Origin of the sequence: Vibrio intestinalis, from assembly GCF_025195085.2 — a bacterium.
Lineage (GTDB): Bacteria > Pseudomonadota > Gammaproteobacteria > Enterobacterales > Vibrionaceae > Vibrio > Vibrio intestinalis.
This window is the reverse complement of record NZ_JANAVY020000001.1, coordinates 461,374-576,716: the sequence shown is the minus strand read 5'-3', so window position 1 is coordinate 576,716 and position 115,343 is coordinate 461,374. Positions and strand designations below refer to the sequence as shown.

Genomic DNA, 115,343 nt, shown 5'->3' with positions numbered 1-115,343 from the left:
TAAATACGGTGAACAAGCAAAGTTAGTGCTTGAGGCTTTAGTTGATAAGTTTGCCCAACATGGCGTTCAAGATATTGAAAATCCAAAAATATTAGAGCTCCCACCGTTTGACCAGCTTGGCAGTAAGACTCAGATCCGACGAAACATATTTGGTGGGCTCGATAAGTACCAACAAGCAATAAAAGAGCTTGAGAACGAATTGTACCGTGATGATTTAACGGCATAGTCATCGTGGATTTAACAGAGAAGTAAGATGAATTTAAGTAGTACAGTAAAAAGCATCCAAGACATCATGCGAAAAGATGATGGTGTTGATGGAGACGCACAGCGTTTAGGGCAACTCACTTGGATGTTGTTCCTTAAGGTTTTCGACCAGCGAGAAGAAGAGTGGGAAGACGATGCTGAAGAAGCAGGAAAAACCTACAAGTCACCGATTCCTGAACAGTACCGTTGGCGGAACTGGGCTGCGTTCAAAGTTGATGCACAAGGTAAGAAACAGCCGCAAATCGCGGGCAGTGAACTCACTAACTTTGTCAACAATAGGCTTTTCCCAGCACTGAAAGATGGCATAGATGCTAATGCCGGCAAGCAATACAAAGTTATTAAGCAAGTTTTTGAAGATGCTAATAACTATATGAAATCTGGCCCATTGATGCTGGCTATTATAGAAAAGCTTGAAGACTCAATTAACTTTCATGACTTCAAAACACGCGCCAATATTGGTGATGTATACGAGCAATTACTCAACGATCTTCGTGGTGCGGGTAATGCTGGTGAGTTCTACACTCCCCGCGCTATCACTCAATTTATGGCGCAAATGGTGAACCCTCGTCTAGATAAGAGGGAAACAGTACTAGATCCTGCATGTGGTACTGGTGGTTTCCTTACTGCTGCAATAGACCATTTCCGAACGCAGGTGAGCAAAAAATCGAGCGCAGAAGATAAAAAAGCGATTGAAGAACTGATTTTTGGGTTTGAGAAAAAGCAGTTACCTCACCTTTTGTGTACGACTAACATGCTATTGCATGACATTGATGTACCTAGTCAAATTGATCACCGTAACACCCTTGCTAAAGGGTGGAATGAATGGTCTGCCAATGATAAGCATGACTGCATTATTACTAACCCACCGTTTGGCGGTTATGAAGATGACGGTGTAGGCTCTGACTACCCAGCAGATTTACGTACTCGTGAAACTGCAGACATGTTCATGGCTTTGATGATTAAAAAGCTACTTAAGGACAATGGCCGAGCTGCAGTTGTACTTCCTGATGGGGTAATGTTTGGCGATGGCATAAAAGGCAAGCTCAAAGAGTTGTTACTCCGTGAATGTAATTTACATACCATTATTCGCCTTCCTAAAGGCGTATTTGCTCCGTATACCACAATCAAAACCAATTTACTGTTCTTCACACGTAAAGGCCAGGTTGCCGACGGCAGTGATGAATTTGCGACAAGTGATATTTGGTTTTACGAGCATCCGTATCCGAAGGGCTATAAGAGTTACTCAAAAACAAAGCCTATTCGTATCGAAGAGTTCGAAGCGGAAAAAACATGGTGGGGAAGTGAAGCAAACGACTTTAGTGAACGTGTAGAGAATGAATTTGCCTGGAAAGTCGACTTCAAGGCTAAGCGTACAGAAGCTCTTGCTGAGGCAAAACCTCAATGGGATAAGGCCGAGCAATTAAATAATCAAGCACGTGAGCTAGAAAGCCAGGTCCGCTCATTGAGAGAAAGCCTTAAGGGTACAAAAGACTCTAACAACCGCGAGAGGGTAAACACTCAGATATCGGAACTGCAAGCTAAGGCTGAGCCACTACGAATTCAAGCACAAGATGCTCAAGCAGCCGGTGACCGTTTGTATTGGCCGATTTATGACTTAGATATACCAAACCCTAATGCACCAGATGAAGAAAGCCATGATCCCGATGTTTTACTAGAAAAGTACAAAAAGCTACTTGGTGAAATAGATGAAGTCGAAAACGCCCTTAAAAGTGAATTAGGTGCTGCATTAGCCCATCAGTTCAAAGATGAAGGAATAGCTTGATGGATGCGAAACAGTTTATCGCTGAGTTTGGGCATATTATTGATGCTCCTAGTGGTGTAGATGAATTACGAAAATTAGTATTACATTTAGCTGTCACAGGAAGGCTAGTCTCAAGCACAGGGGAGGCTACAGCAAAGTCGTTTCTTGAAGAAATAGAAATAGTTCAGCAAGAACGGATAGCTTTAAAAGAGATTAAACAAAATAAGAAAATTGAGCCGTTACCAAGCAAATTTCCTTTCGAAATCCCTAACAGCTGGCGGTGGGTAAGGTTTGGTAATTTGTGTCATTTCGTTGCGGGAAGGACTCCTCCAAGAAAAGAGTCCGTATATTGGAATACTGGGGAATATCCTTGGTTTTCAATAGCTGATATGAGTCACCAAGAGGTGATCTCTGTTTCATCTGAAACTGTATCTCAAGATGCACGAGAAAAGTCGTTTAAGTGCCCACCTGTAAAAGCAGGTACACTTATCATGAGTTTCAAGCTTACTATAGGGCGCCTTTCCGTTCTAGGAGTCGATGCTTACCACAATGAAGCTATTATCTCGATTTACCCATTTGCTAGTGAGTTGAATGATTACTTTTTAAAATGTTTGAACGGTTTTGACTTATCGTCTGGCAATAAAGCTGCGATAAAAGGAAACACTTTAAATCAGGATTCTATCTCTAATATTCTAGTTGCTGTTCCACCCAAAGATGACATACCAAAACTATTGGCTAAAGTTGATGAGCTAATGTCTCTTTGTGACAAGCTAGAGGAGCAGCAACAGCAAAAGCGTCAAGTTCAAAATCAACTTCGCCAAGCATCATTGAGGGCTTTGGCTGAAGCAAGCAGTCCTTTTGAGCTGAAGCAGCATTGGCAACGAGTAAGAGTTAATTTTTCGAGTTTATTTTCCTCGGCTGAAGATACAGTTGATTTTTCCGACCACATTAAAGAGCTAGCTGTTAAAGGCCTTTTATGCCGAAGTGATTTTAATGTGGCTGATCTAGAACGGGCCCGTGGTCAGCGCACTGAACTTCTAAATTGCTATCTAGAAAAGAAATTAATGCGGAAGCAAAAGTCCGTTTCAGTTGCTGAGTCTGATGTTGAGTACCCCACGAACTGGCAAGTGGTAGCTTTTGATGAGATTGCTTTGGTGACTGGTGGGGTTACTAAAGGTAGAAAGCTAAAGGATAGAGAACTCATAAGTTGTCCATATTTAGCTGTAGCAAATGTCCAACGAGGTTTTTTCAACCTAACTAACTTGAAAACGATTGATATTCCTGTTGATGAGATAGAGAAGTACGCTGTCCAGCCCGGAGACTTATTGATCACCGAAGGTGGTGATTGGGATAAAGTCGGGAGGACTGCTATATGGCGCTCAAACATTGAGAATTGCCTTCATCAAAATCACGTATTTAAGGTGCGAGTCCCGTCTGGCGAGGTTTTAAATGAATGGGTTGAGCTAGTGTTTAACTCCATGGTTGGACGCAGTTATTTTGCCCGAGCTTCGAAGCAAACGACCAACTTGGCATCTATAAACATGACTCAGCTCAGAAGCTTTCCGTTTCCAGTGCCTCCATTAAGCCAGCAAATCGAAATTATTAATATCGTTGGAACATTAAATCAACATTGTTCTGTTTGGAAAGAAAAATATGAACGTCTTAATGATTTGTCCAGCCTTTTTGTAAAAGAGGCGATAGCTACCTTTACTGGTGTGAATACTGTTAAAAAGGAAGAACCGTTGAAAGTACCAAAAACAGAATTAGTTTCACCCATAACCCTTGGGTTAAATAAACCAAGTGGAAAAGATGATGCTCCGCTAGCAACTCTGTTAGCCCGTCAAAGCGGTCGAATGAATGCTAGTGATCTATGGCAGCGATTTGGTGGTGAAATAGATGCCTTTTATGCTCAGCTAAAAGTGGAAGTTGCCCATGGCTGGATAGCAGAACCAGAAACAGCGAATATGTTGGAAAAAGACGAAGAGTAGTAAGGGACGCCCCATGCAGTTGAGAAAGTTTGAGTTAAAGGAATATCGTAACCTGCGTGGGGTAGATATTACTTTTGCAGAAAAATATGAACGGCATTCAAGTTCAAAGCCTTGTGATGAAAAGGCAATCCGAAGTCATGCCCTGATCGGTCAAAACGGCACGGGTAAATCGAACTTGATGGAAGCGTTGATCACAATATTCAGAGATGTCGATTTAGATAGAGATGCTGGGTTTGATTTCTTGTTGGAATATAGTATTCGAGATCATATCGTTAAGATTGAGGCTGATACCGAAAAGCAAAAGCGCCCTTATGTATGGGTTGATGGTAAATCTCAATCTCAAGGCTATTTGTTACGAAATAAGGAGCTACTGCCATCTCATATCTTTGCTTACTATTCAGGGCGAAATGAGCGCATGGAAGCTCTATTTCAAGAGCACCAGCGACGTTTTAATCGACGCCAAGAAATTATTGCTGAAGAAGTTATTCCTGCAGAATTGCTAAGAAACCTGTCAGATTCTGAGGCTGATAGGGAGACGATAGAGCGCCTTAGAAAACGTGAAGAGAACAAGCAGCTTAAAAGCTTTGGCGATGATCGCTTAAGGCGACTTTTCTATTGTCGAGGAGGTCATAGCCAACTAGTGCTTCTAGCGTGCCTCCTTTCAGATGATCCTGTATTTAAAAGAGTACTCGAGAGTTTAAATATTGAATCGTTAGAGTCGGCATTGTTTGTATTGAAACAACCTCATCGGTTACGTCGTCTGGAAGATGATGATATTGAACAAGGTGATCCTCGATTTTGGTATGCACGTGGTAATGTAGTTTCTGAGTTCTTAGATAAATTATGGCAGGTTAGCTGGGCACCAATTAGGCACGAAGAGTCAAAGTTAGTGGACTTTCGTGGCCGTCAAGAGCGTCAAAAGCAGCTGTACATGTACGTACCAACATCAGAGAAGTTAAGAGAGCTGGGCGAACTAGTTGGGACTCCTCAAAGCTTTTTCCGTTATGCAGAAGGTGCTTACATTGGTGATCTAATTGATGAAGTGCGCATTACCGTTAAAAAGAAAGATGAGGATGGCGGTAAGGTGAGCTTTACTCAGCTATCCGAAGGTGAGCTACAAATGCTGACTGTTCTTGGGTTAATGCGAATAACCAGTGAGGATCATTGTCTTTTCCTTCTGGATGAACCAGACACTCACCTAAATCCAATTTGGAAACTTCGCTATTTTGATGACATCGAAAACGTCCTTAAGCCTCGTAGCGAAAATGCTATTCAAGGTGAGTCACAGATCCTGATTACCACTCATGACCCAATGATGGTGGGTTCACTCAAGAAGGAACAAGTTCATATCATTCGTAAAAATGGCTTGAAAACTCTTGTTGAACAACCAGATGAACATCCTCAGGGAATGGGGGTTTCGGGCTTATTGAAGAGTGATATGTTTGGTTTACCATCAACGTTGGATAGACACACATTAAGCGCCCTAGATAGACGCAATGATTTGTTAGCTAGAAAGAAGCGACGTGAACTGTCTGATGACGAGAGAGAAGAGCTAGAATGTTTAGTTGTTCGCCTAGAAGATCTTGGTTTTTCAAGAGAGTATAGAGACCCAATGTATCAGCTTTTCATTGAAAAGATGTACGAGGTGAGAAGAAAACCTTTAGATCAATTATTAGATGAAGAAGAACTTAATGCCCAGAATGCACTTGCTGAGCAAATTATGGAGCAATTAGTGAAGGCGCAACGAACGGATGAGTTGTCAGCACTTGCGCGAGAATTGGCAGAAAAAGTGAAGGGGTAGCATGTGAGAAAAGTTGTAATTACAGGTACCCCTCCAGCTGATTGGGTTGCAGAAGCTGACGCTATTACCGCAAGATTAAGAGCTGCACCCAATGAAGCGGCAAGGAAAACTATTCTCCAAGAAAAAGAAGGTTTTTGGCGAGACGATAGAATTCGTGACTGGTTATTAAAGCAGTTCTCAAATAAATGCTGGTATACGGAAGCAGAGGAGTCCATTTCCCCAATTCATGTAGATCACTTTAGGCCCAAAGGCCGCGTGAAAAACCTCGATGGCACTTATGAACCTGGCTATTGGTGGTTAACGTTCAACTGGAAGAATTACGTTATCGCTGGTCATTTAATTAATAGCAAGAAAAGTGATGTTTTTCCTATTTTAGACGGTGAAATTCGTGCTCCTGCTAACTGCTCGGAAATGACTCTGAAACTGGAAGGAGCTGTGCTAATCGATCCTTTAACGGATGAGACTCGTTTGATTTCTTTCGATAGAGATGACGATGGCTGTATAGCTGTCTTAGCTGGTGGTATTGATGATATTGAAAAATTCAAAGCTGAAAAAACCATTGAAATCCTTGGGCTTAATCGCTTAGATAAACTGAATCAAAAGCGCGGTAAAAAATGGGATGAGTGCCTTTCGGCTATTGAAGATTACAAGGGCGCTAGAGCGCAAGGAGCTCAAGCTTTAGTTTGGCTCATGAAGGAGACTGCAATAGCTAGATTGAAGGACAATATTAAATATGAGGCAGAGTTTTCTTCTGTAGCCGAAGCTTGTATTCGAAAGAAAGCTCCTGAACCAGTAGTTGCTGCAGTGTTTGGGAGATAGTGAATTATGGAGCTAATCGCAAACGGTATAAATAGACGTTATTTATCCTCGTATTTGCCTAAAATTGAAGATGAAGTTGACGGTGTGCTTGCAGCGATTGCATATGGTGATGACACTGATACATTGCTGAAAAATTGCATTCATAATAAGTATCGGCTTGATATTTGGATGCGCTACGATCATACCGTTCCTGTTCAACCAAGGCTACTTACGCAGTTACTAAAAAACATAAAGAACAATATTTTTTGCCAGCTAATCCCGGATGTGCTTCACGCGAAAATCATTTGGTGGCAAGGCTATGGCGCTTACATTGGCTCTGCTAATCTTTCAAACAGAGCTTGGTGGACAAATATTGAAACGGGAATGTTCTTTACTGAAGAAGATCTTGTTTCAAACAATATGGTCGTACAGCTAGAAAGTTACTTTGATGAGCTCAAAGAGTTGGAGGAGTCAGTTCCTCTTTCACAAGACATCATCGATGAACAGCTCGCACTCCTGAAAGATAGAAAAAAAGCGGGCCTTGATCAATTTGATGACAAAACTCGAAAAGGGAGAAAAATCCCAGAGTTCAATGGAGTTAGTGATTACACCAAATCAAATACTGTTGATAAGAGAAAAGAAAACTTCAGGAAAGAGTGGCAATCTGCCATTTCCAAAATTGACAATATAGCCTCACAGATTAATGATTTTCGTCCTGATTGGGTTTCAGAGGATATTCCTGCATATTGGCAAGTCGACCAGTTTTTACACGCATACTACTATAACGAAGTAAAACAAAAAAATGGTACTTATCCTTATGAAGAGTTTCATTCAAGGCATAAAAAAGATCCAAATGCAGCGTTAATGAATGCCTTGGCTTGGTGGAAAAAGCGACCTGCAGCCCCATCGCACGAAGATGATACATTTTATAATACAGCTCCAAAGCTACATGAACTACTTGCTAAAGACAGAATACTTAATCTGTCTATAGATGAAGTAGAAGAAATATGTTGGTGTACTCATGCAACTAAAGACCATGTGATAAAAATGAGCACAGCAATATTAGGCCGACCTGAAGTCAAGACACTTTCGCGCGATGAAAGAGTACCGCTATACGCGCGTTGGTTGATGAATCAGCGAAATAAGAAAGGACAAGATATCAGACAGATATTGTTCGATATCTTGTATGTTGGAAAGCCTGATGAAATTTGGGAAAGAATCTATGCAGCGAGTAAAACAGAAGAGCTTTGGATTCCTCACTATGGGATAAACTCAATTGCTGAGGTTGTAGGCTGGGCTCAACCGGAAACCACACCACCAAGGAATGGAAGAACCAATAAATCACTACGAGCATTGGGTTATCCGGTGAAGATAAATTTCTAGTCGCCATTGCCAATTGTAATAAATGCATAAAGTAATACCTATAGTAATACTTTATGTTTTGATGTTTTTATAATTCATATTAAATCAATGTCTTATGGGGTTAATCCTGCCGTCTCACTCCCGCCACATTCTTGAAGAAAGACGTCTTAGGACGTCTTTTTTTTATGCCTGTTGTTTCCCATCAAAATTAGACGGTTTGCTACTTACATTCGGCTGTCAGCCCGTAATTTAACCTTATTATTAGGTCTAGTACTTGTCTTACATCTTTGAGTATCAGATACTCTTTTCCCAATAAATCATGTGGTTAAACCGAGTAACTACAAAACTATATTAATTTGGCTTAGGTAATGGAGGTTTCATGGGCTTTTGGAGCAAGATCGTTGGTGAGTTTGTCGATATTATTGAATGGATTGATGATAGCAACGATACCTTAGTATGGCGCTTTGAGCGTTACCAAAATGAAATAAAAAACGGTGCACAGCTAACGGTAAGACAAGGGCAGGTGGCCATTTTTGTCAATGAAGGCCAAATTGCTGATGTATTTGAACCGGGTATGTACCAACTGACCACGGAAAACTTACCGATCCTGAGTACACTGAAAGGTTGGAAACATGGCTTTAATTCTCCGTTTAAAGCCGAAGTGTACTTCATCAATATGCGATTGTTTACTGATAACAAGTGGGGGACTAAGAACCCTATTATGTTACGAGATCCTGAATTCGGGCCAGTACGTATCCGTGCTTTTGGTAACTTCGATATTCGCGTAAGTGAGCCTTTAAAGCTTTTAGAGCAAGTTGTGGGAACGGATGGTTGCTTCCAAATTGATGAGATTCATGGCCAATTAAGAACAATGGCGGTAGCTCGTTTTACTGATGCTGTGGGTGAAAGTCGTTTACCTGTTCTTGATATGGCGGCGAACTACGATGAGTTTGCGTTATTGATGCAAGAGAAAATGAACTTAGACTTTGCTGCGTATGGTTTAACGCTTGCTAAGTTCATGGTTGAAAACATTTCCTTACCACCAGAAGTTGAAGAAGCATTAGACAAGCGTTCATCGATGGGGATTTTGGGTAACTTAAACCAATACACCCAATACCAAGCGGCAGAAGCGTTGAAGACTGCAGCTGAAAATGGTGGTAATGCAAGTGCGGGAATGGAAATGGGAATGGGTTTCGCGATGGCTCAGCAAATGGCGCAATCGATGAATCCTCAGAATACTCAGCAGCAACCTGCTCCGCAGGCGGTGACGCCTCCGCCCTTACCGACGCAAAGCGAATACTTTGTTGCAATGAATGGTCAGCAAACCGGGCCTTTTAATCTTGATGTCTTAAAGCAACAAGCATCGTCGGGTCAGGTAACGCGTGAAAGTCTAGTCTGGAAACAAGGCATGGCTGCGTGGGAAAAGGCCGGTGATGTCGTCGAGCTTAATACACTGTTTCAAGCTACTCCACCGCCAATCCCGGGAGCGTAAGCAATGTTAGTGGATGTAAAGTGCCAAAGTTGCGCAGCAGATTTAACTTATGAGCCGGGGACTACGTCTTTAATATGTGGTCACTGCTCGTATGAAATGGAAATTGAGCAGCCTCTACAAGCTACTAATGCTCATGTTGAGTTTGATCTCGAGAGTTATTTAGACAACTATGAATCTTGCCAAGAACAAATTGAAGCACTAACAGTAGCATGTGATAGTTGCGGTGCTTCCACTGAGTTTGGTACTGACGTTAAAGCAACACATTGTGCGTTTTGCGATACACCATTAGTGCTTTCAAGAGCAGAGAACAAAAAGCGTATTAAGCCGCAAGGAATTCTGCCGTTTAAAGTTAATCGAGAGAAAGCGGTTGGTAATTTTGGTTCTTGGGTTAAAGGCTTATGGCTTGCGCCAAACGATCTAAAGAATCACGCCAAAAATTATGAACGTTTCCAAGGTATTTACTTGCCGTATTGGACTTATGACTGTGATGTTGCAACTGACTATCGTGGTGAGCGAGGAACCAACTACCAAGTCACCAAATCTGTAACGAACTCTGAGGGTAAGACAGAGTTTAAAACTGAAACGAAAACTCGTTGGAAGAAAGTTTCGGGCAGCGTTGAAACTACCTTTGATGACGTACTAGTACCCGCAACTAAGTCACTAAAAGCAAAGCAATTGCATAAGCTTGAGCCATGGGATTTGAGCCGCATGGTCGATTATTCAGATAGTTACTTGCAGGGTTATCAAGCTGAGACTTATCAAGTTGATATTAAGCAAGGCTATTCAGATGCGAAAGATCGTATGCAGTTTAAAATCAATGAAGTGATTAGAGAAGATATTGGTGGGGATAAGCAGAGCATCAGCGCTACTGAATCAGTCTATACCAATGCGACCTTTAAGCACCTAATTTTACCTGTATGGGTGACTTCTTACCGATATAAAGAAAAGGTATATCAGGTGCTAGTTAATGCTCAGACGGGTGAAGTGCAAGGAGACAGGCCATATTGTCCAATTAAAGTGGGTTTACTCACTGCCTTTGGGGTTTTAGTTGGCGTTGCAATTGGCCTGCTGAAGCACAAACTAGAAAACTCCTAAATGTTCTAAGCAACTTATCAAGGCTCCGATTTCGGAGTCTTTTTTTTGCCTCAATGATTCTATTTACGTCAATCTCTTTGCTAGGTCATTGTTTAGAGTACGAATAACGTTCGCGATATAACTAGCGTTTAGATAACATTCTATATTGGTGATACATATTTACAATATATAGGTGGTTTTTATAATAGATAGAGTTAAATTTTTCTAAATTCCTGACATTAAGTTAATGTTATATAAGTGTTTTTATTTAAATTAGCATAAATTAATCCCTCCCCAAGTGCTTCCGTGTTACATAAATAGCAAGCCAGTTTTTATCAGACACACGAATAAGCATCCTTAGTGTTCTAAATGAATCTTATTTTGGTGCGTAAATTTAGCTATACAATTTGCATATTTTTAATATGGAAAAAGAAAAAATCATCATTCCCACTAATGTGTTTTGACGCTTAAATGAACAATGTTTGTAAATATGTTTAATTATCAATAAAAGTATCATTGGTTCTGATTGTTTAATGTGCGATTTATGTTGATTTTTGATTTTTCCGTTAAATTGATTTGATTTTATAAACTGATAAGGTTTTGCGCTCCTGAACTGTATGCAGAGATATGGAAAATATAGAACTAAACAACATGACTCTGCAGATAGAGCCGGGTCGTAACTCAATTTCGTTTGCCAATGGTCAGCGCATGTCGATCAACTGTTCTGAAGCGATGGTATTAAAAGAGCTGATCTTACATCACGGTGAGGTGGTGCCGAGAAATCTACTGGTTCGCTGTGGATGGGGCAGAGAAGAGGCAATCGGGTGTAATTCTTTAGCAGTCGCGGTTTCGAATTTGCGCAAGATCGTTGCCCTAGATGGGGTGAGCATAATCAACGTACCTCGCTTGGGTTATCGATTAGAAATAATAGCCAAAAGTGAGAAAGAATCGGTGGTTAGCACTGTCGAAAAGCACCAGCTTGATAAACAGCCAACAAGGTTAGCCCCGTTACGCAGTGGCGTTGCAATTTTATGTGGTTTACTGCTGCTGTTTTGGCTTATTTCAATTGTTTTTTATTTGTACCGCTCATGGGTGTTTGTTGATTGTGTTGATTTGGAAAATAACATCGCTTGCGATGTAGGTGGTGTGACGATCAATTATCGAGCAGATGAAAGGTTTAATTATCTTACTCCAGCAGAATATGCAGAAGGTCAACAGGATGAAATGGGCTAAGTACCTGTTTGGGGCGAGTGGAATACTGGCAACGATTTTATTAACGACGGGTTACGTTGCGTATTTAGAAGGGATGACTTGCGAATATCAAGTGAGTTTCAAGTTTAAAAATAACGGCAGTAGTGTTGTTACTTGCTCTCGTGGTAGTGCGATTGAAATTAATACGAAGCGAGATAAGCAAGGCAATATTTTGTCCCAGTGGAAGGTGATAGGCCGTCAATTAAGGCTTGGTAATCAGATTATTATGTTGGCGTATGACCGTTCCGAAATTTACTCAACTAAGGGCTATACCGATAAATCAAATGTGATCATGTCTGGCTATCAGTTATTTTTCTACCATGCAGAACAGCAGGGTGACCGTTTTTATGTCTATGCAAAATTCCCCCGTGTGCGAATGAGTATCGGCAGAATTAAAGGCAATTTTAAATAGCAGTTCTACTATGCAAAATACTTCGATGAAACAGCTTCGTGATATCCCATTTGTGATGGGGTCTATCTTTTCAATTGTATTGGTGACGCTGTTATTTCTAAACAACCGAATAGCCTTTAGCACCTTTGAAGAGACGATCTACAACGGTGTAATAGAAGAAAAAAAGCAGCATGTAGCTGGCCAAGTCAACATTGTCTCTCATGAGATACGTTACCAAGTTGCGACTCAGCGTAAGCAGATTGATACCGCATTAAAAGACGCGATTAGCTTAGCGACGGGAGTGATAGATACCTATTTAGCGCAAAAGTCTCGTGCGGGAGCGGAGCCTAGGTTGAGGGATGTCATTTCATTACTTGCTCCTTTGCGTTTTTCTAATGAACAAGCTTACTTTTTTATGTTCAGCGGCAAAGATGAAACGATCTTAATGCACCCTGGTGCCCCGAACGCGATAGGTCAAAGTATTCGAGATTTTTCACAATCTCCTTATGTCACTCATTCTACCCAACCACAAAAGGTAACGTGGAATTTCATGGGGCAATCTAAGGTCGGCTATATCGTTTATGTGAAAGAATTTGATGCGTATATAGGTATTGGGCGCAGCATTTCGGGCATTGAGAAAGAGGTCGAAAAAAGAGTCGCCGATTGGATCTCTGAATATCGATTTGATGAGACCGGCTACATTTTTATCGTCAGTATTGAAGGGAAAATCCTCGCTCATATTGACCCTGATATGGTCGGTATTCCGGCTCGATATATTGATCTGTTTTTAAACGGTATTGAGCAGTCGGGTAAAGGCCAAAGTGCTTATGTTACTTATAATGCGCCATTCACACCTGATGGCCTTAAAAACAACTTAAAAACCTCTTTCGTGCAGTTACTTCCTGAGTTTGGTTGGATTGTGGGTGGTGGTGTTTATTTAGATGAAGCACAAGGTATTGCGGCCAATCATACTGAAACGTTCACCTTGCTGAATCAATCGGTGAAAGAAGTGACTGGCATTATTGCGGTTATTACCATTGTTATCTTAATCGCCATGTCTTATCGCATGAGCCATTTTGTCCGTAGCCTAATTGAACGATATCAAGAGGTTATTCATTCACAAATAGAAGAACTCAAGCAAAGAGCGAATCAGTTAGACACATTAGCTTATGTGGATAACCGAACAGGTTTGGCCAATCGCCGCGCATTTGAGCGAGAGTTTCAACGTTGGGTTGCGATGGGTGAACAACGTTTGTATTTAGCCTTTCTCGATGTGGTCAAACTCAAGCGAATTAACGATTTATACGGCTTTGATTGCGGTGATAAAGCGTTAAGCCATGTGGCAACGCATTTACGTGCGCTAGAGGAAAAAGGCGCAAAGGTGTACCGATTTGCAGGCGATGAGTTTGTTCTATTAGTGCCATGCTGCGTCGATAATGGCTGTGAAGATACCATCAATCATATCCATTCAGCGATACCGAGCGTTCTGAACTACAAAGGTTTAGATCTCGACATTAAGTTCAACGTGGGTGTTGCCATGTACCCGAATGATTCTGATGACATATCAGAACTGATTAAGATGGCAGGCATTGCCCTTTCAGATGTTCGCAAGCGAGATGATCGTTGGATCGAGTTCTATAATGAGCAAATTGGCCAACAAGTGGCTCGGGATCAAAGCTTAGAGAGCCAGTTACCGTTGGCATTTGGGCGCAGCGAAATACAGGTACACTTTCAACAGCAGCGATGCTCAGTTAGCGGAAAGCTACATGGCTTTGAAGCGCTGTGTCGCTGGTATTCTTGTGAGTTTGGTATGGTTTCGCCAATGGAGTTTATCCCCATCGCTGAGCGTAGTGCGTTGATTTATGAGTTGGATATGCACGTTACAGGCTTGGTATGTCAGCAGTTACCCCAATTGGACCATGCTTTAGGGCAGACGGACTTTTTGGTCTCCATTAACATGTCGCCGATAAGTATCGACCAAGCTGATTTCGTTGAGCGATTGAATAAGATCGTGCTCGGTCATGGCATTGATCCCAAGCGAATCACTATCGAAGTCACGGAAAACATTTTCCTCGAGAAAGATAGCGAAATTCTGTCACGGCTTCGATCTTTAATGTCTTACGGTTATAAGTTGTCGCTAGATGATTTTGGTACAGGCTATTGCTCTTTTGCTTATTTGGGTGAGTTGAGAGTTGATGAAATCAAGATTGACCGCGCTTTTGTCACGGACATGTTTAATGACTCACGTTCGCAAAAATTGATCGAATCTTTAATCAGCTTCGCTAAAGTCGACAATACCTTGATTGTTGCAGAGGGAGTGGAAACAGAAGAGCAAAAACAAGCGCTTGCCCGTTTTGGTGTGGACGTGCAACAAGGCTACCTCTTTGCTAAGCCAATGCCGATTGAAATGCTGCTGGGCAGTCTCTCTGAGCAAGGAGAGGATAGAGAATGCAGCGTTTAATGAAGCAAAAGTTCATTCTTACTCTCTCTTTTCTGGTTCTTGGCTTGTTTACCGTGGTCACGATCCGGTTCGATTTTCAGGATGAGATGAGCGAGTTTCAATACGTCTCAAATCAACTGCAAGAAGACATCAAAGCTAATGCGAAAGTCGCGTTGCTGCTGTCGTTTATTTTGAGTGACTCTGAACTGTTTGTGTCCTCAGTTAAACAAGGGAAGTTGGGAGGTTCACTTTTTAAAAGAGTGGGAGGTGGAGAAGACAAGCAAGCGCTTTCTTTGGTTAATCAATTTGCCGAGCAAAATCCGATATTTTTTGATGATGACACGCCAGTGCGGATTCGGTTGAGGAAGGATAAGCAGCTGTTATCTAACTCGCTTGATGAACTTAACCCAGAAGAGCATGAGCGTATTTTCCAGTCCAGTTACTGCCTGTTAAAGAAGGTGTGCCAGAGGTACACAGGGGCTTATTCGGTCAAAGATGGTGTGGCCATAGGTCACCCTTATTATGATCATCGCCAAGAGCGTTGGATTATTTCTTTGCTTGCGCCTATCACGGTTAACGATAGGGTAATTGGCGATGTAATGGTCGATACGATATTGCCTGACGCGTTATACGATGTTTCCTCGCATTTTCGAGAAGGGCATTTAATTCAGCTTGTGCTGGGTAATAAGCCCACATGGCATTCCACTCAGCGTTCTTATACGCTTGATAACGTCAAATCACTGGTGGTGTATAAAGACCTTGTAGAGCTCTGGGTTCGATATGGCTTGGTGATATTGCTCAGTACCAGCTTGTTTATCGCCATTTCCATCTATGTGGCGAAAGTGGATAGAGTGAAAATGGTCGCCAGAACCGCGCTGTATGACCCATTGACTCAAGTGTATAACCGCAAGGTGCTTGAATCAGATGAATTGGCCCAAGTGCTGATTAGCCATCCGCAATGCGCGCTGTTTTGTATTGATGGTAATCGCATCAAGGCCATTAACGACGCTTATGGTCACCACATTGGCGATCTTGCTATTCAGGCGATTGCCCACGCATTGCAATCAGGTTTTCGGTCATCTGACTTCGTTATTCGAATGGGTGGTGATGAGTTTATTGTTATTGCGCCAAGTTTTGGTGATCAGAGAATTAAAGCGTTTATTCCCCACCTTAAAAATCATATCCGAAGCCAGACACCAGCAGAGCTAACTCTGCAAGACGAGTGGATTTCAGCCTCTATCGGCGCTTCGACGTTTTCAGGGCGAGAGGGCTTACCATCCGCAATTAAGCTAGCGGATGAACGGCTGTATCAAGACAAGCCCAGCTATGCTTGTCGAAGATGATGCTTGGTGAGCACTGTATTTAATCATCGTGAGCTTAACTATTTGGTGTTATGGCCACGACGTTTTCGCTTGAGTTGAGCCGCTCGATGATTCTATTGCTTTGATGAATATTCACCGAAAGGCGGTTTATGAGCTTTTGGAATGACTCAATGTCTGGAATATCGCCAGATAGAACTGCTTGCTCAATAGTTTGAGTTTGCTGAGCTAGGTTATCGAGTTGCAAGTTGAGTGCGATGCCTTTCACGCAGTGTAATGTTTTGTGTAATTGTTCTGCATCTTGCTCAGAATATGCCTCAATGAGCTGATCGATCGCCAGCTCAAAATCGGCGATTAGTGTGTCAACAATGCTGCGGTAAGTCTCAACGTCTTGCTTAATCTCGCTGAGTATTTCACTGTTGGTGAGTTCTTCTTCTGTTAGTGGTAGCGCTGAGGCCGGCGCTCTTTGCAGGGTAATGACATTGGTTTGCTCAACCTGAGTGGGCTCAGCACTTTTTTGAGCCTGAATTCGATGGGCGAAGCTAATCAGCGCGTCACAAAAACTCTCATGTTGCAGCGGTTTGGTCAGTACGTGGTCTGCTCCGGCTTGAATGAAATCATCATGCGCTTCTCTAAACACGTCGGCGGTATAAGCGAATATCAATGTATTGATATTGAGTTGCTGACGAATAAAGCGGGTGGCTTCCACGCCATTCATTTCTGGCATGTGATTATCCATTAAGATGAGATCGTATTGGTTAGTTTTGGCTAACTGAGTGGCGATTAAGCCGTTCTCGGCGATCTCAACACTATGGCCCAATTTAGCGCAGAACCCTTTCGCCACGATGGCATTTACGCGGTTATCTTCAGCAAGCAGGATTTTAAGTGGCCTATCTTGGCTTGGCGCGAAGTGTGTTTGTTCATCTTGAATCACTTGTTGACTGAGGCCTGTTTCGAGCGGTAAGCGAACCGTAAAGGTACTGCCTAGGTTGATTTCGCTGGATAAGGTAATTTCACCGCTCATCAGATGAGTTAAGCGCTCAACAATCGCAAGGCCCAAGCCACTGCCACCAAACTCACGGGTTGTTGAGGTATCTGCTTGTTCAAAGGATTTAAATATTGCGCCGTGCTTGTCTTCTGGAATGCCGATTCCGGTATCTGAGATTGCCAACTGTAATTGGCTATTTGGCTCTGGTGTGAGTGTGGCCGTGATGGTGACACCACCTTGGTGGGTAAACTTCACCGCATTGCCTGCTAGGTTAAACAAGATTTGGCGCAGTCTTGCTCTATCGCCTTTGAAAAATCGATTGGGTTCAATTTGTTGGTTTAACTCAAATTTGATGTGCTTTTCTTCTGCTAATGGTTGTATCGCACTCATTACAGGAGCAATCACTTGGTTGAGATAGAAAATGCCATTTTCTAGAGTCAGTTTGTTCTCTTCAATTTTGGAAAAATCCAAAATGTCGTTAATCACTGTTAATAGGTGTTGGCCTGACTCCAAAATAATATGGGTGTTTTGTTTGGTGGTCGCTTCTTTGGTATCGGTTGCGATGATTTGCGCTAGCCCAAGCACGCCGTTCATTGGTGTGCGAAGTTCATGGCTCATGGTGGCTAAAAACTGTGATTTAGCCTTGGCTGCATTAAGTGCTTTTTCTGACGCTTGCTCTAACTCTTGGTTGAGTTGATTGAGCAGTCGATAGCGTCGGTAGCCCAGATACATAAATAAGCCCAAGCAAAGCATCATGGCCGTTGAGGCAAATAACCAAGTTAGGCTGAGGGAGTTTTGGCTTAGTTGACGTAGTTGATTGCCTGTTTGTTCAATGAATGCTTTGTGCTGCTCGTCTAATACCGTTTGGCTGAGGCTTTTTCGGCGGTTTTCTATGGTTTGAAGCTGTTGAGAAAATTGGCTGATTTGCGGGTGTTTTACATGGTCACTTAGCTGATTCGCTTGCATGAATGAGACAAACTGCCAATTGATGTTTTGATCGTTAGGAATGTTTTGTAGCGCTTTATTAAATAGAGAATTGAGTGAAATTTCTGCGTATTTTTTGGCAACTTGAATGCCCACGAGTAGATCTAACTTTGAGGTGATCTGCTTAAGTTGCTGGTGGTAATTGGTCAGCGTTGAGAGCGTGTTTTCATGGTTATGGCCAAGCTCAAACCAATGGGCTTTAGAGGCTTCGTTTTTTAGTTTGAGTGAGCGTTTTTCAAGCTCAACGATTTTTTGCGTAAGTTTGAAATGCTGGCGTGAATCATGGCTATCGTAGTTGAGAATATCATCTCGGTGATTAAGTAGGTCATGGCTGATTTTATTGGCTTGCGCCTGATAGTTTTCAAGCAATCGACTGGAATAGTAACTCTGCGCTGAGAGCGCGAGCGTGGCTACAATCAGAGTGATAAGAAAAGCAGTGATGGGCAAAGACCTATTCATTTTCGAACTCCTGTAAAATTAGCGGTCTGGGCGCTGAAAGTGCATTTAAAAACGCTTCTATATCACTTACGGTATTGTCATCCATGGTAATACCGAGTTGTCCTTGAGCCATGATTCGAATGGCATCAGTCAGGTTTTCTGTTCGGCCGTCATGAAAATAAGGTGGTGTGTTAGCGACATTACGTAAGCTAGCCACACGAAAATAGAATTTGTCTAAGCCATCATTGGTCACTAAGTGTCGACCAGTATCTTCGGTTTCCAGTTGTGGTGTGAAATAGCCAAATTTTTGGATCATATTACCGCCAACGTTAGTACCTTGATGACATTGCACGCAGCCGACGGTTTGGAAGGTTTCCCAACCTCGTTTTACTTGATCGGATATGGCGTATTGATTGCCGTTAAGGTATTGGTCAAAAGGAGAACCAGGGGTTTGCAGCGCTCGCATAAACTCAGCCAACGCAAACGCGACGTTGTCTTGATTGATGTCGAAGTTGGGGATGGATTTAAAGAGTGCGCGATAGCGGGTAGATTGCTTGAGATAACGAGTTACATCACCCCAGTTGGAATCCATTTCGACCGGATTGGTCAGCGGGCCATTTATCTGCTCTTCTAAAGAGTTGGCTCTGCCATCCCAGAAAAAACGATAATTTAAACTGGTATTAAATACGGTAATTGAGTTGCGAATGCCACGACCATTGACACCGGTAGATACCGCTGTAGGCTCGGCGCCATTGCTGCTAAGATCATGGCAACTCTCACAACTGATTGCTTGATTCGAGGATAGGTTGGGATCTTTGAACAATACCCAACCCAGTTTCGCTATCTCACGATTGAACTCTACATCGTTAGGCACGGGCATAACCAATCCATAATCTAAGATGGAATCTTCGTTCGTCGATTGAGGCTGAGCTGCCGTGCTATACAGCATTAAAATGCACAGGCCAACGATGCGTTGAATCATTATATTCTTAATTATATTGTGGATTTATAAATATAATATTAGTTGCATATTGTGCGAATTCAATCCTCGCCAATCACTCAAGCTTGCTTAATGTAAAGGTATCACTCATGCAAAAACTCAATGATTCTAGTTTGTTTAAACAGCAATGTTTAATTGATGGTCAATGGCTAGGCAAACCGAGTGGTCATACTGTATACAACCCTTATGATTCGAGTGTTTTAGGTCAAGTGCCGAATTTAGATTCCGCCGACATTGAACGTGCGATAGCGAGCGCACAAATCGCATTTGAATCATGGCGGGGATGTTTAGCGGCAGAACGAAGTAAAATGCTGCAACGATGGCATCAACTGATTCTAGAAAACAGTAACGATCTGGCGCGTATCATTACCCTTGAACAAGGCAAACCATTAAAGGAAGCGCAAGGTGAGGTGGCGTATGCCGCTTCTTTTGTCGCTTGGTATGCTGAGCAAGCAACTCGAATTAATGGCGAGATCGTCCCTAGTCATTTGCCAAACTCTAAAATATTGATAGAAAAGCAGCCAGTTGGTGTCGTTGCGGCAATCACACCATGGAACTTCCCAGCAGCAATGATGACGCGCAAATGCGCGCCTGCCATTGCCGCTGGTTGTAGCGTTATAGTTAAACCGTCACCCGATACGCCATTTACTGCTCTAGCGCTAGCTGAGTTGGCTCAGCGCGCTGGTTTTCCAAAGGGATTGCTGCAAGTCGTGTGCGGCGACGCGGCCAGCATAGGGCAGCAGTTGTGCATTAGTGAGCAAGTCACCAAATTGTCGTTTACGGGTTCTACTCATGTAGGCAAGTTATTGATGGTGCAGAGCGCCAATACCGTAAAGCGCTTGTCATTAGAGCTAGGTGGCAACGCGCCCTTCATCGTGTTTGATGATGCAGACATTGAACAAGCCCTTGATGGTTTGATGATCGCGAAGTTCCGTAATAGTGGACAAACTTGCGTCGCAGCGAATCGTATCTTTGTACAAAGCGGCATTTACCATCGTTTTGCCGCTGCGCTGGTGGCGAGAGTTGAAGCGCTAAAGATAGGAAATGGCTTAGATAGTCTTGATATTGCACCGTTGATTCATCTAGAGGCGGCCATCAAGGTTAAGCAACAGGTGGAGGATGCACTGCAAAAAGGAGGCGAACTACTAAGTGGTTCAATTCCTAGCGGTGAAACTAATCTACTGACGCCAATGGTATTAATTAATGCTAATGATGAGTGGTTGTGTAGCCAGCAAGAAACCTTTGGCCCTATGGTGCCTTTGTATCGATTTGATACCGAACAAGAGGTGATCGAGCGCGCTAATGCCACAGAGTCTGGCCTTGCTGCTTATGCTTATAGCCAAGACATTGGCCGTTGCCTGCGGTTAGCAAACCGTTTAGAGGCAGGCATGGTTGGGCTAAATCAAGGCTTATTATCATCAGCCAGTGCGCCATTTGGCGGCGTGAAGCAATCGGGCCTTGGCCGCGAAGGGGCAGAACAAGGGGTCGAAGAGTACCTCGAAACCAAATATGTGTTGCTTGGTGGTAATGTACTTTAGGCTAAATATCCGCTGTTACTTTTTAAGCGCGGCCCAGATTACAGCGCCGTTGGTTTCGAAGTCGTTTTCTTCTTGGCAGCGCAGCAAGTAGTCATCGACTTTAATGACCGCGCCAAGTGAGTACGCTTCGTCTTGGTAATAACATAATCGATGAGATGAGGCCGCGCCATCAACCACCACTACCGGTTTTACGGGTGGCCTTAATACCTTTTCTGCGCTTTGGCTTGGCAGTGAAAAAAGACAAAGTGCGATAAGGCTATAGATTTTATGCATTAGATGTCTCCATATTTGCGTTGGTATCTTGGCAACATACTCTCGTTGCCAAGTATGCCACCTTGGTGCACGTAGAGGATGGTTTTGTCTTGATTGTTTGGCTGCCATTGCTGCAAACATTGCCACATTAAAGGATCGTACAGTAAATCGAACTCGACGCTGGTTTGTTCAAGGAGTGCGTGCCAAGTGTGATAATCCGCTTGGTACAGTTTGCCGAAATGGTGCTTTCGATTCAGTGACAAGAGTTCAGGATGTTGGCTTTCCCCTAACTCTAAAAATTGCTTAGTTAAATACTCATTGCCCCCAACACAAGCGCAGGTAAGCACTTGAATGCCATGTGGCGCTAGGTGTTTATGCAGATAAAGTGCAGTCGTCCCTGTGCCTGAGGGAAGGGCCACCACAAACTGTTTATCACTTTCAAAACGAGCCCAGCTTAGAATTTCGTTAGCCAGTGCTTTTACGCCTACCTCCGCGATTTGGCTTCTTCCACCTTCTGGTACAGCCAAGCATGTCTCGTCGGGTTGGCGCACTTGGTTAATGTAGTCCGCTGGGTGGTAGTGGTGGGGTGATGTTTCAATGAGATTCGCACCAAGCTCTAATGCGCCGCGATAGTTACCCATTGGAGAGCATTTCAACCACTGTGGAATTCGGTCAACGTAAAACTCTAGTTCCCAGCCTTTGATTGCGGCTAAGGCCGCGAGTGAATACAAGGAGTTTGCTTGCGGGCTACCATAACCAATCAGTGTGCGAACCGCAGGGAAATCATCATCTAACAAGCTCATTAATTTCCGCGCTTTGTTACCGGTAAAGTGACTATGTAACTTATCGTCGCGTTTGAGGTAGAAATTAATCCCAGCGAAATGATGTTGAGTAATAGGCGTGTCTGCGAGCTTCATGATTAACAGAGGTGGAATGTGATGGGGGTATTCTACTCCACCTGTGAGTAATCTTGAATGTTAGAATTTAGAAATGGATGGTGGCGATGCAGCCGCGCGTAGGGTGATTGCTGAGTGAAAACTGCCATTCGTAACGGCGACATAAATCATCGACGATAAGTAAGCCCAAACCATGGCCATTTTTGTTGGGTATAGAGTCCAGACCGGGGCCGTCATCAATGATTTGCATTTGATCTGCGCTGATGGTGATTGTGATTGCGCCGCTTGAGGTGGCAGCAACACCGTTACGAATCAAGTTACCCAAAATCATGTGCATCACTGGCTCTGTCGCGCGCACTTGTGGCAAGCTTTGAACCTCTAAATCCACCTGTAGCTGTTTGTCCGTCGCCTGTAGGCTGTTGTCATTAACGATGGTTGAGAGTTCTTGCTCTGACACTTGGCGTAGTGGCGCGTCTTCTACGTTGCGCTCATATCGCACGATACTGAGCAGCGCGTCAACCATGGTGATCATTTGCTCTGTTGCGTTACTAATACGGCCTATTTGGCGTATGTTAAAAGCTTTTGTTTCTGTACGTTCTATTAGTTTTGTTGCACCTTTTACCACGGTTAATGGTGTGCGTAGTTCATGGCTGGCGTAGCGCGCAAATGCTTGCTCGCGTTTTAGCGCGTGGTTTAACTCGGTGCGATACTGATTGAGTTTTGCCGTTAAAGTCTGAAACTCAACAGAGGCTTCTGGGGAGATAGTAAATTCAGCGGTGCTGTCACCAGTTTGGTTTTCTAGTTGCAGCGCGATGCCATTGAGTGGCTCGATAAGTTGGCTTGATAGGCGGTAGAGTAGGGTGCCAAATGCGAACATCAATAACGAGACAAAGCTAATGACAATAACGCCAGAATAAATGATCTCTTTTTGCGTCAGCTCCACTTGGTCCATTAAAGAGAGCAGGACAAGATCGTGCATTTCGCCATTGTGTGCGTACTGCCCTTTGTAAACCATTAATGAGTCTTCGTTGTACCAAAAGCCCACTTCGCCAAGATAAGACTCTTTGTCTTGCAGATAATCACGATATTCTTTGGGAATAAGGGATAGGTCATTGTAGGCATTGGTTAACATATCAATGCGTATCTTGCCATTTTCACCAGCAATAAAGCGCTCAGCAGCAATATCTCTATCGAGCAAAATACGGCGCTCGCCAACTCGATCTTCTGACCATTGCAGGGCCATGAGGAAAACCATAAAGGTCACCACGCCTACTGTACAGGAAAGGCCGATAAAGAAGATGGCTAATCGGCCAGTAAGCGATTTCGAGCTGCGAAGCACACGCATAAGTTAGTCTATCTCCAAGCGAAATCCGAATTTGGGTACGGTCATTAATAAGGGCTTAGCAAAAGGTTTATCGAGTTGGTTACGTAACTGGTAAATATGGCTACGCAGCACGTCATTGTTTGGCTCTTTCTCTTGCCAGAGTTTCTCGGCGATTTCTTGTCTGGTGACCAGTTCGGGCGCTTTGATACAAAGCATCTCAAGGATGGTGTAAGTGGTTGGGTTGAGCGCTAACAAGCGGCCCTCACGAAACACTTGACGAGTTTTTTGGTCAATCTTGATTGGACCGATTTCCAGAGTGCTAGAGGCAATTTGGCCACGGTAGCGTTTGATTAAAGCGGTCATGCGCGCTTCTAAAATCTCTAGATCAAATGGCTTAGTGAGATAGTCATCCGCGCCGTGATCAAAACCACTTAGCATGTCTTCACGGTTATCGAGCGCAGTAAGCATTAACACTGGCGTTGAGTTGCCGCTTTCACGCAGTTTATTGCAAACGGTTAGGCCATCCATTCGAGGTAGCATGAGATCGAGTAATATCAGATCAAAATTGCCTTCTAGCGCCAATTGTAGGCCTAGTTCGCCGTTGTCAGCGTAATCTAGCTCCATTCCTAGGCTTTCAAAGTAGTCAAATAGAATTCCTGCGACTTCACGGTTATCTTCTACTAATAATACTTTGTTCATCTGCTACCTCTTTGATTTATATAAGCAGTCTACGTACTTTTTTACGCTGAGTAGTAGCGATAATAGCAACAAACTAAGCGTAGAAAAAATGTGAACAACAGAGTTTTCACACGTGCTCTTGTATCTTAATCATATAGCGTCCTTTATAAGATGTCTTTAAAAGGACTTAGTCCCGTTAAGTAGCAGAGTAGTGACTATGAAGTTTATTAATCCTGTTCCCAAGCACTTTGAGTCAGCCGTCACCTTGTCCGTCATCGTACCGTATTTTAATGAGTCAGATGTATTGCCGGAGTTGCACGCTCGATTAACCAAGGTACTCGATGGCATCGAGGATCATTGTGAAATTATTTACGTCGATGATGGAAGCAGCGATGACAGCCTACAAGTGGTTGAAACTTTTAAGTCCACCACCAGCCTAGTTCGCAGCATTTCGCTTAGCCGGAACTTTGGCAAAGAATCAGCGATGAGCGCAGGACTCGAATACAGCAATGGCCTTGCAGTCATTCTGATTGATGCAGATCTTCAAGATCCACCAGAGCTAATTCCCGAGATGTTAGACAAATGGCGCGAGGGCTTTGATGTGGTCAACATGCAGCGCAAACACCGTAATGGTGAAACATGGTTTAAGAAGCGTTCTGCTGCCATGTTTTACCGTTTGCTCAACAGTTTGGTTAAATCTGACATACCTGAAAATGTCGGCGATTTTCGTCTACTAAGCCGCGAAGTGGTCGATCATATTAATCGCTTGCCAGAGCGCAACCGCTACATGAAAGGGATTTTCGCTTGGCCTGGTTTTAAACAAACCACAGTGCAGTTTGAGCGAGATGCCCGTTACTGCGGTGAAACCAAGTGGAACTACTTCAAATTACTTGGCCTAGCGATGGATGGTATTACTTCGTTTTCAATTCGTCCTTTACGTCTAGCGACTGTGCTTGGCGCACTGATCGCGGGCGGTACCTTCTTCTATGGCTTAGTGGTTGTTCTAAAAACCTTGCTAATTGGTGAGCCTGTGACTGGCTACCCATCATTAATGGTGGTGCAACTGGCTCTAGGTGGCGTTCAGCTACTGAGTATTGGTTTATTGGGTGAATATATTGGGCGTATTTTCATCGAGACCAAACGAAGACCTCTTTACCTTGTTCAATCTGTTAATGAACAGCCAGCAATGCCGAAATTTAAATCTGTGGAGAAAAGCGCGTGAGTTTTAATAAAGTCCATTTGTGGGTGATTTTAGCTACAGCCTTATTGATACGCCTGATTTCTTTAGGTGCTTATCCATTAATGGATACCACAGAAGCTCGCTATGGCGAGATGGCGCGTTTGATGGTGGATACTGGTAATTGGCTCACACCTCAGTTTGATTACGGCGTGCCATTTTGGGGTAAGCCACCACTGTTTACTTGGATGAGTGCAGTAGGGATTGAATGCTTCGGCGTCAACGAGTTTGCGGTGCGAGCGCCGCATTGGCTGGCTGGCGTGATTGTGATTGCATTGATGGCTTACTTCTCTCGTAAAGTCGGTTTTAGCGGATTATTGACCAGCGTAGTTTTGGCGACCAGTGGCATTTTTGCTATCGCTGCTGGTGCGGTAATGACAGATATGGCATTGACCTTAGCCATGACTATCGCGATGGTGGGTTTTTACTTTTGTTGGCAGGGCGAGCGCAGATGGGGCTATGTCGGCTTCTTTGGTTTAGCGCTTGGTCTACTAGCAAAAGGGCCTCTTATCATAGTCATCATGGGCATTGCGGTATTGCCATGGCTCATCATGCAGCATGGCTTTATTGCTGCATTCAAAGTGCTTTGGCAGCGTTTTCCAATTGTAACCGGTACGCTAGGAATGTTAGCCATCGCAGTGCCTTGGTACATTCTTGCAGAGCAAGCGACGCCGGGTTTTCTTGATTACTTCATTGTGGGTGAACACTTTAAACGTTTTCTCGTGAGTGGTTGGGAAGGGGATTTATATGGCTCAGCGCATGATGAGGTGCGTGGAACCATCTGGCTGTTTTTCTTCTATGCGGCCGCACCTTGGTCATTTGTATTGCCGGTTTTAATGTGGCGTAAACGCAAAGCACTGGGTACAACGATTCAAACCAGTAACGGTATTGTGAGCTTTTTGGTTTGCTGGCTTGTTTCTCCGCTGATCATGTTTACCTTTTCGGGCAACATTTTACCCGCGTATATTTTGCCGGGCGTACCCGCGTTAGGTCTTTTAATCAGTATATTGCTCTCTGATGCGAAGCGAGACCAAGTGTGGTTTAAAGGTGTCGCGAGTATTGCTCCAGTATTGCTGGTTATCGCGGTGGTCTTCATCCAGCTAGTGAAAGGCGATAAAAAAAGTGACAAGGTGATCTTTGAAACCGCATCAACCGAGCTTGCTACTTACTATGTGGGACATCGTCCGTTTTCAGGGCAGTTCTATAGCTTTGGGCAAGCGAAGCGACTAGACGATAGTGTTTTGTTGGCGAACTTAGAGCATTTCCAGTTAATCGGTGAATCTGACATGGTGCAAGATGTGATTGCGGAAAACGAGCTCAATTGTGTGGTGGAATACACTGGAGCCAGCAAGCGTCATTTATATCGGTGTGGTCAATGACGCCGCGCATCATCAAGTTCGCGCTTGTTGGAGGTGTTGGCTTTGGTGCTGACGCCTTGGTTTTCTCACTGATGTTTTATTGGCTGCAATTGCCGATTATGCCCGCACGGATTATCGCGTTTATTTGCGCGGCGAGCGTGACTTGGCTAGGTAACCGAACCTTTACTTTTTCTAAGTCGGATAAAGGCAAGCCACTAGAGCAGTGGGTGAAGTTCATGTGCGGCGCGAGCCTATCCGCTGTGCCTAACTTAATCGTCTTTCAGACGATCGTTTGGAGCTTTGGTCACGCGCAGTTGGTGGTTTATAGCGCCTTAGTGATGGGTATATTAGCGGGTATGCTGAGTAATTACTTCCTTAGCTCGCGCTGGGTGTTCTCCGCACAGAAATAACGTATCTTACTTTTCTCAAGTTAGCGCATCTTTGCAAACGGCCAGTACAGTGTTATCGCTGTGCTGGCCCTTGTTTTTCGTTTCTATACATTCTTGTACTCAAACTTTTCTCTTCGCTGACCGTGAAAACAGATAAAAAAAGCCCAGAACAAAAAGGTTCTGGGCGTATACAAGATTAGGAGTTAATTTGAAAAAGCAGCGTAAATAAATAAGTAGGAAGTAGATTCAGTAATAAACCTGTTTGGCGGCCAGCGAAACAATGAATGCTCTGCTATCTACACTTATTCAGACTGGGCAAATTCAAAACAGTTCAATAAAAAATTAATTTTTTTTAATTTCTTTTTCTTTCAATTTCTTACTCACCACTGGCTCCGAAAAGGTCAGACCAGTTGATAAAAATGTGATGTTAATTGGTTGTTAAGTTTGTTGGGTGGTTGTATATTTCAAACAGGTGTTTAATACGAGTGATTGAAATGGCAACCCGCAATGCTACAAAAGAGAAAATCCTAGATGTCGCTGAAGCTTTGTTTGCAGAGCATGGCTTTAATGACACCTCTTTGAGGACGATAACCAGTAAAGCTGGCGTCAACCTTGCGGCGGTCAATTACCATTTTGGTGATAAGAAAACTCTCGTTAGGGCAGTGTTGAACCGATATTTAGAGGCGTTTATGCCTGCTGTCGCTGATGGTTTGATTACGCTCAACCTTAATCAACACTTCACCATGAATCAGGTTTTCGAAGCCTTGCGTGTTCCTTTAATGTCGCTGGATAACTTACGCCCCAATGGCGCCAATCAATTTATGTCTTTAATTGGCCGCGGTTATACAGACGTGCAAGGCCATTTGCGTTGGTTTATCACCACTCGCTATACCGACACTCTAGAACTGTTTACTCAGTCAGTGATGAAGGCTAATCCAAATTTATCTCGTGAGGCGCTATTTTGGCGGCTCCATTTCACTCTCGGTACTTGTGTATTCACTATGGCCTCAAGCCAAGCTCTGGCGGAAATCGCCAGTAATGATTACCAGCAAACCGTCGATGCCCAAGCCTTATTAGATAGGTTGATTCCCTTTTTAGCGGCGGGTGTCAGTGCAGATTAAAACTCATTGCAAATAAAACAAAGCCACAGCGAAGATGGCGAACGTGAACAAAAGGAAATGGTTATGAGCTCTCTGAGACAAAAATGGATAAGTGATCCTGCGTTTAAACTGTTTAAACAGGTATTGCCGCCGCTTTCTGCGACAGAAAAAGAAGCGATGGAAGCTGGCAGTGTATGGTGGGATGGTGAGCTGTTCTCCGGTAAACCGAACTTTCAAACTCTGCATCAATACCCAAAGCCGACATTAAGTGCAGAAGAACAATCCTTTATGGATAACGAGTTAGAAACTCTGCTAGCAATGCTCGATGATCATCAGATCGTAAAACACGATCGTGATCTGCCGCCTGAGGTTTGGGATTTCTTGCGTAAAGAACGTTTCTTCTCGCTAATCATCTCTAAAAAGTTTGGCGGTCGAGAGTTTTCAGCGTTGGCTAACTCGACGATTGTTACACGTATCGCGACCCGCAGTATCAGTGCTGCGGTCACTGTGATGGTGCCAAACTCTTTAGGCCCGGGTGAGTTATTAAGCCACTATGGTACGCAAGAACAGAAAGAGTATTGGTTGCCACGTTTAGCCGATGGTACCGATATCCCTTGTTTTGCATTAACAGGGCCAGAAGCGGGTTCGGATGCGGGTGGTATTCCGGATCAAGGTGAGGTTTGTTATGGCGATTACAATGGCGAGCAAGTATTAGGTATTCGTTTAAGTTGGAATAAACGCTACATCACGCTGGCACCTGTTGCAACGGTGCTTGGTTTAGCATTTAAATTGAATGACCCGCAAGGCTTGTTGGGCGGTGAAAAAGAGCTAGGCATAACATGTGCGCTGATTCCGGCCGATCATCAGGGTGTTGAGATTGGCGAACGACATGACCCACTTGGCCTTGCGTTTATGAATGGTCCAACTCGTGGTAACGACGTGTTTATCCCGATGGCGTGGCTAATTGGTGGTCAAGAATATGCGGGTAAAGGTTGGCGCATGCTGGTGGAATGTTTATCAGCGGGTCGCGGTATTTCATTGCCTGCGCTAGGCACCGCAATCGGCCATCTAACCGCGCGTACCACAGGAGCATATGCCTATGTGCGTAAGCAGTTTGGGATGTCGATTGGTAAGTTTGAAGGTGTCGCCGAAGCGCTTGGCCGGATAGGTGGTTTAACTTATCTACTCGAAGCAACCCGAACTCTCACCACGACGTCGCTCGATCTTAAAGAGAAGCCGGGCATTGTTACTGCGATTGCCAAATACCATATGACGGAAATGGCGCGCACCATTCTTAATGATTCAATGGATATTCATTCTGGTCGCGCAATTCAAGATGGCCCGATGAACTATCTTGCAACCCATTACTTGGGTATCCCCGTTGCGATTACGGTTGAAGGGGCGAATATCTTAACCCGTAATCTGATGATATTTGGCCAAGGTGCTACCCGTTGTCACCCTTATGTACTTAAAGAGATGGAAGCAGCGGCAAACCCGGACGACAAGCAAGCGGCTAAGCAGTTTGATGATCTGTTGTTTAAACATATCGGTCATGCTGCGGGTAATACCTTTGGTTCGCTAACGGCTGCGCTGACGGGCTCTAAATTTATCTCTGCTTCTATGAGCGGCCCAACCAAAACTTATTACCAACAAATGACGCGTTTGAGTAAAGCATTGGCAGTAAGCGCGGATGTGGCCATGCTAACCCTTGGCGGTGACCTAAAGCGTAAAGAAATGATCTCTGCGCGTTTAGGTGATGTATTGGCTTACTTATACATGGCCTCAGCAGCGCTGAAAAAATACGAAGATGATGGCAGGCAGCAGCAAGATCTTGATTACGTACATTACGCCGTTCAGCACTGTTTATACCAAGGCGCTAAGTCATTAAAACAGGCATATAAGAACTATCCGCAAAAGAGTGTTGGACGCATTCTTAGCGCGATTAACTTCCCACTTGGTAACCATTTCGCTAAACCGAGCGATGACCTGACAGTAAAACTCGCTGAAAGCTTAATGACGCCGGGAGCCGCGCGAGACCGTCTAACCAACTTGTGTTACATCGGCAGTGATGAGGACGATAGCGTAGGGTTGATGGAACAAGCATTCATCGCAATGTATAGCGTGAAGCCGATAGAACGCAAAATGTTTAAAGCCGCTAAAGAGGGTAAAGTGGCTCGCAAAGGTGCTTTAATGGAGCGCTTGCAGCAGGCACTTGATAGCGAAGTGATTACAGCGCAAGAGATGGAGCAGGTATTAGCTGCAGATAAGCTTCGCTATAAAGCGATTCAAGTTGACCACTTTAGTCATGATATGAGTGAGGTTCGTACTCATTCAGATTTGGGCAATAACAAAGCAAATGAGCAGAAGCCACCACTTAACAGCGTAGCCTAGAGGAAACTAGCTAAATCCAATAGGATTACTATTTAATAAATTGGCATGAAGGCATCCGAAAGGGTGCCTTTTTTCTATCCGAAAATGAGTTAAACAGCTCCAACCACTTCGAATTATTGGTGGTTTTGACAGAAATAAGATGCGATTTGGCGTTGAAACTTTTATCCTAGCGGGGTTTTGTTAAGGAAGTTGAATATGATCATCAAACCTAGAATTCGTGGATTTATCTGTACTACAACGCACCCAGTGGGTTGTGAAGCAAACGTAAAAGAACAAATTGCTTACACTAAAGCACAAGGCCCTATCGCAAACGCACCAAAGCGTGTACTTGTTATCGGTGCATCTAGTGGCTACGGCTTATCTTCTCGTATCGCTGCGGCATTTGGTGGCGGCGCTTCAACTATTGGTGTTTTCTTTGAAAAAGAAGGCACAGAGAAGAAACCAGGCACTGCGGGTTTCTACAACTCAGTAGCATTTGAAAAACTGGCTCGTGAAGAAGGTCTATACGCGAAAAGCCTAAATGGCGACGCGTTCTCAAACGAAGCCAAACAGAAAACAATCGACTTGATCAAAGAAGACTTAGGTCAGGTAGATATGGTGGTTTACTCACTGGCTTCTCCAGTACGTAAAATGCCAGAAACAGGTGAGCTAATTCGTTCATCTCTAAAACCAATCGGTGAAACATACACATCGACAGCGGTTGATACCAACAAAGACGTTATCATTGAAGCAAGCGTAGAGCCTGCAACTGAAGAAGAAATCAAAGATACCGTTACTGTAATGGGTGGTGAAGACTGGGAACTTTGGATTAATGCTCTGTCTGACGCAGGCGTGCTTTCTGAAGGTTGTAAGACAGTGGCTTACAGCTACATCGGTACTGAGCTAACTTGGCCTATCTACTGGGATGGTGCGCTAGGTAAAGCGAAGATGGACCTAGACCGTGCATCTACAGCGCTAAACGAGAAACTTGGTGCAACTGGCGGTACAGCAAACGTAGCGGTACTGAAATCAGTCGTGACACAAGCAAGTTCCGCAATTCCGGTAATGCCGCTATACATTGCGATGGTATTTAAGAAGATGCGTGAAGAAGGTGTACACGAAGGTTGTATGGAACAGATCTTCCGCATGTTCAGCCAGCGTCTATACAAAGAAGATGGCAGCGCAGCAGAGGTGGATGAGCAAAACCGCCTACGTCTAGATGATTGGGAACTGCGTGACGATATTCAGCAACACTGTCGTGACCTATGGCCGCAAATCACATCTGACAACCTAAAAGAACTGACTGACTACGTTGAGTACAAAGAAGAGTTCTTGAAGCTATTCGGCTTTGGTGTTGAAGGCGTTGATTACGAAGCTGACGTTAACCCAGCGGCGGAATCTGACTTCATCGCTATTTAATCCAGATTGGATTACACAAATAAGAAAACCGGTGCTAAGCACCGGTTTTTGTTTATACAGAGCTTGTTTTCAGAGGTTATACGCCGAATTCAGCATCAAGGTCTGCCCATTCAACGTCACTGTAAAGTGATACTGTCTCGTCGCCGTTGGCAAAAGTGTAATGAAACACTGAGCCGTCACTATCTAAGAATCTGTGCACTGTGCTATCTAGGGAGCTAACATCAACGATTTCAGCATTTTCGATATAGTAATCTGAATTGATGATGTTGACCTCTTCGATGCTGGAAGCATAGAAAGCTTGGCCTGAGTTGGCAACTACGTCTAAGTCCAAGGTCAGCGAATCATTTTGGTTAGACCCGACTACGGCTTCTACGCCTTGTAATCTTGAGGTATCACTGATTTCAAAGTCGACACTGTGAACCGAGGTTTCAGCAGTAACGACATCAAAGCCTTCACCGCCATTCACAAAATCATTGCCGTTATCGAAGATAACGTCATCGCCTTTACCCGCATCGACAACATCTAAACCTTGACCGCCAATCAGGTAATCATCACCTTCGCCGCCAATCAACAAATCGTCTTTTTGGTAGGTTTTTACATCATTGACGAAATAGTCGCTCGCATCAATGTCTACGCCAAAGCCTGATTTGTCGAATGTGCCGTTTGCAGCAGAGAGTTGAATTTCATCAAAGTTTGCATTGTTGGTATCGGTAGGGTCGATAATAAAGCTACCGCAGCATTTACCATCACTCTCGTGCAACACTTTTACGTTATCTGCTTGTGGGTCGATACCATACGTGGCGAGTGTTGCAGGGTCGGCTTCACCTACGGTGAAATATCCCGTCGCAACTTCAACTCCATCGTCATAGACAGTCCAAACGCCAACTTCATTGGTACCATCAAACGCTTCGTCGGCAAACAGGCGATCTACGGCGATCTCTGCTGCGACGGTGTCTTGGTTTACGTTGATACACAGTACTTCAGACTCACCTTGCTTGTCGCCAGCGTTACCACTGTCAATAAAGCTAAAGCCGATTTGCTGGGGAATACCACTTTCAGGGTTACCATCAACGCCATACACACCATCTTGATTGGATGCTTTATCGATAGAGCCGTCTGGGTTAATCGCTATCGCATTGCTTAAGTTTTCTTCTGATGCTGCTGTCATTGTTGCATCTTGACGATCACCGATAAGAACGTCATTACCAGTACCACCAAACAGCACATCTTGGCCAAGGCCTCCGTCTAGCCAGTCATCGCCTGCACCGCCATCTAGCCAATCGTTGCCTTCGACCTTACCATCAAGGTCACTTTGATTGATAACTTTGATCTCTTCAACGAAGTAGTCACTAGAGTCTAGCTTATTACCTTCTTTATCGAACACGCCCTCGGCTGCACTTAATATAATTTGATCAAAAGGTTGGCCATTAGTGTCTTGCTGAGTAATCTCGAATGTACCTGATTTGTTGTCGCCGCCATCAAGCACTTTGAAGTTGTTGATCAGTTCTGCATCGTAAGCATCCAATGATTGGCTATCAATTTCCGCCGCTGTAAAATAGCCGCTTGCGACGACGATGCCATCATTCAGCACTGTCCATACGCCCATTTCATTGGTTCCGTTACTCGCTTCATCGGCAAATAAGCGATCGACTCGAACTTGCGCTGCCGCAGCATCTTCAGAGAGGTTGTAAACCAGCTTCTCCGACTCACCTTCGCGTGTATTTGGATCGTAGCTGTAGCCCAGTTGGTCAGGGTTACCGGATTCTCCATTGCCTTCTACGCCAACTTTGCCATTTTGTTCGGTAACGTTGCCGGAGTTCCCATTAGGGTCAACGGCGCGAGCATCAGTAAGATCAATACTTGGTGCATTATAAAAATCATAGACATCATCGCCAATCAGTACATCGTCACCGTGGCCACCAATTAGTACATCATCATCTTGACCACCAGCGAGGTAATCTGAATTGTTGTTCAGTTCAGGCTCTAGTTGCACTGTTTGAACGTCTCCGACCATAAAATCGCTTGAATCTAGATAGCCGTAACCGTTTTTATCGTAATGGCCAATAGCGGCTGAAAATTGGATTTCATCAAAGGTGACAAAGCCAACATCTTCAGGAGTGATTTGGAATTCACCACTGTGACGACCATTACCGTTATCGAGTACTTTTAGATTGTCGCTGTCAGTACTTAAACCGTAGGCATCCAATGTGGCTTGATCCCACTCTCCTGCGGTCACGTAGCCTTGTGCAACCACGACACCTTCGCGCAGTACAGTCCAAACAGCGACTTCATCGATATCGCGGACTTTAGAACCATCCGACTTACCTTCGTCTTTGAATAGGCGGCTGAGTTCCACCTTTGCGCCGTAACTGTGTTCGTCTACGGCAATAGATAGCACTTCAGAAGCGCCGTTGCGGTCACCATTTTCGCCATCGTCTTCAAAGCTGTAACCGATTTGGCCGCCTCTGCCGCTTTCGTCATTGCCAAGCACACCAAACTTTCCATGCTTCTCAAATAACTGAGCTTCACTACCATCTGGGCTGTAAACTTTAGCTTGAGTTAGATCGGCGGTGATCGCTTGAGAGAAATCGAGCTCGTACTCGCCACTGACCGCATTATATTGATAGCCTGTAAACTGGTCGCCAATCAGTACATCGTTGCCACTTTCTCCGATGACCACATCATTGCCGTTACCTGCAATAATGATGTCATCACCACCGCCAGAGATAACAACATCATCGCCTTTGCCGCTGGCAATTTTATCGTCGCCATCAAAGGTTGGGATAACATCGTGACCGTCTGTGCCTGCGATTGTCATATCAGCGTCAGTCGATTGTGTCGCAACGTCCTCCGCGATATCCACCATATCGACGCGGCTTGCATGGGTGTTAGATTCATTCTTGTTTAACGTCATGAAAAGTTCCTCAATCAATTTAATGATTAACCTGAGGCGGCTCAGCCATCTCTGTCATTTGCGAGACCTGCAGCTTTCCGTCCTTACCTCGCGGTAAGTTTGGCTTTTCTCTTTATTATCTAAGTGGGATACCCTTTGTTACAGCAAAGGGCAGGGTATCAATGGTATTGCCCTAAATTACATTTCACGCATCGCCTTATAAGCACTAACAGATAAAGGGCTGAGCAGATAATCGAGCGGAGTTTGTTGGTTTAGTAAGATCATCACCTCTGCTGGCATGCCGGGGTACAGCTGTACGTCATTAAGCTGGTCGAGATCTTGTTGATTTAATTCAATGGTAGCGAGATAGGCCGATGAACCCGTTTCTGGGTCGGTGATGCGGTCGGCCGAAATATGAGTTAATACTCCTCTCACAGGAGGAGTGCGCCGAAAGTTGTAGGCAGAGAGGCGAACCTCTGTGGCGAGCCCCTGATAAACCACATCAATGTCTTCGGGCTTGAGCAAGGCTTCTACTACCAGCAAATCTTCTTGTGGGACGATCTCCATAATGATGTCGCCAGCGCGCACGACAGATTGTGAAGCGAACACCGTGAGGCCGACTACGATGCCGGCTTGAGGGGCTCGGATCTCGACGCGTTTTAATATTTGCTCAGCGTTAGCCATTGCTTCATGGGTTTCATTAATCGATTTTTCTAGCTGTTGAATTTCTTCGCCTAACTGCTTTGCGTAGTCATAGTCTGCATTGGTATCGAGTAATTTCGCTTCTGAAACTGCTCGTTGCGCTCGGCTAATCTTGGCTTTTAGCTCAGCTAAACTGCCATTAAGATCAGTGTATTCGCGTTTAAGGTCGAGCAGTTTAGACTTGGAGGTGTTGCCTGTTTCGAGCAATTTTTCATGCATGGTCAATTGCTCACTGAGGTAAGTGATACTTTGCTGGTCTGCTTGATAGCGTTGTTGTAATCCTTGTAAGTCGATAGTCGCTTGAGCTACCTTCTCAGCAAGAATTTTATCTTCCCCTTTGCGTAGCGAGCGGCGTTTTTCAAACAGCTGTGTTTGTGTGTTTAAAACCGAGCTGATATGAGCATCGTTTTGCCTTGCGAGTAGCCTCTGATCGAACTGAATTTCGTTGAGGCTGTTTAGCTCAGCTTGCAAACGGTTGAGCCGCGCGAGATCGCTTTGCCATTGTGCTCTTAGGCCAAATAATTGAGCCTCGGCTCTTGATGCATCGAGAGTGATGAGCAATTCACCTTGTGACACTCTCTGCCCGTCGGAGACATGGATCTGCTTTACGATGCCGCCTTCAAAGTGCTGTACAGGCTTTCGTTTAGATTCAACGATGATGATGCCAGGGGCAATGGCCGCACTGCTTAACTTGGCAAAACTGGCCCAAATAAAGAACAACACAAACATGGCAATTAGTGCGATGCTCGCCTGTTTTGTGTAGCGCACTGCGTCGAACTCAACACGACGTTGATCGCTATACTCAATCCCCTTTCCAGTAATGGTGTGGTAGTGATTATCCATTTGAAGCGGCCTTTTTCAGTGGTTGCACTTTGCTGTCTTTTGCTACCGGTTGTGCTGAAGTGATTTCGCCATTATTGAGCTCAACCAACCAATCGGTATGCTTTGCAAGGCTTTGGTCATGGCTCACGAGTACGACGCCGCATTTCTGCGTGGCCAGCTCATCAAGTAAGCGGGCAAAAGCGGCTAATTTGTGGCTATCTAGGTGGGCGTTCGCTTCATCAAGCACAAGCAGTTTGGGTTTAAAGTACAGCGCGCGAGCAATGGCGATACCTTGCATGAGTCCGGTAGGGATTGGGTAACCCTTGTCACCAACCTTGTCACCAATAATGGTGTTATACCCTTTAGGTAGTTTGAGAATCTCTTGATGAATCGCGATTTGATTCGCAGCGGAAATGACTTGTTGGTCATCAATATCAGGGCAAAAATGGGCGATGTTTTGTTTTATGGTGCCAGTGACAAACTGAATATGTTGCGGGACATAGCCGACAACGTGCTGCAGTTGCGCGGATGACCATTGCGGTAGCGAGGCTCCATCAATGTTTACTCGGCCATGAGAGGGAGTAATTGATCCTACCAATAGCTGACACAGTAGGCTTTTGCCGCTACCACTAGGGCCAGAGATGAGTACTCGGTTTCCCGGTTCTAATCTAAGGCGTATGTTATTTAAATAGGGCCTTTGCTGCTTTTCGGCGCTCCAAGATACGCCATCAATATGCAGGCGGCCTTTTACATCACTAAATTGAGTGGTTGACTCTTGGTGTAACTTCTCATTGAAGAAAGCGGTAATGCGTTGGTTGGCCTGAAATGAACTTTGCCAAGCAGGTAGGGCGCTGGCCAGTTGTTCGAGAGGTTGCAGCGCACGAGACATCAAAATTGAGCCAGCAATGATGCCACCGGCAGACATACTATTGTTAATAACCAAAATTGCGCCAGTGGCCATAATCAGCATTTGCAATACAAAGCGGAGATATTTGGCACTTGAGCTAAGTAAGTTTGCCCGCTGGTTTAGTTGGCTCTCGTGCCAAATACGTTCGGCAGTTAAGTGCTGATATTGCGCGGTTAAGCCTTGTGATAAATGCTGGGTTTGAATGTTATTTTGTTGAGACAAGGCTTCATTTTGAGCTTGAAGCGCAGCATAGCTTGCGGTTTGAGAATCGGTAAATTGCTGTTTCTTGCTGTAGTGGGAGAAAGTGGAGAAACCACTTACGGCTAACACTGCTATTAGTCCGACACTTCCCACTATAGGGTGAAGAATAAACATGACGACTAAAAACAGCGGGATCCAGATAATGTCGAACATCACCGTGAACGCGGGAGATTGTAAAAAGGTTTTTAGCTCTTTTATGTCATGCAAATTCGTTTTATTACCTTGAGGATGAGAAGCCATCAAGGTGAATAGTGTTGAACTCGCTAAGGCATCGAGCTTTATTGCGTTGTGTTGTAAGTATTTATTTTTTAATACTTCAAGTATGGCTTGAATCGTTAACAGGAATAGTACGATTAAGCTTATCAATAGTAGTGTGTCTAAACTTCGGCTCGTTAAAACGCGATCGAAAACTTGTAAACTATATATAGGAATGGCTAGGATCAATAAGTTTAAAAATAGCCCTAAGCCAAGTAGAACTAAGATAATTTCACGGCGAAAAGGAGAGAGCTCAGGCCAATTTAACTGCGCATTATTCATAGGTATTAGGGCTGTATTTATAAAATTGACGCAATCCTAACATTGTCATCAGCGACTAGGCGATAGAGCTAAATTTTAAATTCTAGATGTGAATATTATTCGGTAAGTTTTATTTTATTATATTCATGGAGTTATAATGGGCTTCTTATTTTTAAGAAACCCATTACTTTAGATGTGTTATTTAAATGATGCCCAAATTGGCGCGTGGTCAGAAGGCTTTTCAATACCGCGAAGTGGGTAATCAATATCCGATTCGGTACAGTTTTGAGCTAATGAAGGCGTTGCTAATATAACATCAATTCGAAGGCCACGATTATCATCAAAACCACGAGAACGGTAATCGAACCATGAGAATTTATCAGTGACGTCTGGCTGTAATTGACGGAAGGTATCAACAAAGCCCCAGTCCATTAATGTTTTTAGCCATTCACGCTCTTCCGGTTGGAATGAACATTTACCTGTTTTTAGCCAACGCTTTTTATTTGCTTCACCGATACCAATATCTGAATCGATAGGACTAATATTAATGTCACCCATTACGATGAGTTTTTCATCACTAGAGTGATTTTCGTTTAGGTAGTTCATCAGATCTTTATAGAACTGACGTTTATAAGGGTATTTAGTTTCATGGCTGATATTATCCCCTTGTGGGAAATAGCCATTTAGTACCGTTACCTTATCACCGTGTTGATCTTCAAAAGTAGCCATGATCATACGCTTTTGGTGTTCTTCGTTGTCGGTCGGAAAACCTTTTTGAACAGAGATCGGCTCTTGTTTACATAGCATTGCAACACCGTAGTGCGCTTTTTGGCCGTGAAAGTAAACTTTATAACCCATCGCTTCCACATCTTCGATAGGGAAGGCTTCATCGTGTACTTTGATTTCTTGTAAGCCAATAACGTCTGGTTGGTGCTTGTCTATCAAGGCTTGAAGCTGGTGTAGGCGAGCTCTTAAACCATTGATGTTAAAACTAACTACTTTCATTATTCTTCCTCTTGGCACTCTTGCTGAATAAACCAATAGCCTTTATTGAGTAACTCTTGCAGAGTTTTAATGCTGGTTATGTTTGGCGATTGGTTTAGCTGTTGAAGACAGATTTGTTGGCAATCAGAGAGTTGTAGCGCAAGTTCTTGATCGCATGTGTCTAGTGTGAATGATTCACCGTTGATGTAAATAGTGCACGGTGAGTCTTGATGATAAATTACTCTCAAGCCAGAGACTTTATACAGTTCCATGCCCTCTGCTATTAAGCTTTCGACTTCTGACAGTGAGTAAGGTACATCAGGCTCGACGATATCAAGCTGATGACGTGATTGACTTAGCATACAGCCTAGAAAGTCATCTAACTGAGAGTCTGATTGCAGTGCTTGAGTAAGCATCGCTGTAAGGTGGAGTTTATCTTCACCGGTTAGCATGCCATAGCTAGGTTGCGTGGCTTGCTGAGGGTTATGCAGATGTGCGTCACCAATATCGTTGGCTAGCACATAGTCAGCAAAATTACTCAGTAGCTCTTGCTCTTTAGGTGAACGAAAGCCAATTGAGTAACTCAAACTTGGTTCAAGTGTTGTCCCTTCATGAGGGAAGCCCGGCGGGATATAAAGAATGTCTCCGGCTTCCAGCTCTTGATCTATGATCGCATCGAAGGATTCGATCTGGCGCAGGGCGCTGGCTTGAATCTTCTCTTGGTACTGGCCTCTATCTATATCTCCCACGCGCCAACGTCTTTTGCCATGGCCTTGAATAATGAACACATCATATTGGTCGATATGCGGTCCAACACCGCCACCGGGTGCGGAGTAGCACACCATAAGATCATCAAACAGCCATTGAGGAAGTTGCTTAAAGGGTTCAATCAGCTCTGCGCTTGGCGTATGCCAATGGTTACAAGCTTGAACGATCAGTTGCCAATGGCTGTCAGGAAGGGTGGCAAAATGGCTTTCATCTAAAGGACCATGCATCGCTTGCCAAACATCGTTTGTATTGGTGATATAACGAGAATCCACACATTCTTCCATCGATAATCCCGCTAATTCTTCTGCTGAGATAGGGTCGATGAAATGAGTAAATCCGTTTTTAATTATGGTCGGCATTTTGTGCCAGTAGTTGGCAAGAAACTGAGAAAGGTCGAAGCTGAGCTGATACATCTAAGCCTCTTTAGTGAGTTTGGCTTCCAGATCGGATTGGACGATTTTTATCGCCTCAAGTGCAGTTTTTGGATCGATTTTGTTGCTCTCAAGAAGATAGATAAGGTCTACCGCCAGTTTTACTTCATCAGGAGCACAATCAAGGCTGGGAGTCGTAGAAGACATAATTACTGATTTCTCTCTCTATAAGTGATTTGCTTTTCTAGTTTGATTTTTGCTTCTTGGCAGCGTTTTAATCGCTGCTCTGTAGTTAACAACGCTTGTTGAGCTTGTTGTTGCTGAAAAGGTGAGGCGTATTGCAAGGCCATTTGCTTGTCACGAACCATTTCCATCAACCGTCGTTCCCATTCCTGATGCTGCGCCAGTTCTTGGTAAAGAATGTTGATCGGTTTGAGGTAGTAACTTTTATGTTTTGGCTCGCTTTTGCGAATGGTTTGAGTCGCGAGCTCTCTTTGAATAGCAGAAAGCTGAGCAAGCAGCCTTTCGGTTAGATATTCGGCGCGAATAGGAGTGAGTTTGCCACTATCTTGCTCACGAATGAGTGTGTCTAAGGTGGCTTGGGTTTCTTTTACGCAAGGGACAACTAACCGAGCTTTACAATGGAATAGCACCGCATCAAACAGTGGGAGGTGGTGCTCTCCTCTTTGTCTGTCTAATTGCGCAGCTTGTTGAGCAAGCTGTTCTAGTGTTGCGCTAAGCTGTTTTAGTTGACTCATAAGTTTACAAACCACGCGTCGTAAGCAAGTTTGACGGCTAGAACACTCACCACGGTAACAAATACAGGGCGAATGAATTTAGCGCCAAAGCGAATAGCAGAGTGTGCACCGACAAATGCACCAGCCATCAAGCACAACCCCATGGTTAATCCCAGTACCCAATCGATATGGCCTAAAATAGCAAAGGTGACCAAAGAGGTGAAATTACTGGTGAAATTCATCGCTTTGGCAAGGCCAGAGGCGAGCAAGATATTTAGGCGATAAAGCGCCATCGAGCTCACGGTCCAAAATGCGCCCGTACCAGGGCCCGCGACACCATCATAAAAACCAAGTACAAAGCCTTGGCCATACTGTTTTTTGTTAATTGTTGGGCAAGGCTCTGGTGTTTCGTTGCTGCTGTTTTTTGGTGTCTTATGCCAAATGGTATAAACGGCTGCGGCTAAGATGACCAGTGGCAACAATTTTTCTAGCCATTGGGTTGGAATCCAGTCAACGAAGAGCGTACCAAGCGTTGCACCAATTAGAGTGGAAACAAAAGCTCGGCGCCAACATCTTGGCTTGAAGAGGCGTTTTTTGTAGTAAGTGAATGCAGCGGTAGAGGAAGCGAATGTTGCAGCTAACTTATTAGTACCTAATGCGATATGTGGAGGAAGCCCCAAAGAGAGTAATGCAGGTACAGTAAGCATGCCACCACCACCAGCAACCGCATCAATAAATCCAGCAATAAACGCGACTAGCGCCAACACCAACAGCATGGTTGGCTCAATCATTTCCATCAAGATGTGTGTTCTTCTAATTATGGTTATTTAATAGGGCAACGTTAGTATTCGATAACTCGCTCAAAGGGAGGTAGTGAATCTAACAATGATTTTCCGTAACGCTTTGATACTAAGCGGCGATCAAGGATGATGACTTTACCAGAATCTCGCTCTTTTCGCAGTAATCGGCCGACGGATTGAATCAGCTTCTTACTCGCTTCTGGAACAGTGATCTGCATAAAAGGGTTGCCCCCTTTATTTTCAATGTATTCCGCATGGGCTTGCTCAACCGGCGAAGTCGGTACACCAAATGGAATCTTAGTGATAATCAAATTTTCTAAAAGCTCACCGGGTAGATCTAACCCTTCGGAAAAACTGCCGGTGCCGAATAAAATACTGGTTTTTTGGCATTGTACTAGCGTTTTATGTTTTTTGAGTATCTCTCCGCGTGATTCTTTACCTTGGATCTGTAGCGCCCAACCTTTTTTGATGAACAGACTATCCAACGCTTCGGCAACCTGATTCATTTGCCAGTAAGAAGAGAATAAAACTAAATTGGCCTGTTTGTCTTCTATTAGGTTAGGCAGAATATCGATAAGATATTCCGTAAACTCAGGTGCTTGTGGTTCGTATTTCATTTTCGGCACGACGAGCTTAGCCTGTTTTTGATAATCAAAGGGGGAAGCCAAGGCCAAAAAGCGTGTGCCGTCTTCTGCTTTCTCGCTGATTCCTGCTTGACGACAGAAAAAGCTAAACGAGTTTAGCGCGCGCATGGTCGCTGAAGTGAGCACTGCGCCAAGGCAGCGGCTCCAGAGTTGTTGATCTAGTTGCCAGCCAACTTCCAGAGGTGACACATTAACAATGAAGTCACCTTCTCTTTCTGGGTTTAACTCAAGCCAGCGGGCTAGGGGAGCGCCTTTTTCTCTTTGTGGCTCTGCCATTAAGTTCCACACTTGCGCAAGGTTATCCATTCTTTGGATGTAAAAGCCTATTTCTGCTAGGGCTGGTTCGGCTAATCGGCTAGACACTTCACCGTCTTTAATTCGCTCTGCAATCAGATCCGCTATTTTCGCTGTGGCTTGTGCGCCTTTATGCGAAATCTGTTTGAGCTGTTTAGCCTCTTCTTCTAACCATGCAGGCAGCTCTCCATGCTCAAAGCGATAGAGGTTGTCTTCAAAGTGCGCAGGGTCAAACCTTGATGCGAGCTGGGTAAGAGAAGGAATCAGCTGCTGGACAGAGTCTTGCAACTCGTTGCGAAAACGACTCACGCGCTTTTCATCCGCAAGATTGGCAAATTTAGTCACTGACTGATTTAAACGTTCTAACCAAGTAGCCGCACCTTTAAGGCTCGCAGCGGCGGCGGAGTGGTCTCTTGCGACATGAGGTAAGTGATGCGCTTCATCAAAAACGTAAATTGTATTCTCAGGTTCCGGCAAAATAACACCGCCACCCAGATCGGCATCTGCCATGACTAGGCTATGGTTGGCAATAATCACATCAGCCTTGTCTAGTTCTGAGCGCGCTTTTTGAAACGGGCAGCCTCTATGCGAGGGCATACTGTTATTACAGCTGTGCTTGTCACTTACGATCAGTCGCCAGATCTCGTCGGGAATCGCCTTAGGCCATGAGTCTCTGTCGCCATCCCATTTTCCTTGGCTCAAGCTTTTGTACATGGTTTGCAATAGATCGATGTCTTTTTTCTTTGGCTTTGACTCAAACATCGCCAATTGTCCGCCATCGGCTCCGCAAGCACTGGCGAGCTTTTCTGCACAGCAATAGCGTTGGCGGCCTTTGGCTAATATAAAAGAGAACTCGCGATCGGTAATACGACGAAACAGCGGTAAATCTTTATTAATTAACTGTTCTTGTAAGGCAACGGTAGCCGTAGAGATAACCACTTTACGATTATTGAGCACAGCGACAGGGATAGTTGACATTAAATAAGAGAGCGATTTACCGATCCCTGTCCCCGCTTCAGCGACGATAATACGGTTTGATTTGTGATATTCGCCGCACAGCGTTTTGGCTATCTCTGCAACGAGGTAATTTTGCGCTCGACGCGGTACAAAGTTTTCCAATTGGAACTGTAGGTTTTGATAACTTTGGCGAATAGATTGTTGTATTTTAGTGTTCGTCATACGGCTGCCTCGAAACGGGGAGCTGATAGTACCACACATATCCAATGCTACGTACTTCACGAATCAGATTCGTTTTCCTCTAAAAGATAGATCTTCTTCACAAAAAAAAACTGAACCTTCATGAACTTACATTTAATTCTAAAAGTAAAAAATATAGAGCTCTAAAAATCCTCTTTAACTTCGCAGATATTCTGTTTGCGCGACGCAAATCTCACTTTTTTAGTTTATTCATCTAAAAATGCGATGCTATTCATCTGTTGATAGACAACTCAGAAAGGTTAGAAGTTACTCGAAAAAGTGTGTAACATTTATGTAAGTTGTTGTTTTTTAATTGTTTTATATTTTTTTATCTGCAATTTTTATAATATTTGACAGTCCGAATAATCTTTTGCAATCTAGACCGCGAAATTTGAGTTGAGGTGATATCGAGCCCTCGAGAGTAAGAATCAACTTCAACATTTTGAAAGGGAACCGGATAAGGAATTCCCTACAATCTATGAAAAGGCAGTGGATTATCATGAAAAAGACGCTTCTAGCTCTTACAGTTGCAGCAGTTGCAACTTCAGCACAAGCACAAGTTGAACTTTACAAAGATGACGCATCTTCAGTTAAAGTTAAAGGTACTATCGCGACTTTCGCTTACCAGAAAGACGTTGATAACAAAGTTGCTCCAGATACAAAAACTGATCTAGACGTTAACGCTTGGGCAAAAGCTCAATTCGATTTCGAGCACAAAGTAACTGACACTCTAGTTGCTGGTGGTACTTTCGAAATTCAATCTGGTACTTGGGTTGATGGTAGCGATAACAACGCTGAATTCGATGACGTTGCAGCTTACCTAAAAGGTGACTTCGGCCTAGTTGGTATCGGTGAAATCGGTGACATCTCTGACTCTAACGATGCTGTTACTAAAACAGATATCCTAAACGAGTTAGACAACAACTACCTTCCAAAAACTGCAAGCGACTCAGAAGGTCACGGCGTTTCTTACACTAAAGAATTCGGCGCGCTAACAGCTGTTGTTGATGCATACACTGAGTCTAACGAGCATGTAGACAACACTTACGGTGCAAGCTTAAACTACCAAGCTGAAATCTTCTCTGTTGGTGCTATGTACCAAACTCAAGGTGACACTGTTTACGGTACTCAGGCAACTTCAGGTACTGATTCTTGGGCTCTAGGTGCAGATTTCACTGCAATCGAAGGTCTAACTCTAGCGGCATCTTACAACGTGTTCACTGCTGAAGATCTTGCGGGTACAGCTCAAGAAGCTGAACTAACTAACGTTACTTTCTCTGCTTCTTACGCAGCGACTGACGCAGTAACTCTATACGGTGTATACGGTACTCAAGATAAAGAAGTGTCTGGCGTTAAATCTAACGACGCTGATGACATCATCCTAGGTGCTTCTTACGCAGCATCTGACCTACTAACAGTATTTACAGAGCTTGCTTCTCGTACAGACCACGACGAAAACGAGACTACTGAAATCCTAGTAGGTGCTTACTTCGACTTCTAATAGTTGATGTAACTACTTTTTGATTGTAAGCCAGCACTTAGGTGCTGGCTTTTCTATATTAAGGGAATCGATAATGAGATTATTTTTACTATTGGTTGCAGCAGTGAGTTTACCACTGAGTGCGAAACAAGTGGATACGGCTCGCTACGTTAACGTTTTGGTAGCGAATGAAAACCTAGTCCAATTTGACGAAGTCACGCTGCAGCAAGGTGATAACCAGTTTGTAGTGGAATTTGATGGCCGCTTGAAAAAGAAAAACAAAGAAGAAAGTATCTCGGTACGCCCACAAATTATCGTTTTATCTGATATTGATCCTCAAACAGACAAAATTGAAATTGAACTAGCGGCTAAGACACACAAGCAGTTGGGTAAGTTGGAAGACGACAATCTGCCTCTGTTTAACGTGTACAAAAATGAGCAGTTGATTGATACTAAACAGCGCGAACTTCCAGCAGCACCGGGTATTTTCCCTTATAAAGATCCGGTAGCATTAGTGAAGCAGTACAATAAAGAGCAAGGTTTGATTTTCGACTCTGGCAATATCCGCTCGCTAAAAGAAGAGTTAGAAACCATTCAGCAGCAGCCAGGAACTTTGTCGACTACTGCTGAAACAGAAGCCACTCTGCAGCTTAAAATTTGGTACAACCGCGCGAATGATGAAGAACGCGCAGCATTTAAAAAGTGGTTGTCCGAACAGTAATATCAATTATTTAAGAAGCAGCTTAGCTTATCTAAGCTGCTTCTTACTGCTTCTATTAATGCATTAATCTCTTCCGGTTGGCTGATAAAAGGCGGCATCATATAAATCAGCTTACCAAACGGTCTTATCCAAACTCCTTGCTCGACAAAGTGGGCTTGAATCTTCTCCATATCAACTCGGTGATGGGTTTCTACCACCCCAATTGCGCCTAACCACCTTACATCTTTCACTCTTGGATGCAGGGCTAATTTAGGCAATAAATCGGCAAATTGTTGTTCAATGCTGAGCACTTGAGTTTGCCAATCGTTACGTTCTAGTAATGACATACTGGCTGATGCCACCGCGCAAGCTAATGGGTTGCCCATGAACGTCGGCCCATGCATAAAGCAACCAGCTTCTCCTGCGCATACCGTATCAGCGACATGCTTAGTCGTTAACGTTGCGGATAGTGTCATGTACCCACCTGTAAGCGCTTTACCTAAACACAGAATATCTGGCTGTATATTGGCATGTTCATAGGCGAATAATTTACCTGTTCGTCCGAAGCCTGTTGCGATTTCATCGAGTATTAACAACACCCCATATTGGTCACAAAGCTCGCGAACTCGTTTGAGATATTGCGGGTGATAAATACGCATGCCACCTGCGCCTTGCACGATAGGTTCAAGGATCACCGCAGCAATTTTCTGGTGATGCTTTTGCAGTTGTTGGGCGAATGGCGTGATATCTTTTTCGTCCCACTGATCGAAGTAGCCTGTATTTGGCGAGGTGGCAAATATATGCTCGGGAAGAAAGCCTTTGTATAACGAGTGCATTGAATTGTCAGGGTCTGTCACTGACATGGCCGCAAAGGTATCGCCATGGTAGCCATCTCTTAACGTTAAAAATTGACTACGATTTTCCCCTTTTGCATGCCAATACTGCAGCGCCATTTTTAAACTTACTTCTACTGCTACTGAGCCAGAATCGGCTAAGAAAACATGCTGCAAGTTATCAGCGGTCATATCGACAAGCTTCTTACATAGATCAATAGCGGGTTGGTGGGTGATACCACCAAACATCACATGCGAGACTTTATCTATTTGGCTATGTGCAGCTTCATTTAGCACTGGATGGTTATAGCCATGAATGGTTGACCACCATGAAGACATGCCATCAATGAGTTTGCTGCCATCTTCTAAATGAAGGTGAACACCCTCAGCGTGAGTCACTGGATAGCAGGTCAGAGGTGTGATTGTAGAAGTATACGGATGCCATATATGACGGCGATCGAAAGCGATGTCCATGAAGCTTACCAATGTGAGTTTTGTTTAAAAAATAACCAAATGTAAACTTTTGATTTTTTATTGTGTTGACAGTCTACATGCTGTCAGTAGACTAGCCAAGTGTTAAACGTTACAGCATTGCGAATGCAGTTTGGCTGTCACTCAATAGAAAGATAAAAGGAAAGCACGTGGAAGTTCGTCATAACTGGACAGTGGCAGAAGTTCGCCAACTGATGGATAAACCGTTTATGGATCTGCTATTTGAAGCGCAGTTAACTCATAGACAGTTTCAGCAGCACAACCATGTGCAAGTGAGCACGCTACTTTCAATTAAAACGGGCGCATGCCCCGAGGATTGTAAGTATTGTCCGCAAAGTGCTCGCTATACCACCGATATTGAAAAAGAGCGCTTGATGGAAGTAGAGCGCGTGTTGGATGCGGCGCAAAAAGCCAAAAATGCTGGGTCAACTCGTTTCTGTATGGGGGCAGCGTGGAAAAACCCGAAAGCTCGAGATATGCCACATCTGACGAGCATGATAAAAGGTGTTAAAGGAATGGGTTTAGAGACCTGTATGACACTAGGTATGTTAACGTCTGATCAGGCAGAGCAGCTTGCAGATGCAGGGTTAGATTATTACAACCATAACCTTGATACCTCTCCAGAGTTTTACGGCAGCATTATTACCACTCGTACCTATCAAGACCGCTTAGACACTCTATCTCACGTTCGTGATGCTGGGATGAAAATTTGCTCAGGTGGCATCATTGGCATGGGAGAAAGCGCCAGTGATCGCGCCGGTTTGTTAGTTGAACTAGCAAACTTACCGACTCACCCTGAAAGCGTACCTATTAATATGCTGGTCAAGGTAAAGGGGACGCCACTTGAAAACGTGGATGATGTTGAACCTTTTGACTTTGTGCGCTTAATTGCTATCGCGCGTATCATGATGCCGGCATCGGCTGTTCGACTTTCTGCTGGTCGAGAGAATATGAATGAACAGATGCAGACCCTATGTTTTATGGCTGGTGCCAATTCGATCTTCTATGGCTGCAAGCTACTAACTACGCCTAACCCTTCAGAAGATAAAGATATGTTGCTGTTTAAGAAATTAGGTATTAACAGCCAGCAAGTATCGCAAAAACCAGACGAAATCGAAGAGAACGATTTGCTCGATCGCGTTGTTGAACGTGTAGCCGCAAGACCAACCGCAGACGATCTATTCTATGATGCCAGCCTTTAGTCAACGATTTGAACTGGCATTAGGGCAACGAAAAGCGTCTGGTTTGAATCGCCAGTTGTCCGCAATTAAAGATGGCAACCAAGCGCGGATGTCATACAACTCGAATCATTGGGTTAATTTTTCAAGCAATGATTATTTGGGTTTGGCCGCCGACAAACAGCTTAGTGGCCATTTTCAACGTGGTATTGAACTTTACGGTAATGGTAGTGCTGCGTCCCCTTTGGTAACGGGGTTTAGCCCTGCTCATGCCGAGCTTGAAGAGAAGCTGTGTGGCTGGTTAGGTTATGAGCGAGCTGTGCTGTTTAGCTCAGGTTTTTCTGCCAATCAAGCTTTGCTATTTAGTTTGCTGGAAAAGGGCGATGATCTTTTACAAGACAAGCTTAACCATGCCTCTTTGATTGAAGCTGGGATACTGTCTCCCGCCACCATGCGCCGCTTTCATCATAATGATGCAAAACATTTGGGCAAGTTGATCAATGCTGAGCAAAATACTTTGGTGGTCACTGAGGGAGTTTTCAGTATGGATGGTGACCAAGCGCCCTTGATTGAACTCGATACGCTGCGTAGCCAAAACTGTTGGCTAGTGGTCGATGATGCCCATGGTATCGGTGTCTTGGGAGAGCAGGGTAGAGGCAGTTGCCATGCCGCGGGTATTAAGCCAGATATTTTAGTCGTGACTTTTGGTAAAGCGTTTGGCCTATGCGGAGCCGCTATCCTCTGTGATGAAACTACAGGTGACTACTTAACCCAGTTTGCTCGTCATCATGTTTATTCTACCGCAATACCGCCTGCCCAAGCTTATGCCTTAACTCATGCAGTTGACCTTATTTCTACTCAGCAGTGGCGCAGAGATAAGTTACTTGAGCTATCGCAGTACTATGATAATCAATTTAAACATTGTGATGAGTTTGTGGCGACAAACACCCCAATAAAGCCGCTAATGATTGGCGATGCTCAAAAAACAGTAGAACTAGCTCAAACGGCTCGTGAACTGGGTTTTTGGTTAACCGCAATTCGACCGCCAACGGTCGCTAAAGGCAAGGCGCGACTGCGTATTACCTTAACAGCGAATCATAGCCCAGAAGATATAAGCGCTCTGGCTAACGCGATTACCCCCATGCTGACAAGGAACTAATTGATGGCACAAGCAGTATTCATTGATTCAGCAAGTTTGGCAGCAAGTAAAACGTGTAAAACATCGGTGGCAGCGGCATTTAGTAAGGCTGCGGAAGGTTATGACAATCATGCTGCGTTTCAGCGTGATGTTGGTTTGCGGTTACTTGACTATCTCCCGCAAGATCTCACCGGAAAGCGAGTACTCGATTTAGGCTGTGGTACAGGTTTTTTTAGTCAGAGGTTACTCGCACGAGGTGCACAAGTGGTCTGTTGCGACTTATCGTCAGCAATGCTTGAAAAAGCCAAGCAGCGATGTGGGTGTGACAATATAGAGTATCGCTGCGGTGATGCAGAAGACTTACCGTTTTGTGACGATCAATTTGATTATGTTTTTTCAAGTTTGGCCTTGCAGTGGTGTGATGATCTCTCGCTGCCATTGAAAGAAATACGTCGAGTAGTGAAGCCTGGCGGCCGCGCGTTGTTCTCAACCCTGTTAGATGGCTCTCTCCTAGAGCTTAAAAAGGCGTGGGGAAAAGTTGATACATATCAACACGTGAATGACTTTGTCTCACTCAATCAGGTAAAAATTGCGTTAGCGCAAGCCCGTTGCCAAAACCATCACTTAGACTTGCCAACCATAGTGGTTTGGTATGACCGTGCTTTCTCACTGATGCGGGATTTAAAAGGCATTGGAGCGAACTATGTTGTTAGTGAAGCTGCTGGACGCTCGCAAGGGTTGACCAGCCGCCAAGCACTACTGCAAGTAGAGCGAGAATATCAAACGTTTGAAAAAAACCATCAGGGTCTTCTACCCGCAACATATCAGGTTTGTTTGGGGATTATTAATCTATGATTGATGCATTTTTTATTGCTGGTACGGATACCGATGTTGGAAAAACGGTCGCTTCAAAAGCGATTTTAAACGCCCTAGCGGCACAAAACTTAAACACTATTGGCTACAAACCCGTAGCAGCTGGTAGTGATAAAACAGAACAAGGGCTGCGTAACTCTGATGCTTTGTATTTACAAAATGCAGCAACAGTGGAAGTGGAGTATGACTTAGTTAACCCTTACGCGCTTGAGTTACCCGCTTCTCCGCATATTGCCGCGAAACGTGAAAACGTGGTTATTGATTACTCTGTATTGAGTGATACCTTGCAGCAACACAAGCAAAACTCTGACATCGTGCTAGTTGAAGGTGCGGGCGGTTGGCGAGTTCCTGTTTCTGACAGCGATTGCCTATCCACTTGGGTACAGCAAGAAAAATTACCTGTGGTATTGGTGGTAGGTATTAAACTTGGCTGCTTGAGCCATGCGCTTTTGACACTTGATGCAATCAAAGCTGATGGCCTAAATGTTGTTGGTTGGGTAGCGAACCGCATTAACCCGGGCACTGAACATTACGCTGAAATCATTGAGATGCTAGAGCAAAAAATCGATGCACCTAAAATTGGTGAAATCCCTTACGTTCCAAGTGTGAAGCGTAAAGACCTTGCTAAATATATCGATGTATCACCGCTAATCAATGGCTAATCTTGATTGAATTAAATAGTAAAACGGGGCTGCCAAATGGCAGCCCCGTTTTTTTGCATCACTGCTAGGCTAACTAGCGAGAAAGCTCGGTTAGCCGATTACTTATCGCTATTAAGCCCCATCAATGCGGCTTGAGTTTCGATGACGCGCTTTTGCAACACTTGTTCGGTGGAAATCCCCAGTTGTTGCTTTGCTTCATCTTCGGTTAAACCTAGGTGGCAGCATAAAAGGTCGATAGCCATTTGGTAGTCGTTAGTTTCAGCCATTTTTAACGTTCCTTCGTTTCAAACGAATTATTTATTCTTTAGGAAAATAGCAGTTTTTGTCTCAACTACAATACGACCAAAGTCTAAAGGGATTGACGGTTCAGACGGCGAATGAGACCGATTTACAGCGAAGGAATGAGACTTGATGAAAACAAATGTATCAATTTGCTTCCAACGCTTGTGTTTAAAGTGATTAGACTATATTTATACCTTAACTGATGAGCTAAGCCATTTAGCGAAATTGGTCTTTTAAAGCCGTATTGAGAATCGGTGTATGAGCACCCATAGTTGATATAACACTCACTATAAGTGCTCTGAATAAATTAAAGCTTCCTGTTTCGGAGAAAAGTAATGAAGCGAGTAATGTTATTTCTAGCCACCAACTTGGCGGTCGTGCTAGTTCTTAGCGTTGTATTAAATATTGTTTATGCTGTAACAGGTATGCAGCCTGGCAGCTTGTCTGGCCTGTTGATCATGGCAGCTGTGTTTGGTTTCGGTGGCTCATTTATCTCACTACTAATGTCTAAGAGTATGGCGTTACGTTCAGTGGGAGGTATGGTAATCGAAAGCCCTCGCAACGAGACTGAACATTGGTTACTTGAAACTGTTCGTCGTCAATCTGAGCAAGTGGGTATTGGCATGCCTACAGTGGCGATTTACGACTCTGCTGATATCAATGCTTTTGCTACGGGTGCAAAGCGTGATGATTCATTAGTCGCGGTATCATCGGGTCTATTGCACAACATGACCCGTGATGAAGCGGAAGCGGTACTTGCCCACGAGGTGAGTCACATTGCTAACGGTGATATGGTCACCATGACGTTGATGCAGGGTGTAGTGAACACCTTTGTTATCTTCCTATCGCGCTTTATTGCCAACATTGTTGCATCAAACAATAGTGATGAAGAGGGCCAAGGTAGTAACATGTTGGTTTACTTCGGCGTTTCAATGGTGCTTGAGTTGGTATTTGGCTTCTTAGCGAGCTTTATCACTATGTGGTACAGCCGTCATCGTGAGTTCCATGCTGATGCGGGCGCAGCTCGTTTAGTCGGTAAAGAGAAGATGATAGCCGCGCTAGAGCGTCTGAAAGTGAGCCATGAATCTCAACTTGAAGGCTCAATGATGGCGTTTGGTATTAATGGCAAACGTTCAATGACCGAGTTGCTAATGAGTCACCCTCCACTTGATAAGCGCATAAACGCACTGCGCAGCGGATTTTAATCTACACTAAATGTTACAAAGGCTTGGTTTTTAACCAAGCCTTTTTTGATCCTTCCAATTTCTGTTTCGTAACATCGAATGTTGTACAAAAAAATATTTGTACAACTTTGGTCACTGTTCTACAGTATTTGTATTGTACAAATAAATTTTTAGTACAACTTATGGAAAGAGTTAATGGACGCAGTTGCAGTTAGTGAATTGTATAAACAGCTAGATGGTGAGCATCTTCATCTATTAGAAGAAATCTACCATCCGGATGTGGTGTTTGAAGATGCAGCGCACCGAATCGAGGGGCGAGAGAGTCTCTATCATTACTTTGAGACCTTGTACCTCAACGTGAACAAATGTGTTTTCCATATTAGTGAAACCCACCAGTCTGGCGACAAAGGCTTTATCGTTTGGGTGATGGAATTACAACATCCCAAGCTAAACGGTGGCGATGCCATATCGGTGCACGGTGTTACCCATCTTAGCTTTGCCGATAAACAAGTGATTTACCACCGAGACTACTTTGACCTTGGAGAGATGCTCTATGAGCAGCTGCCACTACTTGGCGGGGTTATCCGCGCCATAAAGAGGAGGCTTGGCCAATGAAGACGGTATTTATTACAGGCGCGACTTCAGGAATCGGCGAGCAGCTATGTCGAGATTACGCGAGCCAAGGTTTCAATGTTGTGGCATGTGGGCGCAACCAACAGAAATTAAACGCACTTAGCTCTGAATATCCAAGCCTAACAACCTTGAGTTTTGATGTGACCGATAACCAACAGATTAATGATGCTTTGACTGAGCTTGCGTTGACCCCAGACATTTGGGTTTTAAACGCGGGCGATTGCGAATACATCGAGGATGGAAAACTTAATTCTGGATTAATTCGCAGAGTATTTGATGTCAATTTTATGGGCGTCGTTAACGTGATTGAAGCGATTCAAACACGATTTGAAAAAGGCCATCAATTGATTGTTGTCGGGTCGATTTCAAGCGAGGTAGCTTTGCCAAGAGCAGAAGCTTACGGCGCGTCAAAAGCTGCGCTAAGTTATTTAGTTCGAACTCTTCAAACGACTCTGAAACCAAAGGGTGTATCGGTAAGCCTTGTACTGCCCGGTTTTGTAGAGACACCACTGACCGATAAGAACACCTTTGATATGCCGGCCATCGTCACTGCAAGCCAAGCGTCTGCTGCGATACGACAAGGTATCGAGCAGCGCAAGCCGTTCATCTACTTTCCAAAACGTTTCACAGTACTGCTGAGAATTATCGCCAGTTTGCCCTATCAGTGGCAAAGCATCATTACTGCAAAGTTGATTAAGGAATAAATAATGAAAATCGCCATTATAGGGACAGGGATATCTGGGCTAACTTGCGGTTACCACCTACATCGAGAGCACGATATTACCCTGTTTGAAGCAAATGACTACATTGGTGGACATACCGCCACAGTAGACGTTGAATACGATGGAAAACAGTATGCTGTCGATACCGGCTTTATCGTTTACAACGACCGCACTTATCCAAATTTTATTCGTATGATGAAAGAGATTGGCGTTGAGGGTATTGCTACTGAAATGAGCTTTAGTGTGTCAAACCGAGCTAACGGATTAGAGTATAACGGCCATACGATCTCAACCTTGTTTGCGCAGCGGAGTAATTGGCTGAAGCCGAAATTCTACTACTTTATTTACGAGATATTGCGATTTAATAAGCTAGTGAAACAGCAAGCCCAACATGCCAGTGATGAAGACAAAACACTGGGAGAATTCTTAAACGAAAACGGGTTTTCAGATTACTTCAGTGATAACTATATTTTACCGATGGGCGCAGCTATTTGGTCGTCAACGTTAGCGGATATGCGCGCTTTCCCGTTAGGTTTTTTCGCTCGTTTTTTCCTAAATCATGGCTTGCTTGATGTGGTCAACCGCCCGCAATGGTACGTAATCAAAGGCGGATCAAAACAATATATACCAGCGCTTACCAAAGGGTTTGAAAGCAGTATCAAGCTCAATAGCCCAGTGTCATCGGTTTGGCGAGATATCTCTGGCGTGCACCTAATGGTTAATGGGCAAATAGAGAGTTTCGACCATGTGATTTTCGCCTGCCATAGCGATCAAGCATTAGCGATGTTGCAGTCACCAACCAGTGAAGAGCTAGAGATACTTGGCGCGCTGGCCTATCAAAACAACCAAGTTGTGCTGCATACCGATACCTCTTTACTACCTAATCACAAAGCGGCTTGGGCAGCATGGAACTATCGTTTATCTGGTCAGGGAGAAGACTCGCCGCCAACCCTCACTTATAACATGAACATTTTGCAGCATATTAAGGCGCCTACAACGTTCTGTGTTTCGTTAAACAGTGCCGATGTGATTGATAGCAGCAAGATCCTAGAGACCTTCAATTACAGCCATCCGGTGTTTAGCCAACAAACGTTAGATGCACAGCAAAAACGATCGCATGTTAATGGCCAATTCCACACTTGGTTTTGTGGTGCCTATTGGTACAACGGTTTTCATGAAGATGGGGTAAAGAGCGCTCTTGATGTGGTGCGTGAGATAGAAAGTATTAAGGTGCAATCTTCAGCGCAAGGAGCGGCTTAGTATGGATGATATAGGGCGTTCCGCTTTGTTAGTAGGAGGTGTGCGTCATCGGCGTTTTTCACCTGTGGCTCATAGTTTGAATTACCCACTCTTTATGCCTTGCCTAGATCTTGACCATTTACCGCAGGTGTTTGGTCAGGTTTGGGGCATGGGTGAGAAGTGGTGGCACTGGGCGAGGTTTCAGCGCAAAGATTACTTAGGTACTGGCGACCTAAAACTGGCCGTCCAAGATAAAGTTTTTGAGCTTACTGGTGAGCGTTTTAGCGGCCGAGTGGAAGCGGTTATCCATCTCCGTTATTTGGGGGTTTATTTTAGTCCGGTCAATTTCTATTACCTCTATGATGGCGAGCAAAATTGGCGCTATTTATTGGCCGAAGTGAGTAATACCCCGTGGAATGAGCGACATTACTATGCTATTCCCGCTACGGAAAGTGGTCATTGGCAGCATGAAAAAGCGTTTCATGTTTCTCCTTTTAATCCAATAGAACAGCGCTATGAGTGGAAGATAAAGCCGCTTAACCACCGTCTGAGTGTTCACCTAGAGTGCCATCGAGACGCAAAAGAGTTTGATGCAACGCTCATGATGAAGAAACACCCTTTAAATTCAAAAACCTTAATCAAACATTTGATCGCAACGCCCATCATGGCAGTAAAAGTGACCATTGGGATTTATTGGCATGCATTCAAATTGTGGTTTAAAGGTGCACCTTTCTACTCGCACCCTAAGTCCGATGGGGCATCCATTACAAAGCAGAACAAAGGAGCTTAGAAGATGATGACAACACAAACAATGACGCTTCCAAGCCAGTTATCTAATGTAGAAAAAACCGCACGTAGCTTTGCTTTCGCATGCTTGGCGAAAATTACTGCTGGCACCTTAACGGTTGTAGAACAATTCGAGCAGGACAAAGTGGTTCATCGCGAGACTTTTGGCGGCAACAACGGCAGTGATCTAAAAGCCATTATTGAGGTCAAACACCCACAGTTTTATTCGCGTTTGCTCAAAGGGGGCAGTATCGCCGCTGGTGAAGCCTTTATGGATGGCTGGTGGGATAGCCCAAACCTGACTGATCTCATGGAGCTGATGGCGCGTAACCTTTCTGCACTAGACAGTATTGAAAGTAGGATGACTTGGCTTTCTCTATTAGCGACCAAAGCGTCTCACTGGTTTAACCGTAATACGGTCACCAATTCAGAAAAAAACATTCGAGATCACTACGATTTAAGCAATGACCTGTACGAAACTTTTTTAGATAACAGGATGCTTTATTCATCTGGCATTTACCGCAGCGAGCGAGATAGCTTAGAGCAAGCACAGCTCAATAAAATGGAGCGTTTGTGTCAGCAATTGCAACTGACCGCTGACGATCATGTGGTTGAAATCGGTACGGGGTGGGGTTCAATGGCCATTTATATGGCGCAAAATTATGGCTGTAAGGTAACGACCACGACCATTTCTCAAGCGCAGTTCGAGTATGCGCAGGCGAAGATTAATGAGTTGGGGCTAACTCAACAGATTACGTTACTGAAAAAAGATTATCGCGATCTTGAAGGCCAGTATGACAAGTTGGTCTCTATAGAGATGATTGAAGCGGTCGGTAAGCAATTTATGGCGACTTACTTTGAAAAGTGTCAGTCTTTACTTAAGCCCAAAGGACTAATGGCGATTCAGGCCATTACGATCGCTGATCAGCGTTATGATTCTTACAGTAACAATGTCGATTTCATTCAAAAGTACATTTTCCCCGGTGGATTCTTACCTTCTATCACTGCTTTAACTCAAACCTCCACTCAGCGAACGGATTTAGTGCTACGAGATTTGTTTGATATTGGTAGTGATTACGCCAAGACGCTCAACGACTGGTCAGCCCGCTTTAACCAATCACTGCAAAAGGTGACGAGTTTAGGGTTTGATGAGCGCTTTGTACGCATGTGGAACTATTACTTTAGTTACTGTGAAGGCGGCTTCAAAGCGCAAAGCATCAGCACCGTTCACATGACCTTCCAAAGGCCTTAAAGATGTTAAGTCAGCCCCTCATTAAGTTACTTTGTGTTTCTACATGGTTTCAGGTTGTGTGGCTGATGGCCGTGTGGGGGAATGCTCAGCTTCAATGGCTCACTGTGATATGTGTTGCCGCTACCGTTAGTTTCGCATTGATTTCTGCGAGATTCCCGTTCAAGCCCGCTATGGGTTTATGGGTGACGGGCATCGTGCTTGATACGTTGAATCAGGCTACTGGCGTATTGGTTTTTCCCACTTCTCATTTACCATTATGGCTCATCTCTTTGTGGGCCATTTTCATCTGGTATGCACACTTTATTGCGCCATTAGTGAGCCAATACCCCCTTGCAATCGTATCTATTATTGGCGGTATTGCTGGGGGAGCAAGTTATCTTGCAGGCTTCAAACTAGGCGCAGTGACTTTTCATTACTCTCTCTCCACTACCTTAGTCATTTTATTTTTTGAATGGACGCTGTTCATTTATATGATTTTAAAGGTATTGAAACATGAAGAGGGTAAATTGGCTGAGTAAAACAGCACTAGTGGCTATATTGTTTTCGCCTTTGAGTATTGCCAGTGACTATTCTGAAAAACAGGTTTGGCAAACGTGGCCTTTGGTTGGCGAAGCGCAGCTTTCATTTCTATTTTTTGACGTTTATCGCTCAAAGTTATTAACGCCTTCGGGACAATATACCCAGAGTGCTGACATCACGCCTCATCCGTTAGCGTTGAGTATTGATTATCAGCGTGATATTTCAAAAAAAGAACTCCTTAATGCCACTAAGGAACAGTGGATAGAGCAGGGCTACAAACAAGCCGATGTGGCTGAGTGGATAGCGCAGTTGTCTGAAATTTTTCCTAGTGTAAAACGCGGAGAAAACTTAACGTATGTTACCGATGGGCAATCCGGTCATTTTATCTACACGACACAGGCTAACAGTATGCAATTCCTTGGCAGGGTCGAAAACGAAAAGCTCAATGATGCGTTTGTCGGAATTTGGTTATCGCCAAAAACGGAATTTTCTGATCTCAGGGCTCAATTGATAGGGAAGAATTAATGGTTATGCGTTTAGGGATAGTGGTTGCATTTTGTCTTACTTTGGTTGGCTGTAGTGCGCAACTTAAAGACTACCAAGGCAGTGAACCCCAGCTCGATCTGTTTGTTTTTTTTAGCGGTGAGAGCCACGCATGGGGAATGATTCAAGATTATTCAGGTAAGAAAACACGATCGTTTGAAGTCATTATCGTCGGCTCTGTGGTTGATAATCGTTTAACCTTGGTAGAAGACTTTGTATTTAATGATGGTGAGCAATCCCAGCGTATATGGTACATAGACAAACAGCCTGACGGCTCTTATCAAGGCCGAGCCAGTGATGTTGTCGGAGTCGCTCAGGGTAAAGAAGTGGGTAATGCCATGTTTTGGAGCTACGACTTAGTGATTCCTTGGGATGATTCGGAAATAGAAGTGCGACTGGAAGACTGGCTATACAGGCAAGATGAAAAGCGGCTGTTTAATATTGCCAAAATCAAAAAATTTGGCTTGGAAGTCGGCCAAATAACCCTGTTTTTTGAAAAACAGTAAAACAATTAGAAACGCTAGACACTAAAAAGGGTTGATACAGGAGTATCAACCCTTTGGTTATTTCAGCGAGAGACTATTAAAGCTTATCAGTTAGCTCGATTGCTTGACCGATGTAGTTAGCTGGGGTCATCTCTTTCAGACGTGCTTTCTCGTGCTCTGGAAGCTCAAGACCGTCAATGAAGTTGCGCATAGCTTCACCGTCAACACGCTTACCACGAGTTAGCTCTTTTAGCTTCTCGTATGGCTTCTCGATACCGTAACGGCGCATAACTGTTTGTACAGGCTCAGCTAGAACTTCCCAGTTCTTGTCTAGCTCTGCAAGTAGTGCTTCGCGGTTAACTTCTAGCTTGCTAATACCTTTCAGCGTTGAAGTGTATGCAATGATAGCGTAGCCAACACCAACACCTAGGTTACGCAGAACCGTAGAGTCTGTTAGGTCACGTTGCCAGCGAGAGATAGGTAACTTCTGTGCTAGGTGGCCAAATACTGCGTTCGCTAGACCAAGGTTACCCTCAGAGTTTTCAAAGTCGATTGGGTTAACTTTGTGCGGCATTGTTGAAGAACCGATCTCACCAGCAATGGTCTTCTGCTTGAAGTGACCTAGAGCGATGTAACCCCAAACGTCACGGTCGAAGTCAATTAGGATAGTGTTGAAACGTGCAACCGCGTCGAATAGCTCAGCGATGTAATCGTGAGGTTCGATCTGAGTTGTGTATGGGTTCCAAGTTACGCCTAGAGATTCAGTAATGAACTCTTCAGAGAACTGGTGCCAATCAACTTCTGGGTAAGCAGATAGGTGTGCGTTGTAGTTACCTACCGCGCCGTTGATCTTACCTAGAATCTCAACGTTAGCGATTTGCTTGTATTGACGTTCCATGCGGTACGCCACGTTTGCCATTTCTTTACCCATTGTAGATGGAGAAGCAGGTTGGCCGTGTGTACGAGATAGCAGTGGGATGTCGCGGTATTCAACAGCAAGTGCTTTGATAGCGTCGATGATGTTTTGGATTTCAGGAAGAATCACTTCATCACGAGCTTCTTTTAGCATTAGAGCGTGAGACGTGTTGTTGATGTCTTCTGAAGTACATGCAAAGTGAATGAATTCATTTACAGCGTGAAGTTCAGGAACACCAGCCACTTTCTCTTTAAGGAAGTATTCTACAGCCTTAACGTCGTGGTTTGTTGTACGCTCAATTTCTTTGATGCGAGCTGCGTCTTCTTCAGAGAAGTTTGCTGCTAGCTCGTCTAGAAACTTGTTAGCTTCCGCACTGAATGCTGGTACTTCTGCGATTGCGTCAGTTGCAGCTAGCTTTTGTAGCCAACGGATTTCAACGATAGAGCGGTACTTTAGTAGACCAAATTCGCTAAAGATGCTGCGAAGGGCAATTGTCTTGCTGCCGTAACGGCCGTCTACTGGTGAAACAGCAGTCAATGCTGACAGTTCCATGGTGTTCTCCTGAATTGAGTTTCTAAATTTCGTGAGCTTTATACCAATTACAAACGCGTTTGTCACGAATATTGCGCAAACGTTTGCGTTGCTCTTATTTTGAAAGAAAGTGTTTTGGTATAAAAAAGCAGCTCGCGACGATGCGCGAGCTATTGGATTACATTCGAGCTAAAAGTATCTGAGCCTGCTCGACCATTTTCTTGCGGCCAAATATTAAGTGGCGTCGTTTGCCGCCTACTTGGCGCCAAAGTACACAGCTACGGATACCTGAAAGCAGCAGAGCACGAACCTTGTGCTGGTTAGACGTTTGCTGTAGTACGGAAGGTGTACCTGTTACTTGAATACGTGGGCCGATAGGGCTAACCACATCTAAATAGACGCTAGCAAGGTTGCTGATCATCTGTTCATCAGTAAGGTCGAAATGTTCGGTTTGGCGATCAAGCATAGAGATGCGGTCACCAAGTTGTGACATGGCATCATTACGGCTGATTAGTTTGCGTTCTAATGCCATCAGACTAATGATGTAACGAGTGATCTCGCTACCCGCTGAAGAGCTATCAATGCCTTTAACTAAACATTCCAGACCAACACGAAGATCGGACTCAGAGCCGTAAACATCCACCGTGTTGCTTGGGTTAGTATTCAGAATCGCTTTTAGTGAAGTTTCAAACGCGTCAGTGTCACAATAACCATTTTTTGCCGCTTGTTGTACGAGTGCAACGGCTTGGCAAATACCAGCAAATGCAATAGTGCGGTCATAAAGTGTGTTAGCCACGTAACGGTACTCCTAAAATTGCGTTTAAATTCGTTCTTCGATGATGCCGCCGCCTAAGCAAACGTCATCTTGATAAAATACAGCTGATTGCCCAGGTGTCACTGCAACCTGTGGCTTGTCAAAGATAACCTTAATTGAGTTATCGTCAACAGGAATAATAGTGCAAGGGATATCTGTTTGACGGTAACGAGTCTTAACTGAACACTTCAATGGCTCTTTGATTGGTGTGCGATCAACCCAGTGTAGCTGCGCTGCAACTAAACCGTTTGATTTAAGCAACGGATGATCGGCGCCTTGAACGGCAATCAATACATTACGTTTTAGATCTTTGTCTGCAACGTACCATGGGTCTTCGTTACCACCGCCGCCTTTTTGACCACCAATGTGTAAGCCTTTGCGTTGGCCCAGCGTGTGGTACATCAAGCCTTGGTGTTCGCCAATAACATTACCTTCAGGCGTCTCAATTTTACCTGGTTGAGCAGGTAAGTAGCGAGATAGGAAATCTGTAAACTTGCGCTCACCGATAAAACAAATACCTGTTGAATCTTTTTTCTTCGCAGTGATAAGACCTTGTTCTTCCGCGATTTTGCGAACTTCAGGTTTCTCTAGTTCACCAACTGGGAATAGGCTACGTGCAACTTGCTCATGACTCAACGTGTAAAGGAAGTAACTTTGATCTTTGTTGTTATCTACGCCACGTAGCATTTGTGGTTGTTCGCCATTTTCTGGGAACGAACGACGTACGTAGTGACCCATAGCAATGTAGTCTGCATCGAGTACTTCATCTGCAAACTCAAGAAATGCTTTAAATTTGATTTCTTTGTTACACAGGATGTCAGGGTTTGGCGTACGACCAGCCTTATATTCGGCCAAGAAGTATTCAAACACGTTATCCCAATATTCTGCGGCAAAGTTAATGGTGTGTAGATGAATGCCAAGTTTGTCACATACTGCTTGAGCATCCGCGAGGTCTTCTGCTGCCGTGCAGTATTCCTCGTTATCATCTTCTTCCCAGTTCTTCATAAACAGGCCTTCAACTTGGTAGCCTTGTTGCTGAAGTAGGTAAGCAGAAACCGATGAGTCAACACCGCCAGACATGCCGACAATTACTTTCTTTTGACTGTTATCAGTACAGTTCTCAGACATTACTAAACACCATTAAAATTAACTGGACGCAGATTCTAACAGAAAGCGCGTAGAGGGGACAGATCCGAGATCGAAATCACACTTCGAAAATCGGCCGTTTTGTGACCGTTTACCAACCTATCTAGAGTATTTGATCACTATGAGAGGCTATATATGGCATAGTGTGCAAAATTCAAGGCACAACAGGCAAAAACAGATGAGTGATGAGAACCAAACCTTCCAAGAAAGTGAGTTAATTGAGATTATTGAAAACCAACTTGAAGATGGTAATCCAATTAAAGTCAAAGAGACGCTGATGCGTTTGATGATGACCGGTACTAGCCGTGATGATGCGATCGCAATGATGGCTTGCGCAGTATCGATTGAGATTTTTGACGTGATGAAGAATGGTCAAGAATTCAATTTAAAGCGTTACAACGAACATCTAGAGCGCCTGCCTGACCTAGGCTTTATGGAAGGCGAATAGGCACTATTTTGCCTTTAACGGTTAATTTTCGTCAGCAGAACTTGAATTAAACGTTTGCTATAATTCCTTTTGTTGCCGCGCTTAGGCGAGCGCGGTAGAATCCGGCCTCCTGTCATCCCTTATTCAGATCTTATACAGAATCATAGTTATGAAATTTCCTGGTCAACGTAAATCAAAGCACTACTTTCCTGTTCATGCTCGCGATCCATTAGTCAGCCAAGCGCAAGAAAGTAAAAAAATGGCGCGCACTCATATTATTGGTATTGACCAAACTTTGGTGGATATCGAGGCAAAAGTAGGCAGCGAACTAATCGAGAAATACGGACTGAGTAAGGGACACTCTCTAGTAATCGATGATCAAACTGCTGAAGCGTTATATAACGAGCTAAAACAGGAACAGCTTATTACCAACGAATATGCTGGTGGCACAATTGGTAATACTCTGCATAACTACTCGGTATTAGCTGATGACCGTTCTACACTGTTAGGTGTGATGAGCCAAGATATTAAAATTGGCAGCTACGGTTACCGTTACCTTTGCAATACATCAAGCCGTATGGATTTAAATTACTTGCAGGGTGTACAAGGCGCAATTGGTCGCTGTTTTGCATTAATTACAGAAGATGGTGAACGTACTTTCGCAATTAGCGAAGGCCAAATGAACCAACTTCATCCAGATAACATCCCAGAAAAAATATTTAAGACAGCTTCGGCGTTGGTATTAACCGCGTATTTAGTGCGTTGTAAAGAAGGCGACCCAATGCCAGATGCAACCATGCGTGCTATCGAATATGCCAAGAAATATGATGTACCAGTGGTATTAACGCTCGGTACTAAGTTTGTTATTCAGGATGACCCTAAGTTCTGGCAAGACTTTTTACGTGACCATGTCACTGTAGTTGCGATGAATGAAGATGAAGCAGAAGCATTAACGGGTGAATCTGATCCTTTAGCGGCTTCAGATAAAACTCTGGATTGGGTTGACTTAGTATTATGTACCGCAGGCCCTGTGGGTTTATTTATGGCGGGTTATACTGAAGAGTCAGCGAAGCGCCAAACGTCATTACCTTTATTACCAGGTTCAATTGCTGAATTTAATCGTTATGAATTCAGCCGCCCTGCATCGAAAGCTTTGTGTGAGAATCCGATTAAAGTTTATTCTCATATTGCTCCTTATATGGGTGGGCCAGAAAAGATTAAAAATACCAATGGTGCTGGTGATGCTGCATTGTCTGCACTGCTGCACGATATGGCGGCAAATAAATACCACAGAGAGAATGTGCCTAATTCAAGTAAGCATGCTTACTCATTTTTAACCTATTCTTCATTCTCACAGGTTTGTAAATATTCAAACCGCGCGAGCTACGAAGTATTGGTTCAGCATTCACCACGTTTATCTCGTGGTCTACCTGAGCGTGAAGACAGCTTGGAAGAGGCGTACTGGGAGCGTTAAGCGCCACTTGTCTAAACCAATGAATAAAAAACCTCAGCAATGTCTGAGGTTTTTTATTACTTCATGTTGAGTCTGTAGATATAAAAAAAGCGCCTAAAGGCGCTTTTTTAAATTGCATCTCAACTTGATCAGGAAATTAGATTAGGAAATCGTCTAGAGATTTGCCTGCGTCCAGTTGAGTTTGAATCGCTGAAGGTGTACGACCTTGGCCTGTCCAAGTCTTTTCTTCACCGTTAGGATCTACATATTTGTATTTCGCTGGGCGAGGAGCGCGTTTCGCTTTTACTTTAGTCTGCTTTTCACCAGACAGTGCATTAATTAGTGCGTCAACGTCGATACCGTCTTTAGAAATTTGCTCAGCAATAGCGGCTAGTTTAGCTTCTTGCTCAGCTCTTTCTGCTTTTTCCGCTTCTTCCGCTTCTTTACGCTCAGAAACAACCATTGTCAATTTTTCTAAAGCTTCTTCTAATTGCTCAAGAGTTAGTTCACGAGAAAATGCGCGTAGGCTGCGAATGTTCAATAAAGTTTTAGTTAATTCCGACATAGTGATCTCACAAATAAATTATCAATGGATAAATATTAAACCTGACCAATGAATAATACAATTTGATTTTAAAAAAAGAAAATAAAAAATAATGATAGATATAAAAGGGCAATTACTTTACCGCTCACTTCACGTTTTCTTTTGAAATTAATAGAGAGTCGTGGCTTATACAACTAGATGAGTTAAGTGTAGTGCGGGGTTTCATATCATCAAGTTATTGATACAAACTATTTCTATTAAATGGTGGCGATATTTATAAATATTGTGTTTAACTCGAACGGTAGGCGCTTGGTGAGTGTGCAAAGTGTATAAATGTTGAATGAGAGCTTCTAGCCTGCTCTTTTGGTATAGCGTTTTGTTGTGGAATTTTAGGCAAAGTGAGTGGAATCATAGTCATAGCTGCGAAGCGATAAAAATATCAACATTTTCTGAGAGCGATGTATTGTAATAGTGGGTGAGTTAAGTACAATAGTTCGTACCTAATGCATTGCACTGGTTGAATTGCTGAAAAATGACTTTTCGGTAGCTTAATATTTGGTCAATGCGGTAGAGGCGCGAAATGGATAATTAACGTTTGTTGGGGTGATGCCAATGAACAAACGTGAAAGGTCATCTTCGCCGAAGTGAGCACGGTCTATCAAACCACTTGCTGGTGTTGCACTCAAATAGGGGTAACACTGCCATAGTCTATTATTTGTATAACTATGGAGCGCTACTGTAGGGTTGGGTGGAGTGTTCACTTCCCTGTCGCTATGTTCAACTTCATTTAAAGGAAACGATTTCCTTTAATGAATCTGCAGTAGATCTCTAACCAAATTTATTACTGGTTTTTGAAGATCATGAATTTAATTGATTTTGCATCATCTCCTTTATCTCTATTGCCTCCTATCGTGGCATTGAGTCTTGCAATTATTACACGACGTGTATTGATTTCTCTTGGTATGGGTATCCTTTTAGGTGCCATTCTTTTAGCTGATTACTCAGTAGCAAATGCTGCAGGCTATATTAAGACCACTGTTTCAAGTGTGTTCGTCGAAGACGGCGGCTTAAACATGTGGAACATGAGTATTGTTGGCTTCCTACTACTACTTGGCATGATGACCGCGCTACTTACCCTTTCTGGTGGTACTCGTGCGTTTGCTGAGTGGGCACAATCTCGAGTTAAAAGTAAACGTGGCTCTAAACTTTTAGCGGCTTTCCTAGGCGTATTCATTTTTGTCGACGATTACTTTAATAGCTTGGCGGTGGGTGCGATTTCTCGCCCAGTGACGGATCGTTTCTACGTTTCTCGCGCAAAGCTTGCTTATATTCTTGATTCTACCGCTGCTCCTATGTGTGTGATCATGCCTGCTTCTAGCTGGGGCGCATACATTATGACCATCATTGGCGGTATTTTAGTTTCTCACGGTATTGAAGATTACTCAGCGCTTGGCGCGTATGTACGCTTAGTACCGATGAACTTCTACGCAATCTTTGCGTTGCTAATGGTTTTTGCAGTGGCTTGGTTTGGCCTAAATATCGGTAAAATGCGCGAGCATGAAATCGCAGCCTCTCAAGGACGTGGTTTTGATAAAGACCAAGAGAATGATTCAGCCGAAGCACATGACCTAAACGAAGAGCTGGATATTCGCGAAAGCGAGAAGGGTAAAGTGTCTGATCTGGTACTTCCAATCGTGTTCTTGATCGTGGCGACTGTGGCATCAATGCTATACACAGGTGGTCAAGCGCTTGAAGCGGACGGTAAACCATTCGCGCTGCTTGGTGCATTTGAGAACACAGATGTTGGTACTTCTCTTATTTACGGTGGTGTGGTTGGCCTAGTGGTTGCTCTATTCACTGTAGTTAAACAAGGTATTGCGGCGGTTGAGATTGGTCGTACACTTTGGATTGGCGCTAAGTCGATGTTTGGTGCGATTCTGATTCTTATCTTCGCTTGGACTATTGGTTCTGTTATCGGTGATATGAAAACCGGTAGTTACCTATCAACGCTAGCACAAGGCAATATTGGTACACATTGGCTTCCAGTTATCTTGTTCCTATTGTCTGGCTTAATGGCGTTTTCGACAGGTACATCATGGGGTACATTCGGCATCATGCTTCCAATCGCTGGCGATATGGCAGGTGCAACGGATCTTGCTCTAATGCTACCTATGCTGAGTGCTGTACTAGCGGGTTCGGTATTTGGTGACCACTGTTCTCCAATCTCAGATACCACGATTCTTTCTTCGACAGGTGCTCGTTGTAACCACATCGACCACGTAGCGACTCAGCTACCTTATGCATTGTCAGTAGCACTGGTATCGTGTATTGGCTTTATTGCACTAGGCTTTACAGCATCGGTAGCGATTTCATTCGCAGCGGCGAGCGTAGCGTTTGTTGCAGTATGTGTGGCGCTGTCAGTGATTTCTAAATCGAAAATGGCGGCGTGTTAAGCACTAAATCATCGATTTAAAGGGATAAATTTTCCTATCTCTGATAAAAAAATCCCCAAGCGATGGCTTGGGGATTTTTTATATAGGGAGTGGGTTAGTTACTCACTTTACCTAGCTTCAACCAAGTATCGATAACCGTATCTGGGTTTAGCGATACTGAGCTGATGCCTTGCTCCATTAACCATTCTGCGAGGTCATCGTGATCGGATGGGCCTTGACCACAAATACCCACGTATTTACCTGCTTTGGTGGCAGCGTCGATGGCCATTTGCAGCATGACTTTTACTGCTGGGTTTCGTTCGTCAAATAGGTGAGCGACATCGCCGGAGTCTCGGTCAAGACCAAGGGTCAGTTGAGTCATGTCATTTGAACCAATAGAGAAGCCATCAAAGTACTTCAAGAACTCGTCAGCGAGAACCGCATTAGATGGCAGCTCACACATCATGATGACTTTAAGGCCTTGGTCGCCACGGCGCAGGTCAAACTTAGTCAGTAGGTCGATAACAGATTCCGCTTCACCCGGCGTGCGAACAAATGGAATCATGATTTCAACGTTCTTGAGACCCATTTCGTTACGTACGCGCTTAATCGCTTGAGTTTCCAGCTCGAAACAGTCGACAAATACCGGTGAAATATAACGAGATGCGCCACGGAAACCCAACATCGGGTTTTCTTCATGCGGTTCGTAATCTTTACCACCGACTAGGTTGCTGTATTCGTTCGATTTGAAGTCAGACATACGAACGATGACACGTTTTGGCCAGAAGGCCGACGCGATGGTTGCGATGCCTTCGGTTAGCTTACTAACGTAAAAATCGATGGGATCTTTGTAGCCGCGAATACGTTCGCGGATTTCAGCTTTCAATTCGTCACTTTGCTGATCAAAGTTCAATAGCGCTTTAGGGTGAATACCAATCATCTTGTTGATGATAAATTCAAGACGTGCGAGGCCAACCCCTTCGTTTGGAATTTGAGCAAAGTCGAATGCACGGTCTGGGTTACCGACGTTCATCATCACTTTGGTTGGTAGCAGCGGAAGCTCATTAACGGAAGAACGTTTGATTTCAAAGTCGAGTTCACCTTGGTACACGTAACCCGCTTCGCCTTCTGCGCACGATACTGTCACTGTTTCACCATCAGTGAGTTTGCTGGTGGCATCACCACAACCGACGATAGCAGGAATGCCCAGCTCACGAGCAATGATTGCAGCGTGACAAGTTCGCCCGCCACGGTTAGTCACGATGGCTGAAGCTTTCTTCATCACTGGCTCCCAATCAGGGTCAGTCATGTCTGTAACGAGGACATCGCCATCTTGCACGAGAGACATTTGGTCTAGCGAGTCGACGATGCGTACAGGGCCCTTACCAATGCGTTGGCCGATCGCACGGCCTTCCACTTTAATGTCCGCCTTGTTACTCAGCTCGTAACGCTCAATAACGTTTTGCTCGCTTTGAGAGCAGACCGTCTCAGGGCGTGCTTGTACGATGTAAAGCTGACCATCGATACCATCTTTTGCCCATTCAATGTCCATCGGACGCTGATAGTGCTTCTCGATGATCATTGCTTGTTTGGCCAACTCTTTAATCTCATCGTCATTCAGAGAGAAGGTATTACGCTCTTCTGCGGAAGTATCGATAACTTCTACTTGCTTACCAATCTCTTGGCTGTTTGCATAGATCATTTTGATCTGCTTAGAGCCGAAGGTCTTCTTAACGATCGCGTGTTGACCTGCTTCAAGCATCGGTTTGTGAACGTAGAACTCGTCAGGGTTTACCGCGCCCTGAACGACCATTTCACCTAAGCCCCAAGAAGAGGTGATAAACACCACTTGGTCAAAGCCAGATTCAGTGTCTAGGGTAAACATGACGCCAGAAGAGGCCTTATCTGAGCGCACCATACGCTGAATACCAGCCGACAGCGAAATGCCTCGGTGATCAAAGCCTTGGTGTACTCGGTATGAAATTGCGCGGTCATTGAACAGCGAAGCATAAACATGCTTAGTTGCTTCTAATACCGCTTCAATGCCTTTGACGTTTAGGAACGTTTCTTGTTGACCGGCAAATGAGGCATCCGGCAGATCTTCGGCGGTGGCAGAGGAGCGAACCGCAACAGAAATCTCAGGATGATTGTCAGTCAGTTGTTGGTAGTTGTCGCGGATATCTTGTTCAAGATCCGCAGGGAACGGGGCTTCTAATACCCATTGACGGATGGTGGCACCTGTCTTGCGCAGGGCTTCTACATTGTCAACGTCCAGTTCATCAAGTAGTTGGTGAATACGCTCATCCAAGCCTTCATGGTCAAGGAATTGGTTGAATGCATACGAGGTTGTCGCAAAACCGTTTGGTACAGATACACCAACATTGGCTAGGTTAGAAACCATTTCACCAAGTGAAGCATTTTTACCGCCGACTTTGTCAACGTCATCCATGGATAGTCCATCGAACCAGAGGGTGTTCTTTTGCATTTATTTCTCCAGAAACATAGCAGCTTTCTTGTAGGGGTAAGGGTCAACCTTGGACGGTGGCTGTTCATTTTTGCTGGTCAATGTCTTTGAAGACTTAACGTCTAGCCCATATGAGGGTATTGCAGCTAATACGATTAACTGCAACGTCCCATAGGAGATAGGACGAATTTTCCGGCGCAAGTAAACATCACCACTTTCCGTGGTTGATATGAAAGGCAAACGATTACGTTTCGGCTTAAAAAAACTCCGAAGAATTTTCAAAGCTGTGGGGGACGTAACTGAAAGCCAAACTCATTTATTAATATTATGTAAAGCATCCTACTCAAATGAATTTGAAAAAATAAACAAAAATGCAAACAAATAACCAAAGTCGTGATGTATTCTATGTTTCTGACGGAACGGCCATAACATGTGAGACTTTAGGGCATGTTGTTTTGGGTCAGTTTTCCTTAAAAGCTAATGAGAAAACCTTTCCCTTTGTGGAAAGTGAAGACAAAGCTGCCGATGTAATTAAAGAAATTGAAATTTCCTACCAACAAAATGCCATTAAGCCATTGGTGTTTATCTCTATTGTTGTCCCTGAAGTTCGTGAAATGCTGCTTAATTCGTCTGCTCACTGCTACGACGTACTGGAAGGTATCGTGCAAAAGGTGCAAGACGATATTCAGATGGAACCTCAGCCAAAGATGCAACGTTCTCGCAGCGTGAGCAAAGATTCGGATACCTATTTTGATCGTATCGCGGCCATCGAGTACACCCTTGCCCATGATGATGGTATTACGCTGAAGGGCTTGGATGAGGCTGATATCATTCTACTTGGGGTTTCTCGCAGTGGTAAAACACCAACCAGTTTATACATGGCGATGCAATTTGGTTTGCGTGTGGTGAACTATCCGTTCATCGCTGAAGACGTCAAGATGATGCGCTTATTGCCTGAGTTTGAAATTCATCGTCACAAGCTGTTTGGTTTAACCATTAATCCTGAGCGTTTGAATGAGATACGCGAAAATCGTCTTTCGGGAAGTGAATACGCGAGTACTGAGCAATGCAAGTTAGAGCTAGATACGGTAGAAGCGCTGTTTAGGCGTGAAGCGATTCCATACATCAATACTTCTTCTTTATCCGTCGAAGAAATCACAACACGCATCTTAGAAAGGGCAGGGATGAAGCGTCGTTTGTTTGGTTAAACCTGTTATTCACGAGGCCGCTATTTGCTTTACCATTTGTATCTATTTTTTATCTAAAAGATGGCCTTTGTGGATGAAATTGAGTGAAAAGGAAAAAATCTTAAATTAATGGTTGAAAAAAGTTAACGGCTTGGTTAGTGTGGATATCAACCAAGCGAAACTAAAGAGCTTAAATAAGTATGCGTAAATTTGTAATGAACATTCATCATCACCATCACCCAGTCTAGTCTTTCGGGAGATGTACGCATACCCGGGAGGCAGGAAACTCCCGGAGGCAGAAATCAAAGATTTTAAGATTAACCCTCGGGAGACCAACATCTTCCGAGGGTTTTTTAATTTCTAATGTATTTAAAAGTTTATAAATATCAAATATTTGCACAGGGATAATGCAATGCAAACACAACGCCTAAGAATCGCAATTCAAAAGAAAGGTCGCCTAAGCAAAGAGTGTCAAGAACTGCTGAAAAAGTGCGGCGTCAAATTTAACATCATGGGTGAGCGTCTAGTTGTTCACTCACTAAATATGCCAATCGATTTGTTACTGGTTCGTGACGACGATATCCCTGGTTTGATCATGGATGGCGTCGTAGACCTAGGCTTTATCGGCGAGAATGAACTCGAAGAAGTTCGTCTAGACCGCAAAGCTTTGGGTGAGCCAAACGAGTTTGTACAGTTACGTCGTTTAGATTTTGGTGGTTGCCGTTTATCCATCGCAATCAACAAAGATGAAAAGTACAACGGCCCACAAGATTTAGCGGGTAAGCGAATCGCCACTACCTATCCTCAACTTCTCAAAGCTTACATGGATGAGCAAGGCGTGCCTTTCTCGACATGTATGTTAACAGGCTCGGTTGAAGTTGCTCCTCGCGCTGGTCTAGCCGATGCTATTGCCGACTTAGTTTCTACCGGTGCAACGCTTGAAGCGAATGGCCTAAAAGAAGCGGAAGTTATCTTCCGTTCTAAAGCAACATTAATTCAACGTACTGGTGAGTTTGACGCCGATAAGCTTGCGCTGATTAATAAATTGCTGACACGTATGCAAGGCGTACAACAGGCGAAAGAATCGAAATACATCATGCTACATGCACCAGTTGAAAAGCTTGAGCAAATCAAAGATCTGCTGCCAGGTGCGGAAGACCCAACAGTCTTGCCTTTGTCAGCTGAAAAGCAGCGCGTGGCGGTTCACTTAGTGAGTACTGAGAACCTGTTCTGGGAAACCATGGAGCGACTAAAAGCACTCGGTGCTAGCTCTATTCTTGTACTTCCAATTGAAAAAATGATGGAGTAAAGCGATGAGAACCGTTGTTTGGCAATCGTTAAGTGAAGAGCAGCAAGATTCAGTATTAGAGCGCCCAGCGATTACTGAAGGTGCAAATATCACTGCCGCAGTAGCGGATGTTATTCAGCAAGTGCGTGCTCGTGGTGACCAAGCTTTGCTTGAGTTAACGGAAAAGTTTGATCGCGTAAAACCTGAGTCGATTCGAGTTTCTAGCCAAGAGATTGATGAAGCGTCTGCTCGTTTAACGCCTGAGATGAAAGCCGCTCTAGAGCAGGCTTATAGCAATATTGCTAAATTCCACAAAGCGCAGAAGCCGCAGCCGATAAAAGTGGAAACCCAACCGGGTGTGGTTTGTGAGCAAGTAACACGCGCAATTCAGAAAGTGGGTTTGTACATCCCAGGTGGCAGCGCGCCATTGCCATCTACGGTATTGATGCTTGGTGTGCCAGCACAAATTGCTGGCTGTCAAAAAGTCGTACTTTGCTCACCACCACCAATCGCCGATGAAATTTTGTATGTCGCTAAGCTGTGCAAGATCGATGAAGTATACAACGTTGGTGGAGGCCAAGCAGTGGCAGCTATGGCTTACGGCACCGAAACAGTGGCTAAAGTAGACAAGATTTTTGGCCCGGGTAATGCGTACGTAACCGAGGCCAAGCGCCAAGTAAGTAACGATTTCCGCGGCGCTGCGATTGATATGCCAGCTGGCCCATCAGAAGTGTTAGTGATTGCTGATGAAACGGCAGATGCAGACTTCATTGCAGCAGATCTATTAAGCCAAGCTGAACACGGCCCTGACTCTCAAGTGGTATTGGTGACCCCTTCTCCTGTACTGGCTGACCAAGTGTCTGATGCGGTACAAGCACAGCTTAAAGAATTATCTCGCGCAGACATCGCGCAGCAAGCATTGGCGTCTAGCTTGATCATCATTGCAGATTCGTTGACTCAAGCGGTTTCTATTTCGAACTACTATGGCCCAGAGCACTTAATCGTGCAGACCAAGAACCCTCGTGAACTATTGCCTCTGCTAGATAATGCAGGCTCAATCTTCTTAGGTGATTGGTCGCCAGAGTCAGCTGGTGATTATGCTTCAGGCACTAACCACGTATTGCCAACTTACGGTTATACCCGCACATACTCAAGCTTGGGCTTAGCGGATTTCTCTAAGCGCATGACGGTACAAGAGCTTACGGCTGATGGCCTGCTGACTCTCGCTCCTACCGTTGTCACCATGGCCGACGCGGAAGGTTTAGACGCACACAAACGTGCAGTGACCATTCGTGTTGAAAAGCTCAATAGCACCAAGAAGTAGGAGAGGTGTCATGGAAAAGCTCGCTCGTAAACAAGTTCAAAAATTAACACCATACTTATCGGCTCGCCGTATTGGTGGCAGTGGTGATGTATGGCTTAACGCTAATGAATCGCCATTTAATAACGAATACAAAACAGATTTTGCGCGCCTAAATCGCTATAGCGAATGTCAGCCGAAAGAACTGATTGAAGCTTATGCTGCCTATGCGGGAGTAAAACCGGAACAAACCTTGACCTCTCGCGGTGCGGATGAAGGTATCGAGCTTTTAATTCGTGCTTTTTGCGAACCAGGTGAAGATTCAATTTTATATTGCCCACCGACTTATGGCATGTATGCCATCAGCGCAGAAACCATTGGTGTCGAGCGTAAAACCGTTCCGCTTACGCCAGATTGGCAGTTGGATTTGCCAACCATTGAGCAAAACCTTGATGGCGTGAAACTGGTGTTCGTTTGTAGCCCAAATAACCCTACCGGTAATTTAGTTAAGCGTGAAGATATCGTCTCTTTGTTAGAAATGACAAAAGACAAAGCCATTGTCGTGATGGATGAGGCTTACATCGATTTTTGCCCAGAAGCCTCTACGGTTGACTTGCTTGACCAATATCCAAACCTAGCGATCTTACGCACCCTTTCTAAAGCGTTTGCCTTAGCCGGATTACGTTGTGGTTTTACATTAGCAAATCAAGAGCTTATCGACGTGTTGCTTAAAGTGATTGCGCCATATCCAGTACCGGTTCCTGTTGCCGAAATAGCGACTCAAGCCTTATCTGAAGCAGGATTAGCACGTGCGAAATATCAAGTGTTGGATCTGAACGCCAACCGAGCCTATTTGCAAGTCGGTCTATCGATGATTGCTGGGCTAGAAGTGTTCGAAGGTTGGGGCAACTACTTGCTAGTTAAATTCCCAGATGGTGATGGCCTATTTAAGGCAGCGTGGGACAGCGGCATCATTTTACGTAATTCACCGATTGAAAACTGTGTGCGCATTAGTGTTGGTAGCCGAGACGAGTGTGAGAAAACACTGGGCTTTATTCGCAACTACTACGGCTAACCATAGAGATAATTTGAAATAAGGATATTCCAGTGAGCAAACAGCAAAAAATTCTTTTTATTGACCGTGATGGCACCTTAATTGTTGAGCCTCCGGTGGATTTTCAAGTAGACCGTTTAGACAAACTCAAGCTAGAGCCGTTTGTTATTCCTAGCCTGCTATCACTACAAGATGCTGGCTACCGTTTAGTGATGGTGACCAACCAAGATGGTCTAGGTACAGATAGCTATCCTCAAGATGAGTTCGATGCACCGCACAACATGATGATGGAGATTTTCTCTTCACAAGGCGTGGTGTTTGATGATGTTTTGATTTGTCCACACTTTGAAGAACAAGGCTGTGCGTGTCGTAAGCCACGCCTAGGTATGGTGAAAGACTACTTGCAAGCAGGCAAAGTTGATTTCCAAAACTCGGTGGTGATCGGTGATAGACAAACTGACCTTGAACTTGCTGAAAACATGGCAATACGAGGCATTCAATACAACCCAGAAACCATGGGTTGGAAACAGATTCTTAAAGATCTCACCGTCAAGGCTCGTATCGCGGAAGTGGTGAGAACCACCAAAGAGACCGACATTAAAGTAATGGTCAACCTAGATGAGCAAGGCGGTAACGAAATCAGCACTGGTTTAGGTTTCTTCGACCACATGCTGGATCAAATCGCGACGCACGGCGGTTTCCAAATGAAGTGCAAGGTAGAGGGTGATTTACACATTGATGATCACCACACGATTGAAGATACCGCACTAGCCTTAGGCCAAGCGCTGAAAGACGCACTGGGTGACAAGCGTGGCATAGGCCGTTTTGGTTTCAGTTTGCCAATGGATGAATGTTTGGCGCAATGTGCGTTGGATTTATCCGGCCGCCCATACTTGAAGTTTGACGCTAAGTTTAGCCGCGAGCTCGTTGGCGATTTTTCCACTGAAATGGTGGTGCACTTCTTCCGTTCGTTGACGGACACGTTGGCTTGTACGCTGCATCTTTCTTCTGCTGGCGATAACGATCACCACATCATAGAGAGCTTGTTTAAGTCATTTGGTCGTACGCTGCGCCAAGCGATTAAAGTGGAAGGTAACGAACTACCAAGTAGTAAAGGCGTGCTGTAGAGCAGAGGAAGGATTATGAGTGAACAGAAAGTCGTCATTATCGATACCGGTTGCGCCAACATCTCTTCGGTTAAATTTGCTATTGAGCGTCTTGGCTATCAGGTAACGATTTCAAAAGATCCAAGTGTGGTTCTTGGTGCCGATAAGTTGTTTTTGCCTGGGGTAGGGACAGCTAGTGAAGCAATGCAAAACCTACAGCAACGAAACCTGATTGAACTCGTTAAGCAGGTTGAAAAGCCGCTGCTTGGTATCTGCTTAGGCATGCAGTTATTGGGCAAGGTATCCCAAGAAAAAGGGCAGAAAGCGGATGAGTTGGTGGAATGCCTTGGCCTTTGCGAAGGCGAAGTAAAACTAATGCAAACGGGCGATTTACCACTGCCGCACATGGGTTGGAACACAATTAAACCAAGCCCTGATCACCCGCTTTTCAAAGATATTGCGCAAGATGAGTACTTCTATTTTGTCCATAGTTTTGCCATGCCTGTTGGTGACTACACCATTGCTGAGTGTGAGTACGGCCAGCCATTTACGGCGGCGGTACAAAGTGGCAATTACTATGGTGTGCAATTTCACCCAGAGCGTTCGAGCAAAGCGGGCTCTAAATTGATTAAAAACTTCTTGGAATTATAAAGGGACTTAAACGTGATTATACCAGCACTGGATCTTATCGAAGGACAAGTGGTACGCCTTTTTCAAGGAGACTACGGTCAAGTAACGGAATATAAAGTAAACCCAGCAGAACAATTTAATCTTTATCATCAAGCAGGTGCCAACTGGCTGCACTTAGTTGATTTAACGGGCGCAAAAGATACTACCGCACGACAGCTTGATTTGATCGCTGAGTTGCTTGCTAGTACTCCCGCAAACATTCAAATTGGTGGTGGGGTTCGCACTGAAAAAGACGTGGTTGATCTATTAGAAGCAGGCGCTCAGCGAGTGGTTGTGGGTTCAACGGCGGTTAAGCAACCTGAGTTAGTCAAAGGTTGGATGGAAAAATACGGCGCAGAGAAAATAGTGCTAGCGCTTGATATTAACATCGACGAGCAAGGCGTTCGACGCGTGGCTATTTCAGGTTGGCAAGAAGATTCGGGCGTAACGATTGAAGCCTTGATTAATGATTATCTTACCGTCGGCCTTAAACATGTGCTGTGCACGGACATTTCTCGTGATGGTACGTTGGCTGGCTCTAATGTTGAACTCTACGTCGATCTTTGCAAACAATATCCGCAAGTGCAGTTTCAATCCTCTGGCGGGATTGGCAGCTTAGCAGACATTGAAGCCCTAAAAGGGTCGGGCGTAGCAGGCGTGATTGTTGGCCGAGCATTACTTGATGGCAAATTTACCGCAGAGGAGGCATTTGCATGTTGGCAAAGCGAATAATTCCTTGTTTAGATGTCCGTGATGGGCAAGTGGTAAAAGGCGTTCAGTTCCGCAACCACGAAATCATTGGAGACATCGTCCCTTTGGCTCAACGTTACGCTGAAGAAGGCGCGGATGAGCTGGTCTTTTACGATATTACCGCATCAAGTGATGGCCGAGTGGTAGACAAAAGTTGGGTCAAACGCGTCGCTGAGGTTATCGATATTCCTTTCTGCGTCGCTGGTGGTATTAAGTCAGCGGAAGATGCAGCGCGCATTCTAGAATTCGGTGCGGATAAAGTGTCGATTAACTCTCCGGCGCTTGCAAACCCACAGTTGATTACTGATCTGGCTGATAAGTTTGGTGTGCAATGTATTGTGGTTGGTATCGACTCGTACTACGACAAAGAGACAGGCAAATACCAAGTTTATCAATTTACGGGTGATGAAGAACGTACCAAAGCTACACAATGGCAAACCAAAGACTGGGTCGAAGAAGTACAGCGTCGTGGCGCTGGTGAAATCGTGCTGAATATGATGAACCAAGATGGCGTGCGTAACGGCTATGATATCGAACAGCTCAACATGGTTCGAGAAGTGTGTCACGTCCCTTTGATTGCTTCTGGAGGCGCTGGCGCGATGGAGCACTTCTCTGACGCGTTTCAAAAAGCCAATGTGGATGGCGCATTAGCAGCCTCTGTATTCCACAAGCAAGTGATTAATATCGGTGAGCTAAAGCAGTTCTTAATTCAACAAGGTGTGGCGACACGACCAGTAGGGGTAAAACGATGAGTTTTCAAGCAAGTGATATCGCTACCTTGAGTGAGCGAATTAATTGGGAAAAAGTCGGCGGTTTAATCCCGGCAATTGTACAAGACAATCAATCAAGCCAAGTATTGATGATGGGCTACATGAACCAAGATGCGCTCAGTAAAACCGCCCAAACAGGCCATGTGACATTCTTCTCTCGTACTAAAGAACGTCTGTGGACCAAAGGCGAGACATCAGGCAACGTATTGAACCTAGTCAATATAGCTTTGGATTGTGACAACGATACATTGTTGGTTAAAGTGAATCCGATTGGGCCAACTTGTCATACAGGGACGACAACCTGCTGGGATGGTGACAAGCAAGCTGAGTCTCAGATGGTGTGGCTTCATCAGTTGGAGCAATTACTGGCTGAGCGCAAAAATGCCGATCCTGATTCTTCCTATACAGCCAGTTTGTACGCCCGTGGCACCAAGCGTATTTCGCAAAAAGTGGGCGAAGAAGGCGTTGAAGTCGCGCTTGCAGCGACGTCGGGTGACAAGGCGGAGCTAGTTTGTGAATCAGCAGATCTGATATACCACTTATTTGTTTTGCTTCAAGATCAGGGCTTGTCGTTCAATGATGTGATTAACAAGTTACAGGAGCGTCATAAGTAAACGTTAGTCAATGATTCTTTTTTAAGGCCGTGAGTGTTTACACTCGCGGCCTTTGTTTTTTGTGATTCTAATTCCGGTTCAAAGCAGAGTGATACGAGTTTTATGCATGAATCGGGGAAATATCCGAGACAAAGCAAACGCTTGTATGATTTGGGGTGGTTAATATAGACGCAGTTAATAAAAATAAATTAAATTATTTACTCTAATTATTGTTAATAATTTGTTTCTGTTGGCTTGTTTTTTCTGATTTTATTGAACGGTGTGGTATTGCTATCAGGTCGCTTCCTAAAAAGCTCTAAGTAAATATACCCACCTTTATTTGTATAGCATAAAAACAATTAATCAACATTTGTTGCTTGCAGATTAATCAAATTTAGTGGCTTTTATGGTTTTCCTTGGTATTTACAAAATATAAATCTTATTGATAGCATTAATGATAATCATTCTTAATAACTTGTTATTGATAACTACAAATCATGAGCCATTTACAACCTTCTATTCTTTCTCTTTGCGTGGCTGCTGTGTTGTCATCAGCCGTGGTACAAGCTGAAACGACAAATAAAACTGAATCCACAAATGCGGCCACGGTTGTCGTTAAAGACAAACGTGATGATCAGCTTTCGGCAAAGCAAACTATTGATGCTGAACAAATCGAATCGACACCATCAGGCAACGGTAACCTGAGCGATTACATAAAAATGAATCCGAGCGTTCGCTTGTCTCAAAGTGATGCGGATGGCTTTAAAGCTGGTGAGATTAAGCCTGAATCCGTTCAAATTAACGGTGCTGATGCATCGCAAACGGCGTATTTGATTGATGGTATCAATGTTAATAATGACCTCGATCCAGAACAAACGTTTTTTGATGGCGCAATGAAGACGATTCCTGGCTCAAGTTCAGAACAAGCGTATTACTTAGATGCCAATTTACTCCAAGGTATCGAAATATATAGCAGTAATGTACCAGCCAAATTTGGCGGTTTTACTGGTGGTGCAGTGGTTGCTGAAACTCGTCAGTACGACGGTAATGACGGGGTTCAAGCTCGTTATCGTACCACTCGTTCTTCATGGGCATCGATGCAAGTTGATGAGCACATTAAAAGTCACGTCGATAGTAAAGTTCCGAATGGCTCAGATGCTGAATTTCAGCCGAACTACGGCAAAGATTTCTATTCGATAGCGGTTCAAAAGGGTCTGACTGACGAGATTGGTATGGTGATTGGTTTTAGTCGCCGAGAGTCAGCCATTGAGCAAACACGAATGATCTCTAAAGAGGGTGCGACAGATAAACAAGACCACACGCGCTTATCAGATAACTGGCTAGCGAACTTTAATTGGACTCCGGATGTGAATCGCACGTTAGAAGTCGGTTTTCGTTATTCGGACTATCAAGAAGGTAAATACTTCGCTGATAACATTGATAGCAACTCGACAGACTCACATTCCGCCTATGGTACAACCGTTCGATGGAATCAGTATTTAGGTAACGGCTGGCTAACCGCCACTGCGGCGTATGACAATATTTATGACTCAACTGAAACCAATTCCAATTACGTAGAGTTTCGCACCGATGTTTCTACTGATATGGCATTCGAAACGGGCGGTCATGGTGATAGTCAGCTGACGCAGCAGAACTACAACTATGCACTGGATTACGCCTTAGATGCGTTGAAGTTTGGCCAAACTGACCATCGCGTATCTATGGGAGCGTCTTACCAGAAAACTGATTTTGATTTTAGTCGTGATAAAGAGAGCAAGAAGCGCAATATCATTGAGATGAGTGAGTTTGATATGGTGCTTTTGGATGAAACTTCGGTTATCCGCGCGGGCAATATCCATACTGGCTATAGTAATTATGCTCTCTATATCGACGACTCAATTACGTGGGGAGATTTTACATTCAGACCGGGTGTAAGGTACGACCGTGATGACTACTTGGACAACAATAACGTCGCTTCTCGTTTTGCTGCTAGTTGGACAGTATTGCCTACAACTCGACTGAATTTGGGCTTAAACCGTTATTACGGTCGTTCATTTGCCGGAATGAAGCTTGCGGGTGAAATTTTAAAACTCAATGATGATCATACGCGTAACTATGCAGAAATTGAGGGACTTAAAACGCCTCATGCTGATGAACTGATGCTCGGGGTTGATCATAACTTCAGTCAATTCACTATGACCGCACGTTATGTGAAACGTAAAAACAAAGACTCAATCAAATCTCGTGAGTTTGATATTGGCGGAAACAAAGTTGATGTGTTTGCCAACATGGATGATTTCAATGTTGATATTTACACTCTTCAACTAAGTAATACAGTGCCATTTGTTGCAGGACCAACCTATTGGAATGGTTCTGTTGGTGCGGATTACTTGGTGTCAGATCGCTCAGATATCGATAAAAGATTGGATCCGAACGAGTTAGTTTACCTCGATGGTGAACAAATGAAGTATTCAGAAATGGAGCAAAAAATTAATAGCAGCACCGAAGAATGGGTGGTGCGAGTTAACTTGGATATGCAAGTTCCAGAATACGATTTGAATTGGTCAAACCAAGTCTTTATTAAAGCGCCAACCAAAGGTTATGAGCATGTAGAAGATAACTTTTACAAGAGTTACAACTTCGGCTCACATACTCAGTGGGACAGCCGTCTACGCTGGCAGCCAACCATCTATGGTGCTCACGATATTTATGTTCAGTTTGATGTCCTTAACGTGCTAAACCAAGTCCGTAAAACGGCAATCAAAGGTGGTGTTGACTCTGAATACGGTCTTTATACTCCTGGCCGTCAATTCTGGCTAGAACTTGGTTACCAGTTCTAAGCGCGTGAATTTCTAATAAATAAAATTACGGGTATTTCTCAGCAATCAGTGGCGCTAAGCGACTGATTGCTTTTTCGTTTGTAGGTATTTATGTCAAACCCAAATTTACTCGCGTTGCGAGACAAACGTTTCATGCATCAGGTGTGGACGTTAACCAAACCTTTCTGGGGTAGTAGTGAAAAACGAGTAGCATGGGCACTATTGCTCAGTGTCGTTGCGCTCAATTATCTGATTGTCGAAGTCGCGGTACTTTACAGTAATTGGAACCGAGATTTCTTTAACCTGATGCAAAATGAAGAGTGGCACAATTTCTGGCCAATGTTGGCAACGTTTGTTGTCATTATGGGAGGCTATACCATTGTGGATTTAGCCGAAGAGTATTTGAGACGAACGTTGCGTATTCGTTGGCGTCGATGGCTAACCCATACTTATCTTAGCAATTGGCTGGGCGGGCAGCGCCTTTATCGTCATCAGCTTGCTTACCCAAGTAGCGATAACCCAGACCAGCGTATCTCTCAAGATATTCGTGATTTCTGCGACCAAACATTATCTATGGGGCTGGGGCTACTGAGAACGATAACGAGCTTGTTTTCATTCACCATTATCTTATGGAATTTATCAGGCAGCTTAGAGTTTGAGTTTGCCGGTAATCAGTGGGTTATTCCGGGTTATATGGTTTGGGTTGCGATTGTTTATTCGGTCATCGGAACGTGGTTGACGCACAAGATCGCTAAACGACTAATTCCGCTTAACTTTGAGCAAGAAAAGAGCGAAGCAGACTTTCGTTTTCATCTAATGCGAGTGCGCGAGCACGCTGAATCAATTGCATTGCAGCGTGGCGAAGAGGCAGAGAACCTACGTACTCAACAGTTGTTTAGTAAGATTTGGCATAACTGGCAGCACCTAACCGGAATGAAACTGAAGTATGGTGCGTTCAATAGTGGTTATAACGAAATTGCCCGTATTTTCCCCTATTTAGTAGCGTCACCACGCCTGATGAGTGGCGCACTACAGCTAGGTGACATGATGCAAACAGCCACAGGTTTTTATCGTGTGCAAGAAGCGTTCAGCTGGTTTGTGGATTCTTATGAGTCAGTTGCTGACTGGAAAGCAGTAACGGACCGTTTAATTACCTTTGAAACTCAGTTAGAGACATTGCCTGACCAAAGCGATATAGGCGTATCGGATAACCCAACGTGGTCGAACTTCAATTTATATACCCCGAGCTACAAAGACCTCTTGAAGCATCAAAGCGGTGAGATCACTGCGTCGACCGTTATCAAAGGCAAATCAGGTAGCGGAAAAACCACGTTATTTAGAACATTTGCGGGTGTGTGGCCTTACCACACAGGGCAGGTTTCAATGCCAGCGCAAGACGATTGCATGTTTGTACCGCAAAAGCCTTATTTGCCCAATGCGACCTTGAAACAGGTGCTTATTTACCCGAAACCAGAGTTTGATGGTGCACACCAAGAACTGGTGGAGGCGCTTCACCTTGCCGAACTGCCAGAGCTAGCTGCGGAGTTAGATAGTGTCAGCAATTGGCAGCAAAGATTATCTGGCGGTGAGCTACAAAAGATCATGCTGGCTAAATGTTTAGTCAATAAGCCCAAATGGCTGTTTTTAGATGAGTCTTTGTCTGCATTAGACCCTGAGAGTTACGTTCAGATGAAACAAGTGATCGCCGAGCAATTACACGCGACTCGCGTCGTAGAAATTACTCATAAAGAGCAAGCGACCGCTCAGTCTGAGTTGGTATTAAATTCAAAAGTACAAGCAATATTAAACGCATGAAAAATTATAAAATTGCATTGCTAAGTCTTGTTATTGGCTTAGCGGGTTGTAAGAGCATACAACAACAAAACCTACCGACGGAGCTTACGTTCGACTCGCAAGTGATGACGGGGGAGTTAGAAAATGGCTTCAAGTACTACATTGCAGATAACCAAACTCCAGAAGATCGAGTATATATCCGCTTCGTGGTTAACGCTGGTTCGATGAACGAAGATGATGATCAGCGTGGTGTTGCCCATATTGTTGAGCATATGGCATTTAACGGTACTAAAAACTATCCAGGCAACCAAGTGATCTCTGAGCTTGAAAAAGCGGGAATGAAGTTTGGCGCAGACATCAACGCATTCACTGACTTTGAGAACACGGTCTATACCTTAAATTTACCGAGTAATGATACGAAGACTATTGATCTTGCATTAGATATCGTGACTGATTGGGCGGGTAATGTGACCATGCTTAAAGGTGATTTGGATGCAGAGCGCGGAATTGTACTTGAAGAGTGGCGTGCTCGACTTGGACCTATGTTGCGTTTAGGTGATAAAAAAAGTGCGATCGAAATGGCTGGGTCTCGTTATGTTGAACGCGACCCGATTGGTGACCCAAAGACGATAAAAACCGTTTCCAAATATCGAGTGGCCGATTTTTATCACCGTTGGTATCGCCCTGACAATATGTCCATCGTGGTGGTCGGTGATATCGATGAAAAGGTTATTCTAAAAAAAGTACAACAAAGACTTTCGGCCCAAGCTAAGCCTCAAAGTGAGCTAGAAAGTGTCGATTACAGTATTCCACTAAAAAAACATTGGCGAACAGCAAGCGTGAGTGAGCCGGGTATTTCAACGCCGTCAGTTGAACTCAGCTTTTTCTCTGACTTTGAGCCGGAAAATACTGTTGCGAGATATCGCCAAGATTTAGTTAGCCAAATTGCGACGCGTTTGCTGAATGTGCGTCTTCAACGTTGGGAGCAAAATGACGATCATTCGATCAGCTCAGCCAATTTCTATTCGTCTAACTTAGGTCGTGAAACTAGCCAATCTGTGTTTTCACTGCAACTTTCAGTGCCGGATTATCAAGACGCGACTCAGCAGTTATTCGATTTTATCGCCCAAGTACAACAGCATGGCTTTAGTGATGCCGAAGTGAAAGGAGAGATAAAACGTCTGCAACGATTGGTTGAATCAAGCAAAGACGACAAGCAATACAGTATTGATTTAGCGGGAGATTTGATGATGTCTGCGGCAAGTGGACAATTGTTGATTAACCCTGAAGATCAATATCGTCTGAATCAACAACTGCTTAGCTTGATTACTAGCGAAGAAGTGAATCAGCAGTTGAAAGCAATCTTTGAGCCCCAATCTCGCTTGTTACTGACTACCCACCCGATTAGTGAAGAGCAGCAAGCATTACCTGTTAATCACGTTGAGTCGTGGTGGAAAAGCTCAATGGCCGAGTCGCAACCTCAATGGTCTATTGATGAGAATAGCGCTCAATTACCTATTTTGGATTTAACATCAGGTACGGTTAAGAAAGAGAAGCAATGGGCGAAGTACCGCCTTACTGAATATCGCTTAAGCAATGGTAGCAAGTTGATTTACCGCTACAGTGATAGCAATCCTGGTCAGGTTCATTTTAAAGCGCTGACAAAAGGTGGCTTACGTTCTATCCCCGCAGAGGATTACCATAAACTACGTATGGCAACATACCTTGTCGATGAAACCGGTGTGGGCGAATTGCCACTGCAAGATCTGCAAACCATCTTTAGAGGTAACCCTGTAGTGATGTCGACTTTGATGGGCAACTACCAACAAGGTTTCTCTGGTTGGGCAAAGACAGACAGTTTGAGCAAAATGTTTACTCTGTTCCACCTAAAACTAGGTCAGAACCTTGTATCAGAAAAAGCACTGAACCAGTACCGCGTTGAAGAAAGACAAGTGGGCTTAGATGCTGAAGATGAGTTTGTTCGTGATGTATCAGAACTGCGCTATCCAGGTATTGAAACGGTCTACAGTGAAAACAGCGATGTAGTAGAGAATATTAGTGCACAAGAGTTATCAGATGTGTACCAACACTATGTGGCAGATAAAACAGATTTTACTTACTTCATCGTGGGGGATATCGCACCGCGCGAGCTAGAAACGTTAGCAGCAAAATACCTTGCGTCAGTGCCTGTTCGTCAGCAAGAGCGTGAGCCAACAATGATAAAAGCGCAATCGCCGCAGCAGCGATTTACCGCTAAAACATCATTAGAGCCGAGAGCAGAAGTAGAGCTCTACCTCACCATGGATAGCCAGTGGAGACCAGATAACGCTTACTATTTAGAAATGGGTGGCGAGCTAGTACAAGAGCAACTGCGTTTAAAATTGCGTGAACAAGCGTCAGGGATTTACAGCGTATCTAGCTGGTTCTGGCAAGATGCAGACTCTGTTCAAGCAGAAGGGCGAATCCAATTTTCATGTGCGCCTGAACGTGTTGATGAGCTGCTTGCTTTAACTCATCAAGTATTAGAGCAAGTGTCTAAACAGGGCGTAGATGGCGAAGCTCTGGTAAATAAACGCGTTCAACGTCAAGACCAAATGGATCGTTATATTCGTTCTGATTTGGGCATGTTAGATGCACTTGAAAAGAGCTACATGCTAGTTGATAGCCCAGATTTAGTTCGCTCAGGCATTGTTGCTAATGAGAAAGCGACCAAAGCATCGGTTGATGCGGTGGTATTGCCTTTCTTGCGAAATGCTGAAGCCTTTGAAGCGGTATTAATGCCTAAACAATAAAACAAGATAGCTGTCAAAAGCTCTCAAATAATCGTTTGAGGGCTTTTTGTTTTTATGGGGTGAATATTGTCGATAAATCTTCGTCTGAAAATAAGAAAATGATTGCACTAAATATAGAGTGGTTACAGTTTTCTTATTTCTAACCAATGACAAATTTTTTAAATCAGGTAAAGTAACGGCCTTTGTGAGTAAATGCCTTTTAAGAGGCGAAATAAGCTTTAAGTAGGAAGAAAGATGATTCTAGTTGTAGGTCACAAAAACCCAGACAGTGATAGTATTTGTAGTGCATTAGTAGCAACTGAGCTACTAAAAGCACGTGGCGTTGAAGCAATGCCAATCCGTCAAGGCGAAATCAACCGCGAAACTCAGCACATCCTAGAAGTTGCTGGCGCAGAAACGCCGGAACTACGCACTTCTGTAGCTGGTGAGAAAATTTGGCTAGTAGACTACTCAGATCTAGCTCAAGCACCAGACGATGTGGCTGAAGCTGAAATCCTAGGTATCGTTGACCACCACCGTCTAGGTGATGTGATGACAGTGAACCCAATGGAAGCTTGGATCTGGCCTGTTGGTTGTACTAACACAGTACTATTCGGCATGTTCAAGATTGAAGGTCATGAAATCACTCCTCAAATCGCTAAGCTGATGATGTCTGCAATTTTGTCTGACACAGTAGGTTTCGCGTCTCCAACTTGTACACAAAAAGACAAAGATGCAGTGGCTGAGCTTGCAGAAATCGCAGGCGTAACGGACGTAGATACGTTCATCAAAGATCTTCTAATCGCGAAAACAAACATCGAAGGTCTATCAGCGGCTGAACTTGTAGAAAAAGATCTGAAAGGTTACCCATTCAACAGTCGTGACGTTGTTGTTGGTCAAGTTGAGCTTGCAACACTAGAGCAAGTTGACGGCATGATTGAAGAGCTAGAAGTCGATCTTGAGCGTCGTTGTAACGAAGAAGGCCTAGCATTTGCAGCTGTGATGCTAACTGACATCACTACAGCGCAAACTCGTCTGCTGTACAAAGGTGAGTGGGCAGAGAAGCTAGTTAAGCATGAGAAAGATGGCATGCTGATGATGGAAAACACGCTAAGCCGTAAGAAGCAAGGCTGGCCTTGGCTACAAAACGAGCTAGTGTAATTTAGCTAACGCTGATTAAGATTTAATACCCCAGTTGCTATGCAGCAACTGGGGTATTTTTTTGCGTAAAAAAGCCTGACTTTTACAAGTCAGGCTTTTCTTATTTAGTCGTCAGAAACGAGCTAGAATGGATAAGCAGTTAGTTGACGCGGCGCACTTGAATGATCATGCCCATAAGAGGGTGGTCAAGGAAGTGGGTTTCACTACTGCGCATACGACGTTTTTGGTCCATGCGATAGCTTTTAAGAAACTCTTCCGTGTGCACGGTTGGCGTAATTTCAGTCATAAAACCTGATTGAACTGTATTGCTAGCATTGTCGATATCGCTGATATTGATCTCACGATCTTCAAGCGTGACTTCACGTACGCTAGGCGCTTTAATGTCTAATTCCACATCTGCGTATAGGTAGTGCTCTACATAAACTTGGAACTTACCATCAAGCTCATACAGCGGGCCCGGGATCGATTGCTCTGTAACACCATCAATGACAGATTCGTTTGCCGAGCCTTTCTGAGAGCCGTCACGGTTAAATTGCGCAGAGTAATCTTTGCCACCGGTAATACGGAAAACAGGCGCTGATAGACGGCCACGGTCGCCTTGGCGCCACGCTTTGTGCATTAACACTTGAAAGCCCGCATGGTTACGCAGTTTCTGGGCTTGATTGGTTAGCCTATAGCTGGAGTGCGGTAGCATCCAAGCCCCTTTACGTGAGCGATAGTTAGAGTCACTAAAGCTCCCTACGTTGGTCATATCAATGTTAGGTAACGTGTTTGGCCAAGACTCAGTCGTCTGCTCGGCATCCACTGCACGTTTAAAAATGATCACTTCTATATCAAATTGTCGCGCAGCCCAACTTGGCATCGCAACAAAGAAGAGTAGCAGTGGGATCAGTTTTTTCATTACAACTCCGTATCGGGGTGATTCACACCCGTAATGTTTACTTTTGCTTTGGTAATAAATTCTGTTGGAATTCGTCCAACATGTCACTAACAAACTGAATTCGTTTACGTCTATCTACTAATGGTATCGCAAACTTAAACTTAGTTGGTCCGTCCATTGCAAATTTTTGAGGCTGAGATTGTAGCAGTTTCACTAGGAACATAGGGTTAATTTCAGCATCTGGATAGAACTCAATATATCCGCCTTTATCATGGGCTTCTATCTTTTTCACTTTCAACTGTGCTGCATCGAGCTTTAGCTCTGCAACAGACAGCAAGTTTTTAGTGGCATCAGGTAAAAGACCAAAGCGGTCTATCAGTTCAACTTTTAATTGATTCAGTTCATCAAGGTCATCAACACTGGCGATTTGCTTGTACATTGACAATCTTGTGTTGATATCAGGAATATAATCATCTGGTAGCAGTGCTGGCAAGCGCATTTCTACTTCAGTTTGCTCTCTGAGTAGATCGTCAAGCGATGGTTCTCTGCCTTCTTTGAGTGCTTCGACCGCTTGCTCCAGCATTTCCATATAGAGCGTAAAGCCCACGGATTGAATTTGTCCGCTTTGTTCATCACCGAGCAATTCACCCGCGCCACGAATCTCTAAATCGTGAGTCGCAAGGGTAAAGCCTGCGCCCAAATCCTCTAGAGAAGCGATTGCATCTAAACGTTTGATGGCATCTTTTGTCATCGCTTTTGGATGAGGTGTCAGCAGGTAAGCATACGCTTGATGGTGCGAACGGCCAACGCGGCCACGAAGTTGGTGTAACTGCGCTAAGCCAAGGTGGTCGGCTCTATCCATAATGATGGTATTCGCTGTCGGGACATCGATACCAGTTTCAATAATGGTGGTACAAACGAGCAAGTTAAAACGCTGGTGATAGAAGTCATTCATCACGCGCTCTAGCTCCCGTTCACGCATTTGACCGTGGGCAACGGTAATACGCGCTTCAGGAATGAGCTTTTCTAAGTCGGCTGCGACTTTCTCAATGGTTTCTACTTGGTTGTGTAAGAAGTAAACCTGACCACCACGCATAATTTCACGCAGTACCGCTTCACGTACTACGGCATCGTCTCGCTGACGAACAAAGGTTTTGATGGCTAAACGTCTTGCTGGTGGCGTGGCGATAATCGATAGATCGCGCATGCCACTCATGGCCATATTCAATGTACGTGGAATTGGCGTTGCGGTCAGCGTAAGAATATCGACATCCGCACGCATAGCTTTCATTTTTTCTTTCTGACGGACACCAAAGCGGTGTTCTTCATCGACAATCAGTAAGCCGAGATCTTTAAATTCAATGTCGCTAGAGAGCAATTTATGAGTGCCAACAATGATATCGACTTTGCCATCTTTAATATCTTGCAGTACTTGCTTTTGCTCTTTGGCACTTTTGAAGCGAGAAAGCACTTCAACGCGAATCGGCAAGTTAGCGAATCGGTCACGGAAGTTTTCAAAGTGTTGCTGAGCAAGCAGGGTAGTCGGCACTAAAACTGCTGTCTGTTTGCCGTTATCGGTCGCGACAAAGGCTGCGCGCATCGCTACTTCTGTTTTACCAAAACCAACGTCACCACAGACTAGGCGATCCATTGCTTTCGCTTGGCACATGTCTGACAGCACAGCATTAATCGCCATCGCTTGGTCGTCGGTTTCTTCAAATGGGAAACCAGCTTTGAAAGTGGCGTATTGGCCGCGGTCTAGGGCAAATTTATGGCCGGGTTTCAGCTCGCGTTTGGCGTAAACATCAAGTAGCTCAGCCGCAACATCACGGACTTTCTCAGCCGCGCGGCGACGCGCTTTCGCCCAAGCCTCGCCGCCCAGTTTATGCAGCGGTGCGCTCTCTTCGGCGCCACCTGAGTAGCGGCTGATTAAGTTCAGAGACGCAACTGGCACGTATAGCTTGGCATCGTTTTGATATTCAAGCGTCACGTACTCTGTTGTCATGCCGCCAGCTTCTAGGGTTTGTAGGCCAATGTATCGGCCGATACCGTGGTCGATATGTACCACGGGCTGCCCCGGTTTCAGCTCCGCTAAATTGCGGATAACTGCATCGCTATTGGTGGTTTTGCGATCCTTGCGACGGCGCTGAATAACGCGGTCGCCGAGCAAATCACTTTCACAGATGAGTGCAATTTCGACTTCATCGCTACTTTGCCCGTAGAGGAAGCCATGCTCAGCCGCACCGAGCACTAAAGTAAATTTCTCTTTATGCTCTAATGCTGCACAAAAATCTTCACATTCGATAGGGCGCAATTTGATACGTTGTAAAAGCTCTAGTAATGCTTCACGTCGGCCTTCAGATTCAACAGAGAAAATGACTTTGCCTGTGTAGCTTTCACTAAACTGGCGCAGAGCAGCCATTGGCTCTTTGTTTTGATGCTGAACGGCCAATTCTGGCAGAGCATGAACGTTAGCATTCACGCGGCCAGCTTTTTCCTTCAAAGATTCAATGTTTAATTGGGCTTGAGGGAAAGTCTTTATGTGCGAAAACAGTTCGTCTTTTTTCAGCCACAATTCTTGTGGTGGAAGCAGTGGACGAAGTGGGTCGACCTTGCGCTGATCGTAACGATAATCCACATCCGTTAAGAATGTATCTATTGCTGATTCAATATCGCCAAAGGTGATTAGCTGACTGTGCTCAGGAAGATAGTCGAATAATGTTTCTGTCTGTTCAAAAAACAGCGGTTGCCAATATTCGATACCTGCTGGCCAAGTCCCTTTCGTGACCTGCATATAGACAGACTCAGGCTCTCGGCGCGCTTCAAAGCGTTGACGCCAGCGAATACGAAAATCTTCAATGGCAGCTTCAGAGGTTGGAAACTCGTGCGCAGGCAACAGGCGGATCTCTTTAACGTCTTCGATAGAGCGTTGGTTCTCTGGGTCGAACGTTCTGATTGTATCGATCTCATCATCAAAGAAATCGATACGGAACGGGTCATGAGAGCCCATTGGGAACAAGTCGATAATCGAGCCGCGGCTAGCATATTCACCTGGACCAAACACTTGGTCGACATGGCGGTAGCCGGATTTTTCTAGCTGAATACGAAGTTTTTCAAGCGAGTAGAGATCACCTGCTTTGACCATTAGGGTGTGCTGAAGCAGAAAGTCTCGCGGTGATTGGCGTTGTAGCAGCGTGCTTATTGGCACTATGGTAATGCCATTAGCTTGCGTTGGCAGCTGGTACAAGCGGGCGATACGCTCAGAGATAATCTCTTGATGCGGTGAAAAGTTATCATAGGGTAGGGTTTCCCAATCTGGGAATAACGCCACCTCATGTTGAGTAAACTGTTCAATCTCTTGCTGTAATTTCAGTGCAGACTGAGGGTCTGGCGTTGCCAGTAATGTATGGCCTGAATGCTGTTCTGCGAGTTCGGCAATAGCGAGCGCAAGCGATGCACCAGTAAGGTTTCCGACCTGTTTTTTGTCACCGGCGCCCTGTGGGTTAACCAGTGACAGTAAAGATGGTTTAGACATGGTTATTTATTTTTCGCGGTTGAGCGAGCGTTGTCGTAGTAATTTTTGTTGTTGATACAGCGCAGCTTTGATCAATAAATCTTGGTCTTGGTCGCGCAGTAGGTCGTATTTCACCGAGATGGTGGTCTCGTCCTTATCCACCTGAGTGTCAAACACAATGCCGTAGCAGTAGATAGCTGCGGCTGGGTGGTCTAAGAATAGTTTAACTCGCACTTTTTGGCCTTGCTCTAAACCTTGTGCACTTTTATAGCTAAACTGGCTAGCACCAAACGAGGTGGTTTGGTGGCGAAAATCAGGGTTGTCTTGTTGTGACAACATAAAGGTCAATAAAAGGTTAAGCTTAGAGTTTTGGGTATCAAGCAATTGAATCACATGTTTGAAATCATTGCTTTTTAGTTCTGCACGGGCCGCGTCGTTAAGTTGGTCTAGTGAACTAAACTCACTCGCGACTAAAAATGGCGCAGGAATCTCATCTTGGAATTCTTCAATGGATGGGATACTAAAATCGTCAGCCAAAGGTTCGACATTGACGGTCAACTGATGGTGTACAGTGAAGTATTCTTGGTCTGACATGCAACTTTTCCTTTTATTAACACTCTGATTATCGTCATACTTTACAACTAATCAAGCGATACCCTTTTTGTTACGGTGATTTGCTACCTAGCTTCCGGATTGAGTTCAATAATTGGTCGTTTAAACACCGTAAGGTTTAAAGGTTGTATTTCATCACTTATTTTTGACCGTGTATTAGCAATTTAGGGCTATATGCGATCACGATTAATAGGTACAGTAGTCGCTATTACAAGTTTCTGGTTTTATTTATGTTTCATCCTGTCAGTACCTTTATCGGATTGCGCTATTTACGTGGCCGCTCTGGTGATAGGTTTAGCCGTTTTGTCTCTTATATGTCGACTGCGGGTATTACTATTGGAGTGATGTCATTGATCACCGTGTTGTCGGTGATGAATGGCTTTGAAGCTCAATTAAAAGGGCGCATTTTAGGTGTGCTACCACAAGCCGTTGTTTCTCAGCAAGGCGGCACCCCAGCAGAGGCGCAAGTGCCTGATTTTCTTCAGCAACTCTCATCTAAACCACCAGAGCCTATTGTACGTAGTGAGGCGGTGATTCAGAGCAGTCAACAATTAGCGGCTGGCTTGCTGATTGGCATTGACCCAAGTGAAGATGACCCTATACAACAACACCTTATTGCAGGCTATTTAGATAACTTGCAGGCAGGAAAGTATCGAGTTTTGCTTGGTAGCACACTGGCCCGCTCGTTGGATGTTAGACCCGGTGATAAGGTGCGCTTAATGGTGACGAGTGCCAGTCAGTTTACACCGCTAGGACGTATGCCAAGTCAGCGCTTGTTTACGGTGGCAGGTATTTACAATACGGGTTCTGATGTTGATAGCCAACTGATGATAACCCACATTGATGATGCTGCTCGATTAGGCCGTTTAAAGCGCGATACCATAAGTGGTTGGCGCCTGTTTTTTGATGACCCGTTCGTCGTGGCTGATTTGAGCCAGCAAACTTTACCAGAGGGTTGGCAATGGAGTGACTGGCGCGAGCAACGTGGAGAACTTTTCCAAGCAGTTAGAATGGAAAAGAACATGATGGGCTTGATGCTGGGCCTTATTGTCGGTGTGGCCGCGTTTAACATTATTTCAGCACTGATCATGGTAGTGATGGAAAAGCAGGCCGAGGTCGCTATTCTCAAAACCCAAGGCATGACCGATCGCCAAGTGTTGACCATTTTCATGGTTCAAGGTGCCAGTAGCGGCATCATTGGCTCTCTGTTTGGTGGTGCACTTGGTGTACTGCTGGCAAGCAATTTAAATTCTTTGCTAGAGAGCGCTGGTATTGCCCTTTTCGCGGTAGGTGGTTCACTGCCTGTTGCGATTAATCCTGTACAAATTTTCGTTGTGGTGACATTGGCCGTGATGCTTAGCCTACTTGCAACGTTGTTCCCTTCTTATCGAGCATCTTCAGTAAAACCAGCCGAGGCTTTGAGATATGAGTGATTTATTACAGTGTCAAAACGTGTGTAAGACCTACCACGACGGAGCATTAGACACTCAAGTCTTAAAAGGTGTGAGCTTTGATCTTAAGCGAGGTGAATTAGTCTCAATTATTGGTACTTCTGGGTCGGGTAAAAGTACGCTCTTACATATTTTAGGCGCGCTGGATGATGCCACAGAGGGTAACGTTACCTTTTTAGGCCAAGAGCTTTCAAAGCTGAGTTCTAATAAGCAGGCTAACCTGCGTAACAAACACCTAGGTTTTGTTTATCAGTTCCACCATCTTTTGGCTGATTTTAGCGCGTTAGAAAACGTCGCAATGCCGCTATTAATTGGTGGTATGAAAGTGGCGCAAGCAAAACAGAAAGCGCAGGCGCTACTGGAAAAGGTTGGTCTTGCTCATCGTGTTGACCATCGCCCATCAGAACTCTCTGGCGGTGAGCGTCAGCGTGTGGCGATCGCGAGAGCATTGGTCAATAGCCCTGATTTGGTGTTGGCGGATGAGCCAACCGGTAACCTAGACCATAATACCGCGTTAGCGATTTACGACTTAATGCGCGAACTTAATCGCGAATCTGGCACAGCATTTTTAGTTGTGACTCACGATGGTGAGTTGGCTGCCAAGATGGATCGCCAGCTGCACATGCAAGATGGCCTATTGGTTAATGTGGAGGGCGCGTAAGTGTTTTCCTCGTTAGCTCTATTTATTGGTGGCCGTTTTAGCCGCGCTAAGCAGCGCAATAAGATGGTCTCCTTTATCTCTCTTTCTTCTACCATTGGTATCGCGGTGGGTGTCGCGGTGATCATTATTGGTTTGTCTGCGATGAACGGTTTTGAGCGTGAGCTTAAAGATCGTGTGCTATCAGTTATTTCTCATGGTGAGCTGAGGGGTGTTCATGGCCCTTTGCAAAATTGGCCTAGCTTAGTTGAGCATGCCGAAAAACATGGCTCTGTGGAAGCCTCTGCCCCTTATATAAAATTTACTGCGTTAGCAGAAAAAGGTCAGCAGCTTAAAGCCATTGAAGTGAGAGGCGTTGAGCCAAGCCTAGAAGCGCGCGTTTCAAATCTGAGCAAGTTTATTGACTCTAGCGTTTGGCAGAATTTTCAAGCGGGTGAGCAACAAACGATTTTAGGCAGCGGCGTGGCAAAAACGTTAGGGGTAAAGGTTGGTGATTACATTACCCTGATGATCCCAACGACTGGCAATACCAGTAAGGTTCAAGCCCCAAGGCGTGTAAGAGTAAAAATCGCTGGCCTATTAACTTTAAACGGCCAAATTGATCATAACCTCGCTTTATTACCACTGGCGGACGCACAAGCGTACGCGAGAGTAGGTGATGGAGTAACAGGCATCGCGCTTCGAGTTGATGATGTGTTTAACGCAACACAAATCGTGCGTGAAGTTGGTAATTCATTCTCACAGCCTTTGTACATTAACTATTGGCAGCAAAAGTACGGATTTCTTCACCGCGATATTCAATTGGTGAGAACCATCATTTATCTGGTGATGATACTGGTGATTGGTGTGGCAAGCTTTAACATTGTCTCGACCTTGATGATGGCAGTAAAAGATCGTGCAGGTGAAATCGCCATACTACGTACAATGGGAGCCACTGATGGCCTTGTTAAGCGTATTTTTGTCTGGCAAGGCGTGTTTTCTGGCGTGCTGGGTAGCTTAATTGGTAGTGGTTTAGGTGTGATTGTGGCGTTGAATCTGACGAGTTTGATTAAGATGCTTGAGAGTGCGATGGGCCACCAGTTTCTTTCCGGTGATATTTATTTTGTTGATTTCTTGCCATCGCAAGTTTTTGCAACGGATGTGCTGTTAGTCTCTGGTACTGCAATTGTGCTGAGCCTGCTTGCGACTTGGTATCCTGCATCTAGAGCAAGCAAGCTTAATCCAGCTTCCGTGCTCAGCGCGAAATAGTGAGATAATACCAACTTGCTTTAGCCAATCATTAATCGCTTAAAGCATTATTGATAAAAGAAAAAAGGACCGAAAGGTCCTTTTTTAATACTTGTTCAACAGCGCTGTTAATCACTCACGTGTTGTGGCTTTGAATATTATGCTTTTCACGCCAATTCATTGGTTTTACGTTTTATCTTAAACGACGTTTTTGCCAACTGCGAACAACCGAATAACGCCATAGCCCTTTGATGCCAAAGTAACCCAGCATTGAAAAGGTGATTCCGCAGATCAAGCAGCCCAACAGGAATGGGGGACCAATGGTCGCCATTTGGCTAAGAATGAAATCCCAAGATAGCTCGAAATGGAAGGGCTGTGGAGGAACATGCATGACCCACGCCCCGACTTTGTACGCAAAGTAGAACAGTACCGGCATAGTAATCGGGTTACTGATCCAAACCAGAGCAACCGAAAGCGGTAAGTTAACACCACAGACAATGGCTAACCCCGCAGCCATGATCATTTGGCTCGGCAGCGGAACAAAAGACATAAACAGGCCGACTGCAAAAGCGCCAGCTGCAGAACGTCGGTTAAGGCACCATAAGTTCGGGTTATAAAGTACGTTGCCAAAAATCTTTAATGCCTTTTGACGCTTGATCGTCTCATGGTTAGGCATAAAGCGTTTGATGAATTTTCTTGGCATAGGGAAATATGGCTCTCTTATTTAACTATTGGACGCTCGTTTCGTTTGCGCTTGTTATCATTACTTCAGCCTACTGGCCAGTAATGCCTAACGGATACTGGCTTTTATTCTGCCTATTGTGGTTATTCGTTAGTGTTCAGTTTAGAAGACTTCGATGGGGTTGGGGTGCGATTGCCGCAATGATTGTTGTCATCACGAACGGAAACCTCATTCGCCACCAAATAGATACCCTTTACCGAGCAGGCCAGAATCTTACCATAAATGCTGAAGTTGACAGTCTTTTTAAACCAATAAATCGCGGCTTTCAAGGCATAGTCGAGGTTAAATCCATTAATGGGCAAAGATTAAGCTATTTCTCGCAATCGAAAGTAAAGTTGGTCAGTTCTTCACCGCTTGAGTTAGGCGATGAGGTGATGGCAAAAGTGAGGCTTAAACCGGTTATTGGTGTGCTCAATGAAGTTGGCTTTGATATAGAAAAATACTCAATAAGTCAGAGGGTTGTGGCAAACGTTTACCTGTTAGACTCAAGCTCAATGGTTGTTGTCAGTCGATATTCATACCGGCAAAAATTGCATGATTTAGTGCAGAGTTTGACCAGTAATTTAAGCAGTCAGCCGCTGATTATGGCGCTAACGTTTGCCGATCGAAGTTTGCTCTCTAATCCGCTTTGGCAGCAACTTACGCAGAGTGGTCTAAGTCATCTTATTGCTATTTCTGGGCTGCATATCGGTATCGCGTTTTTTATCGGCTGGTCAATGGGACTGATGTTGCTGCGTATTGGTCTCAAATGGCCAAATTGCGGCTATTGGATTGGCTTTGCTTGTGCGCTTTGCTATGCGTGGTTAGCTGGGTTTGGCATCACAACTGTTCGGGCTTTAATCATGCTGTTTTTGGTGATGAGCTTTTCGCTACTTCGCGTTCATACTCGCTCTAGTTACAAATGGCTTTTGATGGTGGCTATGGTTTTGCTATTTGATCCTTTTGCCATTTATTCCGTGAGCTTTTGGTTTTCCATTTATGCGGTGGGTATGATTTTCTTACTGCTTGCGAAAAAGTCGCACGTGCAATCATTTTGGCTGCGAGCAGTGATTATTCAAGTGGGGTTGGTCGCCGCTATGCTGCCTATAACGGCGGGCTTTTTTCATGGCGTATCGTTGGGCGGATTTGCCTATAACTTGATCTTCGTACCTTGGTTTAGCTTTGTTGTCGTGCCTTTGATATTTACTGCCCTTTGCGTAACTTTGCTATTTAGCGGAGTGAGTGAGGCTGCGTGGCAGTGGGTGGATATCAGTCTGAAACCGGTACTCTACATGCTGCAATACGCAGAGGTGAGTTGGCTGCACGTTTCCAACCAACATCTACAGTTATTTATCGCGGTTTTACTCTTGCTTGCAGTTTCACTCAAGTTGGGTAAACGAGCACTAGTCTTATGGTTGCTATGTTTGAACCATTTGTTTGTACAAGTAGAGGGTAAAGGTTTGAAAGCGGACTCAACCCCGAGTTCGGCTAAAATCAACTGGCGGCTAGATGTACTTGATGTGGGGCATGGACTTTCTGTACTCATTCAGCAAGAGCAACAATTTCTGCTTTACGACACAGGAGCGAGTTGGCCATCAGGTAGTTATGCTGACAGCATCGTTTCCCCGTTATTGATCAAACGCGGCGCAACGGAATTAAATCATCTGGTCATCAGCCATTTTGATAATGACCATGCCGGCGGGCTTTATAGCCTTGAACAAAATTGGTCAATCGCTCAGTTGATATCAAGCCAAAGGGTGGAGCATGCCCACTTTAGCCAATGTCGCCAAGGTAAACAGTGGCAGTGGGGAATGCTTGAGTTAACCGCCCTTTGGCCTCCCAAAGCAGTCAGCCGCGCCTATAATCCGCAATCTTGTGTGATTCGAGTTGATGACAAACAACATGGACATTCGGTACTTCTTTCTGGCGATATAGAATCAGTTGCTGAATGGATGTTATTGCGTAGCCCCAATCTGTTAGATGTGGATGTGTTACTTGTGCCGCATCACGGGAGTCGCACCTCTTCATCTATGGCGTTTATTAAAGCCGTTAGCCCTCAAATAGCGATTGCTTCGAGTGCTTTTCAAGGCCGATGGATGTTACCAAGTGAATATGTTGTGCAGCGATATGTTGATTCAGGTGCAATTTGGTATGACACCGGGCAAAGTGGCCAAGTCTCGCTACTATATAGGGGAAAAAATCGCCAAGTAACGACGATGAGAGCTTTGAAAGGAGGGGCTTGGTATAGGCAGATGCTGCGTAAGCGAGTAGAATAGAAAGATTAATGTAAAAGAATAAAGCAATTCTATGTCTCTTAATCAAGATGAAACTACGATGCAAACCTTCAAGCGCTTGTGGGCATATATTCGCCAATACAAGCTAGGTTTGTCAGTAGCTGTTGTTGCACTGGTAATAAACGCAGTCGCCGATACATATATGGTATCACTACTAAAGCCACTTCTTGATGAAGGCTTTGGTGACGTTGAATCTAATTTCCTTCGAATTTTACCGGCCATTATCTTCGGCATGATGGTACTTCGTGGTTTAAGTGGTTTTGTCTCTTCTTACTGTCTGAGCTGGGTATCAGGCAACGTGGTCATGTTGATGCGCCGCCGTATTTTTAGCCAGTTCATGCACATGCCAGTCTCTTATTTTGATAAAGAGTCTACAGGTGGCTTGCTATCCCGTATCACTTACGACTCTGAACAAGTCGCGGGCGCAACTAGCCGCGCATTGGTCAGTATTGTGCGTGAAGGCGCCAGCATTGTGGGCCTACTTGTCCTAATGTTTTGGAACAGCTGGGAGTTATCTCTAGTACTGATTGTGGTTGCCCCTATTGTTGCATGGGCGATTGGCGTGGTATCTAAGCGCTTTCGTAAGATTTCTAAAAATATGCAAGATACCATGGGCCATGTAACCTCTTCAGCTGAGCAGATGCTAAAAGGCCATAAGGTTGTATTGAGCTACGGTGGTCAAGAAGTCGAGCGTCAGCGCTTTGATGTAGTAAGTAATCAAATGCGTCAGCAATCAATGAAGTTGGTGGCTGCTCAGGCGATTGCTAACCCAGTAATTCAAGTGATAGCTTCTGTCGCTCTAGTTACTGTGTTGTTCTTAGCCAGTGTTGATTCTATTCGTGAAACGCTAACTCCAGGTACCTTTACTGTTGTGTTCTCTGCTATGTTTGGTTTGATGCGTCCGCTTAAAGCGCTCACCAACGTTACGTCAGACTTCCAACGTGGTATGGCAGCTAGCCAAACATTGTTTGCTTTGATGGACTTAGAGACAGAACAAGATAACGGTAAGTTCCAAGCTGAGACTGTACGCGGTGATGTATCGGTTAAAGATGTGACGTTCAGCTATGAAGGTAAAGAGAAGCCTGCGCTGTCTAATGTATCCTTCGATATTCCACAAGGTAAAACCGTTGCGCTGGTTGGTCGCTCTGGTTCGGGTAAGAGTACTATCGCGAATCTGTTTACGCGTTTTTACGATGTAGACTCAGGCTCAATCAGTTTAGATGATCGAGATATTCGCGACTACGCGCTGACTAATTTGCGCAGTCACTTTGCTCTAGTATCGCAAAATGTGCATTTGTTTAACGACACCATTGCTAACAATATTGCTTATGCGGCGACCGATGAGTACTCGCGTGAGCAAATTGAACAAGCGGCTCGTTTGGCTCATGCGATGGACTTTATTGAAAGTATGGATGAAGGCCTAGATACTGTGATTGGCGAAAACGGCGCGAGCCTATCTGGTGGTCAGCGTCAACGCATAGCGATTGCGCGAGCGTTGCTGCGAGATGCTCCGGTACTTATCCTTGACGAAGCGACCTCGGCTCTCGATACAGAATCAGAAAAAGCGATTCAAGCGGCATTGGATGAACTGCAAAAAGATAAGACAGTATTGGTGATTGCTCACCGTCTATCGACGATTGAAAATGCGGACCAAATTCTAGTGATCGATGAAGGTGAAGTCATTGAGCGTGGTAATCACGCTGAGCTTATCGTTAAGCCAGAAGGCGCCTACGCGCAATTACATCGAATTCAATTTGGTGCTTAAGTTTGATTGAAAATCTTTGGTTTAAGCCATCATTTTTCCACTATCTGCTGTGGCCACTGTTTTGGCCACTCAGCAAGTTGTTTGGTGCGATTAGCCGCTCTCGCCGCAACCAATATCAATCAGGGCAGAAAAACGCTTATCGAGCTCCTGTGCCTGTGGTTGTGGTGGGCAATATCACTGCTGGTGGTAATGGTAAAACACCGGTCGTGGTTTGGTTGGTAGAAATGCTGCAAGCACAAGGTTACAAGCCGGGCGTAGTGTCGCGCGGTTATGGAGCTAAAGCGCCAAGCTACCCTCTGCTAGTTGATAGTAAGACCTCGACTAAACATAGTGGTGATGAGCCAAAGCTGATTTTTGAGCGCACTGGTGCGCCAGTGGCGGTTGACCCTATTCGTGCTAACGCAGTGCAGGCATTATTACCATTGGGCGTTGACATTATTATTACCGATGATGGTTTGCAGCATTACGCACTCGCACGAGACATCGAATTTACAGTAGTGGATGGTAAGCGCCGTTTTGGTAATCAGCAGTTATTGCCCTTGGGACCACTGCGAGAAGGCGTCAGTCGACTTGAGGAAGTAGACTTTATCATTACCAATGGTGGTGATGCTGAGCAAGGGGAAATCCCGATGAGTTTGACCCCGAGCTTAGCGATAAACCTCAAAACCGGCGAGAAAGTCGAGGTCAATCAATTACCCGATTTGGTTGCGATGGCAGGTATTGGCCATCCGCCGAGATTTTTTAATACATTACAACAGCTTGGTGCGAAGGTTTCCTATACTCAAGGATTCGCTGACCATCAAGATTTTGAACTATCGCAATTGGATGCCTTGGCTGAAAAAGGCCAACATCTTATTATGACTGAAAAGGATGCGGTGAAGTGTGGGCAACAGGCGAAAGATAACTGGTGGTATTTGCCAGTATCGGCGACTTTCGCTCCACAAGATGAACAGCGTATCTTAGATAGAATTAAACAAACAAAGGAACATTATGGATCACCGTCTGCTTGAAATCGTTGCTTGTCCTGTGTGTAAAGGCAAACTGACTTACGATAAAGATAAACAAGAGCTGATTTGTAAAGTCGATCGTCTGGCTTACCCAATCAAAGAAGGTATCCCAGTGTTGCTTGAGCTAGAAGCGCGTCAAATGAGTATGGAAGAGGGACGATAATGTCTTTTACTGTTGTGATTCCTGCCCGTTACCAGTCAACTCGACTGCCGGGTAAACCGTTGGCTGATATTGGTGGTAAGCCAATGATTCAATGGGTGTATGAACAAGCGCTTCAAGCGGGTGCTCAGCGCGTGATTATCGCCACTGATGATGAGCGTGTAGAAAAATCTGCTCAAGCTTTCGGTGCGGATGTGTGCATGACATCTCCAGATCATGAATCCGGCACTGAGCGCTTGGCTGAAGTAGTTAAACTTATGGCGATTCCTGATGACCACATCATTGTGAACGTTCAAGGTGATGAGCCTTTAATCCCACCTTCGATTATCTCTCAAGTAGCGGATAACTTGGCTAAGAGCCAAGCGCCAATGGCAACGCTAGGTGTTGAAATTGAAGATGAAGCGGAAGTGTTCAACCCAAACGCGGTTAAAGTAGTTACCGATAAAGATGGCTATGCGATGTACTTTAGCCGCGCATCAATCCCTTGGGATCGCGATAACTTTGTCGACAACAAAGTGGTTCAGCCGTTGCTTCGCCATATTGGTATTTATGCTTACCGCGCTGGTTTCATTAATACTTACATCAATTGGCAGCCAAGTGCGCTAGAAAAAATCGAGTGCTTAGAGCAGCTACGTGTGCTTTGGTATGGTGAGAAGATTCACGTGGCAGTAGCGAAAGAAGCGCCTGCTGCGGGTGTGGATACCCCAGAAGATCTTGAAGCAGTAAGAGCGATTATTGCGAATAAATAATTGAAACGATGGTAGTGAAAAGGGTCTCGAAAGAGACCCTTTTTTGTGCGCGTTATATTTTAAACTGATTAAGCTGATGGGTTGCGGTATCGACAGCAGCAGTAAGCTCAATACTCGCTTCGTCAGTATGGTGCGCTTGGTCAGTCACTTCTCTTGATAGCTCATGAATCGCTTCAATGTTGCGTCCAATATCGGCGGAGACGATGTGTTGCTCTTCCGATGCCGATGCAATTTGAGCAGACATCTCAGAGATGTTTTCAATCGCGGTCACTACGGTATTCAGTCTTTCTACGGCTAAGGTTGCTTGGCTGACTGTTTCACCTGTCATTTGGCTGTTTTGCTCCATCACACCCACTAGGCTGCGTGCTTCTTCTTGTAAGCGCGTAATCGTGCTGTGGATTTCTTCGGTAGAGTCTTGGGTCTTTTGCGCTAGGTTACGCACTTCTTCTGCGACCACTGCAAAGCCTCGGCCATTATCACCTGCTCGAGCGGCTTCGATTGCTGCGTTGAGAGCGAGTAAGTTAGTTTGTTCTGCGATGGTGTTGATCACATCGACCACATTGCTGATCTCTTCAGCGCGTTGGCTCACTGAAGATACCGCGTCAGTCGTTGCCAGCATTTGTTCCGCCATAGATTGAATCTGTGCTGAGGTGGCCGTCACTTCTTGGTTGCCTGAACGGATGCTCTGTTCTGCTTCTACTGCGGTTTCTGCTGTACGTGAAATGTTTTGCGCGATCTCTTGCGCAGCTGCATTCATTTGATGAACCGCAGTAGAGACTTTTTCGATTTCAATTTGCTGCATTTCGACGTTATTGGCTGCGCGTTTAGCAATATCTTTCACCGAGTTAGACGTTGATGTTACTTGGTTCATTGAGCCATTAATTTCGCCAATCATCGATTGTAGCTTTTGGTTAAAGCGGTTGAAGCTTTGGCTGATTTGTCCTACTTCATCTTTCGATTTTGATTCTAATCGAATCGTTAGATCGCCAGCACCATCCGCAGCATGGCTGAGCAGTTGGTTCACTTTAAGCAAAGGCTTAGCCAGTTTGCCCGCGACAAATACGATGGTCACTGTGCTAAAAATGATCAGTGCGATAGAGAAAATGATCAAGGAGCGAACGCGTTCACGTAACGGTGTCACCATCGCTTGGCGATCTAACACCATGGTGAGTGTCCAATTATGTGGCAATGGTTGGGTGATGATATGAGAATCAACACCGTTGATTTCGACACGTTCAGTAATGGTTTGAGAGCGATTTTTGGCAAGTTCACTGATGACTGGTGAAATCGTCTCAGCACTTTGCAATGAGTAGCCATCAGAAGTATGAGCAAGAATTTGGTGGCTTTGGTCAATCAGCATAGTTTGCGCATCAGGTGGCGCAGGTATGCTGCGTAGTAATTGTTCAAGCTTTTCAATGGTCGTATCTATACCGATAACGCCAACGGTTTGGCCTGCAATCACCAATGGCATTGCCATCGTTGCGACGACGATTTGAGAATTGTCGTTGGTTACGTAAGGTTGGGTAAGTACGGGCGCATTGGCTTGTATTGCTTGTTGAAACCAAACTCGTTGTCTCGGGTCGTAGCCTTGAGATGTCGCGATTTGCTGTTGGTCGAGGTCATCGAGGATGAATCGGCCATCATTATAGGCAACGTACGTATTACGTAAGCTTTTATCTGATAGCGATTTTTGCAGTATGTTACGAATTTCAGATTCTGTTAAGTCTTGATCGTTGATCATGGCGTGAATGTACTGTAATTCAACCACTTTGTTGCTTTCCCAAAACTTAACCAAAGTGTCGAGCGCCGCAAGAGATTGCTTGGCCTCTACAGTGGTTGAGCTGCGTTTTTCTTCATAGAGCGCAACGGTGGAGTAGGAAACCAGAATGGTGCTGAGAAGTAGCATCATCACGGCCATGGAAAGGGCGAAGGTGGTTTTAATTGATTTCATAATGCTCACAAATTTCTGACTTTATCGAACTCGATACTATTAGATGTGAAAATAAAGTGAACGACATTCTGTATTAAATGAGATCTCTGTCAATAATAACGATGTGGCATATAAAGTTGATTTTATATTGCTATCGATGAGCTGTTTTTCTATCTGATTAATAAAGAAAACCAGCCTAAACAGAATCGGCTGGCTTTAACTTTAAGGCAGGGGAGATTGGTTAAATCGAGGAATCGTAGTTATTGCGTTGTGGACAAGTCCCGATAATTTCGCGTCGTCCGGTCTCTTTCACTTCTTCAAGAATCACGTCAAACCCCCAAAGACGATATAAATGCTTGAGCACTTCTTTTGAGCTTTCGTGCAGTGGAATACGGTCATGAGGAACGTACTGCAAGGTGAGTGAACGATCGCCGCGTACATCGACGCTGTACACTTGGATATTTGGTTCTAAGTTACTCAAGTTGTACTGAGCCGCCAGTTTTTCACGGATAGCTCGGTAGCCAGTCTCATTATGGATCTCGCTCACTTCGATGTAGTTTTTTCTATCGTCATCGACAATTGAAAACAATTTAAAGTCACGCATAACTTTAGGCGAGAGATATTGGCTGATGAAACTTTCATCTTTGAAGTTACGCATTGCAAAGTGAACCGCCTCAAGCCAATCGGAGCCCGCTAAATCTGGGAACCACTCTTTGTCTTCATCGGTTGGTTCTTCACAGATGCGGCGAATATCGCGGAACATGGCAAAGCCCAATGCATAAGGGTTGATGCCACTAAAATACGGACTATTGTATGAAGGCTGCGCGACAACGCCTGTGTGGCTATGCAAAAACTCCAAGATGAGCCTTTCAGTGACCACGCCTTCATCGTACATATGGTTAAGAATGGTGTAGTGCCAGAAGGTCGCCCAACCTTCGTTCATTACCTGAGTCTGCTTTTGCGGATAGAAATACTGACTCACTTTACGCACAATACGCACAATTTCCCGCTGCCACGGCTCTAACAGCGGCGCGTGTTTTTCAATAAAATAGAGAATGTTCTCTTGTGGCTCTGAAGGGAATCGCTCTTTAATGTGCTCTTCTTTGGTGGCAGATTTTGGCACTGTTCGCCACAGATCGTTCACTTGAGATTGCAAATACGCTTCGCGTTCTTCTTGGCGGGATTTCTCCTCTGCAATTGAGATTTTCTCTGGGCGTTTATATCGGTCGACGCCGTAATTCATCAGTGCGTGACAAGAATCGAGTAGGTCTTCGACCTCCTGCACTCCATATTTCTCTTCACACTCGGCAATGTATTTTTTAGCGAACAGCAGATAATCGATGATCGAACTTGCATCTGTCCATGTTTGGAAAAGGTAGTTACCTTTGAAGAAAGAGTTGTGACCATAACAGGCATGAGCCATAACCAATGCTTGCATGGTGACGGTATTCTCTTCCATCAGGTAGGCGATACATGGGTCAGAGTTGATGACAATTTCGTAGGCTAGGCCCATTTGGCCGTGCTTATAGCCTTGTTCAGTTTGAATGAACTTTTTACCAAATGACCAGTGATTGTAGTTGATTGGCATGCCGATACTTGAGTAGGCATCCATCATTTGCTCGGAGGTGATCACCTCGATTTGATTTGGGTAGGTATCAAGGCGATAGTGCTCAGCGACACGCTTAATTTCAACGTGGTATCGCTCTAGCAAGCTAAACGTCCAATCTGGCCCATCGGGTAGTGCTTTATTTTCTGTATCGGTTGGCTTTTTTGTTTTGGTTGTCATGGTGGCCTCCCTACGCATTTTCTTTCTTAAACAATTCCCTAAACACAGGGAAAATGTCATCGACACTGCGAATGTTCTTCATCGCGAAGTTGGCAAATTCAGACTCTAGCTTTTCATACTCATGCCACAGCGTTTGGTGGGAACGTCGCGTGATTTCGATGTATGAATAGTATTGGCACTGAGGTAATAGTTGCTTCATTAGCAAATCGCGACAGCGTGGCGAGTCATCGGCCCAGTTATCCCCATCTGAGGCTTGAGCTGCATAAATGTTCCATTGGCCAACAGGGTAACGATCAGCGACGATTTCGTGCATTAATCGCAGTGCGCTGGAGACAATGGTGCCGCCGGTTTCTTGCGAGTAGAAGAATTCATGTTCATCCACTTCTTTTGCTTGTGTGTGGTGGCGAATAAACACCACTTCGACGTTTTCATAAGTGCGAGTGAGGAACAGATACAACAGCACGTAGAAACGTTTAGCGATGTCTTTAGTGGCTTGATCCATCGAGCCGGAAACATCCATTAGACAGAACATGACCGCTTGGCTAGATGGAATGGGGCGACGTTCGTAGTTTTTGAAGCGTAAGTCGAACGTATCGATAAACGGCACACTATCGATTTTTTTACGCAGTGCTTGTATCTCTTCTTTGAGTCGGTTTTCCTCCAGAAGTTGCGCAGGCTCTTGGTTTTTGATGCGTAGCAATTCGTCTTCTAACTCGTTTAGCATGCGGCGTTTACCCGCCGTCATAGCGGTGCGTCGAGCGAGAGATTGTTGTAATGATTTGACGATAGCGATATTGGCAGGAACCCCGGCGGTTTGATAACCAGCGCGATGGGTTTTCCATTCGGTGATTTTGTTGATTTGTGTTTTATCTAGATTAGGCAGAGCGAGATCTTCGAATAGAATATCCAGATACTCATCTTTGGAGATTTGGAATACAAAATCGTCTTGTCCTTCGCCATCTTGACTGGCGTCCCCTTCACCGGAGCCTCCACCTTGGCCTCCGCTTTTAGGGCGTTCTATTTTGTCGCCTTTAATAAACTGGTCGTTACCCGGGTGCACACGCTCTTTAACACCACCTTGTCCTTGGTGAAACACCGGTTCGTTGATGTCTTTATGTGGAATGGCAACATCTTCACCTGTTTCGGTATTGGTGATAGAGCGGCGATTGACCGCGTCGGCGACCGATTCCTTGATCTTTTCTTTGTGACGACGAATAAAACGCTGCCTATTTACAGCACTCTTATTCTTCCCGTTAAGTCGTCTATCGATAAATTGCGCCATGAGTCACCTCTTATTTGCAATCGTACTTGACCACGTTGACAGCGTGCGCTGTCAACGGTAGTCATGGCCTGCTTCGTCGCTATTTAAGAAGATTTACGAACGCGTAGGTACCATTCTGAAAGTAGGCGTACTTGTTTCTCTGTGTAGCCTTTTTCCATCATACGAGCGACAAAGTCGTCATGTTTCTTCTGATCTTCAGAAGAGGTTTTGGTGTTGAACGAGATGACAGGAAGTAGTTCTTCAGTATTGGAGAACATTTTCTTCTCAATCACGGTGCGTAGTTTTTCGTAGCTAGTCCAAACTGGGTTTGAACCGTTGTTGTTGGCGCGGGCACGCAATACAAAGTTGACGATTTCGTTACGGAAATCTTTTGGATTGCTAATACCAGCGGTTTTCTCAATTTTCTCCAGCTCGTTGTTTAGTGCTGAGCGGTCAAATAGTTGGCCAGTTTCTGGATCGCGGTACTCTTGGTCTTGAATCCAGAAGTCAGCGTAGGTCACATAGCGGTCGAAGATGTTTTGACCGTACTCCGAGTATGACTCAAGGTAAGCGGTTTGAATTTCTTTACCAATGAATTCTACGTAACGCGGTACTAGGTAGCCTTTAAGGAACTCGAGATATTTCTCAGCGGTCTCTTGTGGGAATTGTTCACGCTCTATTTGCTGCTCAATCACATAGAACAAGTGTACTGGGTTAGCTGCAACTTCGGTTTGGTCGAAGTTGAACACGCGTGACAAAATCTTGAAGGCAAAACGGGTGGAAAGACCGGCCATACCTTCATCGACACCAGCGTAATCGCGGTACTCTTGATAGCTCTTCGCTTTTGGATCGGTATCTTTTAACGTTTCGCCATCGTAGACACGCATCTTAGAGAAGATGGATGAGTTTTCCGGCTCTTTTAGTCGAGAAAGAATACTGAACTGCGACAAGAGCTCAAGGGTGCTAGGTGAGCACGGCGCTTTTGAAAGCTCTGAGTGGTCGAGCAGTTTTTTGTAGATTTTTACTTCTTCCGAAACTCGTAGACAGTAAGGCACTTTGACGATGTAAACACGGTCTAGGAATGCCTCATTGTTCTTATTGTTACGGAAGGTTTGCCATTCTGACTCGTTCGAGTGAGCCAAAATCATACCGTCAAACGGTAGGGCAGACAAGCCTTCTGTACCGTTGTAGTTGCCTTCTTGGGTTGCGGTCAATAGTGGGTGCAGAACCTTGATTGGCGCTTTAAACATCTCTACGAATTCCATTAAGCCTTGGTTGGCTTTACATAGAGCGCCGGAGTAGCTGTAAGCATCAGGGTCATCTTGTGAATAGTGCTCAAGCATTCGGATATCAACTTTACCCACCAGTGATGAAATGTCTTGGTTGTTTTCATCACCCGGTTCGGTTTTCGCAACGGCTAACTGGTCAAGAATCGAAGGACGAACTTTGACGACTTTGAACTTGGAAATATCGCCGCCAAATTCATGCAGACGTTTTGCCGCCCATGGCGACATGATTGAGCGAAGATAACGTTTTTCGATGCCATACTCTTGTTTGAGTAGGTCGCCATCTTCGCTGACATCAAACAGGCAGAACGGGTGGTCATTGACCGGACTGCGTTCACCATTGGCCGATAATACATAAATAGGAACTTGCTGCATCAAGGCTTTTAACTTCTCTGCCAGCGATGATTTACCACCACCCACTGGGCCGAGTAGGTAGAGAATTTGTTTACGTTCTTCTAAACCTTGCGCGGCATGTTTGAGATATGAAACGATTTGTTCAATGGCATCTTCCATGCCATAGAAGTCTTTAAAGGTATCGTACCGAGAAATTACTCGGTTCGAGAAAATACGACTTAGAAGTGGATCTTGGGCAGTATCAATGACTTCTGGCTCTCCAATAGCCATTAATAAACGCTCGGCTGCGTTTGCGTACGCGCTTTTATCATCTTTACATAGTGCCAAGAAATCCTGTAAAGATAGCTCTTCATCCTTAGCGGCTTCGTAGCGTGCTTGGAAATGGTCGAAAATACTCATGATGATTTCCCCTCTGAACCTGTCTGACTGACACACGACTCGCATTAGTTACTTGCTCCCTCAATTTTAAGCCTAGTGTGCTTTTCAAATTTTGCTTAAAAAATATGTGTTTAATTGCTGACTCGAACCGGAAATTTAGAGGTTAGACCAGTATTTATAAGGGCTACTTTTATGTACGAAATTTGGTGACTATTTGTGTCAATGATGCAGTGGAAAAGTTCGAGCGACGGGGGGTAGTCGGGGAGGAATACGAAAAAGGGCGCTGATTAGCGCCCTTTGTGTTGGTTTCAACGTGATTATGCGTTGAAGATCTGACGGAATTCTGCAGCCGATAAGTGATACTGACGAGGACAAGCCTTCCAAGTGCTCAGCATACGACGGTATTTAGCTAGCATTGGCATTTGAGCATTAAAGTGGTGCTCTGCTTTTTCAAACTGAGGGTATAGACCTTCAGAGTCAACCAAGAAGCGAACGTAGTTAACAAGTTGGTTTTCGCTTGCAGCGTCAAAACCAAGGAACTGTAAGCGACGTTGGTCTACGTCTTTGCGTTCTTCTTCGGTTAACATTTTGTTTGATTCTTGCATTGCATGGTACATCTCCATGATCTCAAGAATCTCACGACATTCTGCTTGTTCAATACAACCAAAGTCTTTATTGAGCTCGTTCATTTGCAGTGCGTAACCACGCTCGACAATTGTCTGTAAGCGTTTGTATTTCTGACTGTTTTCAGGGTCCATTTGTGACATTAGGTAGTATTGATTTGATAGGATCAAACGTTGAGCATTTGTCATTTCCATCAGGTTGGCCTCGTATAATCTAGTACATCTTTAATGTGCTTAGGTTATCGTTTTGCGCTAACGTGAAACATGATCTCAACACATGTTTAATGGGAAAAACACAAACTTTTTTGCCACGATTCGAGCAGCTTAGGGTGGGGGCTATTAAAAAGGCCAACTCATTGGAGTTGGCCTTGTAGAAATTCTTATCGAAGAGACGTTTAGTACTTAACGTTTGAGTGGTATTGCTCAAGGATAGAAACGATTTTATCCATAGTCTCTTTTGATGGAGGGTTAACACCATCGAGTGGGTAGTCGTGACCCAGAGCTTCCCATTTGTGAGCGCCCAGCTTGTGGTATGGCAGTAGCTCTAGTTTTTCAACATTGTCCATATCTTTAATGAACTCACCTAAAAGGTGCGCCGCTTCTTCACTGTCTGTGTAACCCGGTACGACAACGTAACGAATCCAAGTTTTCTTACCTAGCTTATGCAGGTAGCGAGCAAAGTCGAGCACACGGTGGTTAGATACGCCGATAAAGTCTTTATGAATCTCATCTTGCATGTGCTTAAGGTCAAGCATCACTAGATCAGTCGCTTCCAATACTTCGTCAATAACATCGGTATGTTTGCGGATATAGCCATTGGTATCAAGACAAGTGTGAATGCCTTCTGCTTGAGCTGCGCGGAAAAAGTCACGAACAAATTCAGGTTGCAACATAGCTTCACCACCTGAACAAGTGACACCACCGCCTGATGCATTCATGAAGTGACGGTAGGTTTTCGCTTCATTGATGATCTCTTCAACAGTCACTTCCTTGCCATCATGCGTATCCCATGTATCGCGGTTATGGCAATACATACAGCGCATTAAACAGCCTTGCAGAAACACAATAAAGCGAATACCTGGGCCATCGACTGTCCCGCAAGATTCAAAGGAGTGAATACGACCTTTTGTTGACATGAGCTCATCTCTTATAAGTGATTGTCATGTCATTTTATTACAAAAAAAGCGGTTTAAATAGGGCTTGCCATGCTTCTAGCACAATTAATTGCCACTATTGGCGAAATACACCCTAGATGAGAATGGTTATCTGTAATTATGTAACAAAATGATAGGTTTGAGGACAAAAAAGCCACAGCTTATGCTGTGGCTCAAAGAAGTGTTTTGCGCGTTTCTAGAAGAAAGCAAAGAGCGAAAGTCCACCCGTTCCGTAGACAGAAGTCGTCGCTTCTTTATAGTCCGGCGTTTTCACGGTTGTGGTTAAACTAGCGCCAAAAGATTGGTTGTACCAAGCAACACCAGCAACCGCAGTCGCTTGGTTATTTTCTAGGGTTACTTCATACAGTTCTGGATGAGTAATTCCCGGGCGATCACCTTCAATGGTGATATCGTTGAATCGGTAACGAGCCTCTAAGCCAAGGAAGACGAACCAACCGTTGTTTGAACCACCAAGCATACCAGGGCGGAACGGGTTTTCAGTATCGATATTCGCCGCGCCCATATTGCCGCCAAGGTCAGTACCCCAGCGTAGCATTAGGCCGGTTGAAACATCACTGCGGAAGTTACCCACGTTCACTTCTGAAACGTTGGAGATCTCGAAATCTGTATTAGCGATAGAGCGGTCACGATACCAGTTGAAGTGGCTCAAGTAACCGGCATTAACCACAAACTCATCACCCACCTGGAATGCCCAGCCGTTGGGCTCATCAGAGCCGGTAATGCCGTGCACGATGTCTTGAGCTTGCTCAGCTAATGAGCTTTCACCTGTTGTACCAAAGGTAAAGTTGAAGCGCTGTGCTTGCTGTGGGTTAAGGCTAATGTAGTTGAGCTCACCGTGCAGAAAACCCGCGTAAGGACGGTCATTTGCTAGAGGAACCGTCGCTTCAATATCAGATGGCGTATACATTTTATGGCCGAGTACAAATTCAACTTTATCTAAAGAGGATGCACCCCATAGCGAAAGGCTAAATGGCGTTGTCAGCCAGTTTGGTTGAATTGCACCAGAGGTATAACTAAGGAAAATGCCGTTAGTGTAATCTTTATCAACCCCAAATAGGCCATCGTTGTCGAGGCTAAAAGCAACGGTTGAACGTTCTGAAGCACTGCTTGCAGCAGAGGCGAGTAATAAAAGGGGAAGGTAACGTGATAATTTCATTGGTAATTCAGTTCGCAACTGTGCAGACAAATAGATAACAGCTCGGTATCTTACTATACAAAATGAGAAGTAGCGCAAATAAACTTTCGGCATGTGCGCTAGGTCTTATCATGCGTAAGTGCTGCTTGCTAGAAACAAAAAAAGCCCCGCTAAAAAGCGGGGCTCTTGTTATCTATTCAGCTGAGAATTATAGAGACTCAGTGAAAGTACGTGCGATTACGTCAGCTTGTTGCTCTGCAGTTAGAGAGTTGAAGCGTACAGCGTAACCAGATACACGGATTGTTAGCTGAGGGTATTTCTCAGGGTGCTTAACTGCGTCTTCTAGAGTTTCACGGTTAAGAACGTTCACGTTAAGGTGTTGACCACCTTCAATGCCAGCTTCGTGGTGGAAGTAACCATCCATTAGGCCTGCAAGGTTAGAACGTTGAGAGTTCTCTTCTTTACCTAGTGCGTTTGGTACGATAGAGAATGTGTAAGAGATACCATCTTTTGCGTCAGCAAACGGTAGTTTACCTACTGATGTTAGAGATGCTACAGCACCTTTCTCATCACGACCGTGCATTGGGTTAGCACCAGGAGCGAAAGGAGCGCCTGCTTTACGGCCATCAGGTGTAGTACCAGTTTTCTTACCGTACACAACGTTAGATGTGATAGTAAGGATAGACTGCGTAGGGATTGCATCACGGTAAGTCTTAAGCTTACGGATTTTACCCATGAAGTTAGAAACAAGTTCACAAGCCATGTCATCAACACGTGCGTCGTTGTTACCAAATTTAGGGTAGTCGCCTTCGATTTCGAAGTCGATTGCAATGCCATCTTCGTCACGGATAGGTTTAACTTTCGCGTGTTTGATTGCAGATAGTGAGTCAGCTGCAACAGATAGACCAGCGATACCACAAGCCATTGTACGACGAACGTCACGGTCATGAAGAGCCATAAGCGCTGCTTCGTAGCTGTACTTGTCGTGTGAGTAGTGGATTGCGTTTAGCGCAGTCACGTATTGCTTAGCTAGCCAATCCATTAGGTTGTCTAGACCAGCCCAAACTTTGTCGAAGTCTAGAACTTCGTCAGTCATTGGCTCAGCTTTAGGACCAACTTGCATCTTCAGTTTCTCATCAACACCGCCGTTGATAACGTAAAGAAGCGTTTTAGCAAGGTTTGCACGAGCGCCGAAGAACTGCATGTGCTTACCGATAACCATTGGCGATACACAACAAGCGATAGCGTAGTCATCGTTGTCGAAATCTGGACGCATTAGGTCATCGTTTTCGTACTGGATTGAAGAAGTATCGATAGATACTTTCGCACAGAACTTCTTGAAGCCGTCAGGTAGTTGCTCAGACCAAAGAACAGTGATGTTTGGCTCTGGAGAAGGACCCATTGTGTATAGTGTGTTTAGGAAACGGAAGTTAGTACGTGTAACTAGTGTACGACCGTCAACACCCATACCACCCATAGATTCTGTTGCCCAGATTGGGTCGCCAGAGAATAGCTCATCGTACTCAGGAGTACGTAGGAAGCGAACCATACGTAGTTTCATTACGAAGTGGTCGATCATTTCCTGAGCTTGTTCTTCAGTGATGATGCCAGCAGCGATATCGCGCTCAACGTAAACGTCAAGGAACGTAGAAGTACGACCTAGAGACATAGCCGCGCCGTTTTGAGATTTAACAGCTGCTAGGTAACCGAAGTAAGTCCACTGGATAGCTTCTTGTGCGTTAGTCGCAGGACCAGAAATGTCGTAGCCGTATTTAGCTGCCATTTCTTTCATTTGACCTAGTGCACGGTGCTGCTCTTGAATCTCTTCACGAAGCTGCATAGTCATCTGTAGATCATCACCCGCTTCAAGTTGTTCTTGAGTTGAGTGGAACTGAGCTACTTTGTCTTTGATTAGGAAATCTACACCGTATAGAGCTACACGACGGTAGTCACCGATGATACGACCACGGCCGTATGCGTCAGGAAGACCAGTTAGAACACCAGACTTACGACATTTTAGGATATCTGGAGAGTAAACATCGAAAACACCTTGGTTGTGTGTTTTACGGTACTCAGAGAAGATTTTTGAAACTTGTGGGTCAAGTTCACGACCGTAAGCTTTACAAGAACCTTCGATCATACGTACACCGCCGTTAGGCATGATTGCACGTTTAAGAGGAGCTTCAGTTTGAAGACCAACGATAGTTTCTAGGTCTTTCTCGATGTAGCCTGCATCGTGAGCAGTGATGGTAGAGATAAGTGAAGTATCGAAATCAACAGGAGCGTGAGTTGAGTTCTCCAGTTTGATACCTTCCATTACCTTAGCCCAAAGCTTGTTAGTTGCTTCAGTACCTTCAGAAACTAGGAAAGATTCGTCGCCTTCATACGGTGCGTAGTTCTTTTGAATGAAATCACGAACGTTTACTTCGTTTTGCCAATCACCTTCAGCAAAACCTTCCCAAGCTTTAGCAAATTGCTCTGCCATGACATACCTACCTTTTTAGTAGAAAAAACACGTACTGGTTTCGCCGTTGAGCCAGCTATCCTCGGTAAGAGGAACAGTACACTCTTAATGAATAACAATATGTATAGCCTTACTGATCATTTGCATCAAACGATCACAAACCTATAGAAATTGTCACTAACAATAATGTGGGTTCTTTATGATACAGATTCAAGGGTAAACTAAAAAAAAATTGCAAACCTTAAACTAAATCAATAAATCATAAAAAAAGTTGATAATTTTTTGAAAGAATAGGGAAAGCGCTTTGCGCTTTCCCCACAAGTTATAGACTATAAATTATAGCCACGCTTTGATGCCGTATTGGCCTTCAAGCATGCCAACCGCAAGCATTGCGATTAGACAGACAACGAACACACCTACAGGGATGATGATCTTGTCTGCAAATGATAGGCGAGATGCGCGTTCTTTGTCACCGATTAGGCCGTTGTTGTCTAGGAACATAGTTAGTGCCCAAGCAAGAACAGGGTTAGCAACAACAGAAGCGAAGATACAGATACCCGCAGCTTGTGAGTCTTTAGTATCTTTAACCATTTGCATACCAGCTTCAAGTAGAGGAAGGAAAACACCTACTAGAAGCGCGACGCGCATTACAGGTGGCCATACCGCTACGTCCATTGGGAAACCAAGAATCGCAACAATAATACATAGAGCACCTAGAAGAATCGCACCAGCTGGGATAGGACGCTTAGCGATTGCTGCAGGGATCATGTAAGTACCCCAAGATGAAGTGATGTTACCACCACCTACTGCAGTACCAACCATCTGACGTACAGAACACATAGTCATAGTGTCATCTACGTCCATAAGAACTTTTTCAGTCTTACGTGGGTAGTTTAGCTCTTGGAAGATACGGTGACCTAGGAAGTCAGGTGACCACATTGCTACTGCAAGAATTGCAAACGGTAGAGACGCAATGAAGTGGTTTAGGTTTGGAAGACCAAGCATCCAACCTTCAGTTTCGCTGCCCCACCAGTAAACAGGGTTTAGGTTTGGTAGACCCATCTGAGTTTCGAACTGAAGATCAAAACCTGCGCCCAGTACTAGAGCGATAATT

93 protein-coding genes, 1 pseudogene, 3 riboswitches and 1 other annotated feature (2 of these 98 only partly in view) are annotated in these 115,343 nt (G+C 44.5%); of the genes and pseudogenes, 59 read left to right on the top strand and 35 right to left on the bottom strand.

From position 1 onward, the window contains the following. From hsdR to MU515_RS02400, 12 genes are all read left to right on the top strand, one after another. Window positions 1–226: the end of an EcoAI/FtnUII family type I restriction enzme subunit R gene (gene hsdR / locus MU515_RS02455; RefSeq protein WP_260258791.1), read on the top strand. It extends 2,195 nt beyond the left edge of the window; only the last 226 of its 2,421 coding nucleotides appear in the window; its start codon lies beyond the left edge, outside the window; the stop codon is at window positions 224–226. A 27-nt stretch (window positions 227–253) separates the two neighbouring features. Continuing rightward, the gene (locus tag MU515_RS02450; protein ID WP_260258790.1) at window positions 254–2,047 is read left to right on the top strand and encodes a class I SAM-dependent DNA methyltransferase; all 1,794 of its coding nucleotides are present in this window, start codon (window positions 254–256) and stop codon (window positions 2,045–2,047) included. Then, on the top strand, window positions 2,047–4,014 hold the full coding sequence (locus MU515_RS02445; protein WP_260258789.1) for a restriction endonuclease subunit S: 1,968 nt from the start codon (window positions 2,047–2,049) through the stop codon (window positions 4,012–4,014). Before MU515_RS02450 ends, MU515_RS02445 begins: the two co-directional genes overlap by 1 nt. Window positions 4,015–4,027: 13 nt before the next feature. Continuing rightward, window positions 4,028–5,815, top strand: coding sequence for an AAA family ATPase (locus tag MU515_RS02440; protein WP_260258787.1), 1,788 nt, complete (start codon window positions 4,028–4,030; stop codon window positions 5,813–5,815). A 3-nt stretch (window positions 5,816–5,818) separates the two neighbouring features. Continuing rightward, the gene (locus tag MU515_RS02435; protein ID WP_260258786.1) at window positions 5,819–6,634 is read left to right on the top strand and encodes an HNH endonuclease family protein; all 816 of its coding nucleotides are present in this window, start codon (window positions 5,819–5,821) and stop codon (window positions 6,632–6,634) included. Between the two features lie 6 nt (window positions 6,635–6,640). Then, window positions 6,641–7,996, top strand: a complete 1,356-nt coding sequence (locus tag MU515_RS02430) for a phospholipase D-like domain-containing protein (protein WP_260258785.1) — start codon at window positions 6,641–6,643, stop codon at window positions 7,994–7,996. Window positions 7,997–8,354: 358 nt separating this feature from the next. After that, window positions 8,355–9,467 (top strand): SPFH domain-containing protein, encoded by a 1,113-nt coding sequence (locus MU515_RS02425; protein ID WP_260258784.1) that lies wholly within the window; start codon window positions 8,355–8,357, stop codon window positions 9,465–9,467. 3 nt (window positions 9,468–9,470) lie between these two features. Continuing rightward, the gene (locus MU515_RS02420) at window positions 9,471–10,562 is read left to right on the top strand and encodes a hypothetical protein (protein WP_260258783.1); all 1,092 of its coding nucleotides are present in this window, start codon (window positions 9,471–9,473) and stop codon (window positions 10,560–10,562) included. A 606-nt stretch (window positions 10,563–11,168) separates the two neighbouring features. Further along, window positions 11,169–11,774 carry a winged helix-turn-helix domain-containing protein gene (locus MU515_RS02415; RefSeq protein ID WP_260258782.1) on the top strand — a complete coding sequence of 202 codons (606 nt, stop codon included), beginning with the start codon at window positions 11,169–11,171 and terminating at the stop codon, window positions 11,772–11,774. Then, entirely contained in the window at window positions 11,761–12,204 is a 444-nt protein-coding gene (locus tag MU515_RS02410; RefSeq protein WP_260258781.1) for a hypothetical protein, read from the top strand. Before MU515_RS02415 ends, MU515_RS02410 begins: the two co-directional genes overlap by 14 nt. A gap of 10 nt (window positions 12,205–12,214) precedes the next feature. After that, window positions 12,215–14,644 carry a bifunctional diguanylate cyclase/phosphodiesterase gene (locus MU515_RS02405; RefSeq protein WP_260258780.1) on the top strand — a complete coding sequence of 810 codons (2,430 nt, stop codon included), beginning with the start codon at window positions 12,215–12,217 and terminating at the stop codon, window positions 14,642–14,644. Further along, window positions 14,632–15,966, top strand: coding sequence for a GGDEF domain-containing protein (locus MU515_RS02400; RefSeq protein ID WP_260258779.1), 1,335 nt, complete (start codon window positions 14,632–14,634; stop codon window positions 15,964–15,966). Before MU515_RS02405 ends, MU515_RS02400 begins: the two co-directional genes overlap by 13 nt. Before the next feature lie 34 nt (window positions 15,967–16,000). Here MU515_RS02400 and MU515_RS02395 read toward each other — a convergent pair whose 3' ends face one another. Further along, window positions 16,001–18,373, bottom strand: a complete 2,373-nt coding sequence (locus tag MU515_RS02395) for an ATP-binding protein (protein ID WP_260258778.1) — start codon at window positions 18,371–18,373, stop codon at window positions 16,001–16,003. Beyond that, window positions 18,366–19,334 carry a cytochrome-c peroxidase gene (locus MU515_RS02390; protein ID WP_260258777.1) on the bottom strand — a complete coding sequence of 323 codons (969 nt, stop codon included), beginning with the start codon at window positions 19,332–19,334 and terminating at the stop codon, window positions 18,366–18,368. The genes MU515_RS02395 and MU515_RS02390 overlap by 8 nt, the downstream gene beginning before the upstream one ends. A gap of 107 nt (window positions 19,335–19,441) precedes the next feature. Between MU515_RS02390 and MU515_RS02385 the strand changes: the two genes are divergently transcribed. Further along, window positions 19,442–20,890, top strand: a complete 1,449-nt coding sequence (locus MU515_RS02385) for an NAD-dependent succinate-semialdehyde dehydrogenase (protein WP_260258776.1) — start codon at window positions 19,442–19,444, stop codon at window positions 20,888–20,890. A 15-nt stretch (window positions 20,891–20,905) separates the two neighbouring features. Here the strand turns inward: MU515_RS02385 and MU515_RS02380 are convergent, their stop codons facing one another. The 4 genes from MU515_RS02380 to MU515_RS02365 form a co-directional block, all read right to left on the bottom strand. Then, window positions 20,906–21,163 carry a DUF1496 domain-containing protein gene (locus tag MU515_RS02380; protein WP_260258775.1) on the bottom strand — a complete coding sequence of 86 codons (258 nt, stop codon included), beginning with the start codon at window positions 21,161–21,163 and terminating at the stop codon, window positions 20,906–20,908. After that, window positions 21,163–22,059: a 1-aminocyclopropane-1-carboxylate deaminase/D-cysteine desulfhydrase gene (locus tag MU515_RS02375; RefSeq protein WP_260258774.1), complete on the bottom strand. Its 897-nt coding sequence runs from the start codon at window positions 22,057–22,059 to the stop codon at window positions 21,163–21,165. The genes MU515_RS02380 and MU515_RS02375 overlap by 1 nt, the downstream gene beginning before the upstream one ends. A 67-nt stretch (window positions 22,060–22,126) precedes the next feature. Further along, window positions 22,127–23,383 carry a sensor histidine kinase gene (locus MU515_RS02370; RefSeq protein ID WP_260258773.1) on the bottom strand — a complete coding sequence of 419 codons (1,257 nt, stop codon included), beginning with the start codon at window positions 23,381–23,383 and terminating at the stop codon, window positions 22,127–22,129. Window positions 23,384–23,386: 3 nt separating this feature from the next. Beyond that, entirely contained in the window at window positions 23,387–24,061 is a 675-nt protein-coding gene (locus MU515_RS02365) for a response regulator transcription factor (protein WP_260258772.1), read from the bottom strand. Window positions 24,062–24,257: 196 nt separating this feature from the next. Between MU515_RS02365 and MU515_RS02360 the strand changes: the two genes are divergently transcribed. The 6 genes from MU515_RS02360 to fabV all read left to right on the top strand — a co-directional run bounded on the left by MU515_RS02360 (window position 24,258) and on the right by fabV (window position 31,913). After that, complete coding sequence (locus MU515_RS02360; RefSeq protein ID WP_260258771.1) at window positions 24,258–25,262, top strand: glycosyltransferase family 2 protein; 1,005 nt, start codon at window positions 24,258–24,260, stop codon at window positions 25,260–25,262. After that, window positions 25,259–26,656 (top strand): ArnT family glycosyltransferase, encoded by a 1,398-nt coding sequence (locus MU515_RS02355; RefSeq protein WP_260258770.1) that lies wholly within the window; start codon window positions 25,259–25,261, stop codon window positions 26,654–26,656. The genes MU515_RS02360 and MU515_RS02355 overlap by 4 nt, the downstream gene beginning before the upstream one ends. Then, a complete protein-coding gene (locus MU515_RS02350; RefSeq protein WP_260258769.1) occupies window positions 26,653–27,045 on the top strand; it encodes a GtrA family protein in 393 nt (130 codons plus the stop codon). Before MU515_RS02355 ends, MU515_RS02350 begins: the two co-directional genes overlap by 4 nt. 464 nt (window positions 27,046–27,509) lie before the next feature. Next, window positions 27,510–28,145: a TetR family transcriptional repressor PsrA gene (gene psrA / locus MU515_RS02345; RefSeq protein ID WP_432816126.1), complete on the top strand. Its 636-nt coding sequence runs from the start codon at window positions 27,510–27,512 to the stop codon at window positions 28,143–28,145. Window positions 28,146–28,208: 63 nt separating this feature from the next. Further along, entirely contained in the window at window positions 28,209–30,515 is a 2,307-nt protein-coding gene (locus tag MU515_RS02340) for an acyl-CoA dehydrogenase (protein ID WP_260258767.1), read from the top strand. A 195-nt stretch (window positions 30,516–30,710) separates the two neighbouring features. Next, complete coding sequence (gene fabV / locus MU515_RS02335; protein ID WP_260258766.1) at window positions 30,711–31,913, top strand: enoyl-ACP reductase FabV; 1,203 nt, start codon at window positions 30,711–30,713, stop codon at window positions 31,911–31,913. 76 nt (window positions 31,914–31,989) lie between these two features. Here the strand turns inward: fabV and MU515_RS02330 are convergent, their stop codons facing one another. The 9 genes from MU515_RS02330 to dinG form a co-directional block, all read right to left on the bottom strand. Continuing rightward, on the bottom strand, window positions 31,990–34,827 hold the full coding sequence (locus MU515_RS02330) for a calcium-binding protein (protein ID WP_279256026.1): 2,838 nt from the start codon (window positions 34,825–34,827) through the stop codon (window positions 31,990–31,992). Between the two features lie 32 nt (window positions 34,828–34,859). Beyond that, a riboswitch (cyclic di-GMP riboswitch) is annotated at window positions 34,860–34,941 on the bottom strand. A 63-nt stretch (window positions 34,942–35,004) separates the two neighbouring features. Next, window positions 35,005–36,351, bottom strand: coding sequence for an HlyD family type I secretion periplasmic adaptor subunit (locus MU515_RS02325; RefSeq protein ID WP_260258765.1), 1,347 nt, complete (start codon window positions 36,349–36,351; stop codon window positions 35,005–35,007). Further along, window positions 36,344–38,035: a type I secretion system permease/ATPase gene (locus tag MU515_RS02320; RefSeq protein ID WP_260258764.1), complete on the bottom strand. Its 1,692-nt coding sequence runs from the start codon at window positions 38,033–38,035 to the stop codon at window positions 36,344–36,346. Before MU515_RS02320 ends, MU515_RS02325 begins: the two co-directional genes overlap by 8 nt. A 177-nt stretch (window positions 38,036–38,212) precedes the next feature. Then, window positions 38,213–39,019 carry an exodeoxyribonuclease III gene (gene xthA, locus MU515_RS02315; RefSeq protein WP_260258763.1) on the bottom strand — a complete coding sequence of 269 codons (807 nt, stop codon included), beginning with the start codon at window positions 39,017–39,019 and terminating at the stop codon, window positions 38,213–38,215. Beyond that, complete coding sequence (locus MU515_RS02310) at window positions 39,019–40,179, bottom strand: ribosomal protein uL16 3-hydroxylase (RefSeq protein ID WP_260258762.1); 1,161 nt, start codon at window positions 40,177–40,179, stop codon at window positions 39,019–39,021. The genes xthA and MU515_RS02310 overlap by 1 nt, the downstream gene beginning before the upstream one ends. Next, window positions 40,180–40,344: a pleiotropic regulatory protein RsmS gene (rsmS, locus tag MU515_RS02305; RefSeq protein ID WP_260258761.1), complete on the bottom strand. Its 165-nt coding sequence runs from the start codon at window positions 40,342–40,344 to the stop codon at window positions 40,180–40,182. 2 nt (window positions 40,345–40,346) lie between these two features. Continuing rightward, window positions 40,347–40,895 (bottom strand): primosomal replication protein, encoded by a 549-nt coding sequence (gene priC / locus MU515_RS02300; protein ID WP_260258760.1) that lies wholly within the window; start codon window positions 40,893–40,895, stop codon window positions 40,347–40,349. Then, window positions 40,892–41,671, bottom strand: a complete 780-nt coding sequence (locus MU515_RS02295; RefSeq protein ID WP_260259170.1) for a sulfite exporter TauE/SafE family protein — start codon at window positions 41,669–41,671, stop codon at window positions 40,892–40,894. The genes priC and MU515_RS02295 overlap by 4 nt, the downstream gene beginning before the upstream one ends. A gap of 44 nt (window positions 41,672–41,715) precedes the next feature. Further along, the gene (gene dinG / locus MU515_RS02290; protein WP_260259169.1) at window positions 41,716–43,791 is read right to left on the bottom strand and encodes an ATP-dependent DNA helicase DinG; all 2,076 of its coding nucleotides are present in this window, start codon (window positions 43,789–43,791) and stop codon (window positions 41,716–41,718) included. 517 nt (window positions 43,792–44,308) lie between these two features. Between dinG and MU515_RS02285 the strand changes: the two genes are divergently transcribed. Together MU515_RS02285 and MU515_RS02280 are read left to right on the top strand one after the other, a co-directional pair. Then, window positions 44,309–45,310: a porin gene (locus tag MU515_RS02285; protein WP_260258759.1), complete on the top strand. Its 1,002-nt coding sequence runs from the start codon at window positions 44,309–44,311 to the stop codon at window positions 45,308–45,310. A gap of 73 nt (window positions 45,311–45,383) precedes the next feature. Further along, window positions 45,384–46,010 (top strand): DUF2057 domain-containing protein, encoded by a 627-nt coding sequence (locus MU515_RS02280; protein WP_260258758.1) that lies wholly within the window; start codon window positions 45,384–45,386, stop codon window positions 46,008–46,010. A 2-nt stretch (window positions 46,011–46,012) separates the two neighbouring features. Here MU515_RS02280 and bioA read toward each other — a convergent pair whose 3' ends face one another. Next, window positions 46,013–47,296: an adenosylmethionine--8-amino-7-oxononanoate transaminase gene (bioA, locus tag MU515_RS02275; protein ID WP_260258757.1), complete on the bottom strand. Its 1,284-nt coding sequence runs from the start codon at window positions 47,294–47,296 to the stop codon at window positions 46,013–46,015. Between the two features lie 167 nt (window positions 47,297–47,463). Between bioA and bioB the strand changes: the two genes are divergently transcribed. The 4 genes from bioB to bioD are packed head-to-tail and all read left to right on the top strand — an operon-like array spanning window position 47,464 to window position 51,165. Continuing rightward, the gene (gene bioB, locus MU515_RS02270) at window positions 47,464–48,516 is read left to right on the top strand and encodes a biotin synthase BioB (RefSeq protein ID WP_260258756.1); all 1,053 of its coding nucleotides are present in this window, start codon (window positions 47,464–47,466) and stop codon (window positions 48,514–48,516) included. After that, window positions 48,503–49,651, top strand: coding sequence for an 8-amino-7-oxononanoate synthase (gene bioF / locus MU515_RS02265; protein ID WP_260259168.1), 1,149 nt, complete (start codon window positions 48,503–48,505; stop codon window positions 49,649–49,651). Before bioB ends, bioF begins: the two co-directional genes overlap by 14 nt. Before the next feature lie 3 nt (window positions 49,652–49,654). Then, entirely contained in the window at window positions 49,655–50,485 is an 831-nt protein-coding gene (bioC, locus tag MU515_RS02260; protein ID WP_260258755.1) for a malonyl-ACP O-methyltransferase BioC, read from the top strand. Next, on the top strand, window positions 50,482–51,165 hold the full coding sequence (bioD, locus tag MU515_RS02255; protein WP_260258754.1) for a dethiobiotin synthase: 684 nt from the start codon (window positions 50,482–50,484) through the stop codon (window positions 51,163–51,165). Before bioC ends, bioD begins: the two co-directional genes overlap by 4 nt. 98 nt (window positions 51,166–51,263) lie before the next feature. On the opposite strand, the gene MU515_RS02250 is transcribed toward bioD, so the two are convergent. Continuing rightward, window positions 51,264–51,431 (bottom strand): hypothetical protein, encoded by a 168-nt coding sequence (locus MU515_RS02250; RefSeq protein ID WP_260258753.1) that lies wholly within the window; start codon window positions 51,429–51,431, stop codon window positions 51,264–51,266. Window positions 51,432–51,782: 351 nt separating this feature from the next. Here MU515_RS02250 and htpX point away from each other — a divergent pair, with 351 nt between their 5' ends. From htpX to MU515_RS02205, 9 genes are all read left to right on the top strand, one after another. Further along, window positions 51,783–52,652 carry a protease HtpX gene (gene htpX / locus MU515_RS02245; protein WP_260258752.1) on the top strand — a complete coding sequence of 290 codons (870 nt, stop codon included), beginning with the start codon at window positions 51,783–51,785 and terminating at the stop codon, window positions 52,650–52,652. A gap of 174 nt (window positions 52,653–52,826) precedes the next feature. Beyond that, window positions 52,827–53,246, top strand: a complete 420-nt coding sequence (locus MU515_RS02240; RefSeq protein ID WP_260258750.1) for a nuclear transport factor 2 family protein — start codon at window positions 52,827–52,829, stop codon at window positions 53,244–53,246. Continuing rightward, window positions 53,243–53,968 carry an SDR family NAD(P)-dependent oxidoreductase gene (locus tag MU515_RS02235; protein WP_260258749.1) on the top strand — a complete coding sequence of 242 codons (726 nt, stop codon included), beginning with the start codon at window positions 53,243–53,245 and terminating at the stop codon, window positions 53,966–53,968. The genes MU515_RS02240 and MU515_RS02235 overlap by 4 nt, the downstream gene beginning before the upstream one ends. 3 nt (window positions 53,969–53,971) lie before the next feature. Next, on the top strand, window positions 53,972–55,246 hold the full coding sequence (locus MU515_RS02230; protein WP_260258748.1) for an NAD(P)/FAD-dependent oxidoreductase: 1,275 nt from the start codon (window positions 53,972–53,974) through the stop codon (window positions 55,244–55,246). 1 nt (window position 55,247) lies between these two features. Then, window positions 55,248–56,015, top strand: a complete 768-nt coding sequence (locus MU515_RS02225; protein WP_260258747.1) for a DUF1365 domain-containing protein — start codon at window positions 55,248–55,250, stop codon at window positions 56,013–56,015. A gap of 3 nt (window positions 56,016–56,018) precedes the next feature. Beyond that, window positions 56,019–57,263, top strand: a complete 1,245-nt coding sequence (locus MU515_RS02220; protein ID WP_260258746.1) for an SAM-dependent methyltransferase — start codon at window positions 56,019–56,021, stop codon at window positions 57,261–57,263. A gap of 2 nt (window positions 57,264–57,265) precedes the next feature. Further along, window positions 57,266–57,781 (top strand): DUF2878 domain-containing protein, encoded by a 516-nt coding sequence (locus MU515_RS02215; protein ID WP_260258745.1) that lies wholly within the window; start codon window positions 57,266–57,268, stop codon window positions 57,779–57,781. Continuing rightward, on the top strand, window positions 57,756–58,307 hold the full coding sequence (locus MU515_RS02210; RefSeq protein ID WP_260258744.1) for a chalcone isomerase family protein: 552 nt from the start codon (window positions 57,756–57,758) through the stop codon (window positions 58,305–58,307). The genes MU515_RS02215 and MU515_RS02210 overlap by 26 nt, the downstream gene beginning before the upstream one ends. Further along, entirely contained in the window at window positions 58,307–58,831 is a 525-nt protein-coding gene (locus tag MU515_RS02205; protein ID WP_432816125.1) for a DUF3833 domain-containing protein, read from the top strand. Before MU515_RS02210 ends, MU515_RS02205 begins: the two co-directional genes overlap by 1 nt. A 76-nt stretch (window positions 58,832–58,907) precedes the next feature. Here the strand turns inward: MU515_RS02205 and purB are convergent, their stop codons facing one another. From purB to mnmA, 3 genes are all read right to left on the bottom strand, one after another. After that, on the bottom strand, window positions 58,908–60,278 hold the full coding sequence (gene purB / locus MU515_RS02200; RefSeq protein WP_260258743.1) for an adenylosuccinate lyase: 1,371 nt from the start codon (window positions 60,276–60,278) through the stop codon (window positions 58,908–58,910). A 157-nt stretch (window positions 60,279–60,435) separates the two neighbouring features. After that, complete coding sequence (gene hflD, locus MU515_RS02195; RefSeq protein ID WP_260258742.1) at window positions 60,436–61,053, bottom strand: high frequency lysogenization protein HflD; 618 nt, start codon at window positions 61,051–61,053, stop codon at window positions 60,436–60,438. 24 nt (window positions 61,054–61,077) lie between these two features. Continuing rightward, the gene (mnmA, locus tag MU515_RS02190) at window positions 61,078–62,199 is read right to left on the bottom strand and encodes a tRNA 2-thiouridine(34) synthase MnmA (RefSeq protein ID WP_260258741.1); all 1,122 of its coding nucleotides are present in this window, start codon (window positions 62,197–62,199) and stop codon (window positions 61,078–61,080) included. 196 nt (window positions 62,200–62,395) lie between these two features. On the opposite strand from mnmA, the gene MU515_RS02185 reads away from it, so the two are divergent. Next, window positions 62,396–62,665, top strand: coding sequence for a hypothetical protein (locus tag MU515_RS02185; RefSeq protein WP_260258739.1), 270 nt, complete (start codon window positions 62,396–62,398; stop codon window positions 62,663–62,665). 148 nt (window positions 62,666–62,813) lie between these two features. Beyond that, window positions 62,814–64,118 (top strand): inosine/guanosine kinase, encoded by a 1,305-nt coding sequence (locus tag MU515_RS02180; protein ID WP_260258738.1) that lies wholly within the window; start codon window positions 62,814–62,816, stop codon window positions 64,116–64,118. 136 nt (window positions 64,119–64,254) lie between these two features. Here MU515_RS02180 and MU515_RS02175 read toward each other — a convergent pair whose 3' ends face one another. Continuing rightward, the gene (locus tag MU515_RS02175; protein WP_260258737.1) at window positions 64,255–64,662 is read right to left on the bottom strand and encodes an H-NS family histone-like protein; all 408 of its coding nucleotides are present in this window, start codon (window positions 64,660–64,662) and stop codon (window positions 64,255–64,257) included. A 539-nt stretch (window positions 64,663–65,201) separates the two neighbouring features. Continuing rightward, window positions 65,202–65,385: riboswitch (Lysine riboswitch) on the top strand. Between the two features lie 116 nt (window positions 65,386–65,501). Between MU515_RS02175 and MU515_RS02170 the strand changes: the two genes are divergently transcribed. Continuing rightward, entirely contained in the window at window positions 65,502–67,094 is a 1,593-nt protein-coding gene (locus tag MU515_RS02170; protein WP_260258735.1) for a Na+/H+ antiporter NhaC family protein, read from the top strand. A 94-nt stretch (window positions 67,095–67,188) separates the two neighbouring features. Here the strand turns inward: MU515_RS02170 and ppsA are convergent, their stop codons facing one another. Further along, complete coding sequence (gene ppsA, locus MU515_RS02165) at window positions 67,189–69,558, bottom strand: phosphoenolpyruvate synthase (RefSeq protein ID WP_260258734.1); 2,370 nt, start codon at window positions 69,556–69,558, stop codon at window positions 67,189–67,191. A 350-nt stretch (window positions 69,559–69,908) separates the two neighbouring features. Here ppsA and ppsR point away from each other — a divergent pair, with 350 nt between their 5' ends. The 14 genes and pseudogenes from ppsR to MU515_RS20065 all read left to right on the top strand — a co-directional run bounded on the left by ppsR (window position 69,909) and on the right by MU515_RS20065 (window position 86,799). Next, entirely contained in the window at window positions 69,909–70,745 is an 837-nt protein-coding gene (ppsR, locus tag MU515_RS02160) for a posphoenolpyruvate synthetase regulatory kinase/phosphorylase PpsR (RefSeq protein ID WP_260258733.1), read from the top strand. Window positions 70,746–70,947: 202 nt separating this feature from the next. Then, window positions 70,948–71,082 (top strand) — a sequence feature (His leader region). Window positions 71,083–71,136: 54 nt separating this feature from the next. Continuing rightward, window positions 71,137–72,033 (top strand): ATP phosphoribosyltransferase, encoded by an 897-nt coding sequence (gene hisG, locus MU515_RS02155; protein ID WP_260258732.1) that lies wholly within the window; start codon window positions 71,137–71,139, stop codon window positions 72,031–72,033. Between the two features lie 4 nt (window positions 72,034–72,037). Then, window positions 72,038–73,336: a histidinol dehydrogenase gene (hisD, locus tag MU515_RS02150; protein WP_260258731.1), complete on the top strand. Its 1,299-nt coding sequence runs from the start codon at window positions 72,038–72,040 to the stop codon at window positions 73,334–73,336. A 10-nt stretch (window positions 73,337–73,346) separates the two neighbouring features. Then, window positions 73,347–74,387 carry a histidinol-phosphate transaminase gene (gene hisC, locus MU515_RS02145; protein WP_260258730.1) on the top strand — a complete coding sequence of 347 codons (1,041 nt, stop codon included), beginning with the start codon at window positions 73,347–73,349 and terminating at the stop codon, window positions 74,385–74,387. Between the two features lie 32 nt (window positions 74,388–74,419). Further along, entirely contained in the window at window positions 74,420–75,493 is a 1,074-nt protein-coding gene (gene hisB / locus MU515_RS02140) for a bifunctional histidinol-phosphatase/imidazoleglycerol-phosphate dehydratase HisB (protein WP_260258729.1), read from the top strand. A 15-nt stretch (window positions 75,494–75,508) separates the two neighbouring features. Beyond that, entirely contained in the window at window positions 75,509–76,123 is a 615-nt protein-coding gene (gene hisH, locus MU515_RS02135) for an imidazole glycerol phosphate synthase subunit HisH (RefSeq protein WP_260258728.1), read from the top strand. A gap of 12 nt (window positions 76,124–76,135) precedes the next feature. Further along, window positions 76,136–76,873, top strand: coding sequence for a 1-(5-phosphoribosyl)-5-[(5-phosphoribosylamino)methylideneamino]imidazole-4-carboxamide isomerase (gene hisA / locus MU515_RS02130; RefSeq protein WP_260258727.1), 738 nt, complete (start codon window positions 76,136–76,138; stop codon window positions 76,871–76,873). Further along, the gene (gene hisF, locus MU515_RS02125; protein WP_260258726.1) at window positions 76,855–77,643 is read left to right on the top strand and encodes an imidazole glycerol phosphate synthase subunit HisF; all 789 of its coding nucleotides are present in this window, start codon (window positions 76,855–76,857) and stop codon (window positions 77,641–77,643) included. Before hisA ends, hisF begins: the two co-directional genes overlap by 19 nt. After that, complete coding sequence (hisIE, locus tag MU515_RS02120; protein ID WP_260258725.1) at window positions 77,640–78,275, top strand: bifunctional phosphoribosyl-AMP cyclohydrolase/phosphoribosyl-ATP diphosphatase HisIE; 636 nt, start codon at window positions 77,640–77,642, stop codon at window positions 78,273–78,275. Before hisF ends, hisIE begins: the two co-directional genes overlap by 4 nt. 476 nt (window positions 78,276–78,751) lie before the next feature. Then, window positions 78,752–81,094, top strand: a complete 2,343-nt coding sequence (locus MU515_RS02115; protein ID WP_260258723.1) for a TonB-dependent receptor plug domain-containing protein — start codon at window positions 78,752–78,754, stop codon at window positions 81,092–81,094. 90 nt (window positions 81,095–81,184) lie between these two features. Beyond that, a complete protein-coding gene (locus tag MU515_RS02110; RefSeq protein ID WP_260258722.1) occupies window positions 81,185–82,888 on the top strand; it encodes an ABC transporter ATP-binding protein/permease in 1,704 nt (567 codons plus the stop codon). Next, window positions 82,885–85,659 carry a M16 family metallopeptidase gene (locus MU515_RS02105; protein ID WP_260258721.1) on the top strand — a complete coding sequence of 925 codons (2,775 nt, stop codon included), beginning with the start codon at window positions 82,885–82,887 and terminating at the stop codon, window positions 85,657–85,659. Before MU515_RS02110 ends, MU515_RS02105 begins: the two co-directional genes overlap by 4 nt. Before the next feature lie 234 nt (window positions 85,660–85,893). Then, window positions 85,894–86,259: pseudogene (locus MU515_RS20070) on the top strand (DHH family phosphoesterase); the annotation flags it as partial. 3 nt (window positions 86,260–86,262) lie between these two features. Beyond that, a riboswitch (Fluoride riboswitch) is annotated at window positions 86,263–86,321 on the top strand. Beyond that, the gene (locus MU515_RS20065; protein ID WP_432816124.1) at window positions 86,305–86,799 is read left to right on the top strand and encodes a DHHA2 domain-containing protein; all 495 of its coding nucleotides are present in this window, start codon (window positions 86,305–86,307) and stop codon (window positions 86,797–86,799) included. (Overlaps the previous riboswitch by 17 nt.) Window positions 86,800–86,938: 139 nt before the next feature. On the opposite strand, the gene MU515_RS02095 is transcribed toward MU515_RS20065, so the two are convergent. From MU515_RS02095 to MU515_RS02085, 3 genes are read right to left on the bottom strand one after another with little or no spacing between them, the layout of a single operon-like run. Continuing rightward, a complete protein-coding gene (locus tag MU515_RS02095; protein WP_260258719.1) occupies window positions 86,939–87,700 on the bottom strand; it encodes a peptidoglycan binding protein CsiV in 762 nt (253 codons plus the stop codon). Window positions 87,701–87,737: 37 nt separating this feature from the next. Beyond that, window positions 87,738–91,214, bottom strand: coding sequence for a transcription-repair coupling factor (gene mfd, locus MU515_RS02090; protein ID WP_260258718.1), 3,477 nt, complete (start codon window positions 91,212–91,214; stop codon window positions 87,738–87,740). 6 nt (window positions 91,215–91,220) lie between these two features. Continuing rightward, complete coding sequence (locus MU515_RS02085; RefSeq protein WP_260258717.1) at window positions 91,221–91,787, bottom strand: PilZ domain-containing protein; 567 nt, start codon at window positions 91,785–91,787, stop codon at window positions 91,221–91,223. A gap of 248 nt (window positions 91,788–92,035) precedes the next feature. Here MU515_RS02085 and lolC point away from each other — a divergent pair, with 248 nt between their 5' ends. From lolC to lolE, 3 genes are read left to right on the top strand one after another with little or no spacing between them, the layout of a single operon-like run. Further along, a complete protein-coding gene (gene lolC / locus MU515_RS02080) occupies window positions 92,036–93,238 on the top strand; it encodes a lipoprotein-releasing ABC transporter permease subunit LolC (protein WP_260258716.1) in 1,203 nt (400 codons plus the stop codon). Further along, the gene (gene lolD / locus MU515_RS02075) at window positions 93,231–93,917 is read left to right on the top strand and encodes a lipoprotein-releasing ABC transporter ATP-binding protein LolD (RefSeq protein WP_260258715.1); all 687 of its coding nucleotides are present in this window, start codon (window positions 93,231–93,233) and stop codon (window positions 93,915–93,917) included. Before lolC ends, lolD begins: the two co-directional genes overlap by 8 nt. Next, window positions 93,918–95,162 (top strand): lipoprotein-releasing ABC transporter permease subunit LolE, encoded by a 1,245-nt coding sequence (gene lolE, locus MU515_RS02070; protein WP_260258714.1) that lies wholly within the window; start codon window positions 93,918–93,920, stop codon window positions 95,160–95,162. A 172-nt stretch (window positions 95,163–95,334) separates the two neighbouring features. On the opposite strand, the gene MU515_RS02065 is transcribed toward lolE, so the two are convergent. Next, the gene (locus tag MU515_RS02065) at window positions 95,335–95,844 is read right to left on the bottom strand and encodes a DUF2062 domain-containing protein (RefSeq protein WP_260258713.1); all 510 of its coding nucleotides are present in this window, start codon (window positions 95,842–95,844) and stop codon (window positions 95,335–95,337) included. An 8-nt stretch (window positions 95,845–95,852) separates the two neighbouring features. On the opposite strand from MU515_RS02065, the gene MU515_RS02060 reads away from it, so the two are divergent. The 5 genes from MU515_RS02060 to kdsB are packed head-to-tail and all read left to right on the top strand — an operon-like array spanning window position 95,853 to window position 101,837. Further along, window positions 95,853–98,138: a DNA internalization-related competence protein ComEC/Rec2 gene (locus tag MU515_RS02060; protein WP_260258712.1), complete on the top strand. Its 2,286-nt coding sequence runs from the start codon at window positions 95,853–95,855 to the stop codon at window positions 98,136–98,138. Window positions 98,139–98,169: 31 nt separating this feature from the next. Continuing rightward, window positions 98,170–99,921 (top strand): lipid A ABC transporter ATP-binding protein/permease MsbA, encoded by a 1,752-nt coding sequence (gene msbA / locus MU515_RS02055; protein ID WP_260258711.1) that lies wholly within the window; start codon window positions 98,170–98,172, stop codon window positions 99,919–99,921. A gap of 2 nt (window positions 99,922–99,923) precedes the next feature. Continuing rightward, a complete protein-coding gene (gene lpxK / locus MU515_RS02050) occupies window positions 99,924–100,931 on the top strand; it encodes a tetraacyldisaccharide 4'-kinase (protein WP_260258710.1) in 1,008 nt (335 codons plus the stop codon). Then, window positions 100,912–101,091 (top strand): Trm112 family protein, encoded by a 180-nt coding sequence (locus tag MU515_RS02045; RefSeq protein WP_260258709.1) that lies wholly within the window; start codon window positions 100,912–100,914, stop codon window positions 101,089–101,091. Before lpxK ends, MU515_RS02045 begins: the two co-directional genes overlap by 20 nt. Further along, complete coding sequence (gene kdsB, locus MU515_RS02040) at window positions 101,091–101,837, top strand: 3-deoxy-manno-octulosonate cytidylyltransferase (protein ID WP_260258708.1); 747 nt, start codon at window positions 101,091–101,093, stop codon at window positions 101,835–101,837. The genes MU515_RS02045 and kdsB overlap by 1 nt, the downstream gene beginning before the upstream one ends. Before the next feature lie 52 nt (window positions 101,838–101,889). Here the strand turns inward: kdsB and MU515_RS02035 are convergent, their stop codons facing one another. The 9 genes from MU515_RS02035 to MU515_RS01995 all read right to left on the bottom strand — a co-directional run. After that, the gene (locus MU515_RS02035) at window positions 101,890–103,788 is read right to left on the bottom strand and encodes a methyl-accepting chemotaxis protein (protein ID WP_260258707.1); all 1,899 of its coding nucleotides are present in this window, start codon (window positions 103,786–103,788) and stop codon (window positions 101,890–101,892) included. Window positions 103,789–104,008: 220 nt separating this feature from the next. Next, window positions 104,009–105,553 (bottom strand): SpoVR family protein, encoded by a 1,545-nt coding sequence (locus MU515_RS02030; RefSeq protein ID WP_260258706.1) that lies wholly within the window; start codon window positions 105,551–105,553, stop codon window positions 104,009–104,011. 10 nt (window positions 105,554–105,563) lie between these two features. Next, a complete protein-coding gene (locus tag MU515_RS02025; RefSeq protein WP_260258705.1) occupies window positions 105,564–106,835 on the bottom strand; it encodes a YeaH/YhbH family protein in 1,272 nt (423 codons plus the stop codon). Window positions 106,836–106,918: 83 nt separating this feature from the next. Then, window positions 106,919–108,853 (bottom strand): PrkA family serine protein kinase, encoded by a 1,935-nt coding sequence (locus MU515_RS02020; protein ID WP_260258704.1) that lies wholly within the window; start codon window positions 108,851–108,853, stop codon window positions 106,919–106,921. Window positions 108,854–109,149: 296 nt separating this feature from the next. Further along, complete coding sequence (locus MU515_RS02015; RefSeq protein WP_260258703.1) at window positions 109,150–109,650, bottom strand: YfbU family protein; 501 nt, start codon at window positions 109,648–109,650, stop codon at window positions 109,150–109,152. 200 nt (window positions 109,651–109,850) lie between these two features. After that, the gene (pflA, locus tag MU515_RS02010; RefSeq protein WP_260258702.1) at window positions 109,851–110,591 is read right to left on the bottom strand and encodes a pyruvate formate lyase 1-activating protein; all 741 of its coding nucleotides are present in this window, start codon (window positions 110,589–110,591) and stop codon (window positions 109,851–109,853) included. 214 nt (window positions 110,592–110,805) lie between these two features. After that, window positions 110,806–111,786, bottom strand: coding sequence for a lipid A deacylase LpxR family protein (locus MU515_RS02005; protein WP_260258701.1), 981 nt, complete (start codon window positions 111,784–111,786; stop codon window positions 110,806–110,808). A 187-nt stretch (window positions 111,787–111,973) separates the two neighbouring features. Further along, window positions 111,974–114,250, bottom strand: coding sequence for a formate C-acetyltransferase (pflB, locus tag MU515_RS02000; RefSeq protein ID WP_260258700.1), 2,277 nt, complete (start codon window positions 114,248–114,250; stop codon window positions 111,974–111,976). Between the two features lie 315 nt (window positions 114,251–114,565). Then, a protein-coding gene (locus MU515_RS01995) for a DUF3360 domain-containing protein (protein ID WP_260258699.1) crosses the window boundary here: on the bottom strand, window positions 114,566–115,343 show its 3' portion. The gene runs 770 nt beyond the window's last position; only the last 778 of its 1,548 coding nucleotides appear in the window; its start codon lies beyond the right edge, outside the window; it ends in the stop codon at window positions 114,566–114,568.

Bases quoted from the DNA above. Each gene is read 5' to 3' on its own strand.
- MU515_RS02430 (WP_260258785.1), top strand. From the start codon at position 6,641: ATGGAGCTAATCGCAAACGGTATAAATAGACGTTATTTATCCTCGTAT.
- hisD (WP_260258731.1), top strand. From the start codon at position 72,038: ATGAGAACCGTTGTTTGGCAATCGTTAAGTGAAGAGCAGCAAGATTCA.
- mnmA (WP_260258741.1), bottom strand. From the start codon at position 62,199: ATGTCTGAGAACTGTACTGATAACAGTCAAAAGAAAGTAATTGTCGGC.
- lolC (WP_260258716.1), top strand. From the start codon at position 92,036: ATGTTTCATCCTGTCAGTACCTTTATCGGATTGCGCTATTTACGTGGC.
- MU515_RS02425 (WP_260258784.1), top strand. From the start codon at position 8,355: ATGGGCTTTTGGAGCAAGATCGTTGGTGAGTTTGTCGATATTATTGAA.
- MU515_RS02035 (WP_260258707.1), bottom strand. From the start codon at position 103,788: ATGAAATCAATTAAAACCACCTTCGCCCTTTCCATGGCCGTGATGATG.
- MU515_RS02250 (WP_260258753.1), bottom strand. From the start codon at position 51,431: ATGGCTGAAACTAACGACTACCAAATGGCTATCGACCTTTTATGCTGC.
- MU515_RS02225 (WP_260258747.1), top strand. From the start codon at position 55,248: ATGGATGATATAGGGCGTTCCGCTTTGTTAGTAGGAGGTGTGCGTCAT.
- ppsA (WP_260258734.1), bottom strand. From the start codon at position 69,558: ATGCAAAAGAACACCCTCTGGTTCGATGGACTATCCATGGATGACGTT.
- MU515_RS02365 (WP_260258772.1), bottom strand. From the start codon at position 24,061: ATGAACAAAGTATTATTAGTAGAAGATAACCGTGAAGTCGCAGGAATT.
- MU515_RS02060 (WP_260258712.1), top strand. From the start codon at position 95,853: ATGGCTCTCTTATTTAACTATTGGACGCTCGTTTCGTTTGCGCTTGTT.
- MU515_RS02030 (WP_260258706.1), bottom strand. From the start codon at position 105,553: ATGACAACCAAAACAAAAAAGCCAACCGATACAGAAAATAAAGCACTA.
- MU515_RS02330 (WP_279256026.1), bottom strand. From the start codon at position 34,827: ATGACGTTAAACAAGAATGAATCTAACACCCATGCAAGCCGCGTCGAT.
- MU515_RS02390 (WP_260258777.1), bottom strand. From the start codon at position 19,334: ATGATTCAACGCATCGTTGGCCTGTGCATTTTAATGCTGTATAGCACG.
- pflB (WP_260258700.1), bottom strand. From the start codon at position 114,250: ATGGCAGAGCAATTTGCTAAAGCTTGGGAAGGTTTTGCTGAAGGTGAT.
- MU515_RS02210 (WP_260258744.1), top strand. From the start codon at position 57,756: ATGAAGAGGGTAAATTGGCTGAGTAAAACAGCACTAGTGGCTATATTG.
- MU515_RS02110 (WP_260258722.1), top strand. From the start codon at position 81,185: ATGTCAAACCCAAATTTACTCGCGTTGCGAGACAAACGTTTCATGCAT.
- MU515_RS02375 (WP_260258774.1), bottom strand. From the start codon at position 22,059: ATGAAGCTCGCAGACACGCCTATTACTCAACATCATTTCGCTGGGATT.
- bioC (WP_260258755.1), top strand. From the start codon at position 49,655: ATGGCACAAGCAGTATTCATTGATTCAGCAAGTTTGGCAGCAAGTAAA.
- MU515_RS02450 (WP_260258790.1), top strand. From the start codon at position 254: ATGAATTTAAGTAGTACAGTAAAAAGCATCCAAGACATCATGCGAAAA.
- MU515_RS02280 (WP_260258758.1), top strand. From the start codon at position 45,384: ATGAGATTATTTTTACTATTGGTTGCAGCAGTGAGTTTACCACTGAGT.
- msbA (WP_260258711.1), top strand. From the start codon at position 98,170: ATGTCTCTTAATCAAGATGAAACTACGATGCAAACCTTCAAGCGCTTG.
- MU515_RS20065 (WP_432816124.1), top strand. From the start codon at position 86,305: ATGATGTCTGCAATTTTGTCTGACACAGTAGGTTTCGCGTCTCCAACT.
- xthA (WP_260258763.1), bottom strand. From the start codon at position 39,019: ATGAAAGTAGTTAGTTTTAACATCAATGGTTTAAGAGCTCGCCTACAC.
- bioA (WP_260258757.1), bottom strand. From the start codon at position 47,296: ATGGACATCGCTTTCGATCGCCGTCATATATGGCATCCGTATACTTCT.
- dinG (WP_260259169.1), bottom strand. From the start codon at position 43,791: ATGACGAACACTAAAATACAACAATCTATTCGCCAAAGTTATCAAAAC.
- bioD (WP_260258754.1), top strand. From the start codon at position 50,482: ATGATTGATGCATTTTTTATTGCTGGTACGGATACCGATGTTGGAAAA.
- MU515_RS02285 (WP_260258759.1), top strand. From the start codon at position 44,309: ATGAAAAAGACGCTTCTAGCTCTTACAGTTGCAGCAGTTGCAACTTCA.
- MU515_RS02340 (WP_260258767.1), top strand. From the start codon at position 28,209: ATGAGCTCTCTGAGACAAAAATGGATAAGTGATCCTGCGTTTAAACTG.
- MU515_RS02325 (WP_260258765.1), bottom strand. From the start codon at position 36,351: ATGGATAATCACTACCACACCATTACTGGAAAGGGGATTGAGTATAGC.
- hisG (WP_260258732.1), top strand. From the start codon at position 71,137: ATGCAAACACAACGCCTAAGAATCGCAATTCAAAAGAAAGGTCGCCTA.
- hisIE (WP_260258725.1), top strand. From the start codon at position 77,640: ATGAGTTTTCAAGCAAGTGATATCGCTACCTTGAGTGAGCGAATTAAT.
- bioF (WP_260259168.1), top strand. From the start codon at position 48,503: ATGCCAGCCTTTAGTCAACGATTTGAACTGGCATTAGGGCAACGAAAA.
- ppsR (WP_260258733.1), top strand. From the start codon at position 69,909: ATGCAAACAAATAACCAAAGTCGTGATGTATTCTATGTTTCTGACGGA.
- MU515_RS02175 (WP_260258737.1), bottom strand. From the start codon at position 64,662: ATGTCGGAATTAACTAAAACTTTATTGAACATTCGCAGCCTACGCGCA.
- MU515_RS02170 (WP_260258735.1), top strand. From the start codon at position 65,502: ATGAATTTAATTGATTTTGCATCATCTCCTTTATCTCTATTGCCTCCT.
- MU515_RS02115 (WP_260258723.1), top strand. From the start codon at position 78,752: ATGAGCCATTTACAACCTTCTATTCTTTCTCTTTGCGTGGCTGCTGTG.
- MU515_RS02415 (WP_260258782.1), top strand. From the start codon at position 11,169: ATGGAAAATATAGAACTAAACAACATGACTCTGCAGATAGAGCCGGGT.
- MU515_RS02020 (WP_260258704.1), bottom strand. From the start codon at position 108,853: ATGAGTATTTTCGACCATTTCCAAGCACGCTACGAAGCCGCTAAGGAT.
- MU515_RS02380 (WP_260258775.1), bottom strand. From the start codon at position 21,163: ATGCATAAAATCTATAGCCTTATCGCACTTTGTCTTTTTTCACTGCCA.
- MU515_RS02360 (WP_260258771.1), top strand. From the start codon at position 24,258: ATGAAGTTTATTAATCCTGTTCCCAAGCACTTTGAGTCAGCCGTCACC.
- hisH (WP_260258728.1), top strand. From the start codon at position 75,509: ATGAGTGAACAGAAAGTCGTCATTATCGATACCGGTTGCGCCAACATC.
- MU515_RS02370 (WP_260258773.1), bottom strand. From the start codon at position 23,383: ATGCGTGTGCTTCGCAGCTCGAAATCGCTTACTGGCCGATTAGCCATC.
- mfd (WP_260258718.1), bottom strand. From the start codon at position 91,214: ATGTCTAAACCATCTTTACTGTCACTGGTTAACCCACAGGGCGCCGGT.
- MU515_RS02440 (WP_260258787.1), top strand. From the start codon at position 4,028: ATGCAGTTGAGAAAGTTTGAGTTAAAGGAATATCGTAACCTGCGTGGG.
- MU515_RS02310 (WP_260258762.1), bottom strand. From the start codon at position 40,179: ATGTATCAGCTCAGCTTCGACCTTTCTCAGTTTCTTGCCAACTACTGG.
- pflA (WP_260258702.1), bottom strand. From the start codon at position 110,591: ATGTCAACAAAAGGTCGTATTCACTCCTTTGAATCTTGCGGGACAGTC.
- kdsB (WP_260258708.1), top strand. From the start codon at position 101,091: ATGTCTTTTACTGTTGTGATTCCTGCCCGTTACCAGTCAACTCGACTG.
- MU515_RS02045 (WP_260258709.1), top strand. From the start codon at position 100,912: ATGGATCACCGTCTGCTTGAAATCGTTGCTTGTCCTGTGTGTAAAGGC.
- MU515_RS02240 (WP_260258750.1), top strand. From the start codon at position 52,827: ATGGACGCAGTTGCAGTTAGTGAATTGTATAAACAGCTAGATGGTGAG.
- hisC (WP_260258730.1), top strand. From the start codon at position 73,347: ATGGAAAAGCTCGCTCGTAAACAAGTTCAAAAATTAACACCATACTTA.
- fabV (WP_260258766.1), top strand. From the start codon at position 30,711: ATGATCATCAAACCTAGAATTCGTGGATTTATCTGTACTACAACGCAC.
- MU515_RS02095 (WP_260258719.1), bottom strand. From the start codon at position 87,700: ATGAAAAAACTGATCCCACTGCTACTCTTCTTTGTTGCGATGCCAAGT.
- MU515_RS02445 (WP_260258789.1), top strand. From the start codon at position 2,047: ATGGATGCGAAACAGTTTATCGCTGAGTTTGGGCATATTATTGATGCT.
- MU515_RS02295 (WP_260259170.1), bottom strand. From the start codon at position 41,671: ATGGAAATGATTGAGCCAACCATGCTGTTGGTGTTGGCGCTAGTCGCG.
- MU515_RS02185 (WP_260258739.1), top strand. From the start codon at position 62,396: ATGAGTGATGAGAACCAAACCTTCCAAGAAAGTGAGTTAATTGAGATT.
- htpX (WP_260258752.1), top strand. From the start codon at position 51,783: ATGAAGCGAGTAATGTTATTTCTAGCCACCAACTTGGCGGTCGTGCTA.
- MU515_RS02205 (WP_432816125.1), top strand. From the start codon at position 58,307: ATGGTTATGCGTTTAGGGATAGTGGTTGCATTTTGTCTTACTTTGGTT.
- MU515_RS02180 (WP_260258738.1), top strand. From the start codon at position 62,814: ATGAAATTTCCTGGTCAACGTAAATCAAAGCACTACTTTCCTGTTCAT.
- purB (WP_260258743.1), bottom strand. From the start codon at position 60,278: ATGGAACTGTCAGCATTGACTGCTGTTTCACCAGTAGACGGCCGTTAC.
- MU515_RS02015 (WP_260258703.1), bottom strand. From the start codon at position 109,650: ATGGAAATGACAAATGCTCAACGTTTGATCCTATCAAATCAATACTAC.
- MU515_RS02005 (WP_260258701.1), bottom strand. From the start codon at position 111,786: ATGAAATTATCACGTTACCTTCCCCTTTTATTACTCGCCTCTGCTGCA.
- MU515_RS02395 (WP_260258778.1), bottom strand. From the start codon at position 18,373: ATGAATAGGTCTTTGCCCATCACTGCTTTTCTTATCACTCTGATTGTA.
- MU515_RS02405 (WP_260258780.1), top strand. From the start codon at position 12,215: ATGCAAAATACTTCGATGAAACAGCTTCGTGATATCCCATTTGTGATG.
- MU515_RS02085 (WP_260258717.1), bottom strand. From the start codon at position 91,787: ATGTCAGACCAAGAATACTTCACTGTACACCATCAGTTGACCGTCAAT.
- MU515_RS02400 (WP_260258779.1), top strand. From the start codon at position 14,632: ATGCAGCGTTTAATGAAGCAAAAGTTCATTCTTACTCTCTCTTTTCTG.
- lolD (WP_260258715.1), top strand. From the start codon at position 93,231: ATGAGTGATTTATTACAGTGTCAAAACGTGTGTAAGACCTACCACGAC.
- MU515_RS02385 (WP_260258776.1), top strand. From the start codon at position 19,442: ATGCAAAAACTCAATGATTCTAGTTTGTTTAAACAGCAATGTTTAATT.
- MU515_RS02105 (WP_260258721.1), top strand. From the start codon at position 82,885: ATGAAAAATTATAAAATTGCATTGCTAAGTCTTGTTATTGGCTTAGCG.
- MU515_RS02320 (WP_260258764.1), bottom strand. From the start codon at position 38,035: ATGAATAATGCGCAGTTAAATTGGCCTGAGCTCTCTCCTTTTCGCCGT.
- MU515_RS02230 (WP_260258748.1), top strand. From the start codon at position 53,972: ATGAAAATCGCCATTATAGGGACAGGGATATCTGGGCTAACTTGCGGT.
- MU515_RS02235 (WP_260258749.1), top strand. From the start codon at position 53,243: ATGAAGACGGTATTTATTACAGGCGCGACTTCAGGAATCGGCGAGCAG.
- rsmS (WP_260258761.1), bottom strand. From the start codon at position 40,344: ATGTCTTCTACGACTCCCAGCCTTGATTGTGCTCCTGATGAAGTAAAA.
- MU515_RS02215 (WP_260258745.1), top strand. From the start codon at position 57,266: ATGTTAAGTCAGCCCCTCATTAAGTTACTTTGTGTTTCTACATGGTTT.
- MU515_RS02065 (WP_260258713.1), bottom strand. From the start codon at position 95,844: ATGCCAAGAAAATTCATCAAACGCTTTATGCCTAACCATGAGACGATC.
- MU515_RS02025 (WP_260258705.1), bottom strand. From the start codon at position 106,835: ATGGCGCAATTTATCGATAGACGACTTAACGGGAAGAATAAGAGTGCT.
- MU515_RS02220 (WP_260258746.1), top strand. From the start codon at position 56,019: ATGATGACAACACAAACAATGACGCTTCCAAGCCAGTTATCTAATGTA.
- MU515_RS02350 (WP_260258769.1), top strand. From the start codon at position 26,653: ATGACGCCGCGCATCATCAAGTTCGCGCTTGTTGGAGGTGTTGGCTTT.
- priC (WP_260258760.1), bottom strand. From the start codon at position 40,895: ATGAGTCAACTAAAACAGCTTAGCGCAACACTAGAACAGCTTGCTCAA.
- hisF (WP_260258726.1), top strand. From the start codon at position 76,855: ATGTTGGCAAAGCGAATAATTCCTTGTTTAGATGTCCGTGATGGGCAA.
- MU515_RS02420 (WP_260258783.1), top strand. From the start codon at position 9,471: ATGTTAGTGGATGTAAAGTGCCAAAGTTGCGCAGCAGATTTAACTTAT.
- MU515_RS02410 (WP_260258781.1), top strand. From the start codon at position 11,761: ATGAAATGGGCTAAGTACCTGTTTGGGGCGAGTGGAATACTGGCAACG.